General features: G+C 71.5%; 100 protein-coding genes and 1 pseudogene (1 of these 101 running past the window's edge). 38 read left to right on the plus strand and 63 right to left on the minus strand.

Annotated features, from left to right (window positions below; translation table 11 throughout):
- From ACGFIQ_RS20225 to aspS, 21 genes are all read right to left on the minus strand, one after another.
- Window positions 1-593: the 5' portion of a hypothetical protein gene (locus ACGFIQ_RS20225; RefSeq protein ID WP_393245653.1), read on the minus strand. It extends 670 nt beyond the left edge of the window; 593 of the gene's 1263 nt are visible here — the first part of the coding sequence; it begins with the start codon at window positions 591-593; the stop codon falls past the left edge of the window.
- Entirely contained in the window at window positions 590-1492 is a 903-nt protein-coding gene (locus tag ACGFIQ_RS20230) for a sulfotransferase domain-containing protein (protein WP_393246009.1), read from the minus strand. The genes ACGFIQ_RS20225 and ACGFIQ_RS20230 overlap by 4 nt, the downstream gene beginning before the upstream one ends.
- Window positions 1493-1500: 8 nt before the next feature.
- On the minus strand, window positions 1501-3129 hold the full coding sequence (locus ACGFIQ_RS20235) for a lipopolysaccharide biosynthesis protein (RefSeq protein WP_393245655.1): 1629 nt from the start codon (window positions 3127-3129) through the stop codon (window positions 1501-1503).
- The gene (locus ACGFIQ_RS20240; RefSeq protein ID WP_393246011.1) at window positions 3126-4418 is read right to left on the minus strand and encodes an O-antigen ligase family protein; all 1293 of its coding nucleotides are present in this window, start codon (window positions 4416-4418) and stop codon (window positions 3126-3128) included. The genes ACGFIQ_RS20235 and ACGFIQ_RS20240 overlap by 4 nt, the downstream gene beginning before the upstream one ends.
- A gap of 68 nt (window positions 4419-4486) precedes the next feature.
- Complete coding sequence (locus ACGFIQ_RS20245) at window positions 4487-6082, minus strand: lipopolysaccharide biosynthesis protein (protein ID WP_393245657.1); 1596 nt, start codon at window positions 6080-6082, stop codon at window positions 4487-4489.
- Window positions 6075-6602 (minus strand): DapH/DapD/GlmU-related protein, encoded by a 528-nt coding sequence (locus tag ACGFIQ_RS20250; RefSeq protein ID WP_393246013.1) that lies wholly within the window; start codon window positions 6600-6602, stop codon window positions 6075-6077. Before ACGFIQ_RS20250 ends, ACGFIQ_RS20245 begins: the two co-directional genes overlap by 8 nt.
- 120 nt (window positions 6603-6722) lie before the next feature.
- On the minus strand, window positions 6723-8672 hold the full coding sequence (locus tag ACGFIQ_RS20255) for a hypothetical protein (protein WP_393246015.1): 1950 nt from the start codon (window positions 8670-8672) through the stop codon (window positions 6723-6725).
- A 212-nt stretch (window positions 8673-8884) separates the two neighbouring features.
- Window positions 8885-10585: a glycosyl hydrolase gene (locus ACGFIQ_RS20260; protein ID WP_393245659.1), complete on the minus strand. Its 1701-nt coding sequence runs from the start codon at window positions 10583-10585 to the stop codon at window positions 8885-8887.
- Window positions 10586-10686: 101 nt separating this feature from the next.
- Window positions 10687-11499 carry a shikimate dehydrogenase gene (locus tag ACGFIQ_RS20265; protein WP_393246016.1) on the minus strand — a complete coding sequence of 271 codons (813 nt, stop codon included), beginning with the start codon at window positions 11497-11499 and terminating at the stop codon, window positions 10687-10689.
- 80 nt (window positions 11500-11579) lie between these two features.
- Window positions 11580-12773: an endolytic transglycosylase MltG gene (gene mltG, locus ACGFIQ_RS20270; protein WP_393245661.1), complete on the minus strand. Its 1194-nt coding sequence runs from the start codon at window positions 12771-12773 to the stop codon at window positions 11580-11582.
- Window positions 12773-13231, minus strand: a complete 459-nt coding sequence (ruvX, locus tag ACGFIQ_RS20275) for a Holliday junction resolvase RuvX (RefSeq protein WP_393245663.1) — start codon at window positions 13229-13231, stop codon at window positions 12773-12775. Before ruvX ends, mltG begins: the two co-directional genes overlap by 1 nt.
- Window positions 13232-13303: 72 nt before the next feature.
- A complete protein-coding gene (alaS, locus tag ACGFIQ_RS20280) occupies window positions 13304-15982 on the minus strand; it encodes an alanine--tRNA ligase (RefSeq protein WP_393245665.1) in 2679 nt (892 codons plus the stop codon).
- On the minus strand, window positions 15979-16284 hold the full coding sequence (locus ACGFIQ_RS20285; RefSeq protein ID WP_357559396.1) for a hypothetical protein: 306 nt from the start codon (window positions 16282-16284) through the stop codon (window positions 15979-15981). The genes alaS and ACGFIQ_RS20285 overlap by 4 nt, the downstream gene beginning before the upstream one ends.
- Before the next feature lie 29 nt (window positions 16285-16313).
- On the minus strand, window positions 16314-16778 hold the full coding sequence (locus ACGFIQ_RS20290; RefSeq protein ID WP_357069285.1) for a DUF948 domain-containing protein: 465 nt from the start codon (window positions 16776-16778) through the stop codon (window positions 16314-16316).
- Window positions 16779-16927: 149 nt separating this feature from the next.
- Complete coding sequence (locus ACGFIQ_RS20295; protein ID WP_393246018.1) at window positions 16928-17617, minus strand: hypothetical protein; 690 nt, start codon at window positions 17615-17617, stop codon at window positions 16928-16930.
- 2447 nt (window positions 17618-20064) lie between these two features.
- Complete coding sequence (locus ACGFIQ_RS20300; RefSeq protein ID WP_393245668.1) at window positions 20065-21603, minus strand: replication-associated recombination protein A; 1539 nt, start codon at window positions 21601-21603, stop codon at window positions 20065-20067.
- Window positions 21604-21677: 74 nt separating this feature from the next.
- Window positions 21678-21899 (minus strand): hypothetical protein, encoded by a 222-nt coding sequence (locus ACGFIQ_RS20305; RefSeq protein WP_357375401.1) that lies wholly within the window; start codon window positions 21897-21899, stop codon window positions 21678-21680.
- Between the two features lie 134 nt (window positions 21900-22033).
- A complete protein-coding gene (locus ACGFIQ_RS20310) occupies window positions 22034-23317 on the minus strand; it encodes an MFS transporter (protein ID WP_393245671.1) in 1284 nt (427 codons plus the stop codon).
- A 114-nt stretch (window positions 23318-23431) separates the two neighbouring features.
- The gene (locus tag ACGFIQ_RS20315) at window positions 23432-24031 is read right to left on the minus strand and encodes a helix-turn-helix domain-containing protein (protein ID WP_393245673.1); all 600 of its coding nucleotides are present in this window, start codon (window positions 24029-24031) and stop codon (window positions 23432-23434) included.
- A gap of 82 nt (window positions 24032-24113) precedes the next feature.
- Window positions 24114-24926, minus strand: a complete 813-nt coding sequence (locus tag ACGFIQ_RS20320; RefSeq protein ID WP_393246020.1) for an SDR family oxidoreductase — start codon at window positions 24924-24926, stop codon at window positions 24114-24116.
- A gap of 97 nt (window positions 24927-25023) precedes the next feature.
- Window positions 25024-26829, minus strand: coding sequence for an aspartate--tRNA ligase (gene aspS / locus ACGFIQ_RS20325; protein WP_393245675.1), 1806 nt, complete (start codon window positions 26827-26829; stop codon window positions 25024-25026).
- 155 nt (window positions 26830-26984) lie between these two features.
- Between aspS and ACGFIQ_RS20330 the strand changes: the two genes are divergently transcribed.
- A complete protein-coding gene (locus ACGFIQ_RS20330) occupies window positions 26985-27692 on the plus strand; it encodes a DUF998 domain-containing protein (RefSeq protein WP_393245677.1) in 708 nt (235 codons plus the stop codon).
- A gap of 75 nt (window positions 27693-27767) precedes the next feature.
- On the opposite strand, the gene ACGFIQ_RS20335 is transcribed toward ACGFIQ_RS20330, so the two are convergent.
- Complete coding sequence (locus ACGFIQ_RS20335) at window positions 27768-28814, minus strand: S1 family peptidase (protein WP_393245679.1); 1047 nt, start codon at window positions 28812-28814, stop codon at window positions 27768-27770.
- A gap of 277 nt (window positions 28815-29091) precedes the next feature.
- Window positions 29092-29568, minus strand: a complete 477-nt coding sequence (locus tag ACGFIQ_RS20340; RefSeq protein ID WP_357375381.1) for a helix-turn-helix domain-containing protein — start codon at window positions 29566-29568, stop codon at window positions 29092-29094.
- Between the two features lie 55 nt (window positions 29569-29623).
- Between ACGFIQ_RS20340 and ACGFIQ_RS20345 the strand changes: the two genes are divergently transcribed.
- On the plus strand, window positions 29624-30127 hold the full coding sequence (locus ACGFIQ_RS20345; protein WP_393245682.1) for a PaaI family thioesterase: 504 nt from the start codon (window positions 29624-29626) through the stop codon (window positions 30125-30127).
- Between the two features lie 150 nt (window positions 30128-30277).
- Here the strand turns inward: ACGFIQ_RS20345 and ACGFIQ_RS20350 are convergent, their stop codons facing one another.
- From ACGFIQ_RS20350 to ACGFIQ_RS20360, 3 genes are all read right to left on the minus strand, one after another.
- The gene (locus ACGFIQ_RS20350) at window positions 30278-31213 is read right to left on the minus strand and encodes an acyl-ACP desaturase (protein ID WP_393246022.1); all 936 of its coding nucleotides are present in this window, start codon (window positions 31211-31213) and stop codon (window positions 30278-30280) included.
- A gap of 77 nt (window positions 31214-31290) precedes the next feature.
- A complete protein-coding gene (gene hisS, locus ACGFIQ_RS20355) occupies window positions 31291-32619 on the minus strand; it encodes a histidine--tRNA ligase (protein ID WP_393245684.1) in 1329 nt (442 codons plus the stop codon).
- Between the two features lie 73 nt (window positions 32620-32692).
- Complete coding sequence (locus tag ACGFIQ_RS20360) at window positions 32693-33403, minus strand: MBL fold metallo-hydrolase (RefSeq protein WP_393245686.1); 711 nt, start codon at window positions 33401-33403, stop codon at window positions 32693-32695.
- Window positions 33404-33674: 271 nt separating this feature from the next.
- On the opposite strand from ACGFIQ_RS20360, the gene ACGFIQ_RS20365 reads away from it, so the two are divergent.
- Together ACGFIQ_RS20365 and ACGFIQ_RS20370 are read left to right on the plus strand one after the other, a co-directional pair.
- Window positions 33675-34559: a peptidylprolyl isomerase gene (locus tag ACGFIQ_RS20365; RefSeq protein ID WP_393245688.1), complete on the plus strand. Its 885-nt coding sequence runs from the start codon at window positions 33675-33677 to the stop codon at window positions 34557-34559.
- A 59-nt stretch (window positions 34560-34618) separates the two neighbouring features.
- Window positions 34619-35458, plus strand: a complete 840-nt coding sequence (locus ACGFIQ_RS20370; RefSeq protein WP_393245690.1) for a peptidylprolyl isomerase — start codon at window positions 34619-34621, stop codon at window positions 35456-35458.
- Window positions 35459-35524: 66 nt separating this feature from the next.
- Here the strand turns inward: ACGFIQ_RS20370 and ACGFIQ_RS20375 are convergent, their stop codons facing one another.
- The 8 genes from ACGFIQ_RS20375 to ruvC all read right to left on the minus strand — a co-directional run bounded on the left by ACGFIQ_RS20375 (window position 35525) and on the right by ruvC (window position 45092).
- Window positions 35525-38047, minus strand: coding sequence for a RelA/SpoT family protein (locus ACGFIQ_RS20375; RefSeq protein ID WP_393245692.1), 2523 nt, complete (start codon window positions 38045-38047; stop codon window positions 35525-35527).
- Window positions 38048-38245: 198 nt separating this feature from the next.
- On the minus strand, window positions 38246-38812 hold the full coding sequence (locus ACGFIQ_RS20380) for an adenine phosphoribosyltransferase (protein WP_357069255.1): 567 nt from the start codon (window positions 38810-38812) through the stop codon (window positions 38246-38248).
- Window positions 38813-38951: 139 nt separating this feature from the next.
- Window positions 38952-40145: a protein translocase subunit SecF gene (gene secF / locus ACGFIQ_RS20385; RefSeq protein ID WP_393245694.1), complete on the minus strand. Its 1194-nt coding sequence runs from the start codon at window positions 40143-40145 to the stop codon at window positions 38952-38954.
- A gap of 1 nt (window position 40146) precedes the next feature.
- Entirely contained in the window at window positions 40147-42054 is a 1908-nt protein-coding gene (secD, locus tag ACGFIQ_RS20390; protein WP_393245696.1) for a protein translocase subunit SecD, read from the minus strand.
- Window positions 42055-42331: 277 nt separating this feature from the next.
- The gene (gene yajC / locus ACGFIQ_RS20395) at window positions 42332-42670 is read right to left on the minus strand and encodes a preprotein translocase subunit YajC (protein WP_393245698.1); all 339 of its coding nucleotides are present in this window, start codon (window positions 42668-42670) and stop codon (window positions 42332-42334) included.
- Window positions 42671-42810: 140 nt separating this feature from the next.
- A complete protein-coding gene (ruvB, locus tag ACGFIQ_RS20400; protein WP_393245700.1) occupies window positions 42811-43878 on the minus strand; it encodes a Holliday junction branch migration DNA helicase RuvB in 1068 nt (355 codons plus the stop codon).
- Between the two features lie 87 nt (window positions 43879-43965).
- Window positions 43966-44568 carry a Holliday junction branch migration protein RuvA gene (ruvA, locus tag ACGFIQ_RS20405; RefSeq protein WP_393245702.1) on the minus strand — a complete coding sequence of 201 codons (603 nt, stop codon included), beginning with the start codon at window positions 44566-44568 and terminating at the stop codon, window positions 43966-43968.
- Window positions 44565-45092: a crossover junction endodeoxyribonuclease RuvC gene (gene ruvC, locus ACGFIQ_RS20410; RefSeq protein ID WP_393245704.1), complete on the minus strand. Its 528-nt coding sequence runs from the start codon at window positions 45090-45092 to the stop codon at window positions 44565-44567. Before ruvC ends, ruvA begins: the two co-directional genes overlap by 4 nt.
- A gap of 348 nt (window positions 45093-45440) precedes the next feature.
- On the opposite strand from ruvC, the gene ACGFIQ_RS20415 reads away from it, so the two are divergent.
- Together ACGFIQ_RS20415 and ACGFIQ_RS20420 are read left to right on the plus strand one after the other, a co-directional pair.
- The gene (locus ACGFIQ_RS20415) at window positions 45441-46223 is read left to right on the plus strand and encodes a 3-hydroxybutyrate dehydrogenase (protein WP_393245706.1); all 783 of its coding nucleotides are present in this window, start codon (window positions 45441-45443) and stop codon (window positions 46221-46223) included.
- A gap of 14 nt (window positions 46224-46237) precedes the next feature.
- The gene (locus ACGFIQ_RS20420; RefSeq protein ID WP_393245708.1) at window positions 46238-48157 is read left to right on the plus strand and encodes a helix-turn-helix domain-containing protein; all 1920 of its coding nucleotides are present in this window, start codon (window positions 46238-46240) and stop codon (window positions 48155-48157) included.
- Window positions 48158-48245: 88 nt separating this feature from the next.
- Here the strand turns inward: ACGFIQ_RS20420 and ACGFIQ_RS20425 are convergent, their stop codons facing one another.
- From ACGFIQ_RS20425 to ACGFIQ_RS20435, 3 genes are all read right to left on the minus strand, one after another.
- On the minus strand, window positions 48246-48854 hold the full coding sequence (locus ACGFIQ_RS20425; protein WP_393245710.1) for a TetR/AcrR family transcriptional regulator: 609 nt from the start codon (window positions 48852-48854) through the stop codon (window positions 48246-48248).
- 11 nt (window positions 48855-48865) lie between these two features.
- Window positions 48866-50434 (minus strand): MFS transporter, encoded by a 1569-nt coding sequence (locus ACGFIQ_RS20430; RefSeq protein ID WP_393245712.1) that lies wholly within the window; start codon window positions 50432-50434, stop codon window positions 48866-48868.
- Between the two features lie 81 nt (window positions 50435-50515).
- Complete coding sequence (locus ACGFIQ_RS20435) at window positions 50516-51187, minus strand: transcriptional regulator (protein ID WP_393245714.1); 672 nt, start codon at window positions 51185-51187, stop codon at window positions 50516-50518.
- 405 nt (window positions 51188-51592) lie between these two features.
- Here ACGFIQ_RS20435 and ACGFIQ_RS20440 point away from each other — a divergent pair, with 405 nt between their 5' ends.
- Window positions 51593-52033 (plus strand): DUF5980 family protein, encoded by a 441-nt coding sequence (locus tag ACGFIQ_RS20440; RefSeq protein ID WP_393245716.1) that lies wholly within the window; start codon window positions 51593-51595, stop codon window positions 52031-52033.
- Between the two features lie 190 nt (window positions 52034-52223).
- Window positions 52224-52511 carry a hypothetical protein gene (locus ACGFIQ_RS20445; RefSeq protein WP_393245718.1) on the plus strand — a complete coding sequence of 96 codons (288 nt, stop codon included), beginning with the start codon at window positions 52224-52226 and terminating at the stop codon, window positions 52509-52511.
- A gap of 93 nt (window positions 52512-52604) precedes the next feature.
- Here the strand turns inward: ACGFIQ_RS20445 and ACGFIQ_RS20450 are convergent, their stop codons facing one another.
- From ACGFIQ_RS20450 to ACGFIQ_RS20460, 3 genes are all read right to left on the minus strand, one after another.
- Window positions 52605-53795 carry an alcohol dehydrogenase catalytic domain-containing protein gene (locus ACGFIQ_RS20450; protein ID WP_393245720.1) on the minus strand — a complete coding sequence of 397 codons (1191 nt, stop codon included), beginning with the start codon at window positions 53793-53795 and terminating at the stop codon, window positions 52605-52607.
- Window positions 53792-55246, minus strand: a complete 1455-nt coding sequence (locus ACGFIQ_RS20455) for an aldehyde dehydrogenase family protein (protein WP_393245722.1) — start codon at window positions 55244-55246, stop codon at window positions 53792-53794. The genes ACGFIQ_RS20450 and ACGFIQ_RS20455 overlap by 4 nt, the downstream gene beginning before the upstream one ends.
- A 153-nt stretch (window positions 55247-55399) precedes the next feature.
- Window positions 55400-56056, minus strand: a complete 657-nt coding sequence (locus ACGFIQ_RS20460) for a TetR/AcrR family transcriptional regulator (RefSeq protein WP_393245725.1) — start codon at window positions 56054-56056, stop codon at window positions 55400-55402.
- Between the two features lie 96 nt (window positions 56057-56152).
- On the opposite strand from ACGFIQ_RS20460, the gene ACGFIQ_RS20465 reads away from it, so the two are divergent.
- Together ACGFIQ_RS20465 and ACGFIQ_RS20470 are read left to right on the plus strand one after the other, a co-directional pair.
- Window positions 56153-57325 (plus strand): acyl-CoA dehydrogenase family protein, encoded by a 1173-nt coding sequence (locus tag ACGFIQ_RS20465; protein ID WP_393245727.1) that lies wholly within the window; start codon window positions 56153-56155, stop codon window positions 57323-57325.
- A gap of 97 nt (window positions 57326-57422) precedes the next feature.
- Window positions 57423-57944 carry a peptidoglycan-binding protein gene (locus ACGFIQ_RS20470; protein ID WP_393245729.1) on the plus strand — a complete coding sequence of 174 codons (522 nt, stop codon included), beginning with the start codon at window positions 57423-57425 and terminating at the stop codon, window positions 57942-57944.
- A 48-nt stretch (window positions 57945-57992) separates the two neighbouring features.
- Here the strand turns inward: ACGFIQ_RS20470 and ACGFIQ_RS20475 are convergent, their stop codons facing one another.
- A complete protein-coding gene (locus ACGFIQ_RS20475; RefSeq protein WP_393245732.1) occupies window positions 57993-59030 on the minus strand; it encodes an aminotransferase class V-fold PLP-dependent enzyme in 1038 nt (345 codons plus the stop codon).
- Between the two features lie 146 nt (window positions 59031-59176).
- On the opposite strand from ACGFIQ_RS20475, the gene ACGFIQ_RS20480 reads away from it, so the two are divergent.
- Window positions 59177-62512 (plus strand): COR domain-containing protein, encoded by a 3336-nt coding sequence (locus ACGFIQ_RS20480; protein WP_393245734.1) that lies wholly within the window; start codon window positions 59177-59179, stop codon window positions 62510-62512.
- On the opposite strand, the gene ACGFIQ_RS20485 is transcribed toward ACGFIQ_RS20480, so the two are convergent.
- Window positions 62502-64691: an FUSC family protein gene (locus ACGFIQ_RS20485; RefSeq protein ID WP_393245737.1), complete on the minus strand. Its 2190-nt coding sequence runs from the start codon at window positions 64689-64691 to the stop codon at window positions 62502-62504. The two genes, ACGFIQ_RS20480 and ACGFIQ_RS20485, sit on opposite strands and share 11 nt — an antisense overlap.
- Before the next feature lie 163 nt (window positions 64692-64854).
- On the opposite strand from ACGFIQ_RS20485, the gene ACGFIQ_RS20490 reads away from it, so the two are divergent.
- A complete protein-coding gene (locus ACGFIQ_RS20490) occupies window positions 64855-65727 on the plus strand; it encodes a DUF4231 domain-containing protein (RefSeq protein WP_393245739.1) in 873 nt (290 codons plus the stop codon).
- Between the two features lie 34 nt (window positions 65728-65761).
- Here ACGFIQ_RS20490 and ACGFIQ_RS20495 read toward each other — a convergent pair whose 3' ends face one another.
- The gene (locus ACGFIQ_RS20495) at window positions 65762-67588 is read right to left on the minus strand and encodes an RICIN domain-containing protein (RefSeq protein ID WP_393245740.1); all 1827 of its coding nucleotides are present in this window, start codon (window positions 67586-67588) and stop codon (window positions 65762-65764) included.
- An 835-nt stretch (window positions 67589-68423) separates the two neighbouring features.
- Between ACGFIQ_RS20495 and ACGFIQ_RS20500 the strand changes: the two genes are divergently transcribed.
- On the plus strand, window positions 68424-68858 hold the full coding sequence (locus tag ACGFIQ_RS20500) for a hypothetical protein (RefSeq protein WP_393245742.1): 435 nt from the start codon (window positions 68424-68426) through the stop codon (window positions 68856-68858).
- Window positions 68859-68889: 31 nt separating this feature from the next.
- Here ACGFIQ_RS20500 and ACGFIQ_RS20505 read toward each other — a convergent pair whose 3' ends face one another.
- From ACGFIQ_RS20505 to ACGFIQ_RS20520, 4 genes and pseudogenes are all read right to left on the minus strand, one after another.
- On the minus strand, window positions 68890-69111 hold the full coding sequence (locus ACGFIQ_RS20505; RefSeq protein WP_393245744.1) for a flavin reductase: 222 nt from the start codon (window positions 69109-69111) through the stop codon (window positions 68890-68892).
- A 332-nt stretch (window positions 69112-69443) separates the two neighbouring features.
- Window positions 69444-70655 (minus strand): helix-turn-helix domain-containing protein, encoded by a 1212-nt coding sequence (locus tag ACGFIQ_RS20510; protein WP_393245746.1) that lies wholly within the window; start codon window positions 70653-70655, stop codon window positions 69444-69446.
- A gap of 419 nt (window positions 70656-71074) precedes the next feature.
- Window positions 71075-71284 (minus strand): annotated as a pseudogene (locus tag ACGFIQ_RS20515) (TilS substrate-binding domain-containing protein); the annotation flags it as partial.
- A 9-nt stretch (window positions 71285-71293) separates the two neighbouring features.
- Window positions 71294-72673, minus strand: a complete 1380-nt coding sequence (locus ACGFIQ_RS20520; RefSeq protein ID WP_393245748.1) for a cation:dicarboxylate symporter family transporter — start codon at window positions 72671-72673, stop codon at window positions 71294-71296.
- A gap of 103 nt (window positions 72674-72776) precedes the next feature.
- Between ACGFIQ_RS20520 and ACGFIQ_RS20525 the strand changes: the two genes are divergently transcribed.
- The 5 genes from ACGFIQ_RS20525 to abc-f all read left to right on the plus strand — a co-directional run bounded on the left by ACGFIQ_RS20525 (window position 72777) and on the right by abc-f (window position 77713).
- Window positions 72777-74363 carry an ATP-binding protein gene (locus tag ACGFIQ_RS20525; RefSeq protein WP_393245750.1) on the plus strand — a complete coding sequence of 529 codons (1587 nt, stop codon included), beginning with the start codon at window positions 72777-72779 and terminating at the stop codon, window positions 74361-74363.
- Entirely contained in the window at window positions 74360-75052 is a 693-nt protein-coding gene (locus tag ACGFIQ_RS20530) for a response regulator (protein ID WP_393245752.1), read from the plus strand. The genes ACGFIQ_RS20525 and ACGFIQ_RS20530 overlap by 4 nt, the downstream gene beginning before the upstream one ends.
- 136 nt (window positions 75053-75188) lie before the next feature.
- Complete coding sequence (locus tag ACGFIQ_RS20535) at window positions 75189-75389, plus strand: hypothetical protein (RefSeq protein WP_393245754.1); 201 nt, start codon at window positions 75189-75191, stop codon at window positions 75387-75389.
- Window positions 75386-75790 (plus strand): type II toxin-antitoxin system VapC family toxin, encoded by a 405-nt coding sequence (locus ACGFIQ_RS20540; RefSeq protein ID WP_393245756.1) that lies wholly within the window; start codon window positions 75386-75388, stop codon window positions 75788-75790. The genes ACGFIQ_RS20535 and ACGFIQ_RS20540 overlap by 4 nt, the downstream gene beginning before the upstream one ends.
- Before the next feature lie 285 nt (window positions 75791-76075).
- On the plus strand, window positions 76076-77713 hold the full coding sequence (gene abc-f / locus ACGFIQ_RS20545; RefSeq protein WP_393245758.1) for a ribosomal protection-like ABC-F family protein: 1638 nt from the start codon (window positions 76076-76078) through the stop codon (window positions 77711-77713).
- Between the two features lie 53 nt (window positions 77714-77766).
- Here the strand turns inward: abc-f and dnaE are convergent, their stop codons facing one another.
- The gene (gene dnaE, locus ACGFIQ_RS20550) at window positions 77767-81297 is read right to left on the minus strand and encodes a DNA polymerase III subunit alpha (RefSeq protein WP_393245760.1); all 3531 of its coding nucleotides are present in this window, start codon (window positions 81295-81297) and stop codon (window positions 77767-77769) included.
- A 145-nt stretch (window positions 81298-81442) separates the two neighbouring features.
- Between dnaE and ACGFIQ_RS20555 the strand changes: the two genes are divergently transcribed.
- From ACGFIQ_RS20555 to ACGFIQ_RS20565, 3 genes are all read left to right on the plus strand, one after another.
- Window positions 81443-82063, plus strand: a complete 621-nt coding sequence (locus ACGFIQ_RS20555) for an L-threonylcarbamoyladenylate synthase (protein WP_393245763.1) — start codon at window positions 81443-81445, stop codon at window positions 82061-82063.
- 88 nt (window positions 82064-82151) lie between these two features.
- Window positions 82152-82691, plus strand: coding sequence for an RNA polymerase sigma factor (locus ACGFIQ_RS20560; protein ID WP_393245765.1), 540 nt, complete (start codon window positions 82152-82154; stop codon window positions 82689-82691).
- A gap of 44 nt (window positions 82692-82735) precedes the next feature.
- Window positions 82736-83296 carry a hypothetical protein gene (locus tag ACGFIQ_RS20565; protein WP_393245767.1) on the plus strand — a complete coding sequence of 187 codons (561 nt, stop codon included), beginning with the start codon at window positions 82736-82738 and terminating at the stop codon, window positions 83294-83296.
- 160 nt (window positions 83297-83456) lie between these two features.
- Here ACGFIQ_RS20565 and ACGFIQ_RS20570 read toward each other — a convergent pair whose 3' ends face one another.
- Window positions 83457-84062 carry an NAD(P)-dependent oxidoreductase gene (locus ACGFIQ_RS20570; RefSeq protein WP_393245769.1) on the minus strand — a complete coding sequence of 202 codons (606 nt, stop codon included), beginning with the start codon at window positions 84060-84062 and terminating at the stop codon, window positions 83457-83459.
- A gap of 109 nt (window positions 84063-84171) precedes the next feature.
- Between ACGFIQ_RS20570 and ACGFIQ_RS20575 the strand changes: the two genes are divergently transcribed.
- Together ACGFIQ_RS20575 and ACGFIQ_RS20580 are read left to right on the plus strand one after the other, a co-directional pair.
- Entirely contained in the window at window positions 84172-84465 is a 294-nt protein-coding gene (locus tag ACGFIQ_RS20575; RefSeq protein ID WP_393245771.1) for a putative quinol monooxygenase, read from the plus strand.
- 174 nt (window positions 84466-84639) lie between these two features.
- Window positions 84640-85149 (plus strand): TetR/AcrR family transcriptional regulator, encoded by a 510-nt coding sequence (locus ACGFIQ_RS20580; protein WP_393245774.1) that lies wholly within the window; start codon window positions 84640-84642, stop codon window positions 85147-85149.
- Between the two features lie 473 nt (window positions 85150-85622).
- Here ACGFIQ_RS20580 and ACGFIQ_RS20585 read toward each other — a convergent pair whose 3' ends face one another.
- On the minus strand, window positions 85623-87194 hold the full coding sequence (locus ACGFIQ_RS20585) for a serine/threonine-protein kinase (protein WP_393245776.1): 1572 nt from the start codon (window positions 87192-87194) through the stop codon (window positions 85623-85625).
- 120 nt (window positions 87195-87314) lie between these two features.
- Here ACGFIQ_RS20585 and ACGFIQ_RS20590 point away from each other — a divergent pair, with 120 nt between their 5' ends.
- The 7 genes from ACGFIQ_RS20590 (at window position 87315) to ACGFIQ_RS20620 (ending at window position 93709) form a co-directional block, all read left to right on the plus strand.
- Window positions 87315-87908 (plus strand): hypothetical protein, encoded by a 594-nt coding sequence (locus tag ACGFIQ_RS20590; RefSeq protein WP_393245778.1) that lies wholly within the window; start codon window positions 87315-87317, stop codon window positions 87906-87908.
- A 129-nt stretch (window positions 87909-88037) separates the two neighbouring features.
- Window positions 88038-88379, plus strand: coding sequence for a PadR family transcriptional regulator (locus ACGFIQ_RS20595; protein ID WP_110564981.1), 342 nt, complete (start codon window positions 88038-88040; stop codon window positions 88377-88379).
- Window positions 88376-89323, plus strand: coding sequence for a permease prefix domain 1-containing protein (locus ACGFIQ_RS20600; RefSeq protein WP_393245780.1), 948 nt, complete (start codon window positions 88376-88378; stop codon window positions 89321-89323). Before ACGFIQ_RS20595 ends, ACGFIQ_RS20600 begins: the two co-directional genes overlap by 4 nt.
- A gap of 303 nt (window positions 89324-89626) precedes the next feature.
- Window positions 89627-90961: a sensor histidine kinase gene (locus ACGFIQ_RS20605; protein ID WP_393245782.1), complete on the plus strand. Its 1335-nt coding sequence runs from the start codon at window positions 89627-89629 to the stop codon at window positions 90959-90961.
- Window positions 90958-91677 (plus strand): response regulator, encoded by a 720-nt coding sequence (locus ACGFIQ_RS20610; protein ID WP_393245784.1) that lies wholly within the window; start codon window positions 90958-90960, stop codon window positions 91675-91677. The genes ACGFIQ_RS20605 and ACGFIQ_RS20610 overlap by 4 nt, the downstream gene beginning before the upstream one ends.
- Before the next feature lie 80 nt (window positions 91678-91757).
- Window positions 91758-92651 carry an ABC transporter ATP-binding protein gene (locus ACGFIQ_RS20615; RefSeq protein ID WP_393245786.1) on the plus strand — a complete coding sequence of 298 codons (894 nt, stop codon included), beginning with the start codon at window positions 91758-91760 and terminating at the stop codon, window positions 92649-92651.
- On the plus strand, window positions 92648-93709 hold the full coding sequence (locus ACGFIQ_RS20620) for an ABC transporter permease (RefSeq protein ID WP_393245788.1): 1062 nt from the start codon (window positions 92648-92650) through the stop codon (window positions 93707-93709). Before ACGFIQ_RS20615 ends, ACGFIQ_RS20620 begins: the two co-directional genes overlap by 4 nt.
- Before the next feature lie 83 nt (window positions 93710-93792).
- On the opposite strand, the gene ACGFIQ_RS20625 is transcribed toward ACGFIQ_RS20620, so the two are convergent.
- Window positions 93793-94413 (minus strand): DUF402 domain-containing protein, encoded by a 621-nt coding sequence (locus ACGFIQ_RS20625; protein WP_393245790.1) that lies wholly within the window; start codon window positions 94411-94413, stop codon window positions 93793-93795.
- A 416-nt stretch (window positions 94414-94829) separates the two neighbouring features.
- Between ACGFIQ_RS20625 and ACGFIQ_RS20630 the strand changes: the two genes are divergently transcribed.
- From ACGFIQ_RS20630 to ACGFIQ_RS20640, 3 genes are all read left to right on the plus strand, one after another.
- Window positions 94830-97964: an RICIN domain-containing protein gene (locus ACGFIQ_RS20630; RefSeq protein ID WP_393245792.1), complete on the plus strand. Its 3135-nt coding sequence runs from the start codon at window positions 94830-94832 to the stop codon at window positions 97962-97964.
- Window positions 97965-98067: 103 nt separating this feature from the next.
- The gene (locus ACGFIQ_RS20635) at window positions 98068-99543 is read left to right on the plus strand and encodes an RICIN domain-containing protein (RefSeq protein ID WP_393245794.1); all 1476 of its coding nucleotides are present in this window, start codon (window positions 98068-98070) and stop codon (window positions 99541-99543) included.
- A gap of 67 nt (window positions 99544-99610) precedes the next feature.
- The gene (locus ACGFIQ_RS20640) at window positions 99611-99760 is read left to right on the plus strand and encodes a hypothetical protein (RefSeq protein WP_393246042.1); all 150 of its coding nucleotides are present in this window, start codon (window positions 99611-99613) and stop codon (window positions 99758-99760) included.
- 124 nt (window positions 99761-99884) lie between these two features.
- On the opposite strand, the gene ACGFIQ_RS20645 is transcribed toward ACGFIQ_RS20640, so the two are convergent.
- Window positions 99885-100082, minus strand: a complete 198-nt coding sequence (locus tag ACGFIQ_RS20645; protein WP_393245796.1) for a DUF397 domain-containing protein — start codon at window positions 100080-100082, stop codon at window positions 99885-99887.
- The gene (locus ACGFIQ_RS20650) at window positions 100075-100893 is read right to left on the minus strand and encodes a helix-turn-helix domain-containing protein (protein WP_393246024.1); all 819 of its coding nucleotides are present in this window, start codon (window positions 100891-100893) and stop codon (window positions 100075-100077) included. Before ACGFIQ_RS20650 ends, ACGFIQ_RS20645 begins: the two co-directional genes overlap by 8 nt.
- A 567-nt stretch (window positions 100894-101460) precedes the next feature.
- On the opposite strand from ACGFIQ_RS20650, the gene ACGFIQ_RS20655 reads away from it, so the two are divergent.
- A complete protein-coding gene (locus tag ACGFIQ_RS20655) occupies window positions 101461-101733 on the plus strand; it encodes a hypothetical protein (protein WP_393245797.1) in 273 nt (90 codons plus the stop codon).
- An 88-nt stretch (window positions 101734-101821) separates the two neighbouring features.
- Here ACGFIQ_RS20655 and ACGFIQ_RS20660 read toward each other — a convergent pair whose 3' ends face one another.
- Complete coding sequence (locus ACGFIQ_RS20660) at window positions 101822-102574, minus strand: YebC/PmpR family DNA-binding transcriptional regulator (protein WP_393245799.1); 753 nt, start codon at window positions 102572-102574, stop codon at window positions 101822-101824.
- A gap of 274 nt (window positions 102575-102848) precedes the next feature.
- Window positions 102849-103508, minus strand: a complete 660-nt coding sequence (locus ACGFIQ_RS20665; RefSeq protein WP_393245801.1) for an NADPH-dependent FMN reductase — start codon at window positions 103506-103508, stop codon at window positions 102849-102851.
- Window positions 103509-103612: 104 nt separating this feature from the next.
- On the opposite strand from ACGFIQ_RS20665, the gene ACGFIQ_RS20670 reads away from it, so the two are divergent.
- Window positions 103613-104464, plus strand: a complete 852-nt coding sequence (locus tag ACGFIQ_RS20670; RefSeq protein WP_393246026.1) for a helix-turn-helix transcriptional regulator — start codon at window positions 103613-103615, stop codon at window positions 104462-104464.
- Between the two features lie 8 nt (window positions 104465-104472).
- On the opposite strand, the gene pdxT is transcribed toward ACGFIQ_RS20670, so the two are convergent.
- From pdxT to pgsA, 6 genes are all read right to left on the minus strand, one after another.
- Window positions 104473-105081, minus strand: a complete 609-nt coding sequence (gene pdxT / locus ACGFIQ_RS20675) for a pyridoxal 5'-phosphate synthase glutaminase subunit PdxT (RefSeq protein WP_393245803.1) — start codon at window positions 105079-105081, stop codon at window positions 104473-104475.
- 2 nt (window positions 105082-105083) lie between these two features.
- Window positions 105084-106001 carry a pyridoxal 5'-phosphate synthase lyase subunit PdxS gene (gene pdxS / locus ACGFIQ_RS20680; protein WP_393245805.1) on the minus strand — a complete coding sequence of 306 codons (918 nt, stop codon included), beginning with the start codon at window positions 105999-106001 and terminating at the stop codon, window positions 105084-105086.
- A gap of 141 nt (window positions 106002-106142) precedes the next feature.
- On the minus strand, window positions 106143-106646 hold the full coding sequence (locus ACGFIQ_RS20685) for a hypothetical protein (RefSeq protein WP_393245807.1): 504 nt from the start codon (window positions 106644-106646) through the stop codon (window positions 106143-106145).
- A gap of 84 nt (window positions 106647-106730) precedes the next feature.
- A complete protein-coding gene (locus ACGFIQ_RS20690; RefSeq protein WP_393245809.1) occupies window positions 106731-107891 on the minus strand; it encodes a glycosyltransferase family 4 protein in 1161 nt (386 codons plus the stop codon).
- A 58-nt stretch (window positions 107892-107949) separates the two neighbouring features.
- Window positions 107950-108882: a phosphatidylinositol mannoside acyltransferase gene (locus ACGFIQ_RS20695; RefSeq protein ID WP_393245811.1), complete on the minus strand. Its 933-nt coding sequence runs from the start codon at window positions 108880-108882 to the stop codon at window positions 107950-107952.
- 46 nt (window positions 108883-108928) lie between these two features.
- Window positions 108929-109558 (minus strand): phosphatidylinositol phosphate synthase, encoded by a 630-nt coding sequence (gene pgsA, locus ACGFIQ_RS20700; RefSeq protein ID WP_393245813.1) that lies wholly within the window; start codon window positions 109556-109558, stop codon window positions 108929-108931.
- Between the two features lie 250 nt (window positions 109559-109808).
- Between pgsA and ACGFIQ_RS20705 the strand changes: the two genes are divergently transcribed.
- A complete protein-coding gene (locus ACGFIQ_RS20705; RefSeq protein ID WP_393245815.1) occupies window positions 109809-111965 on the plus strand; it encodes an elongation factor G-like protein EF-G2 in 2157 nt (718 codons plus the stop codon).
- 189 nt (window positions 111966-112154) lie between these two features.
- Here ACGFIQ_RS20705 and ACGFIQ_RS20710 read toward each other — a convergent pair whose 3' ends face one another.
- Entirely contained in the window at window positions 112155-113213 is a 1059-nt protein-coding gene (locus tag ACGFIQ_RS20710) for an aldo/keto reductase (RefSeq protein ID WP_393245817.1), read from the minus strand.
- 86 nt (window positions 113214-113299) lie between these two features.
- On the opposite strand from ACGFIQ_RS20710, the gene ACGFIQ_RS20715 reads away from it, so the two are divergent.
- Entirely contained in the window at window positions 113300-113794 is a 495-nt protein-coding gene (locus ACGFIQ_RS20715) for a hypothetical protein (protein WP_393245819.1), read from the plus strand.
- A gap of 46 nt (window positions 113795-113840) precedes the next feature.
- Here ACGFIQ_RS20715 and ACGFIQ_RS20720 read toward each other — a convergent pair whose 3' ends face one another.
- On the minus strand, window positions 113841-114353 hold the full coding sequence (locus ACGFIQ_RS20720; protein WP_393246028.1) for an HIT family protein: 513 nt from the start codon (window positions 114351-114353) through the stop codon (window positions 113841-113843).
- A 177-nt stretch (window positions 114354-114530) separates the two neighbouring features.
- Here ACGFIQ_RS20720 and ACGFIQ_RS20725 point away from each other — a divergent pair, with 177 nt between their 5' ends.
- On the plus strand, window positions 114531-115259 hold the full coding sequence (locus ACGFIQ_RS20725; protein WP_393245822.1) for a D-Ala-D-Ala carboxypeptidase family metallohydrolase: 729 nt from the start codon (window positions 114531-114533) through the stop codon (window positions 115257-115259).
- Window positions 115260-115343: the final 84 nt, after the last annotated feature.

Here is a 115343-nt window from a genome sequence, read left to right on the forward strand (position 1 = left end):
TGGTCGGCGACGCCGGCCACCGCGCCCAACGCCCGCAGCGCCGCCGCCTCGGCGGTGACCAACGCGCGGGTCGCGTCGTTCCAGCCGATCTTCGCGTAGCCGCGCGGTCGACCGTCGGCACTGAAGAGTTGCAGGGTGGGCTTGACGTTCGGGTCGGGTGGTCGGACCCCGCACGCGGCCAGCAGCGGAGTGCCGCCCAACTCGGCCGCGAGTCGCTCGGTCAGCAGCAACTCCGCGGCCACCGCCCCGGCGGGCACCGAGACGGTCAACGTCGGGAAGGGCGCGAGCCCCACCGCACCGAGCCGGGCCAGCCCGCCGAGCACCGCCCGCACCGCGCGTACCTTCGGTGGTCGCAGGGCGTTGTATGCCAGCAGCGACGCCGCCCCGGCCGCAGGCGCGCCCAACGGCACCAGGAACCGGGCCCGGGCGACCGACGGCACCACCGCGTACCGGGCCACCGCCCGGTGACCGGGCGGTGCGCCACCGCCCACGGTCAGGTTGACCCGCTCGTCCGGGAAGACCGCGCGACTCACCCAGCCCAGGCCGTCCACCCGCGACCGCGGGTCCGTGGCCGAGCCGACCCGTGTCGTCACGCCGGCCGGTCCGCCCAGTCGAGGTCCAGCCCGAGCCGCTGGCGCAGCGCGTCGTTGTGCGGCCGGTAGTAGTCGGTCAGCTCCGCGCGCACCGCCGGCTCCAGCGGTGCCGAGCGCCGGTCGTTGTAGACCTTGAAGTGCGGCAGGTCGTACGCGGGCAGCCCGAGGAAGTCGAGGGTGCGCCGGTAGGTCGCGCGGGAGTCCCGGTAGAGGTCCTCACTGGGCAGGAAGAGGATCTGCTTCCTGTCGAAACGCTCCAACCACGGCTCCAGGTGCTCCAGGTAGCGCCCCCGGGCCCGGTACGTGTACCAGTCGTACGCCTCGCTGAACGACTCCGGCTCGGCGATCAGCCGTTCCCGCTCCCCCGCTGTCCGCTCCGGCTCGGCGGCCAGCGCGTCGGCGAAGTCCAGCGGCTCGATGCCGTGCGTGCGGCGCTCCTTCCAGTGCGAGTACGCCCGCTCCACCGGGTCGCGCAGGAGCACGATCAGCTTCACCGCCGGCAGCAGCGCGGCGACCCGCTGGGCGGCGAGCGGGTGGAACATGTACAGCGGCGCGGCCTCGCCGACCCGGACCGGCCCGCCGTGCCGCTTGGACAGGGCGTCGCGGTGGCGCTGGGTCGGGAAGTGCGAGCGGTACCACGCCTCGCCGCGCCCCCAGTGCTCCTCGAAGTAGTGCGCCGACTTGGTGTTCCAGGCCGGGAAGAGGCGGGGCACCAGCGGGTGCTGGATGAGGTAGTTCCACAGGGAGGTGGTGCCGCCCCGTTTCGTGCCGATGATCAGGAAGTCCGGCAGGGGCCGCCGGTCACTCGTGCGGACCCCGTAGTCCACCAGGGACTCCTTCACCCGCACGGTCACCTGGGTCGGGACCAACTGCTTGACCCGGTCACGGATGGACGCCACGACGGACCTCACCTGCCTCTCGTCGATACCGGGCCGGGGTCGGCGGCCACGGCCGCGTCGTCCCGTCCACGGACCTGCCTCATGGTCCCCCGGATGCCGGCGCGCACCCGGGGCAACGTCAACATGCCGACGCAGCCGGCCAGCAGTACACCCAGCGCCACGGCCAGGCCCGGTAGGCCGCGCCCGCCCGCCAGCACACCGGCGCCGGCGGCCAGGCCCACACCGGTGGCCGTGGCCGCCGCGGCACGCACCGTCGTGGCGTCGAACAACGGCTCCCGGACCACCGCCCGGGCGAACCCGGCAGCGGTGATGTTCTCGGTGGCGATGCCCGCGGCCCAGGCCACCGCCGCGCCCGTGGCGCCGTGACCGGGGATCAGCCACAGGCCCAGTGAGACGGTCACCGTCAACCCGGCCACGGTGGCCACCAGGTGCAGACCGCTGCGTCCACCCATCAGCAGCAGGCTCTGCACGTTGCCGACCCCGGTGTTGACGAGCATCGCCAGCGCGAGCACGGTCATCGCCGGCACACCGGCGGTGAACTCCGGCCCGAACAGCTGGAGGAAGGCCAACGCGAACACCGCCAGCAGCAGGTACACCGGCCAGGACAGCACCAGACCCCAGATGGTCAGCTGCCGGTGCACGGCCGCCGCCGCGGCCCGCTCGCCACGCCCGAGCAGCCGGGACAACTGCGGCGACACCGCCACCCGCAGCCCCTGCATGGCCAACTGACCGGCCAGCACGTACCGGCCGACCGCGCCGAACACGCCGGCGTCCGTCGGCCCGGCCAACACCGAGGTGAGCAGCACACCCACCCACATGCTGCCCGCGTCGATGGCCGCCGACGCGGCCCGGGGCAACGCGAAGCGCCAGAACGTCGACCAGTCGCTCGGGCTCGGCCGCAGCGCCGCGCCCCGGCCCAGCCCGAGCGGACCGGCCACGAGGACGAGGCAGACCAGCAGCGCCAGTGCCGCCGGCACCAACCAGCCGGTCATGCCGGCGAGCAGACCTCCGCCGGCCAGCGCGGCCGCGCCGACCAGCACCGGCCGGGCGACCGGCAGCAGGAGGAACTGCACCCCGACGTACGCCCGGATGGACCGCACACAGCGCAACGCGGCCAGCAGGAGGGTCATGGCGACCACCACCGGCACCGCCGCGAACGTGACGGTGAGCAGCGCCTCGGCGGCCGTACCGGAGCCCCGCAGCAGCCGGGGAGCGAGCGCGTCGGCGGCCAGCACGCCGGCGCCGGCGACCAGGAACCCGGCCAGCAGCGGCGGGATCAACGCCACCGGAAGCACCCGGGCCGCGTCCCCGCGCGCGCCGGCGGTACGGCGGGGCAGCGACCACATCAGGCCCGTCTCCGCGCCGAGGGTGCAGATCGCGGTGGCCACGGTGACCACCCCGATCGCCGCGAAGAACGCGCCCGCGCCAGCCGTGCCGTACCCCCGGGTGATCACCACGGCCAGCACGAAGCCGAACAGGCCGCTGGTGGCCGCGCCGAGCAGCCCGGCCACGCCACTGCGCGCGCTGCGTCGGGTCTCGGTCGCGCCCGCGCCCGGGGCCGCGACCGGCTGGCCCGGACCGGCGGGCACCGGCGTCGGGTGCTCCGGGTCGGCCGGCGGTCGGGTCGCGGCGGTCATGCCGGCACCGCCACGGCGGGTGCCGGCCACCCGGCCACCCGGGGCGGCCCGGTCGCGCGTTCGCGTTCGGTGAGCGCCATCGCGAACCCGACCGCGAAGAACGCGACGGCCAGATTCTGGTTGGCCATGCCGTAGAACGGGATCTGCACCAGGCAGACCACCGGCACGACCGCCAGCCACTGCCCGGCCGCCGAGGTCGCCCGCGCGCAGATCACCGCGGCGGCGACGAACCAGGCGAGGAAACAGACGAGCGCTGGTACGCCATGGCTGAACAGCACCATCCAGAGCTGCCCCTGGGTGCCGATCGGCGCGTCCGCCGACACGGTGTCGACGTTCACCGGCGCGCCGTAGCCCAACCACGGCGACTCCTGCACGCGGCGGATCACCTCGGTGTAGAGCGAGAGCCGGTCGGTGTTGGTGTCGCTGGAGTCGACCCGTTTGTTGATCAGCTCGGTGATGGGGATGAACAGCGTGGCCAACGCGCCGGTCACCACCACGCCGACGATGGACGCGGCCACCCGGACGTTGCCGCGCAGGCTGGCCCGCAGCCCGAGCACCGCCAGCCCGGCGCCGAGGCTGAGGAACATCGCCCGGTTGAGCGTGAGGAACGCCGGCGCGAGCGACAGCGGCAGCGACGCGAGGAGCGCCCAGCGCAGGAGACCCCGCCGGCGCATCATCGTGTAGGCCACCATGCAGGGCAGGGTCATGGCGTACGCGCTGCCGTAGTTGTTGGTGTACGCGAACGGCGCGGCCGGCCGGTAGATCGGGTTGAGCGACCGGGCGCTGTACTCTGCCGTGGTCAGGTGCACCATGTCCTGGATGAACGGGGTGCGGGCCACCCCGGCGGGCAGCAGCACCTCCATCGGGGTGGGCATGGCCAGCCGGGGCACCAGCACCCCGAGCCAGCCGAGCGCCACCAGCGCGAACCAGAACGCGCAGAGCGGGCTGAGCACCGCCACCAGGCTGGCGCGTTCCCGGGCGGCGACGTAGACGTAGACGCCGACCACCAGCGCGGTCAGATAGAACGCCAGGCGCAGGGCGAACGTCAGCAGCGAGGCGGGCGACGGCAGTTGGGTGGCGCTGACCACCACGATGGCGAGGAACAGCAGCCAGATCCCGGCTGCCGGCGGCAGCGGCACCCGACCCCGGGTGAGCAGCAACGCGAGCAGCAACGCACCCAGCAGCGGCCAGCCGAGGTAGAACGCGCCGAACAGCCACCAGAGCGGCACCAGGCCGAACATCAGCGACAGGGGCCACAGTGGCAGCCGGGGCGGCACGGGCAGCGGCACCGGGGCGACGGCGACGGGGGCGCCTCCGGGCGGCGGGTCGGTCGCCGGGGCGCGGGTGACCGACACGCTCAGGCCCGGCCGTTTCGGGTGAGCACGAAGCCCAGCGGGGTGACACCGGCGGCGCGCAGCCGCTCCACCAGGCGTCGCAGGTCGCTCTGCCGGGTGCGGTCCCGCTCGACGATCACCACCGCGCTGCCCTGCCGGGCGACGGCGACGCCACGCTCGTCGGACTCCGCGGGCGGGGCGTTGAACAGCACCAGGCCGTGGTCGGCGCCCTGTCGCCAGGTGCCGAACCGGACGCTGCCCACCCCGACGCTCACCTCGTCCGGGTCGACGACCCGACCGTTGTCCGGGCGGGCGGACGACACCCGGGGAAGCGTCAGCGTGGCGTCCGCGTCGGTGGACGGGCGGGCGCCGGGCGGATGCGGGGAGGGCCGGCGCGGGGCCGCGGTTTCCCCGCCGTCGGCCGGCGCGGGGCTGCCGGCCGGACGGGGCTTGGGCACCAGCGGTCGGGACGGATCGATGGGCAGCCGTCCCCGGTCGGCGAGCACCGTGGCGCGCAGCCGTTCGGTGCGCCCGCTGTCGTCGGCGACGAAGACGTCGCGGCCGTCGGCGGCGAGCGCCACCGCGAGCCCGGCGGTGAGCGCGGTGGCGTCCTCCCGGGTGCTGAGCAGCGCCACCCGGGCGGCCGGACGGACCCGCTCGGCGACCGCCATCGCCACGTACCGGACGTCGGCGTCGACCGCCCGCGGGCTGCCCCGGAACGCCGGTCGACGCACGGTGCCGAGCAGCGGCAGACCGCTGGCGTCCCGGCCGTCGGCGACCGAGCGGACCCTCCGGTCGGCCGACTCCCAGACGTACGCGAGCACGATGCCGATCAGCGCGCCACCGAGCAGGCCGGCAACCAGGTAGAGCGGCCGGTTTCCGGCGGAGGTGGCAAGCGACTTCTCGGCGGTCTGGGTCACCCAGCCGGGGTTGACGTCGACCGCGGCGATCTCGGTACGGGCGGAGTTGAGCTGGGTGAGCTGGTTGTTGATCCCGGCCAGCTCGGCCACCACCGCGTCGCCGGCAGCGGTGTCCTTGACGGTGCTGGCCCGTTTCTGCAGGGCGGCCTGCTGGGCGGCGACCTTGGTGATGCTGGCGTCGTAGGAGCGCAGCATCTCGGCGCGCTGCTGCTCGTACATCGTGCGTCGCACGTCGAGGTAGGCCTGGGCGGCCAGGTTGGCGCTCTGCACGGCCCGCTGCGCGTCGCCCGCCTGGTAGGTGAAGCGCAGGATCTGCCCTCCGGTGGGCACCTCGACCTCGAGCGCGCCACGGACGTCCCGCGGGTGCCCGCCGGCCGCGTCGGCGAGCCGCTGCACGACCTCGGTGCCGGTGGCGATGCCGCTCTCCACGTTCATGTTGACCGCCCGGTCGGCACCCGCACCGCTGGGCGTGAACGCGTCGGTCACCACCGGTCGGACCGCCACCACGGCGTTCGCGGTCACCGCCGCCGGCACCAGCAGCACGTAGCCGAGTGCGGCGAGCAGACCGACCATGGCCACCGCACCGACCAGCCGCAGCCGGTGCATCGGCACCCGCAGCAGGTCGGTCAGTGTCACCGCGCCGGGGGTCGCGGGGGACGGGCCGCCCGTGGGCCAGGAGCCGGGGGTCACATCAGTCATGGAACTTCTTCACCGTCTGTTGAGGATTGCCGACGACCACGACGCCGGGTGGGACGTCCGTGCGGACCACCGTCGCCGCGCCCACGACGCTGTCCCGGCCGACCCGCACACCCTTGAGCACCAGGGCGTGCGCACCGACCCACACGTTGTCCTCCAGGACGATCGGGGCGCGGGTGGCCGGGCCGGGTGGTGCGTGCCGTTGCGCGGGCGGCAGGTTGTGGAAGTCGTTGTCGAGCAGTTCACAATCCGACAGGAGGCACCGGTCCCCCACCGTCACCGATGTCCAGGTGCCGATCCAGGTGGCGTTGAGCAGACAGTCGGCGCCGACGCGTACCTCACCGGGGCCCGCGAAGCGGACGAGCTTGTTGATCCGCGTGCGGTCGCCGATGGTCACCCGCACGCCACGGCGCAGCCGGATCCGACCACGGATCTCCACGTCCCGACCGAGCGTCAACCGCCGGTAGCGGACCCTGTACCACCCACGTTTGACCGCGAAGACCAGACGCACGGCGCGTCTCATCCGGATGCCAACGGCGCCGAGCAACGAGCCTCCCCCACGTCACGGGGCCGGTGGCGGTCGTGCCCGCCACCGACCCAACGTGAACAATCTACCGACGCTCCGTTACGAACGCTCGACCCATCACTGTACGGAGAAGAACGTCGATGGGGTAGACCAGGACAACTCGGGCGTCGCGGCGCTGATGACCGTCGCCGTCGCGCCATCGACCGCCATGCTCGTCGCGAACGTCGGGTCGAACGGCGCACTGCGCAGGGCCCCGTCGGTGCCACCGTAGACGATCCGACCGCCCACCCAGGCCATGCCACGCACTCCGGACCAGGTCACCCCGGTGGTCGGCAGGACGAACTCGGTGGCGCCCAGATAGTTGCCGTCGATCTCGAAATAGCGGTAGTAGAGATTGTTGGCCCCGGTGCGGGTGTAGTAGAGCCGCCCGTCGAGGAAGAAGGCACCGGTCAACACCGCCGGGTTGTACCAGTCGTTGTAGCCGGACGCCTCCCACGACGAGCCGATCGCGCCACCGTTGAACAGCGAGACGTCGATCCGGCTGCCGGTGGGCGTGCCGGCCACCGTGTGCGCCCAGTAGATCCGGTCGTTCACCCGCCACGTCGCGCCGGCCTCGGTGTAGGCGGGCTGGCTGACCGTGGTCGCGGTGCCCAGCGCGGTGCCGTCGAACGGCACCTTCGCCACCGTGCCCGCGCCGGTGTTCAGGTAGAGGTTGCCGGTGGTGGCCGTGGGCGGGTTCATCGGGGCGAAGGTACGCCCGCCGGCGAGCGGGAACATGCCGAGCCGGCCGTGGTACTCCTCGCCCATGCCGTCGGAGTTGTGCCCGAAGTAGAGGCCGTCCGAGCCGCGCCAGAGCACCGGCACCGCCGAACCCCAACTACTGGTGCCCGAGGGCATCGAGGCGCCGCCGCTGCGGCGCGGATTCCAGTTGACCGGCATCCCGGTGGCCGGGGTGACGGCGGCGATACCGAGCCGGTCCACCGCGCCCGGACCGGCGACGTCGCTGGCGTTCGGGTTGTTCATCCAGCGGAAGTGCCCGCCCAGATAGATCACGTTGTCCGCCACCTCGACCGAGGTGATGGTGTCGTTGCCGGTGAAGTCGGCCCAGGTGGCCACGAGGCCACTGCCCCGCGCCCCGGTCTCGAAGCGGACCAGCACGTCGCAGTACGCGGTTGGCCAGCCGCCGCCACCGTTGCTGCCGACGACGAACCAGCTGCCGTCCTCGCCGAACTTCACGTCCTGCACGTAGTGCACGAAGGTCGTCGGCGACGCGCAGGGCGAAACGTACTTCTCGGTGCTCCAGTCGTGCAGCGTGGGCGTCGCGGAGACGTCCACGAGCGCGATCTGGTTGCGCGCCAGGCCGTTGACGAGCGTGAAGTTGCCACCGACGACGAGCGTGTTGCCGTCCGGTGCGACGTCGAGGGTCCAGACGTACGACGTGGTGCCGTGCCGCCCCACGGTGGCGTCGATGACGAAGCTCGGGTCGATCGCGCCGGTGGTCGCGTTGAGCCGGCCGAGACCGACGTGTGCGGTGCCGTTGAGCCAGTTGAACGCGCCGGCCACGTACAACCAGTTGCCGTGCAGTGCCAGGTCACGGACCGTGCCGCCGTCGGAACGGCCCACCCAGCTGTCGATGATCGCGCCGGTGGCCGGGTCGAGTGCGACCAGGTTCCGGCGGGAGACCCCGTTGACGTTCTTGAAGCTGCCGCCGACGATCAGCGTGCCGCCGGGACCGGCGACGAGCGTGTTGACCGCGCCGTCGAGCACCGGCAGGAACGTGGTGGACATGGTGCCGGTGATCCGGTCGTACGCGAAGAGGTATCGCTGCACGACCCACGCGGAGCTGGCGGTCTGCCGGATCTGGGTGAAGCTGCCGCCGACGAAGACCGTGTTGCCCACCTGGGCAAAAGCGCGGGTCTCACCATCTCGCGCGTGCGGAGTCACATCGGCGGGGTTGGCCGACACCAGGGTCGCCGTCTCCGGGACCGGTACGACCGCGGCCGACGCGGTGGTGGGTACGCCTAGAACTGCGGCGACGATCGCCAACGCGACCATCCCCGCCCTGATACGACGTCGTCCTGCGAAACGCCACAAGTGCGAGAGTCTGGGCACGCTGCGCCTCCAAGATGGATGAGAACCCGAGGTAGCGTGCCTCGTCCAGCTTGGTCAACGAAATCCGCCGATTGGGCGGTGCATGAATCCGCTAGCCGACAGAACGCCGGCGGATCGGATGTCCGACCTCCGCCGCGCGGCGTTCTGTCACTGGCGTGAGTCAGTCGTCAGCGGCTCCCCCCGGTAGGCTGACGCAGGTACGGGTCCTGCCCGGCCTTCGCGAAGCCGGCCACCGCCGCGGCGTCGTGGTTCATCGTCATGTCGCAGGTCGCCGTGCGGCTGGTCATGCCCGCCGAGTTGAAGTAGATGGCGGCCTTGATCTTCGGGTGTTCCTTCAACGCGGCCGGAAACTCCTGGAACCAGCGCTGCTTGGCGCCCGGGTCCGCGGCGTTGAAGTTGGTGCCGAACTCGGCGAGCATCCGGGGCTTGCCGGCGCCGATGCCGCTGTCGTCCAACCAGTCGTAGAAGCCACCCACGGTCGTGCTCGGGCTCTTCCACACCGTGCTGCCGTTGCAGACGTGGAAGTTGTACGGGTCGTAGGCGACCCAGTCGACGTAGCGGTCACCGGGGTACAGGCCGGCGTAGCGGGAGTAGTGGCCGGACCAGCCCATCATCGTCCAGACCCACACCGCGTTTGTCGCGCCGGCCTTGGCGAAACGCTCGTAGACGTAGCGCCAGGCGCGGACGAAGTCGGCATCGCTGCCCTTGTTCGGCTCGTCCTCCGGCTCGTGGTCGAAGCCCATGAAGACCGGCACGCCCGCCGCGCGGATGCGGCCCGCCACCGCGTCGATCGTCGCATCCTGCCGACCACTGTAGACATCCGACCACTTCAGGGTCGTGCCGGCGGAGAAGTCCCGGGACTCCCAGGCGAAGAACATCAACCGGCCCTCGCGCATCTGCTGCGTCTCGTACGCGTCCGGGAAGGCACCGTTGCTGCCGGCGTTGGAGAAGTCGTGGTAGCGGTGCACGATGTCGAACTTGCGCCCGACCTGCGCCTCCACGGTGGTGACGGCCTTGCCGTGGTCCCAGCCACCGCCCGCCCCCGCTGGCGAGTACATGCCCCACCAGGCGCCGCAGGACGGCACGAGCTTGTCCGACACGGACCCACACTGACCGGACGGCAGGGTACCGCTCGCACTCGGCGTCGCCGTACGGCTCGGAGCGATGGTGGCCGACGGCTTCGGCGCGGCGGTGGTCGGCGCGGCGCTCGGCGGCGGCGCGGGCCGGGTGGTCGTCACCGGCGACGGCCGGCTGCCGATGTCGTAGCTGATCAGCAGGTTGGGACGCAGGTCCACGTTACGGTTGTCGACCGACGCCCAGTAGACCCGACTCTCCAGGCCGGTCTGGGCCAGCGCGACCGTCCAGGTGCCGTTGCCGGTGATCAGCTTGGAGACGTCCCACTCGTTGAAGCCCTTGGACACACCTGACACGCTGTCCAGCGCGGCACCGGCCGTCGCCAGCGGCGGCCGCGACTCGCGGGCGCTCAGCGGTGAGGCGTGCGCCGTCACCGTGGCGGGAAACTGCTGCCAGGCGTGCACCCGCAACGTCGCCCGGACGTTGACCGCGGCGGCCGGCACGGTGGTCACCGCGAACTCGATCACCGCCTCGCGGCCACCACGCGGATTGCCGTCGCAGCGCGTCGGACAGGTCGCCAACGTCGTCTTGGTCGCGTTGTCACCGTCCTGCGTCACCGCGGTCGCGGTGGTGTCGGCCGCCGCCCGGATCGACAGGTCGTCGCTGGCCAAGATCGGCATCATGGTCGCCACGATGCCGGCCACCACGGAGCCGCCGACCACGCCGATGGCGATCGCCTTGCGCCGGGGTGCGGAGCGGAACCGGGTGATGCGGTGCAGTCCGTGCCTGGTCAAGGAAACTCCCTGTGTCTGCGTTCGTAACGGTGAGCAGCGTATCCATGACCAGGGCACAACGCAGCAAGGACAGTTTCCCGTAAGCGCGTCTTAACCGTCAGCTAAAGAACGCCGCCTCTGGTCGCCCGTCGCACCGCTTCCCGCATCGCCTCGACCGGCGCGGCCACGCCGGTGAACTGCTCGAACTGCCCGACCGCCTGGGCCAACAGGAGGTCCAGACCGGACACCACCCGCAGACCGGCAGCGGCGGCGGAGGCGGCCAGCGGGGTGGGCCACGGGTCGTAGAGCGCGTCGAAGAACACCGCGCCCGACCGCCAGGCCACCGCGTCGGCCAGCGGGTCGGCGACTCCCTTCGGCACGGTGGAGACCGCCACGTCGGCGGCGGCGAGGTGTCGGGGCGCGTCGGCCCAGTCGGCGGGGACCAGCGCGACACCGAGCGCGTCGGCCACCGGCCGTAGCTCCTCGACCGCCGCCGCCCGGCGGGCCACCACGGTGACCGAGGTGCCGGCCAGCCGCGCGGCGGTGGCCAGCGCGGCGCGGGACGTGCCACCGGCGCCGAGCACCGTCACGGCGGCACCGGGACGCACCCCGGCGTCGGTGAGCACCTGGACCATGCCGGCGACGTCGGTGTTGTCCGCGTACCAGGAGCCGCCCGGACGGCGTACCAACGTGTTGGCCGCACCGACGGCGACGGCGACCGTCGACGCGGTGTCGGCCACGGCGAGCGCCGCCTCCTTGCCCGGCATGGTCACCGACAGACCGGCCCACTCCGGGCCCAGGCCGGCGACCAGATCCGGCAGCTCCGCGGCCGCGCACTCGATCCGGGTGTACGACCACCCGGTCAGCCCGGCGGCGGCGTACCCGGCGTTGTGGATCACCGGGGAGAGGGAGTGGGTGATCGGTTTGCCCAGCACCGCGGCCCTACGGGTCGACACGACCACCACCGGTTGTCGTCACTGCCTGCCCTCTCGCGTGTGCGTCGGATCGGATGCCGTCAGATGATGCCGGCCTCCCGGGCCTTGGCCTCGTTGCGCTGGTGCTGCTCGTACGTCTCGGCGAACGCCGAGTGGCCCTGCTTGTCGATGGCCACGAAGTAGAGCCACTTGCCCGGTGGCGGGTCCATCGCCCCTTCCAGGGCCTGCTTGCCGGGGCTGTTGATCGGGGTCGGGATCATTCCCTTCAGCTTGCGGTTGTACGGGTTCTTCGGGTCGTCCAACTCGGCAGCCGTCATCTGCTTGGACGACTTGGTCGGCTTGCCGATCGACTCCAGGTAGTAGTTGACCGTGACGTCCATCTCCAGGCAGTTGCAGAAGAACTCCCCGTACGCCCGGTTGTAGGCCACCCGGGCGACCTTGCCCAGGTCGTCGGCGTTGCCCGCCTCGGCCTGGGCCAGCGACGCCACGATCAGCGCCTCGTACGGGCTGACCTTGCGCTTCTCCTGCACCGTGTCGGCGAACTTCATCTCACCGGTCACCGAGAGGAAGCGGTTCACCATCAGCTTGAGGATGCTCTCGGCTGTCGACTTCGGCGGGATCTCGTAGGTGTCCGGGAAGAGGAAACCCTCGATGGACTTGACGACCTTCTTGCCGTCGTCGCGCTTGAACCACCAGTCCGGGACGCCGAGCGCCTCCGGGTCTTTCGCGGCGGTCTGGAAGTCCTTCACCGGGATCTTGGTCTTGTCGGACAGCAGCTTGTAGATGTTCAGGCTGGTGCGACCCTCGGGGATCGTCAACCCGTTGACGACCTTGTTCTTCAGGTCGAGCATCGCGGTCACGGCGCTGGCACCGCTCATCTGCTTGCGCAGCTTGTACGTGCCCGGCTGGATGTTCTTGCTGCGGGAGTTGGCCTCGGCCGCCTCGATGAACGCCTTCTGACTCTTCACCACGTCGGCCGTGACGAGGGCGTCTGCCATGTCGGCCAGCAGCGCGCCGTTCTTGATCTCGACGGTGATCTCACCGGAGCCGGCACCCTCGTAGTCGGGGGTGACGAAGTAGTTCTGGATGCGGTCGAAGCCGTAGTACGCGCCACCGCCGATGGCACCCAGCAGGACCAGGGCCATCAGCAGTGCCAGGAACGTCTTGCCCCGGCCACCGCCGGACCCGCCGTTGCGCTTGCGGAAGCTGCGCCGGTGCCGGCCCTTCTCCCCCCGCTCCGCCTCGTCGAACCCAAGGTCCAGATCGTCGATCATTACTGCCGCCTCCGCTGCGCGTCCAGCCAGCTCTGCAGGATCTCCACTGCGGCCGCCTGATCGACAACCGCACGTTGACGTTTACCTCGGACGCCACGCTCGGCAAGCCTACGAGAAGCGACCACTGTCGACATCCTCTCGTCGGTGAGCGTTACCGGAACGGGCGCTATCACATCGACCAGTCGGTCAGCGTACGCCTTCACGTGGACAGCCGCCGGGCCGTGCTTACCGGCGAGATTGACCGGAAGGCCGACGACGACCCCCACGGCCTCGTGCTCGGCCACCAGGGCGGCCAGCTCGGCGAGGTCGCTCGGCACCGCGTCCGGCGCGGCCGTGAGGTCGCGGGCCAGTGTGACAAGTGGCGTGGCCAGGATTCCGTCCGGGTCGGAGCGGGAGATTCCCACCCGCACCTGACCGACATCCACCCCGATCCGCACACCGCGCGCCAGCTCAGCCACCGACGGTCACCACTGAGGCCGAACGAGCCAGGGCGGACCACATGGTCCGCCCTGGCCGACAATGCTCGTCCATCACGCCTCGGAGATCGCCTTCTCGACGGTGAGCAGCAGGGTCGGCGCCTCGGCCGCGGGCAGGCCACCGCCCTGGGCCAGGTCGGGGCTGCCACCACCACGCCCGGAGAACGCCGCCTTCACCAGGGTCGACGCGGCCAGACCCCGGCTGCGCGCGGCCGCGTTGACCGCCACCACCAGGGACGCCTTGCCGTTCGACCGGGCCGCCACCGCGACCACCGCCGGCCGCGCCGGATCGATCTTGCCCCGGATCTCCTGGGCGAGGGTCCGCACGTCGTTACCGGCCGCGCCCTCCGGCGCCTCGGTGCCCACGTACGCGACCCCGCGCACATCCTTGGCCTGCGCCGCGAGCGCCGACGCCCCGCCCAGCACCAGCTGGGCGCGCAGCTTCTCCAGCTCCTTCTCCGCGTCCCGCAGCTGGGTGACGGTCTGCTCCACCCGGTCGGCGACCTGGTCGTTGGGCACCCGGTACAGCTCGGCCAGCCGGGAGACCAGCAGGTGCTCCTTGGCCAGGAAGCCGAAGGCGTCCATGCCGACGAGCGCCTCGACCCGGCGGACACCGGAACCGATCGACGACTCGGAGAGGATCTTCACGAGGCCGAGCTGGGCCGAGCGGGCCACGTGCGTGCCGCCGCACAGCTCCCGGGCGTAGTCGCCCACCTCGACGACCCGCACCTCCTCGCCGTACTTCTCGCCGAAGAGCGCCATCGCACCGATCCGCCGCGCCTCGTCCAGCGAGGTGATGAAGGCGTGCACCTCCAGGTCGGCCAGCAGCACCTCGTTGACCTGCTGCTCCACGTCCCGCAGAACGCTCGGCGACACCCCGGTCGGGGTGTTGAAGTCGAACCGCAGCCGGCCGGGCGCGTTCAGCGAACCCGCCTGCGTGGCCGACTCGCCGAGGAAGTTCCGCATGGTCTGGTGCACCAGGTGGGTGGCGGTGTGCGACCGGGAGATCGCCCGTCGCCGCGTCGTGTCGATCTCGGCGTAACCCGCCTCGCCGGCACGCACCTCACCCCGGATCACCCGGGCCCGGTGCACGATCAGGCCGGGCACCGGCTGCTGCACGTCCAGCACCTCGACCTGCCCGCCACCAACGGTGATCATGCCCTGGTCGGGCTGCTGGCCACCACCCTCGGCGTAGAACGGGGTCGTGTCGAGCACCAGCTCGATGGTGTCGCCCTCGGTCGCCGCCTGCCGGGGGCCGTCCGCGCCGAGCAGCGCCCGCACCGTCGACTCGCGGGCCACCTCGCTGTATCCGGTGAACGTCACCGGGCCACCCGAGTCGAGCACCGACCGGTACGCCGACAGGTCGACGTGCCCCGTCTTGCGCGCCTGCGCGTCCGCCTTCGCCCGGGTGCGCTGGTCGGCCATCAGCCGGCGGAAACCCTCGTCGTCGACGGTGAGGCCCTGCTCCGCGGCGATCTCCAGGGTCAGGTCGATCGGGAAGCCGTACGTGTCGTGCAGCTGGAACGCCTTCGCCCCGGACAGCGCGGAGCCGCCCGCCGTGCGGGTCTCGGCGATCGCGGTGTCCAGGATCGTCGTGCCGGCACGCAGGGTGGACAGGAACGCCTCCTCCTCCGCGTACGCGTAGTCCGCGATCCGGTCGAAGTCGGTCGCCAGCTCCGGGTACGACGGGGACATGCAGTCCCGGGCCACCGGCAGCAACTCGGGCAGCGCACGCTCCTGCCAGCCGAGCAGCCGGATCGACCGGATCGCCCGACGCATGATCCGGCGCAGCACGTACCCGCGACCCTCGTTGGACGGCGTCACACCGTCACCGATCAGCATCAGCGCGGTCCGGACGTGGTCGGCGATCACCCGCAGCCGGACGTCGTCGGGGTGCGACTCGCTGGCCACGTGGCCGGAGTGCGCGCCGTACCGCTTACCGGTCAGCTCCGCCGCCCGGGCCAGGATCGGCCGAACCTCGTCGATCTCGTACAGGTTGTCGACACCCTGCAGGATCGACGCCATCCGCTCCAGGCCCATGCCGGTGTCGATGTTCTTCGCCGGCAGGTCACCCAGGATCGGGTAGTCGTCCTTCGTCGTGCCCGGACCCCGCTCGAACTGCATGAAGACGAGGTTCCAGAACTCCATGTAGCGGTCCTCGTCGACCGCCGGGCCGCCCTCGCGGCCGTACTCCGGGCCCCGGTCGTAGAACAGCTCGGAGCACGGACCGCACGGCCCGGGAATGCCCATCGACCAGAAGTTGTCCGCCTTGCCCCGGCGCACGATCCGCTCGGCCGGCACCCCCACCGACCGCCAGATCTCGTACGCCTCGTCGTCGTCGAGGTACACCGTCGGCCAGACCCGCTCCGGGTCCAGCCCGAACCCGCCGTCGGCCTGCGACTTGGTGACCAGGTCCCAGGCGAGCGGAATCGCGCCCGCCTTGAAGTAGTCCCCGAAGGAGAAGTTGCCGTTCATCTGGAAGAACGTGCCGTGCCGGCTGGTCTTGCCGACCTCGTCGATGTCCGGCGTGCGGATGCACTTCTGGACGCTGACCGCCCGCTGGTACGCGGGAGTCTGCTGACCCAGGAAATACGGGACGAACTGCACCATGCCGGCGTTGACGAACAGCAGGTTCGGGTCGCTGATGGCGGGCAGCGGAGCGGACGGCACCACGGTGTGGCCATTCGCCTCGAAGTGCGCGAGGTACCGCCGCTTGATCTCCGCCGTCTTCATCGCTGGTGTTCCTCCGGAAAGATGTCTCGATCGCCGATGCGCGGGTCTTCCCGCAGGTCGGCGAACTGATCGTCGAACGCCTCGCCCTGGGCGAACGCGTGGTGGATCTCCTGCTCGCGTTCGGCCATCCCGACCCGGACGTCCTCCACGAAACTACGCAGCGACTCGACGAGCCCGCCAGCGGATTCCGTCAGCGAGCTGGCGATGCCGGCCGGCGTGTACGCCTGCGCGGTCCGGGTCGCCTTGCGGACCACGATGACACCGACGGCCACCCCGATGCCGAGCCAGAACAAGCGCCTCATGTCTCGCTACCTCCTGGTACGCCGGCCGGTCAGCTGTTGCCGCGCCGCGCGGCCCGTCGCTGCTGCTTGATGGTGTCGCGGACCTCGCGCTCGGTCTCGGCGTGCCGGCGACCGGCGGCGGCCTTGCGCACGCCGTAGCCGAACGCGGCGACCTTCACCAGCGGGTTCGCGGCCGCGGCGGAGACCACGGTGGCCAGGTTGGCGACGTTCGCGGTGACGTTCTGCGCGTGGCTGGTCATCGTGTCGACCTTCGCCAGCTGGAGGTTCACGCCGTCGAGCGAGGTCTGCACCTGCTCCAGCGCGGTGTTGACGTTCTTCACCGTGGTGTTCACGTCACCGAGCAGCGGCCCGGTCCGGTCGTTCAGGTCGTTGATCATCCGGGTGGTGGCGTCCACCGTGTGCCGCAGCCGCAGGATGGGCAGCGTCAGGATGAGCACCAGCACCGCGAACGCGCTCGCCGCGATCAGCGCCGCGATGGCTGCAATGTCGCCCACGCCTGTCCTCCTCAAGCAGAGTTCCGCAGGACCCGACGTCCTCGGAACGCAGAACCATGGCACCCGTGCCGGCCGCCGAGCCGTCGGCGGTCACCGGCAGCGGGCGAGCCCGCCAGCCCCAGACCCTACCGTCCGTGATGGAGACCGGCTCACGACGGTGAGGGTGTCAGCTCCCCCAGCGGGTCCCCGCTGACCGTCGGGAACGGGTCCTCTCCGGTCAGTGACGGGTCGGTGGTCGGCTGCGGCCTGGTCCGCTCGTCGTCGATCGCGTTGCGTACCTTCACCGACACCAACGAGCCGGTGCACTCCGTCGCAGCGGCCGACGGTTCGGTGGACGGCACGACGGCCGGCTCACCGTCGACCGGCGGCGGTACGCAGGTCGGCTCGCGGACCCACAGGTCGAGGGTCAACTCGTCGCGACGCCAGCAGGTGTAGCTGCCCTTCGTCTTCTGCTCCGGGCAGCGGCTCACCTTCCACGGCTGCCAGCCGTCCTGGCGCAGCGCGTCCTCGTAGACCTGCGCCGTGTCCTGTGGCGACTTCTCCGAGGTGACGGTGCGCTCCCGCAGCCGGCAGTCGAGCAGGCACCACCGGCTGCCACTGACGTCGTCGACGGTCTTGGCGGCGGCCCAGCCGGGCACGTTGAGTTGGTCCAGGTTGTCGAAGACCGGGTCACGGCTCAGCGTGCGGATGCCGAAGAAGAGCGGCACCGCGCCGAGCAGCACGACGCTGACCAGCACCAGCACCGCCACCCGGAGGCGACGGCGTTCGCGCGACTGCCGGCGTACCTCGGATCGGGCACCGGGCGCGTCGTCGGCCGCGTCCTGGCCGGCCGAGCGCAGCGCGGGCCCGCCGGACGGCTCCGGTGTCGGGTGGTCCACCGGGCCGGACGGGAGCGGCACGGAGGCGGCGACACGTGCCACACCGACGGGCTCGCCGGAGCGGCCGGGCGGTGGCACCGGGGCGACGCCGCTCGGCTCGCCGCGGCCGGGCTCGCGGTGCGGAGGCTGGGCACGCCCGGCGGCACGGTCGGCGGGGGCGGCTCGCCCGGACGCGGCGCCACCACGCACCGGGGAGCCGGGACCAGCACCCGGCTCACCGTGGGTCCGATCGTCGGCGAGGGGCGGCTGTGCGCCGCCGGGTGGCCGGACGGCGGCACGAGCCGGACCATCCGGACGCGAACGCGGCGGGCCGTCCACACCCGCTGCGGCGGCGGCACGAACCGGGCCGTCCACGCCGGCGACGCGAGCCGTACCGCCCGGACGGGCGGCGTCCCGGGGGGCCGCCTCGGCACCCGGGGCGGGGCGGGGCGGACCGTCGGCGCCACGGCGCCCGGCGTCCGGGACCGGTGCGCCGGCCGGGACGGGTCGGGCCCGGCCGGGCGGGGCGGGGCGGGCGGCGCCCCGAACCGGAGCGGCGGGATCGGCGCCGGGCGCGGGTCGTCCGCCGGCGTAGGGGCCGTCGCCGCGGTCGTTCGCCGGCCCGGGTCGACCCGGTCCGTCCGGGCCGGGCTCGGCTGGTGGCCGGCGTCGTCGGCCGGTCGGGTCGAGCGTGGGCGGGGCGTCGGGGCCGGGCACGGCCACCGCACGGGCGCGCCCGCCGGTGGGGTCCGCAGCGGGTCCCGTGGCGTCTCGGCCGCGGGGGCGCCGGTCGGCGGACGTCGGCGCAGGGGGCAGAGCCTGTTCTCCGGTGGTGCTCGGTGCGTCGGGTCGGGCGGCACGGCGACCGGTCGGCGCGTCCGCACCCGGGTCGGCCGGCGGGCCGGCAGGCCGGCGGGCGGCGGTGCGCTCCGCGGCCGGGTCGGGCACGCCGAGGCGACCGGACGCGTGGTCGACGAGTTCGCCGGTGCCGGTGGCCGGTGCCGGACGCCGATCCGCGGCCGGCGGGGTGCCACCGCGGCGGTTGACCACCGGCAGGCCGGGGTCGGTGTGTGGCAGGCGGCCGGCCTGGCGCAGCCAGTCGGCTGGCCGTTCGGGGCGGTCGGTCCGGGCCTCACCGGCGGCCGGCGGCCGGCGCTCGGGCTCAGCGGAGACGGCCCGGCGGCGACCGGTGCCGTCGGCAGGCCCGATGGTCGGCGTGGCACCGCTGTGACCACCGGAGGCCGCGGGCACCTGCGGCGCGTTGCCCGAGCGGGGCACCGCCGCCTCGTCGGGTTCGGCGGCACGGCGGCGGCCGCCGGCTGCCGGACGGGAACGGTCGGCGGGTCGACGGTCGGTGGGCTCCGGGGCTCCCGGGTCGACCGGGCCTGGGCGACGCCGCGCGGTACGCGGGTCGCGGTCGATGGCGGGGTCGGGCCGCAGACCCTCCGCGGCCGGTGGCACGGCACCGGTCGGTGGGCCGTCCACGCGTGCCGCGCCGGAGGCGACAGGTGCCCCGGCGCCCCGGGTCGGATCGGGTGCCGCCGCGACGCGTCGGCCAGCGGACATTCCGTCGGCCGACGGCAGTGGACGACCGGGCTCGACGGACTCCGGGCCCGGCCGGCGTCCCGGCGAGCCGGCGTCCGGACGGCGCAGCGGCGGCATCGCGTCCAGGTTCACCCCGGCTGCGGCGGCGTCCGGGCGACGGCCCGGTGGAACGGCAGCGTCCGGGCGACGGCCCGGCGGAACGGCGGCGTCCGGGCGACGACCGGTCGGGGCGCCCGAGGTCGGTGGGCCCACGGGTGGGCCGGGAGGAGCCGTCGTCGGGCGGGACCGGGCCGGGCCGCCGGGTGCGTCGGCAGTCGGGCGAGGCACGGGCGGGCTGGCCGGGTCGCCGCCACCCGGGCGGGCGGCGGGCGGTGCCGGCGGTACGGCGGCACGGGCACCGGCTGCCGGCTGCACGCCGCGACGCACGGGCTGGCCCTGGACGGGGGCGGCGGCGCCGGCAACGGGCGGCCGGTCGTCCGGGCGGCGGCCCGCCGGCGGCGCGTCCCCCGGCCAGGGGGTGTCGACCGGTCGACGTGCGGCGGCGCCACCCGGGCCGCTCTGGCGCGGGGCAGGTGGCGCGGCCTCCGGCGGCATCGCCTGACGCGGCCCGGCCGGCTCCGCCGGTGCATCCCGACGCGGCCCGGCAGGCTCCGCCGGTGCAGCTCCGTGGGGGCGGCCGGGCTGCGCCGGTGCGCCGTCCGGGCCCAGCTCGCCGCGCTGCTGCTTGGCCGACCGCAGGTCGTCGATCCAGCCGAACTCCTCGCCGGCGACCGGCTCCTCCGGCTCGACCTCGGCCGCCCGGCCTCGACCCCACCGGCGCGTCTTGGCGCTCCGATCGCGCCGCTCGTCCGGGCCCTCGTCCGGGCGGTCCCCACCACGCGATCTCACTGTTGACCCTCTCCTGCGGCGTCAGCGCCGCTGTCCTGCGTCGTGCCGGGGGCGCCCGTGCCCGTCGTCGGGCGACCGATCTCACCGGGAAGCGCCGACGCGGTCCGCGTCGTTACCGGCGGCTCGGCTGTTCCAGTGTTTGGGCGGGCGGCCGGGGCCGGCAGGCCACGCACGATCCGGCGCAGCACCGGCAGCCGGGTGGCCACCGACCGTTCCGCGCCGTGCGGGCTGGGCTGGTAGTAGTCGGTGCCCACCAGGTCGTCCGGGACGTACTGCTGGGTGACCACGCCGCGCTGGTCGTCGTGCGGGTAGCGGTAGCCGGTGCCGTGGCCCAACCCGCGGGCGCCGGCGTAGTGCGCGTCGCGCAGCCCGCGCGGCACCGGGCCACCGCGGCCGGACCGGACGTCGGCGATGGCGGCACCGATCGCGGTGGTGGCCGAGTTCGACTTGGGTGCGGTGGCCAGGTGGATCACCGCCTGGGCCAGGTTGAGCTGCGCTTCGGGCAGCCCGACGTACTCGACGGCGTGGGCGGCGGCGGTGGCGACGCTCAGGGCGCCGGGGTCGGCCATGCCCACGTCCTCGCTGGCGAAGATGACCAGGCGGCGGGCGATGAACCGGGCGTCCTCGCCGGCGACCAGCATGCGGGCCAGCCAGTGCACCGCGGCGTCCACGTCCGAGCCGCGCATGCTCTTGATGAAGGCGCTGACCACGTCGTAGTGGGCGTCGCCGTCGCGGTCGTAGCGCACCGCCGCGACGTCGACGGCCTGCTCGGCGGTGGCGAGGTCGATCCGCCCACCGCCCAGCGCCGTGGCCGAGGCCGCCGCCGCCTCCAGTGCGGTGAGTGCCTTACGGACGTCACCGGAGGCGAGCCGGACCAGGTGGTCCTCGGCTTCGGCGGTCAGGGTGAGCACGCCGTCCAGGCCACGCTTGTCGGCGACCGCGCGGCGCAGCAGGCCCCGCACCGCCTCGTCGTCGAGCGGCTGCAGGGTGAGCAGCACGCACCGCGACAACAGCGGCGAGATGATCGAGAAGTACGGATTTTCGGTGGTCGCCGCCAGCAACGTGACAGTGCGGTCCTCGACGGCGGCGAGCAGCGAATCCTGCTGGGTCTTGCTGAACCGGTGCACCTCGTCGATGAAGAGCACGGTCTGCGGGCCGCCCGAACGCCGCTGGCGGCGGGCCGTCTCGATCACCGCCCGTACGTCCTTGACGCCGGCGGAGAGCGCCGACATGGCGACGAAGCGGCGGTCGGTCGCCCCGGCCACCAGGTGCGCGATGGTGGTCTTGCCGCTGCCCGGCGGACCCCAGAGGATCACCGACATCGGGGCGCCGCCGGAGACCAGTTGCCGCAGCGGGGCGCCGGGGGCGAGCAGATGATCCTGCCCGACCAACTCGTCGAGGGTCACCGGGCGCATCCGGACGGGCAGGGGCGAATCGTCGGCCACCGCGGTGAAGCCGTCGACACCGGCGGGACCGTCGGGCGCGCTGCGCGACCCGGCGGGTTCACCGAGGGAGAAGAGGGCGTCGGACTCCATCACGAAGACAGTACCGGGCCGGGCCCACGAGGCCGGAATCGCGCCGTGGGCCCGCCACCGGTGATCGGTTCCGGTCAGCCACGACCCGGGCGACGGCCCCGGTACCAGCGACCGCCGCCGCCACCGCCGCCACTGCGCGGGCCGCTGCCCACGCCGCCCAGGTAGAGCGAGAGCAGGAACAGACCGAGGAGCACGAGGGTGTTCCAGTTGAACAGGTCGGGTGCTCCGAAGTCTGTGTCGAGCAGGTCGATAAGCAGGGCGAAGCCAAAAACGATGGCCGCGAGAATGGCGAGCATGTCGGTCCTCCGGTGGGGGTTCCCAAGTACGTCGGCGCGTGATGTACCCAATCGGTCGACTCGCCAATCTCCACGGTGGATCTGTCGTATCCGCCTCCGGACCGGTTGGACCGCCGCCCAGGTGAGTGGCCCTCCTACCGATCGGCCGACACGGGCACCACGGTCGGCTCGACGGGCGGTGCGGGCCGACGGCCGGCCAGCCAGGCGGGCAGGTAGAGCGGTGCGGCGACGGCGAGCACCACCGCACCGACCACCATCGCGGTGCTGACACTGGCGGCGGCGGCGATCGCGGTCAGGACCACCCCGCCGAGGGCGCCGGCCGGTTGCGCCATCATCGAGTTCAACGAGAGCACGCTGGTCCGGTACGGGCCGTCGACCTGCCGGTGCAACAGGCCACTGTGCAGCGGGTTCGACGCGCCGTGCACGGCGTAGCAGGCCAGGTAGGCCACGAGCACCCCGACCGGCCCGGCGAACAGGCCCATCCCGACCACTGTCACCCCCTGCAGGATGCGCAGCAGGGCCGCGCCCGGAGCCGCACCCATCCAGCGCAGCAGCAGGGGGGTCGCTGCCGCGCCGGCGGCCGAGGCGAGCCAGGCGGCCGAACTGGCCGGCCCGAGCAGCGCGGCAGCCCGTTCCGGGTTGCCGATCACCTCGGCGAGCCGAACCGGCAGCAACGACTCGAAGGTGATCATGCCGAAACCCCAGAACAGCTCCACCGACACCAGTGCCAGCAGCACCCGGGAACGGCGCAGCAGCCCGACCGCCTGGCCGATCATCCGGGGCGCCTGGACCACCGAGGTCCGCACCGCCGCGAACCCGGTGGCCGGCCGGTGCTCGACCAGCAGGACGACCAGCGCGACGAGCGCCACCGCCTGCGCGACGATCGCCGCCAGCACGGGCACCGTGAGCGCGCTGACCGGCCCGATCGGACCGAGCGCGATGAGACCGCCGCTGAACAGTGCGCCACCCCCGATCGCCCCGCCCACGACCGTGCCGGCGTAGCCGAGACCGCGCTCGTACTCGGCATCCGGGTCGGCGGCCAAGGTGGCGTCGACATACCAGGACTCCAACGGGCCGCTGTCCAACGCCCGGTAGATCCCCTGCAAGGCCCAGACCACGAAGAACAGCACGAACGAGTCGGCCACCGCGAACAGCGCCAGCGAGGCGAGGTTGATCGCTCCGGCGGCGAGCAGCACGGGCCGGCGCCCGAGGGCGTCGGCGAGCCCTCCGGTGGGCAACTCCAACGCCAACACCAACAGGCCCTGTGCCGTGCCAACCAGACCGATCTGCGGCAACGACAGACCGCGCTCCTGCATCAGCAGGATCATGATCGGGATCATCAGACCCGTGGGCAGCCAACGCAGGCCGTAGAGCGTGAGGTAACGACGCCGAACCTGGCGTACGGTCAGCGCGCTCACGACGCCACCTCCATTCGCGACTGCGGGGCTCGCAAACCCGGCTCACTCCTCGCGCTCACCACGCCTCCTCAGTTCGCGACTGCGGGGCTCGCAAACCCGGCTCACTCCTCGCGCTCACCAGCGCTCGTCCAAGCGGGGGAAGCCGGCCAGGAACACGTGCACGGGCTTCGCGTCCGATGCCTCGGTGACGGCCTCGTCGCGGTAGCGCATCAGCACCGCCCACAGGTCCTCACTGAGAGCCCGCAGCCGAGCCGGGTCCAGCGGCAGCACCAGGTCGCTCATGCCGACGGCGTCACGCCAGGCACGGGACTGGTGGTGCTCGACGGCCATCCACCGCTCGGCCAACTCGGCCATCAGCCGCACCTGGTCGGTCTGGATCCACTGCACGGCGGCACGGGCGTCCGGATCGTCGTCGAAGTCGGTGGGTTCGAAGTGACTCACGTCGTGCGCGGCCTGCCACCAGCGCTGCCGACCGGTGCCCCGGTCAGCATCCTCGGACACGAGCCCCACCTCGGCGAGCTGCCGCAGGTGATAGCTGGTCGCGCCGGTGTTGGTGCCCAACTTCTCGGCCAGGGCGGTCGCGGTGGCCGGCCCGTCGACGCGCAGCGAGCCGAGCAGCCGCATCCGTAGGGGGTGGGCCAGCACGCGGACCTGCCGGCCGTCCAGATCGACGCGCCGCTGCTCGCTGCGGCCGTCGGGTGGCGGGGTCTCCATACATGCACACTATCTCTGCACGCTTACTGTGCACAAGAGTTATGCACAGTAGGCGTGCACACGCCGAGGAACGATCAGGTGCTCAGCGAGCCAGGAGTTCGCGCACCCCGCGCAGTCGGGTGCGCAGCAGGCCGGCGGCGCGCGAGCTGTCGAGGCGTACGTCGAGGGGACGGGACAGGCCGACGGCGGCGCCGGTGGTGGTCCGGAGCCCGGCCGGGTCCAGGCCGAACCACTCGGCGACGAGGAGACCCAGGTCGGCCCGGCTGACGGCGTCGGGGCCGGCCACGTTGAGCAGGCCGGCGTACGGCGAGGTGACCAGCTCCAGCACGGCGTCGGCCAGGTCGCCGACGTCGATCGGGCACCGGAACTCGTCGGTGAACAGCGCCGCCCGGCCGGCGAGCGCGTCCCGGCAGAGCTGGATCTGCTTGCTGCCCTCCCCCAGGATCAGCGAGGTACGCACCAGGGCCGCGCCGGGGTCGACCGCCCGCACGGCGGTCTCGGCCGCGGCCTTCGCGGCACCGTACGCGTGCACCGGTGTGGGCGGGTCGTCGTCGGCGTACGGGGTGGGACGGCCGGCGTGCAGCGCGTCACTGGACAGGTGCACGAGTCGGGCACCGGCTTCGGCGGCGGCGACCGCCACGTTCGCGGCCCCGTCGGCGGTGACCGCCCAGTCGTCGTACCGATAGGGGGTCCCGACCACGGCGTCCGGCCGCACCTCGGCGACCAGCGCGCGCACGGCGGCCCGGTCGGTCACGTCCAGCCGACGCGCCGCGACCCCCGGCAGCGAGACCGAACCGGAGTGGAAGGTCCCCACCACCGCGAACCCGCGGCGAACCCCCCGCCGACAGACCTCCCGCCCCAGTAGCCCACTACCCCCGACCACAAGCACCCGCACGCCAGCCCACTCCCCCACCTAGGTCGATCATGAGGTTAACGAGCCACACGCGGTCGCGTGGCCCGTCAACCTCATGATCGACGGAGGGCGAGGTGGGTCAGACCGGGTCGGCGACCGGGGCGGCCGGGCCGGCCGTACCCGTGTGGGCGGTGGCCGGGGGCTTGGGCTTGGCGTCGATGCCGGCCTCGGTGCGCTGCTGGCCGGTGATCGGGGTGGGAGCGCCGGTCAGCGGGTCGAACCCGCCACGGGTCTTCGGGAACGCGATGACCTCGCGGATCGAGTCGGCGCCGGCGAGCAGCATGCACACCCGGTCCCAGCCGAAGGCGATGCCGCCGTGCGGCGGGGCGCCGTACTTGAACGCCTCCAGCAGGAAGCCGAACTTGTCCTGCGCCTCCTCGGGGGTGATGCCGAGCAGGTCGAAGACCCGCTTCTGCACGTCACCCCGGTGGATACGGATCGAGCCGCCGCCGATCTCGTTGCCGTTGCAGACGATGTCGTACGCGTACGCCAGGGCCCGGTCCGGAGCCTCCTCGAACCGGTCGACCCACTCGGCGTTCGGCGAGGTGAACGGGTGGTGCACTGCCGTCCAACCGCCCTCGTCCGTGCGCTCGAACATGGGCGCGTCGACCACCCAGCAGAACGCCCAGGCGCTCTCGTCGATCAGCCCGGCCCGCTTGGCGATCTCGACCCGGGCCGCGCCGAGCAGTTCCTGCGCCTCCCGGGCGGTGGCGCTGGCGGCGAAGAAGACCGCGTCGCCCGGCTTGGCGCCGACCGCATCGGCGAGCCCGCCCAGGTGCGCGGCGGACAGGTTCTTCGCCACCGGGCCGCGCGCCTCGCCGGTCTCGGCGTCCAGCACCACGTACGCCAGGCCCCGCGCGCCACGCGCCTTGGCCCAGTCCTGCCAGCCGTCCAGCTCCTTGCGGCTCTGCGCCGCGCCGCCCGGCATCACCACCGCGCCGACGTAGCCGCCCGCGTCGATCGCCCCGGCGAAGACCCGGAACTCGGTGCCGCGCAGGTAGTCGGTCAGCTCGGTCAGCTCCACGCCGTAGCGCAGGTCCGGCTTGTCCGAGCCGTACCGGGCCATGGCGTCGTGCCAGGTGATCCGCGGGATCGGCCCGGAGATCTCGTGCCCGGCCAGGTCCTTCCACAGCGTCGAGACGATCGCCTCGCCGAGGTCGATCACGTCGTCCTCGGTGACGAAGGACATCTCGATGTCGAGCTGGGTGAACTCGGGCTGCCGGTCGGCGCGGAAGTCCTCGTCGCGGTAGCAGCGGGCGATCTGGTAATACCGCTCCATGCCGCCGACCATCAGCAGCTGCTTGAACAGCTGCGGCGACTGCGGCAGCGCGTACCAACTGCCGGGCTGCAACCGCACCGGCACCAGGAAGTCGCGGGCGCCCTCGGGCGTCGACCGGGTCAGGGTCGGCGTCTCGATCTCCAGGAAGTCCCGCTCGTGCAGCACACCCCGGGCCAGGTGGCTGGCCCGCGAGCGCAGCCGCAGCGCGTTCGCCGGGCCGCTGCGGCGCAGGTCCAGGTAGCGGTACTTCAGCCGGATGTCGTCGCCGGCCTCGATCTGGTCGTCCACCGGCAGCGGCAGCGGCGCGGCCTCGGAGAGCACCTCCAGGTCGGTGACCGTCACCTCGACCTCGCCGGTGGGCAGCTCCGGGTTCTCGTTGCCGGCCGGCCGGCGGGTCACCTCGCCCACGACCTTCACGCAGAACTCGTTGCGCAGCGCGTGCGCGTCCTCCTCGCGGAAGACCACCTGGACGACGCCGGTGCCGTCGCGCAGGTCGACGAAGATGACCCCGCCGTGGTCGCGCCGGCGGGCCACCCACCCGGCGAGCGTCACCGTCGAGCCGGCGTCCGCGGCGCGCAGGCTTCCGGCATTGTGGGTACGGATCACGGCTGGCAACTCCTCATCGTGGAACAGTCCTCACCGGCATTCTGTCAGGGGTGGCCGCCCCGCCTCCGGGGCACCCGGCAGGCCGGCACGATTCGCTGGTGGGGCGGAGCGGCGAACCCGACTCGGCCGACCGCCGGGCCGGTTAACGTGGCGAAATGCGCGCCGTACCGAACTGGGCCGTCGCCACGGCGGCGGCCGCACCCCTGCTGCTGGCGAGTGGCTGGACGGTCGCGGCGGCGCGGCAACCCGCCGGGTACGACCCGGTTCGGGACACCATCAGCGAGCTGGCGGGGCAGGACGCGACCGACGCCTGGATCATGGTCGTGGCGCTGGTGCTGCTCGGCTGCTGTTACCTGTCGGTGGCCGCCGTCCTGCACGCGGCCGGGCTGCCCAGCCGGTTCCTGCTCGCGGTCGGTGGGGTGGCCACCATCGCGCTCGTCGCGTTTCCCCGGCCGCCGGTGGGCGGCTCACTCAGCCACGGCGTCGCGGCGACGGTGGCCGTCCTCGCCCTGGCGCTCTGGCCGGCCGGGTCGGCGCTGCGGCTGCCGCGGGGCCGCGACGCCGCGCACCCGGCTCGACCGGAGCCGCCCTGGGCGTTTCGCCGGGCGGTGGGGCTCAGTGCCACGGTGGTGCTGCTCGCGCTCTTCGGCTGGTGCGCCTTCGAGGTGACAGGTGGGTCCCGCACCGGGCTGGCCGAGCGGGTGACGGCGGTGGCGGTCTCCCTCTGGCCGCTGTTGGCGGTGCTCTCCGCCCGGCGGGCGCATCTCGCCTGGTCCGTCGGTGCCGCGACACCCGGTGACACCGCGGCTGTCGTACCCCCGGATCCCCTGCGCCCCACCCAGCGGCCCGACCGGCTCGCGTAAGCCGGCGCGCGACGGCGGCCGGACGCGCGACGCGGGCCGCCGGAATCCTCCGGCGGCCCGCGGGCGGTGACGGGATCAGAAGACGCTGACGCCGTAGCGGCTCAGGGCCTCGGTGACGGGCTGGAAGTAGGTCGTGCCACCCCTGCGGCAGTTGCCATTGCCGCCGGAGGTCAGGCCCAGGGCGGTGGTGTTGGCGAACAGCGAGCCGCCGCTGTCGCCCGGCTCGGCGCAGACGTTGGTGCGGATCAGGCCGGAGACCGAACCCTCGGCGTAGTTCACCGTGGCGTTCGTCGCGGTCACCGAGCCGCTGTGCAGGCCGGTGGTGCTGCCGGAGCGCTGCACCGACTGACCGACGGAGGCGTTGCCGGCCCCGGTGATGTCCCGGTAGCTGCCGTTGTAGAGGTAGACGTTGCCCGCGGCGTTTGCCGAGTTGCTGTGCTGCACGATGCCGTAGTCGTTGCCCGGGAAGCTGGTGCCGGTCCGGGTGCCGATCAGCGCCGTCTGGGCGGAGTTCGAGTACCAGCTGGCGGAGATGTTGGTGCAGTGCCCGGCGGTCACGAAGGAGTAGGTGCTGCCGCTGCGCACGTTGAAGCCGAGCGAGCAGCGCCCGCCCCCGCCGGCGTAGATGGCCTGGCCGCCGGAGATCCGGGTGCTGAGCACACCAGCCTCGGCCTCGACGCGGACCGCGCCGTTGGCCCGCGCGGCGGCAGCCTTGACCCGCTCCAGCTTGGCGCCGGTGACGGTGCTGTCGACGGAGACGACGACCTGGTTGGTGACCGGGTCGCTCCACCAGGCGGTGCCCGGGATCTTGGCGGAGCGCTCCAGGTCGGCGGTGGCCCGGTTGAGTTCACCGGCACCGCGGGTGACGTAGCGGACGACGGCGCCGGCCTTGTTCGCCGCGCTGGCGGCGGCCGCGTCGGTCACCGTGACGACGGACCTGCCGCTGGCGTCGATGTACGAGCCGGCCGAGCGGTCGCCGAGTTGCGCGGACAGCGCGGCCGCGGCGTCGGGCGAGGCGGCGGGTGCGGCCTGGGCCGGTGCGCCGATGAGCGCGCCGACGACCAGGCTTCCGGAAACGGCGACAGTCGCCGCAACGCGGAACGTGGACCTCGTGGGTCGCATGTAACAACCTCCTGGGCGGGGGAGCGGGTCTCGCCGAGGTCGGCTGACCCGATGGCAACCCGGCCGATCTGGGGAAACCGGCCGACTGCACTGAAGTATTCACATACTTAACTTCATTGACAAGGCTTGGTTCAGCCCGGGTTCGCCGAACTTGGCGGGGCCACATCTCCGCAACACCACCGACACGTTGGCGAACAGTCACCGTCACACTCAACCCGCCCTGGGGGAGCATGATCGTCGATGCCTTGCGGCGTCGGTCTGGCGCGGGTGTCGCGCGTCAGGGGGTGCGGCGGCGGGCGCCGGGACCGGGGCGCGACACCACGTCGCGCATCCGCCCCACGTCGTGTCCGTCGGCACAGCGCAACTCGAGGCGCACCGGCGCGTCGCAGTCACGGTGAGTGACGGTCAACAGTGAACCCTCGGCGTCGGCGAGGTACCGGTCACCCCACCCGAGCACGGCCACCAGGACCGGCCAGAGATCCAGGCCCTTCTCCGTCAACCGGTACTCGTGGCGCAGCCGACTGCCCGGCTCCCGGTACGGCTCGCGGCGCAGCACGCCCTGCTCGACCAGGCTGGCCAACCGCTTGGTCAGCACCTGCCGCGGAATGCCGGTACGCACCCGCATGTCGTCGAAGCGGCGGATGCCGGTGAACACCTCGCGGAGCACCACAACCGTCCACCGCTCACCGAGGATCTCCATGGCGCGGGCGATGGTGCAGTTCTCCACCGACCAGTCCAGTGCTGCGGGTCGCATCCGACCAGGCTAGGTCTCGTTGACAGACTCAGCAACCTGCTGCCAGGCTGCGTCCATGACGCAGACTCAGGATCCAGCGCGCAGCCGTACCTTCACCTGGGCGGACCCGGCAGTCAACGCCGCTCAGGTCGGTCGACGCAGTGGCCTCGACGTACTCCGCGCGATGATCGCCGGCGAGCTGGCCGCACCACCGGTGATGCACCTCATCGACATGACCCGCATGGAGGCCGACGAGGGCCGGGTGGTCGTCGAGCTGACCCCGCAGGAGTTCCACTACAACCCGCTCGGCAGCGTCCACGGTGGTGTTCTCTCGATACTGCTGGACACCGCCGCGGGCTGCGCCGTGCACAGCACCCTGCCGGCCGGCGTCGGCTACACCTCGCTGGACCTCAACGTGAAGTTCCTCCGCCCGGTCACGGTCGCCAGCGGCACCCTGCGCTGCACGGGGACGGTGCTGCAACGCGGCAGCCGGACGGCCCTGGCCGAGGCCCGCATCACCGACACCAAGGGCCGCCTGACAGCCCACGCCACCAGCACCTGCCTACTCCTCCAGCCCTGACCCTGACCCCAACCCCCCACCCCCACCCCAATCCCACGCCGCGTTGATCATGGAGTTATTGCCCTGACACGCCGGCGCGAGTGGCGACAACTCCATGATCAACGAAATGGAGATGGGTGGGGGCATGGCAAAGGGGCGGGGTTGGGGGGTTTAGCGCAGGGCTAGGCGGGCGGCTCTCGCGTCGCGCTTTTCCTCGAAGCGGCTCGCCGCCTTGTCCAAAGTGTCCAGTTGCGCCGCCAGCTGCTCGCGGGCGGCTTCGCCGTCGGCGTCGAGGCCCGTCACGTTGAAGACGTCCCACTGGCGCAGCACCGGCTGCAACACCTCGTCGCGGTGCTGGCGCAGGTCGTAGATGCCGGCCAGGGCGATCGCCACCGACTTGCGGGCGAAACCGTCGATGCCGGCGCCCGGCATCTGGAAGTCGGCCACCACGTCGGCGACGGCCCGCATGGCCTGGCTCGGGGCCAGCTCGAACGCGGCGGCGAGCAGGTTGCGGTAGAAGACCATGTGCAGGTTCTCGTCGGCGGCCACCCGGGCGAGCAGCGCCTCGCAGGCGGGGTCGCCGGTGGCCCTGCCGGTGTTGCGGTGCGAGATCCGGGTGGCCAGCTCCTGGAACGAGACGTACGCCAGCGAGTGCAGCACCTCGTCGCCGTGGGCGTTGGTGTAGCCCTCGGACATGTGCGTCATCCGGGCCCGCTCCAACGCCACCGGGTCGACCGCCCGGGTGACGGTCAGGTAGTCGCGGATCGCGACACCGTGCCGCCCCTCCTCCGCGGTCCACCGGTGCACCCAGGTGCCCCACGCGCCGTCCCGGCCGAACAGGGTGGCGATCTCGTGGTGGTACGAGGGCAGGTTGTCCTCGGTCAGCAGGTTCACGATCAGCGCGGTGCGGGCCACGTCCGGGATCGTGGAGTCGGTGGGCGACCACGCCTCGCCGCCCAGCGGCCCGTCGAAGGTCCGGCCCTCGCTCCACGGCACGTACTCGTGCGGGAACCACTCCTTGGCCAGCGAAAGGTGGCGGTCGAGGTTGCGGGCAACCACCGGCTCCAACTCGAGGAGGAGCGCGGTCTGGCTCAGTGCGGTGCTCATGGTCACGAGAAACTCCCTACGGTGGCGTAACTTACGCTACCGTAGGTCCCCGCGACCATGAGCGCCAGTGGTGAGACTCAGCCGACCGTCGGTTTGCGGTCCGCCAGGGGTGGCGCCCACTCCTCCGCATCGGCCGTGACCTGCTCACCCGAACGGATGTCCTTCACCTCGTCCGGGGCGCCGTCCGCCCCCGGGAACCACACGTACGGGATGCCGCGCCGCTCGGCGTAACGGATCTGCTTGCCGAACTTCGCCGCGCTCGGCGAGACCTCGGTGGCGATGCCGCGCCGCCGCAGCGCCGCCGCGATCCGGCCACTGGCCGGGCGGTGTTCCTCGTCGGCCAACGCCACCAGGACACAGGTGGGCACCGAACGGGACACCGACAGCTCCCCCGCGCCGAAGAGCAGCCCGAGCAGCCGGGTCACCCCGATCGAGATCCCCACCCCGGGGTACGAGACGGCACCGGCGCTGGCCAGGTTGTCGTACCGGCCGCCGGAGCAGATCGAGCCGAACCGCTCGTAGCCGCGCAGCTGGGTCTCGTAGACGGTGCCGGTGTAGTAGTCCAGGCCACGGGCGATGCGCAGGTCCGCCACGCAGAGGCCGGGCGAGTGCTCGGCCGCGGTCTGCACCACCCGGACCAGCTCCTCGATGCCCTCGTCGAGCATCGGGTCGTTCACCCCGAGCGCGCGTACGGCGTCGGCGAACGACGCGTCCGGTGCGGAGATCTCGGCCAGCGCCAGGCACGCCTTGGCCTGCGCCTCGCTCGCCCCGGCGGTCTCGGCCAGCAGGTCGGCCACCCTCGCCGGGCCGATCTTGTCGAGCTTGTCGATCGCCCGCAGCGCCGCCTCCGGGTCGGTGAGCCCGATGCCCCGGTAGAAGCCCTCCGAGATCTTGCGGTTGTTCACCTGGATGGTCACCGGCGGGATCGGCAGCGAACGCAGCGCGTCCCCGATGACCAGCGGCATCTCCGCCTCGTGGTGCGCGGCCAGGGTGTCCCGGTCGACGATGTCGATGTCGGCCTGGACGAACTCCCGGTAGCGGCCCTCCTGCGGTCGCTCACCCCGCCACACCTTCTGGATCTGGTAGCGGCGGAACGGGAAGGTCAGCTTGCCGGCGTTCTCCAGCACGTAGCGGGCGAACGGCACGGTCAGGTCGAAGTGCAGGCCGAGCTGGTCGTCGCCGCCGGCTCCCTCGGCGTCGGCGTGCAGCCGACGGATCACGTAGACCTCCTTCGAGGTCTCGCCCTTGCGCAACAGCTGGTCCAGCGGCTCCACGGCGCGGGTCTCCAGCGGCGCGAAGCCGTACAGCTCGAAGGTGGTCTTGATCCGGTCGAGCACGAACTGCTCGATCATCCGCTGGCCGGGGGTCCACTCCGGGAACCCGGAGATGGGCGTGGGCTTGCTCATCGGCGTACTCCTTGCGGTTCCGCGCCCGCGGCGCGGTGGTGTCGTGGGTCCGCGCGCGGCGCGGACGAAAGAACTAGAGGCCCCGGGTCGGTGCGGCCGGCGTCGTGCCGGCCACCTCGACGAGGTACGGGTTGCTGGCGCGCTCGCGGCCGATGGTGGTGCTCGGGCCGTGGCCGGGCAGCACGACGGTGTCGTCGGCCAGCGGAAGGATCTTGTCGCGCAGGCTGGTGAGCATGGCCGGCATGCTCCCGCCCGGCAGGTCGGTGCGGCCGATCGACCCGGCGAAGAGGACGTCGCCGGAGAGGCAGATCTCGTCCGCCTCCCAGCCCGAGCCCGCGCCGGGCAGCCGGAACAGCACCGACCCGCCGGTATGGCCCGGTGCGTGGTCGACGGCGATCTCCAGGCCGGCGAGGGTGAGGGTCGCGCCGTCGGTCAGCTCGGCCACGTCGTCCGGCTCGGTGTAGCTCAGTCGGCCGCCGAACAGCGACCTCAGGTCGGTGGAGAGGCCCTTGGTCGGGTCGGCAAGCATCTCCCGGTCGCCGGGGTGCACGTAGGCGGTGATGCCCCGCGCGCCGCAGACCGGCGCGACCGAGAACGTGTGGTCGAGGTGGCCGTGGGTGAGCAGCACGGCGGCCGGATGCAGGCGGTGCTCGGCGAGCAGCGCGTCGAGCTGGTCGAGCACCCCGATGCCGGGGTCGACCACCACGCACTGCTCCCCCGGCGCGGTGGCAACCACGTAGCAGTTGGTGCCGAAGGCGTCCGCGGGAAAGCCGGCCACGAGCACGGGCGCTGTCCTTTCGTCGAGCGGCTGGTCGTCCTGCCCAGCAGCCTATCGGGAAGCGCAGAGCGAGTTTGCCGCGTCCGTCCCACCCGCCCCGCACGGCACAGTGACGTCGCCCGATAAGCGCTGCTCGGGACGGGGTGGACCTCGTACACCACTTTCCCAGTCACTAGCCGTACACTCTGGCGGGCGTGTGGCGCGGCACACGTGACGCCCGGACGGGCCGGGGTGCCCGGCCGCCGGCGACGACCAGGTAGAGGAAAGGGGAGCACCTGTGGCTTCCAGCAGGGACCGGCAGCGCAAACTGGCGCGGGCCAAGCTCGACCGGCAGTTGGCTCGCCGGGCCGCCGCCACGCGGCGTCGTCGGCAGATCCAGGCCGGTGTCGGCGCCGCCCTGATCCTCGTGTTGGTCGTGGCCGGCTCCGCCTGGGCACTCGGAGCGTTCGACTCCGACTCGAAGCAGAAGACGGCCGCGGAGGACACCTGCCTCTGGACGCCGCAGGACGCGACGGCAAACACCAACCTCAAGGACGTCGGCACCCCGGCGACCAAGGACATTCCCACCGCGGGCACCCGGGCGATGACCGTGACCACCAACCAGGGTGCGCCGATCACCGCGGAGCTGAACCTGACCAACTCGCCGTGCGCGGCGGCGAGCATCGCGCACCTGGCGAGCCGGTCGTTCTACGACAACACCAAGTGCCACGAGATCACCGCCGACGGCGCGCTGCGCTGCGGCGACCCGAGCGGCACCGGCCTCGGCGGGCCGACCTACTCGTTCTACGACGAGGAGCTGCCCACCGTGCCGTCGGCGTCCCCGTCGGCCAGCCCGGCCCCCGGCCAGCCGCCGACGTACCCGAAGGGCACCGTGGCGATGATCGCCAACCCGCCGGGCAACAACGGCAGCCAGTTCCTGATCTTCTTCAAGGACTTCACCACCACCGACCCGAAGTTCCCGGTGATCGGCCGGGTGACCGGCGGGCTGGACGTGGTGGAAAAGATCGGCGCCCTCCCGACCGTGGACAATGGGACCGGGGCCAAGGTCAAGCCCAGCACCGACGTGACGATCCAGAGCCTCACCGTCGGTGAGCCGGTCACCGGGGCGGCACCGGCGTCGTCGGCCTCCGGCGCGCCGTCCAGCAGCCCGAGCGCCGGCTGACCGGCCGCCACCACCCACCCACACGGCACCCAGCAGCAGACAGCCAGGAGGATCCAGGCGTGACGTCCACCAGAGAGCGGCAGCGCGCGGCGGCACGCGCCCGGCTCGAGAAGGAGATGGCCGAGCGCGCGGCCAAGGCCCGCAAGCGCCGGCAGACGCAGGCGATCGTCAGCGCGGCAGCCGTGCTGGTGCTCGTGGTCGCCGGCACCGTCTGGCTGGCGGTGAGCCTCGGCGGCGACGACGACAAGAAGGACACCGCCGCGCCGGCGGCCGGCACGGCCGAGTGCGCGTTCAACGCGCTGCCCACCGAACAGCGGCCCCCGCAGATCAAGGACGTCGGGGTGCCGAGCAACCAGCAGTCCGCGACCGGCGTGCAGACCATGACGATCGACACCAACCTGGGCCCGATCACGGCCAAGGTCGACAGGTCGAAGGTCCCCTGCACGGCGGGCAGCTTCAGCTACCTCGCGGAGAAGAACTTCTTCGACAACACCAAGTGCCACCGCCTCGTGAGCGAGGGCATCAAGGTGTTGCAGTGCGGCGACCCCAGCGCCACCGGCAACGGCTGGCGGGAGACCGACGGCCAGGGCGGGCCGAGCTACCGCATGGCCGAGGAGAACCTGCCCACCGACAAGCGCCCGCCGTACCCGGAGGGTGTCATCGCGATGGCCAAGTCGCAGGACCCGGGCAGCACCGGCAGCCAGTTCTTCATCGTCTACGGCGACTCACCGCTGGACCCGGCGTACACGGTGCTGGGCACCATCACCGGTGGCATGGACCTCGTCAAGGACGTGGCCAAGGCCGGCGACGACGGGGCGTTCGCCCAGCAGGCCGGTGGTGGCCACCCGAAGAAGGAGGTCATCATCAAGGACCTCGCGATGAGCCCACCGCAGGGCTGAGACCCGCGCAGACGACCAGGCGCCCGCCGGCTGAGCCGGCGGGCGCTGTCGTGTCCGGGGTACGCGTCAGGCGCCGGAGGTGACCCGGTACGCGTCGAAGACGCCGTCCACCTTGCGGACCGTGGCCAGCAGGTGGCCCAGGTGCTTCGGGTCGGCCATCTCGAAGCTGAACCGGCTCACCGCCACCCGGTCGCGGGTGGTGGTGACGGTGGCGGAGAGGATGTTGACCCGCTCGTCGGAGAGCACCCGGGTGACGTCGGCCAGCAGCTTGTGCCGGTCCAGTGCCTCGACCTGGATGGCGACCAGGAACGTCGAGGCGGAGGTGAGCTTCCAACTCACCTCGACCACCCGTTCGCTCTGGGCCCGCAGGTCCTCGGCGTTGGCGCAGTCGTCGCGGTGCACGCTCACCCCGCCGGAGCGGGTGACGAAGCCGAACACCGAGTCCGGGGGGACCGGGGTGCAGCAGCGGGCCAGCTTGATCCAGACGTCGCTGACGCCCCGGACCACCACGCCCGGGTCGTTGCTGCTCTGCCGGCTGCGCGGTGGCCGGGTGGCGACGGCGGTCTCGGCGATGTCCTCCGCCGCGCCCTCCTCGCCGCCGTACGCGGCCATCAGCTTCTGCACCACCGACTGGGCGGAGACCTGGCTGTCGCCGACCGCCGCGTAGAGCGAGGCCACGTCGGCCAGGTGCAGGTCCCGGGCGATCGACATCAGCGCGTCGGAGGTGAGCATCCGCTGCAACGGCATGCCCTGCTTGCGCATCGCCTTGACGATCGCGTCCTTGCCGGCCTCGATCGCCTCCTCGCGCCGTTCCTTGTTGAAGTACTGGCGGATCTTCGTGCGCGCCCGGGGGCTCTTGACGAAGCCCAGCCAGTCCTGAGTCGGGCCGGCCGTCTCGGACTTCGACGTGAAGATCTCGATCACGTCGCCGTTGGACAGCGTCGACTCCAGCGGCACCAGCTTGCCGTTGACCCGCGCCCCGATGCACTTGTGCCCCACCTCGGTGTGCACCGCGTACGCGAAGTCCACGGGTGTCGACCCGGTCGGCAGCGGGATGACGTCACCCTTCGGGGTGAAGACGTACACCTCCTGGCTGGACAGGTCGAAGCGCAGCGCGTCCAGGAACTCGCTCGGGTCGGCCGCCTCCCGCTGCCAGTCCAGCAACTGCCGCAGCCAGGTCATCTCGTCGATGTGCGCGGGCGGGCCGACGATCTGGGTGCCCTTGTGCTCCTTGTACTTCCAGTGCGCGGCGATGCCGAACTCCGCGGTGCGGTGCATCGCGTACGTGCGGATCTGCATCTCCACCGGCTTGCCGGTGGGCCCGATGACAGTCGTGTGCAACGACTGGTACATGTTGAACTTGGGCATCGCGATGTAGTCCTTGAAGCGGCCCGGCACCGGCTGCCAGTTGGCGTGGATGACCCCCAGCGCCGCGTAGCAGTCGCGCACGGTGTCGACCAGGATCCGCACACCGACCAGGTCGTAGATGTCGTTGAAGTCGCGACCCCGCACGATCATCTTCTGGTAGATCGAGTAGAGGTGTTTCGGCCGGCCGGTGGTCTCCGCCTTGATCTTGGCGGCCTTGAGGTCGGTGCCGACCTTCTGGGTCACCTGCCGCAACAGCGACTCACGCTGCGGCTGGTGCTCCCCGATCAGCCGGTTGATCTCCTCGTAGCGCTTCGGGAACAGCGTGCCGAAGGACAGGTCCTCCAGCTCCCACTTGATCGTGTTCATACCGAGCCGGTGGGCGAGCGGCGCCAGGATCTCCAGCGTCTCCTTGGCCTTCTGCTCCTGCTTGGGGCGCGGCAGGAAGGTCAGGGTACGCATGTTGTGCAGCCGGTCGGCCAGCTTGATCACCAGCACCCGCGGGTCCTTGGCCATCGCCACGACCATCTTGCGGATCGTCTCGGCCTTGGCCGCGTCGCCCAGCTTGACCTTGTCGAGCTTCGTGACGCCGTCGACCAGCAGGGCCACCTCGCCACCGAAGTCGGCGCGCATCGCGTCGAGGGTGTATTCGGTGTCCTCGATGGTGTCGTGCAGCAGCGCGGCGACGAGCGTGGTGGTGTCCATCCCCAGGTTGCCGAGGATGGTCGCCACCGCGAGCGGGTGGGTGATGTACGGGTCACCGGACTTGCGGTACTGCCCGGAGTGCCACCGCGCGGCCGTGTCGAAGGCGCGCTGGAGCAGGCGGGCGTCGGCCTTGGGGTGGTTGTCCCGGTGGCTCGCGATGAGCGGCTCCAGCACCTCACTGACCTGCGAGGTCTGCCAGGGCGCGTTGAACCGGGCCAACCGGGCCCGCACCCGCCGGCCGGTGGGCGCGTTGGACAGCCCGAAACCACCGCTCGGCGACGGGTCGACGCCGGCGTCACTCGGGAACGGCACCACCACCCCGTCGGCACCGGGGGACGCCTCGACGCTGGGCGGGCCACTGATCGGCTGTGCCAGGCTCTCGCCCGCAGCACCGCCAGAGCCGCTGCCGGCGCCCGTCACCCGGGCCGGCGCGTCGCCTGCCCGGTCGGTCACCGTGCCGTCAGCGTCGCCTGTCGGGTGCACCGTGCCCTCCGCCGGAGGGACGACATCGTGGGACACCGGCCTCCTCACCGCTCGCCGGAAAAACACCTGCCGAACATCGGCCGGCCTGGTCTCGCCCCGCCGGACGGCGTACCGCCGGCGTCAGCAAAGGGCAATGCTACCCGCACGGACGGTCCGCTGCCGCTCCGCCGGACGGTCGGCGCAGGCGCCGCCCGGCGCACCTCGGACCAAACGGTCAGTGCGCCACCGATGGGCTCAAACGGTCAGCAGGGCATGGACGGGACGCGGGGCCAGCCGCTCCCGCCCACCCAGGAAACCCAGCTCCAGCAGCACGGTGAAGCCGGCCACGGTCCCGCCGGCCCGCTCCACCAGGTCCAGTGTCGCCTCGGCGGTGCCGCCGGTCGCCAGCACGTCGTCGACCACCAGCACCCGGTGCCCGGCGGTGAAGGCGTCCTCGTGCACCTCAAGGGTCGCCTCGCCGTACTCGAGGGCGTAGGAGACCGAGTGCGCCGGGCGGGGCAGCTTGCCGGCCTTGCGCACCGGCACCACGCCCACCCCGGTCGCGTACGCGACGGCCGCGGCGACGACGAACCCGCGCGCCTCGATGCCGACCACCACGTCGAAGGCGTCCCGACCGTGGTACGCGACGATCCCGTCGATCACCTCACGGAACGCCTTGCCGTCGGCGAACAGCGGCATCAGGTCCTTGAACAGGACACCGGGCTTGGGGAAGTCGGGCACGTCCAGCACCCGGCTGGCGACAAGTCGGGCGGCCTCCGGGCCGCTGTCCCCGTGCGCCGCGGTGCTGTGGGTCTCCGTCACGGCTGTTGCGTTTCCCTTCGACGACGACGGCGTCCGGCTGGGGCGGCGTCGAGCTCCTCGGTCGAGCCGAGGAGCGTCGACACAGCCCCGGGCTGCTCGCACAGCATGCCGGACGCCGTTCGGTTCGTAACGTTGCGGGTCAGCGCCGCTTGGCGCCACCCGGCCGGTTGCCGCCACCACCCGGGCGACCGCCCCGGGCACCGGTCGGCCGCTTACCCGCCGGACGAGCGCCCACCTTGGGTGCGGCACCGGCCAGCGCGGCGGCGTCCGGGTCGAGCTGCTCGTCGGTCGCCTGGCCCTGGGCCGGGCTCACCGCACCCTTGCCGGTGACCTCGCCCCGGGCGAGCGCGCCCCGCCGGGCCAGGACGCGCTTGTTGTGCGCCTGGATGCGCGGGTCGTAGTTCTTCAGCAGGGCCAGCAGCGGCGTGGCCACCAGGATGGAGGTCAGGAACGCCACAGCCATACCGACGAACAGCACCAGGCCGAGGTCCTTCAGCGTGCCGGCGCCGAGCAGGCCGGCACCGATGAAGAGCAGACCACCGACCGGCAACAGGGCGACCACCGAGGTGTTCAACGAGCGCATCAGGCTCTGGTTGACGGCCAGGTTGGCCGCCTCGCCGTACGTCTGGGTGTTGCTGGCGGTGATGCCCCGGGTGTTCTCCTGGACCTTGTCGAAGACCACCACCACGTCGTAGAGCGCGAAGCCCAGGATGGTGAGGAAGCCGATGATCGTCGACGGGGTGACCTCGAAGCCGACAAGCGAGTAGATGCCGGCGGTGAGGATCAGGTTGGTGATCAGCGACGCGACCGCGGCGACGGCCATCCGCCACTCGAAGCGCAGGATCAGATAGACCATCACCAGCGCGATGAAGATGACCAGACCGAGCACGGCCCGCTGCGTCACCTGGCTGCCCCACGCCTCGCTGACCTGGTTGCTGCTGATCTGATCCGGGTTGATGCCGAGATCCTGGGCGATCTGACCCTTGACCGCGTTGGTCTTCTCGGCGTCGAGCTGCTGCGTCCGCAGCTCGTAGGTGTCACCGCCGGTGCCGCCGACCTTCTGCGCGGTGGCCACCTCGATGCCGGTGTTCTGGGCGGCGAGAGCAGAGTTGACCTCCCGCTCGGCGTCCTCCAGGGTGCCGACACTGGCCGGCACCTGGAACGAGTTGCCGCCGGCGAACTCGATGCCGAGGCTGAACCCGCGCAGGCCGAAGCTGAGCAGCGCGATCAGGATCAGGGTGCCGGCGACACCGAACCAGAGCTTGCGGCGGCCGACGATGTTGAGACCGGCCTCGCCGTTGTAGAGGCGGCTCGCCAGACCGTTTTCAGCCATCTCAGGCCTCCTTGGCGCGCGGGTTGCGGGGCTGAGTCGGCTGGTTGCGGGCCGGCAGTGCCCGGCCCAGACCGCTGACCCGCGGGGACAGGAACGCCCGGGTGCGGGCGAACATCGTCATGATCGGGTGCCGGAAGAGGAAGACCACGACCAGGTCCAGCACGGTGGCCAGACCGAGGGCGAAGGCGAAGCCCTTGACCGTGCCGACCGAGACCACGTAGAGCACCACAGCGGAGAGCAGGGTGATCGCGTTGGCCGAGATGATCGTGCGGCGGGCCCGCATCCAGGCGCGCGGCACCGCGCTACGTGGGCTACGGCCCTCGCGGATCTCGTCTTTCAGTCGTTCGAAGTAGATGACGAACGAGTCCGCCGCCACACCGAGTGAGACGATCATGCCGGCGATGCCGGCGAGGGTGAGCGTGAAGCCGATCTGCCGGCCGAGCACCACGAGCGCGCCGAAGACGAGCAGCGCGGAGAGGATGAGGCTCAGGAAGATCACCGAGCCGAGCAGCCGGTAGTAGAAGAACGAGTAGATGATGACCAGCAGCATGCCGATGCCGGCCGCGAGCAGGCCGGCGCGCAGGTGGCTGGCACCCAGCGTGGCGGTGACGTTCTGCGCCTCCTGCTGCTTGAAGGTCACCGGCAGCGCGCCGTAGCGCAGCTGGCCGGCGAGCGCGCTCGCGTCCTTCTGGGTGAAGCTGCCGGTGATCTGCGAGTTGCCGGTCAGCACGGCCTGGATCTCCGGGGAGGAGACGATCTTGTTGTCCAGTACGACGGCCACCCGGCACTTGCCGTCCTGACCGAGCGCGGTGGCGTCGCAGGCCTGACCCTCGTTGGTGAACGACTCGCGGGTCAGGGCGGTCCACTTGCCCTGACCGTCGCCGGTGAAGTCGAGGCTGACCACCCAGGCGTTGGTCTGGTCGAGCACCGCGTCGGCGTCGGACACGTCGGTGCCCAGCACCTTGGCCTGGTCGAGCAGGTACTTCGAGGCGCCGCCCTCGCAGGAGACGACCTGCTGCTTGGCGTCGGAGATCGACGCCGGGGGGCGCGCGTCGAGCTGCGTGCAGCCGATGGTCGGCACGTTGAACTGCATCTGCGCCGACAGCACGGCGACCTCTTGCGCCGACAGCGTGGCGAACGGCTTGAGCTTGTCCGCGAGCGACGGGTCGGCGGTCAGGTCGGCGGGGGCCTGCAACCCGTTGGCGGCCTGCCAGGCGGCGGCGCCGACCTTCTGCTCGACGGCCTTGCGCTGCTCCTCGATGCTTGCCGACACCGGCTCCTCGCTGGCACTCGCGCTGGGCGCGGCACTCGCCGAGGCCGACGCGGACGCGGAGGGAGTCGGCGTGGCGCTGGGCGATGCCGGGGCCATCCCGCCCTGACCACCGCTGGGCGACGAGGTCACCTTCGGCGCGCTGCTGCCCGACGGGGTCGGGGCCACGCTGCCGGACGGGGTCGGTGCGGCGCTGCCGGACGGCGTGGCAGCCGGCGGCGCGGCGGCCGTCCCGCTGCCGTCGGCACCCTTGAGCACCTTGCGGAAGCGCAGCTCGGCCGCGTTGCCCACGTTGTCCAGGTTGCGGTTCTCACCGGGCAGGGAGATGACGATGTTCCGGTTGCCCTCGGTGACCACCTCGGCCTCGGCCACGCCGAACGCGTTGACCCGGCTCTCGATGATCTGCCGAGCCTCCTCGAGATTCTCCGCCGTCGGGGCCTTGCCGCCGATGCTGTTTCTCGCCTCCAACGTCACCCGGGTGCCGCCGATCAGGTCCAGACCGAGCCGAGGCTCGAGCCGGTCCTGGAAGCTGCCCTTGGCGCCGCCGGAGAAGAACACCAGTAGGTAGAGGACGACGAAGATGAACCCGAGCACGGCGAGCTGCCGCCCGGGGCGCATCTGTCCCTGAGGTGGTGCCACGGCTGTCCTGTCTCCCTGTGCGGTCGCGCCGCTGTGTGCAGCGGCGGCGGTGTCGGGCCGGGGGTCCCGGCTGACGGGTCTGACCTGAGCCGACGAGATCGCGACACGTGGCCCGGACACCCCGGCGCGCAACGCCGATGGTCAGGAAAACGTGCCGACGCCCGCCGTCGACCCAACTATCCAGTTTTCACGTCTCGTCCGCTGCCCCGTCGGGAGCGGTGGCCCGGAAGCCGGTCGACCGGCCGTATGCCGGACTCGCCACCCCCGGGAGAAGACGTCATTCCTTGATGACGTCGGCGTCCCCACTGATCGGCTCGCTCGGCAGCTCCGCGCGGGTGACCACCCGAGCGATGGCGGCCCGGGCGTAGCGGGTCTGCACGCCCGGAGCGACTTCGATCAGGACGGTGTCGTCCTCGATGCCGGTGACCGTGCCGTAGAGCCCGCCGATGGTGACGACCTCGTCGCCCGGGCCGAGCCCGGACTGCATCGACTCCGCCTCACGGCGGCGCTTCTGCTGGGGTCGGATCATCATGAAATACATGACGCCGAAGAGCAGAACGATCATCAGGACCGGCGTGATACCGCCGCCCGTGGCGCCCGCTGCTATGTAATGCACGGTTACTGACCCTCCCACTGGCCGCCGTCCCAGCACCCGGGGTGCCGGAGCGGAGGCGGAATCTCACGTCCTGTACAGACCGCGGCGAAGTCTAAACCCTGCACCTGAGAACACCGAATGCGGCACAGATCACGTTCACATCACGGCTGATCGGTATCCAAGGAGAACAGATCGGGCACAGGTGGACTATCCATGCCAAACGTACCATTCGGTGGAGTGCGCCCCAGATGCCGCCAGGCGGCCTCGGTGGCCACCCGCCCCCGAGGCGTACGGGCCAACAGACCAGCACGCACCAGGAACGGCTCGCAGACCTCCTCGACCGTGTCCGGCTGCTCCCCCACCGCCACGGCAAGAGTGGACAGACCCACCGGGCCACCCCGGAACGAGTCGACAAGCGCGCTCAGCACCGCCCGGTCCAGCCGATCCAACCCGAGCGCGTCCACGTCGTACACGATCAACGCGGCACGGGCGGTGTCGACATCGACCACGCCGTCTGCCCGCACCTCGGCGTAGTCGCGGACCCGGCGCAACAGCCGGTTGGCGATCCGCGGCGTGCCCCGGGACCGACCCGCGATCTCCGTCGCGCCCTCCGGGGTGATCGGCACACCGAGAATCCGCGCCGAACGGTGCAGCAGCGTCTCCAGATCCGCCGGGGCGTAGAAGTCGAGGTGCGCGACGAAACCGAACCGGTCCCGCATCGGCCCGGTCAACAGACCCGAACGGGTCGTCGCGCCGACCAGGGTGAACGGCTCCACATCCAGCGGGATCGCCGTCGCTCCCGGCCCCTTGCCGACCACCACGTCGACCCGGAAGTCCTCCATCGCGCTGTAGAGCAACTCCTCGGCCGGACGCGCGATGCGGTGGATCTCGTCGATGAAGAGCACATCCCCCTCGGCGAGACTGGTCAGGATCGCCGCCAGATCCCCGGAACGCTCGATCGCCGGGCCGCTGGTCACCCGGATACCCGCGCCCAGCTCGGCGGCGACGATGTTGGCCAGACTCGTCTTGCCCAGGCCGGGTGGGCCGGACAGCAGAATGTGATCCGGGGGCGACCCGCGCCGCATCGCGCCCTGCAACAACAGGTCAAGCTGGTCCCGCACCCGGTCCTGAGCGATGAACTCGGCCAGCCGCCGCGGCCGGACCGTGGCCTCCGCGTCCCGGTCCGCGTCACTGACGTACGCCGAGACGAGCCCGTCGGTCTCGCTCACCGTGCCCTCATCACTCGCGACTGCGGGGCTCGCAACCCCGGCTCACTCCTCGCGCTCACCGTGCCGCCTCCCGTTGCCGCCGTGCGCTCATCGGGTGCGACCCAGCAGGCGGATGGCCTGCTTCAGCAGGACCGGCACCGGCGGCGTCGCGCCCTCGATCGTCTCCGCCACCGCCGCCACCGCCTGATCGGCCTGGCCAGCCGTCCAACCCAACCCGACAAGCGCCTGCCGAACCTGGTCGGGCCAACTGCCGCGGGTCACCCCGGCGACGCCGTCGACGCCGATCGGCACCGGGCCGATCCGGTCGCGCAGCTCCAGCACCAGCCGTTCCGCACCCTTCTTGCCGATCCCGGGCACCCGGGTCAACGCGGCCGTGTCGGCGTTGGCGATCGCCTTGCGCACCGCGTCCGGGCTGTGCACGGCAAGCACCGCCTGCGCCAGTCGCGGGCCCACCCCGCTGGCGGTCTGGAGCAGCTCGAACAACGACTTCGCGTCGTCGTCGGCGAAGCCGTAGAGGGTCAGCGAATCTTCCCGCACGACCAGGCTGGTGGCCAGCCGGGCGACCTGGCCGACCCGCAGCTCCGCGAGAGTCCCCGGGGCGCAGTGCACGGCGAGGCCGACGCCGCCAACCTCGATCACGGCCTGATCCGGACCCGTCGCGGTCACCGTGCCGCGCACGCTGGCGATCATCGTGCTCCTCCTCGTCGTACCCGGTCGGCTGCCGCGGCCAGCTTGGAGCGGGTCCCCCCGCGCCACACGTGGCAGATGGCCAGGGCGAGCGCGTCGGCGGCGTCGGCCGGCTTCGGCGGCTCGGCCAGTCGCAACAGCCGGGTGACCATCGCGGTCATCTGCGCCTTGTCGGCCTGACCGGACCCGGTCACGGCCGCCTTCACCTCGCTCGGCGTGTACGTCTGCACCGGCAGACCGGCGCGCGCCCCGGCCAGCACGGCGACGCCGCTGGCCTGCGCGGTGCCCATCACCGTCCGCACGTTGTGCTGGCTGAACACCCGCTCGACGGCGACGCTGTCCGGCTGGTGCTCGGCGACCAGATCGGTCAGCGACCGGTCCAGGTGCAAAAGGCGCAGCGGCAGGTCGTCGGCCGGGTCGGTGTAGACCACGTAGTAGGCGACGAGAGTGCAGGGCCGCCCCGGCACACCCTCGACCACACCCACCCCGCACCGGGTCAACCCCGGGTCCACACCGAGTACGCGCACGCCGCCCCCTCCCCAGCCGTCAGCAGTACGTGTGTTCGACACCCTAACCGGCGCCCTTCCCACCAGCCCCACGGGACACGCCCTCCCGCACCCCCGCTGCGCCCCTCCGCACCCCCGCACCCCCGCGGACTGCGCGGCGGAAGCGTGCGGCGAGCGCGGCACGAAAGCACCGCGAGCGCGTGGCGGGACGGGGACGTGCCGCCGATGACCTTCAGGTGCGCCTCCAGGGACGAGCCGACCTTGTCGAACCCGTCGGACGGTGGGGCGGGCGGGCCACACAGCCTGGCGTCGGAGTATGTGTTGCTGACCCATGTGCCGGGGCGCACACAGCTCGTAACTTCTTGCGCCATGACGGCAGAACCCGTGGCGGTCCCCCACGTCGTACAGCTCGACCTCGCCGGTCGGACCGCCCTGGTCACCGGGGGCGGCGGCGGCATCGGGCGGGCGTGTGCCCTGCGGCTGGGCGCGGCCGGCGCCAAGGTGCTCGTGGTGGATCGCGACCTGGAGGCGGCCAGGGCGGTGGCCGCCGCGGTCGGTGGCCGGGCCGAGGGCGTGGACCTGTCCGACGCCGCGGCGGTGGGCCGCCTCGACGTGGACGTGGACATCGTGGTGAACAACGCCGGGCTCCAGCACGTCGCGCCGCTGCAGGACTTTCCCGTCGAACGCTTCGAGTACATCCAGCGGGTGATGGTGGAGGCGCCGTTCCTGCTGATCCGCCGGGCGCTGCCGCACATGTACGCCCGGGGCTGGGGCCGCGTCGTCAACATCTCCTCGGTGCACGGGCTGCGCGCCTCGCCGTACAAGGCGGCCTACGTCTCGGCCAAGCACGCGCTGGAGGGGCTGTCGAAGGTGGTCGCCCTAGAGGGCGCCGCGCACGGGGTGACCGCCAACTGTATCAATCCGGCGTACGTGCGTACGGCGCTGGTGGAGAGCCAGATCGCCGACCAGGCGGCCAGCCACGGCATCGACGAGGCCGAGGTGGTCGAGAAGATCATGCTGGCGCGGGCCGCGATCAAGCGACTGATCGAGCCGGAGGAGGTCGCCGAACTGCTGGCGTACCTCTGCTCGCCGCCCGCGGCGTTCATCACCGGTACGTCGATCGCCCTCGACGGGGGCTGGACGGCCAACTAGTGGGGCTGAGCACAATGTCGACCATGTCATCGCCGGTGGAGTTCCTGGAGCTGCTCGCCCGCGAGGCCGCGGCTGTCGAGTTCGAGGGGCCGCTGGTGGCGGCGCGGGCCGCGGGGCTGCCGGCGGAGCGGCTGACCGAGCTGGAGCAGGCCAGGTCGGTGGCGTTGCGGGTCCGCGCGCTGCTGGAGCGTCGGCGTCGCCGTGAGACCGAGCTGTCCGGCCTGTACGACACGGTCAGCGACCTGGCCGGGTTGCGTGACCTGGACGACGTGCTGCGGGCGATCGTGCACCGGGCCCGCAACCTGCTCGGCGCGGACGTGGCCTACATGACCCTCGACGACGACGAGCGCGGCGACACCTACATGCGGGTGACCGACGGGTCGGTCTCGGCCCGCTTCCAGCGCCTGCGGTTGCCGATGGGCGCCGGCCTGGGCGGTCTGGTGGCCCAGTCCGGCGCGCCGTACGTCACCGCGAACTACGGCGAGGACGCGCGCTTCCACCACACCGGTGAGATCGACGCCGGGGTTGGCGAGGAGGGCCTGGTGGCGATCCTCGGGGTGCCGCTGCGGCTCGGTTCGACCTCGATCGGTGTGCTCTACGCGGCCAACCGTTCGGCCCGGCCGTTCGTCCGGGAGGAGGTGGCACTGCTGGTGTCGCTGGCCGCGCACGCCGCGGTGGCGATCGACACCGCCCGGCTGCTGGCCGAGACCCGCTCGGCGTTGGCCGAGTTGTCGGCGGCGAACACCACCATCCGGGCGCACAGCAGCTCGGTGGAGCGGGCGGCGGCGGCTCACGACCGGATGACGGCCCTGGTGCTGCGCGGCGGTGGTGTGGAGGACGTGGCGGCGGCGGTGACCGAGGTGCTGGGTGGTGCGCTGCTGGCGCTGGACGCCGAGGGGCGCCTGCTGGCCCGGGTGGGTGAGATCGACGAGCCGGACCGGGCGGACATCGTGGAGGCGGTGGCGGCGTCCCGCACCGAGGGGCGCAGTGTGCGCCGGGGCCCACTCTGGTACGCGGCGGTGGTGGCGGGCGCGGAGAACCTGGGTGCCCTGGTGTTGCGCCCGGATGACGAGTTGGTCGACGCCGACCAGCGCATCCTGGAACGGGCGGCGCTGGTGACCGCGCTGCTGCTGCTGTTCCGCCGGACGGTCGCCGAGGCGGAGGGGCGGGTACGCGGCGAACTGCTGGACGACCTGATCGCCCGACCGCTGCGCGACACCGACGCGCTGCGCAGCCGGGCCCGGCGGCTCGGGGTGGACCTGGACGCGCCGCACGTGCTGGTGGCGGTGGGCGACGACGCGATCGCCGCGACCGGCTCAGCCCGGCAGCGGGTGCTCTCCTGGGCCACCACGTACGCCTCGGCGCGGGGTGGCCTGGCGGCGGCACGCGACGGTCGGGTGGTGTTGATGTTGCCGGGGCTGGACGCGGGCGGCAGTGCCCGTGCGGTTGCCCGGGACCTGTCCCGGGTGACCGGACGTCCGGTGACCGCCGGGGCGAGCGGCCCGACGAACGGCCCGGCGGCGTTGGCCGGGACGTTCCAGGAGGCGGACCGGTGCCTGACGGCGTTGGGTGCGCTGGGTCGGGCCGGCCAGGGGGCGAGCACCGCCGAGTTGGGCTTCGTCGGGCTGCTGCTGGGCACGGTCGGTGACCGGGGCGAGAAGGACGTGACCCAGTTTCTCGACGCGACGGTCGGGCCGGTGGTCGACTACGACGCCCGGCGGGGCACGGCTCTGGTGAAGACGTTGGAGGCGTACTTCGGGGTGGGTGGCAGTCTGGCCCGGGCGGCCGAGCAGCTGCACGTGCACGTCAACACGGTGACCCAGCGGTTGGAGCGGGTCGGGCAGTTGCTCGGCGCGGACTGGCAACGGCCCGAGCGGGCGTTGGAGGTGCAGCTCGCGCTGCGCCTGCACCGGCTCCGCGTCCCGGCCGGCTGAGCGACGCCCGCACGCGCGGACGCCGCAGAATCACCGGCCTCGGCGAACGCGCGGACGCGCACACCCGCAGCACCCGGCGACACCCGCCTCAGCGGACGCGGATGCCCTCCAGCACGGCGTCGACGACCTGCTCGGGCAGGGCCCGCTCGTCCAGCTCCGGGTTCCATTGCAGCACCCGCTGGATCAGCATCGGCCCGGTGAGCAGGGCCATCGTCACCTCCAGGTCGATGTCGGGCCGCAGCAGGCCCTCGTCGATGCCGCGCCGCAGCACGTCGCGCATCAGCTGCCGCCGGGGCGCGATGATGTTCTGGTAGAGCTGGAACTGGTCCGGGCTGCGGTTCACGGCGGGCACCAGACAGGGCATGATCTTCGCTGCCCGCGGGTCGATGTTCTTACCGATCGCGCCGACGAGCAGCACCAGGTCGTCGCGGACCGAGTGGCCGGCCGGCTGCGCCATGATGCCCTTGAGTCGACGCAGGGCATCCAGCAGCAGCGCGTCCTTGCCGGCCCAGCGGCGGTAGATGGTGGCCTTGCCGACCCCGGCGCGGGCGGCGATCGCCTCGATCGAGAGTGCCTCGATGGTGCTGCCCTCGGCGAGCAGGTCGAGGGTGGCCTCGATGATCGCCTCGTCGGCGCGGATGCTCCGCGGTCGCCCGGGCGACCGCGGAGCATCGGCAGTGGACGTCATGTCCGCCATTCTTTACGGACCTACACCGATCCGGCCAGCTCGGGTTCGGCGACCGGAGCCGCCGGGGCGACGCTGGTCTCCTCCCGACCCGGCATCCAGCGCAGCACCACGATGATCCCGACCGCGGCGATCACCGCGGAGAGCCCGGCCGCCCAGTGCATGGCGGTGACGAAGGCGTCGTTGGCCGCCGAGATCAGCCCCGGCGCCGCCGGGCCGAGCTGGCCCGCCGCCGCGTACGCCCCGGAGATCGACTCGTTGGCCGCGTCGCGGGCCTGCGTGGGCAGGCCGGTCAGCGCGTCACCGATGTCGCTGCGGTAGACGGCGGAGAGCACCGAGCCGATGATCGCCACGCCGAGCGCGCCGGCCACCTGGCGGATGGTGTTGCTGACCGCGGAGCCCACACCTGCCTTCTCCCGGGGCAGCGCCGACATGATCGACTCGGTGGCCGGCGGCATGATGTTGGCCATTCCGGCGCCCTGGATGAGGAAGACGAGCAGCACGATCCAGATCGGGGTGGAGGCGCCGATGAAGACGAAGGCGCCGAGGGAGACCGCGGTCAGCGCCAGCCCGACTGTGGCGACGGCCCGGCCGCCGTAGCGGCGGACCATCGCGGCGCTGCGCGGTGCGAAGATCAGCTGGGCGCCGGCGAAGGGCAGGAAGAGCAGACCGGTCTGCAGCGGGCTGTAGTCGCGGACCAGTTGCAGGTAGAACGAGCCGAAGAACATCGAGCCCATGGCGGCGAAGAACACCAGGCCGATGATGGCCACGGGTGCGGCGAACCTCGGCACCTTGAACAGCCGGACGTCCAGCGACGGGTGGTCGCTGCGCCGCGAGTGCTGCACGAACCAGGTCAGCACCGCGATGCCGACCAGGATCGAGCCCCAGGCCACCGGGCGGTCGAAGCCGTGCTCGCCGCCGTCGATGATGCCGTAGGAGAGGGCGACCAGGCCGACCACGGAGAGCAGGACGCCCAGGACGTCGACCCGACCCGGCCGCGGGTCACGCGACTCGGGGACCAGCAGTGCCACCAGGACCACGCCGGCGACGACCACCGGCACGTTGATCAGGAAGACCGAGCCCCACCAGAAGTGCTCCAGCAGCGCGCCGCCGAGGATCGGGCCGATCGCCACGGCGAGACCGACCGCTCCGGCCCAGACACCGATGGCCCGACCACGCTCACGCGGGTCGAAGACGTTGGAGATGATCGACAGCGTCACCGGCATGATGGCCGCGCCGCCGACCCCCATCAGGGCGCGGGCCGCGACGAGCTGGCCGGGGCTCTGGGCGTACGCGGAGAGCAGCGACGCCAGGCCGAACAGCACCAGACCGATCATCAGAAAACGCTTGCGGCCGGCGCGGTCGCCGAGCACCCCGAAGGTGAACAGCAGCCCGGCGAAGACGAGCGTGTAGGAGTTGATGGCCCACTCCAGCTCGCCCTGGCTGGCCCCGAGACCGTGCGTCGGGTCGGCCAGGGTGCGCAGTGCGACGTTGAGGATCGTGTTGTCGAGGACGACCACGAGGAGGCTGATCACCAGCACCCCCAGGATCGCCCACCTCCTCGGGTGGCCCGTGTTGTTGTGCAGCTCCATGCGTTGTTTCCCCCCACGCTTTCCCCGCGACGCAATACGATACGGGTCAGACTCGTAACGTGGGCCAGCGTACGACGCGCATTAACGATACGGGACCGATCCGTATCGTATGTGGTGCGCATCACGCCCTGGTGGGACGGCCAGGACGGCGGCGACCGCGTCCGACAGCGTGCCGAGGTGGGCCACCCGCGCGGTGAGCGGCTCGATCCAGCCCGGCCCCGCTCCGTACACCCGCAGGCGCGGAAAGTCCCGCGCCAGGCGCACCAGGCGGTACGCGCGGCCGGTGACCGGCGTCTGCGACCAGAGCACGACGGTGTGCGGGCGTGCCCGGTACACCGCGCTGGTCAGCGCGGACCAGGGCAGCGCGGGACCGAGGTGGAGACACCCGCGACCCTGCTCGCGCAGCGCGGCGGCAAGCGCGTGCAGACCCAGGCAGTGCGTCTCCTGCTCGGCGCCGGCCAGCAGCACCCCGCCGGCGGGCAGCGGCCGGCCCGGCTCCCGGCGGTGCACGTCCAACCCGACCCGGACCCCCTCGCAGAGGGCGTGCTCGACGGTGACCTCGGCGGCGTCGCGCCCCCGCAGCCGGGCCAACAACGGGCGGCAGACCTGCTCCCAGAGCGCCGGTACGCCCCAGGCGTCGGCCAACTCCAGCACCAGCGTGGCGACAGCGGTGCCGTCCAGCTCCTCGGCCGCCAGCGACACCTGCTTGTGCGCGATCTCCACGGCCTCCGCCGGCATCGGATCGGTCAGCACCAGACGTACCCCCGGGTAGACGTTCGCTACCCGGGAGTTCGCTGGAACGACGCCCGGCGGATGCGCCGTGGCGGGATTTCCCGGCGACGGGCCGCCAGCCGGCGGGTCAGCGCGGCGACAGGGTGACCCGCCGGCTGGAGAACGCCGAGAAGAACGGCGCCAATCCGGGTCGCCGCATCAACCCCGGCATCGTCACCGATAAGTAACCGCGCGCCGCCCGGCGTCGGTTGCCGGCCTCCTTTTTCAGAGCCCTCTGAGATACCTCTGCCAGTCTGGTCGGTGGGCCGCGCTGTTCGCCCGGCGTCCCGTCCAACGGCGGTTGCGGGATCGTCGCGTCGCACGTCTCGCGACATCGTCATTCGGCGCGCCCGTGCCCCTGCCGGTCGCAGAGCTTGGGAGTCGATGGTGACGTTCTTCCGTACCGCCCGACAGATCGCCGCCGCCGCGCTGGCGACCACGCTGCTCGCCCTCGTCGTCGGCGCGCCAGCCTCCGCGGCACCCGCCACGAGGACCACTGCCACCCCGTCGACCTGGACGCTCGTCGACCTGCCGCAGCGGATCTGTGCCACCCCCGACGATCCGCGCACGCTCTACTACTTCGTCGTTCTCGACGGGACCTGGTCGGCGCCGATCAGCGTCGGCTACACCGGCATGCCCGACGGCACCGAGGTGTACAGCCCGCTGACCGCCCTGCCCGGCTCCGGGGACGGCCACATCGTCCAGATCCTGGCCGCGTTCCGCCTGCACGACGCCCCGCTCGGCCGGTACGTGCCGCAACTCCGGGCCACCGACGGCGTCGTCACGCAGAGCGTCCCGGTCGTCCTGGACATCCGGTCGTCCTGCTGAGAGCGGCACGCTGGTGGGCACCGTCCGGCTACACCGGCGGATGAAGGTCAGCAGGAGCCGCGCCGACCAGGCGAGGTTGACCAGCAGGATCACGTTCTCGCCGAGCGCTGCCGCCCGGTTGGTCACCGAATCGCCGGCACGGACAGCTGTGGTGCACGAACGCGCACGGTCCGGGTTAGCCTTGGCGCATATGGCTACCTTTCGCAGCGCCTCAGTGCTCCTTTCCGCCGACGGCACCAGGACCCCCGGCACCGCCGCGCTCTTCGCCGAGCCCGCCCGCAGGGGTGGGACCCCACCGTGGGCGGGTGACTTCCGACCCGCCAACAGCGCCGGCAACGGCCCCAAGAACGCGGTCGGAAAGACCTTCACGTTGGAGCTGCCCGACGGCAGCACCGGCAGGGTCGTGGTCCAGGGCCTCAAGAGCGGCAAGGGCGGCGTCGTCCTTGCGCTGATGGGCGAGGACGCACCGCCCTTCTGACCGTCCACTCGTCTTTCCGAAGGTCGGGGTGTCCTGGACGTCCCGACACCCCGACCTCACGGAAGCCGAGTCGATCAAGCAGGCCGGGTGCGCTCAGTCGAGGGTGACCACCCAGCGAGCGCCCTCGCCCCGGGCCAGCCGATCGAACGCCACGGGGGCCTCGTCCAACGGGACCGTGCCGCTGACCAGCACGCCCAGGTCCAGAGCACCGCCGGCCAACTCGGCGGCCAGCACGGGCACCTCCCGGTCCGGGTCCGACGAGCCGTACACCGAGGACCGCAGGGTGCGGGCGGAGTGGAAGATGTCCAGCGCGCCGAGGCTGACCATGTCGTCCTTGGCGCCCATGCCGACCACTGTCACAGTTCCCCCGCGCCGGGTCAGTCGCCAGGCCGCGCGGATGGTGGTGGCCCGCCCGACGCACTCGAAGGCGTGGTCGACGCCCCGACCCTCGGTGCGCGCCCGTACCTCCTTGGAGAGCCGGTCGTCGGAGAGCAGGAAGTCGGTGGCCCCGGCGGCGAGCGCCAGGTCCCGTTTGGCCTCGGCCACGTCGACGGCCAGGATCGTCGTTGCGCCGGCCCGGCGGGCCGCGCTGAGCACGGCGAGCCCGACCCCGCCGAGCCCGACGACCGCCACGGTCTCGCCGGGCGCTACCCGGGCGGTGTTGCGGACCGCGCCGACGCCGGTCAGCACCGCGCAGCCGAGCAGTGCGGCCTGCTCCGGGGGCAGACCGGCGGGAATCGGGATGACGGCGGTCTCGGGCACCACCACCGCCTCGGCGAGCGCGCCGAGGCCGAGGGTCAGGTTCAGCGGTACGCCGTCGTCGGTCTCGCCGCGCGGCACTGTCGGGGCGGTCGTATCGGCGCAGAGCCACGGCTCGCCGCGCCGACACCACCAGCAGGCCCGGCAGGCCGGCGCCCAGTTCAACACCACCTCGGTGCCGACCCGCAGCCGGCTGCCCGGCCCGGCCTCGGCCACCACGCCGGTCGCCTCGTGCCCCAGCACCAGCGGGAACCTCGCGGCGATGGTGCCGTTCACCATGGACAGGTCGGAGTGGCAGACGCCGGCGGCACGGATCGTCACCCGCACCTCGCCGGGGCCGGGGGCGGGCAGGCGTACCCGCTCGATTCGCAACTCGGCGCCGACACCCCGCGCGACAAGCGCGCGGACGGTGACCGGCGCGGCCACCGGCTCGGCACCGACCGTCGGCGCGGCCGGGACCGGCTCACGGCCGCCCGCCGGGGACGTCTCGGTGCCGCCCGCCGGGACCGGCTCGGTGCCGCTCATCGCTGGATCGCCTTCAGCTCGCAGAACTCGGCGAGCCCGTGCACGCCCAACTCGCGGCCCAGACCGGACTGCTTGTAGCCGCCGAACGGGGCGAGCGGATTGAACGGAGCACCGTTGATGTCGACCGCGCCGGTGCGCATCCGTCGGGCCACCGCGAGCGCCGCGTCGGTGTCGGCGGACCAGACCGCGCCGGCCAGCCCGTACCGCGAGTTGTTGGCGATCGCGACCGCCTCGTCGGTGTCGCCGAACGGGAGAACGGCGAGCACCGGGCCGAAGACCTCCTCCTGGGCGAGCGCGCTGTCGGGGTGCACGTCGGCGAAGACGGTCGGGGCGACGAAGTGCCCCCGGGCCGGCACCGGGGCGTCCGGGCCGCCGGCGACCAGCCGTGCGCCGTCGGCCAGGGCCCGGTCGACGTGGCCACGCACCCGGTCGGCCTGAGCCGCGGAGACCAGCGGCCCGAGCCGGGTGGCCGGGTCGAACGGATCGCCGAGCCGGTAGCCGGCCACCGCGGTGGCGACCAGGTCGAGTGCTTCCTCGTACCGGTCGCGGTGCACCAGCATGCGGGTCCACGCCGTGCAGGTCTGCCCGGAGTTGAGCAGGGCGTTGCCGACGCCCACCTTGACCGCGGTGGCCAGGTCGGCGTCGGGAAGGATCACGTTCGCGGACTTGCCACCCAACTCCAGCGCGACCCGGGCGATGCGGTCGGCGGCGAGCCGCATGATCCGCGCGCCGGTGGCGGTGGAGCCGGTGAACGAGACCAGGTCGACGTCGGGGTGCCCGGCCAGGGCCTCACCCACCACCGGCCCGGTGCCGGGGACCAGGTTGAGCACCCCCGGCGGCAACCCGGCCTCGGCGACCGCGTCGAAGAGCAGGTACGCGGTCAACGGGGTCAGCTCGCTGGGCTTGAGCACCACCGTGCAGCCGGCGGCCAGCGCGGGCGCCAGCTTCGCCAGCACCTGGTGCAGCGGATAGTTCCACGGGGTGATCGCGCCGACCACGCCGACCGGCTCGCGGACGACGAGCGAGTTGCCGATGCTCTCCTGGGCCGGCGGCCGGGCGGCGAGCGCGACGTGGTCGCGCAGGACTGTCAACGGCAGCCCGACCTGTACGCGGGTGGCGAGCTTGAGCGGCGAGCCCAGCTCCACGGCGATGGTGCGGACGAGGTCGTCGGCGCGTGCGGCGAGCGCGGCGTGCAACCGGTCGAGGTGGGCGGCGCGTTCGCCGGGAGCGGTGGCCGCCCAGCCGGGGAAGGCGGCGCGCGCCGCGGCGACGGCGCGGTCCACGTCGGCGGCCGTGCCGGCGGGCACCTGCCCGATCGGCGCGCCGGTGCTCGGATTCTCCACGTCGATCACGTCGGTGCCGGCGGGGGAGGTCCACTCGCCGCCGACGTGCAGGTGGTGCCGGAGGCGCAGGGTGTCGGGCAGCTGCGACGGCGGGGCGGCGAGGTCCATGGCGTCCCTTCGGGGGGTGGGCGACCGGCGGTGGGGACGGGGTCGCGGCGGGTGATGGCGACGGAGTCGCGACGGGTGATGGCGACGGAGTCGCGGCGGGTGATGGCGACGGAGTCGCGGCGGGCGATGAAACTAGCGCTGGGAGTTTGGACGCTACCCGCTGGGCCGGGCGGACTCCACCGGGTCGACGGTGCGGGCGTACTCGGCGGCCAGACCGTGCAGCAGCGCGTCCAGGCCGAGGGCGAAGGCGCCCTCGTCCACGCTCTGCTGGTGCTCGGCGAGCCGGTGCGCCTGTCGCAGGTGCGGGTAGTGCGCCGCGTACAGCTCCGGATCCTCGACGAAGCCGCGGGCGAACGAGCCAAGGGCCGACCCGGCCACGAAGTAGCGCAGTGCGGCACCGACGTGGGTGGCGCGGGCCGGCGGCCAGCCGGCGCGGACCAACCCGCCGTAGACCGCGTCGGCCATGGCCAGTGCGGCCGGTCGACGACCAGGCCCCTGCGCCAGGTACGGCACGATGTTCGGGTGTGCGGTGAGCGCCCGCCGGTACGACCAGGCCCAGTCGTGCAGCGCGGCGGCCCAGTCCCGGCTGGCGAAGCCGCTGGTGTCGACGGCGCCGGTGACCGTGTCGGCGACCGCGTCGAGGATCTCGTCCTTGGTGGCGAAGTGGTTGTAGAGCGACGGCCCGCGCACGCCCAACTCGGCGGCGAGCCGCCGGGTGGAGAAGGCGGGCAGGCCCTCGGCGTCGATGAGCGCGGTGGCTGTCTCGACGATCAGTTGCCGGGTCAGCCGGGGCTGGCGGGGTCGGGGCACTGCGCTCCTCACGGTCTCGGCCATCAGGTCTGGACGCGACAAAACTTGCACCGCTAGTTTAATGGTGACCGGCTGCGCCGACGCCAGGAGGACCACGTGGACTTTTCGCTCACCGACGAGGAGCGGGCGGTGCGGGACACCGTCCGATCGTTCATCCGCCGCGAGGTGATGCCCCTGGAAGCGGAGGTGCTCCGGCGGGAGCGGGCGCACCAGCCGGGCCTGGACCACTCCGAGGTGCGCGAACTGCAACTCAAGGCGCGCAAGTTCGGCTTCTGGGGCCTGGCCACCCCCGAAGAGTACGGCGGGATGAACCTGCCGGCGGTGCTCCAGTCGCTGATCTGGACGGAGTTGGGCCACACCTTCGTGCCGTTCCGCTTCGGCGGCGAGGCGGACAACATCCTGTTCCACGCCACCGAGGAGCAGAAGCAGGAGTTCCTCATCCCGACCATCGAGGGCGAGCGGCGCTCCTGCTTCGCGATCACCGAGCCCGGAGCCGGCTCGGACGCCGCGAACATCCGGCTCTCGGCCCGGCGCGACGGCGACGACTGGGTGCTCGACGGCGAGAAGACCTTCATCACCGGCGGCCACGACGCCGACTTCGCCATCGTGGTCGCGGTGACCGACCGGGAGAAGGGCGCCCGCAACGGCGGGGCCACCGCGTTCCTGGTGGACCGGTCGATGGGGTGGCGCTCGGAGTTCATCCAGACCATGGGCGAGGGCGGGCCCGCGTCGCTCATCTTCGACGGCGTCCGCGTGCCGCACCGCAACATCCTCGGCGAGATCGGGCAGGGCTTCACGCTGGGCATGGAGTGGATCGGCAAGGGCCGCTACACCATCCCGTCACACGCCATCGGCATCGCCGAGCGGGTCCTGCAGATGGCCATCGACCACGCCAACACCCGGGAGACCTTCGGCACGAAGATCGGCTCCAACCAGGCCATCCAGTGGATGATCGCCGACTCGGAGACCGAGCTGGAGGCGGCCCGCTGGCTGGTGCTGCGCTCGGCGTGGACCGTCGACCAGGGCCTGGACCCCCGGCACGCGTCGTCGATGGGCAAGCTCTACGGCGCCGGCATGGTCAACCGGGTGGTCGACCGGGTGCTGCAGATCCACGGCGGCATGGGCTACACCCGTGAGCTGCCCATCGAGCGCTGGTACCGGCAGGTCCGGCTCTACCGGATCTTCGAGGGCACCGACGAGATGCAGCGGCTGATCATCTCCCGCGACCTGCTGCGCGGGTACACGAAGATCGGCGGCCACCTGGCCTGACCCTGAGTGTCCGTCTCCTGACTGACGTGCAACACAGCGGCGTGGCCAGACGTGTATCCGCGTACCACCCGCCCGATCAGTCAGAGGGGGAATACGCATGTTCCTACGAATCAGAGCAGCCACGATGGCGATGGCCGTCGCTGTGGCCGGCGCTGTCGTCATCGCGGCCGCGCCCGCGTCCGCGTCCGTCAGCCAGGGGTACGTCGCGGGCTCGGGCACCTGGACCGACGACTGGAACGACGAGGGCCCCATCTCCTCGTCGACCCGGTCGTACAGCAATGTCGTCGCCATGTGGCAGATGATCCTGTGGGCGGACGGTTACCTCGCCTACTCGGGCGTCGACTGCCAGTTCGGGCCGCTGACGACGGCTGCCACGAAGAAGTGGCAGACCGCCCGAGGTCTCGTCGCCGACGGCGTCGTCGGCCCGAAAACCCTGGCCAAGGCGGCCACCCGGCTCGGTGTGTACGAGGGCGAGGGTTGGTACTACTACGACGGCGCCGGCAGCGAGATCGTCCACTTCGGCCGCCTCGCCGACGGTCGGTGGGACATGAGCATCGGCATCGGTCTGGAGTGGCAGCCGCTCTCCTACACCGCTGCGACCTTCGACCGCTGCTCCTGACGGCACGGAGGGTGGCCGGGCCGTGCTCGGCCGCCCTCCGCACCGGGATCAGCCGGTCAACGCCTCCAGGGCCGCGTCCACGTCGGCCTCGGTGGAGTAGACGTGGAACGAGGCGCGGACCCGTCCGGCGCGTACCGCCGCGCGGATCCCCGCCGCCGCGAGACGCTGCTCCGCGCCGGGCACGTCCACGCTGACGATGGCGCTCTCCCCCGCCGGCCGACCCAACCCGGCCAGGAACCGGTTGGCCAGCGCCACGTTGTGCTCCCGGATCGCCGGCACGCCGATCTCGGCGACCACCTCCAGGGCGGGTGCCGCGCCGACCCAGCTGAACCAGGCCGGTGAGATGTCGAACCGGCGGGCGTCGTCGGCCAGCCGCAACGGCGGGCCGTAGTAGGAGGCGTGCGGATCGCGGCCCGCGTACCAGCCAGCCGCGTCCGGGCGCAGCCGCTCACGCAGCTCCGGGGCCAGATAGGCGTACGCGGTGCCGCGCGGGTTCATCAGCCACTTGTAGCCACCCACGGCCACCACGTCGGCCCGACTCCCGTCGAACGGCAGCCAGCCGCACGCCTGGGACGCGTCCACCACCACCAACGCGTCGTGCGCGCGGGCCGCGGCCACGATCTCGTGGTACGCCGCCACCGCCCCGTCGGCCGACTGCACCAGGCTGAACGCGACCACGTCGGTGTCGGCGTCGATGGCGTCGACCAGGGCGTCCAGCGGCACCGTGCGCACCTTGACGCCGCGCTCCTCCTGCACCAACCAGGGGAACAGGTTCGAGGTGAACTCGACCTCGGGAACCACCACCGTCGCCCCGTCCGGGAGGGCGGCCGCGACCGGCGCGAGGATCTGCGACACGGCCGCGCCGACCGCGACGTCACCGACCGGCACCCCGATCAGGTCGGCGAACGCCGCACGGGACCGGTGCACCGACTCGCCCCAGCCCTCCCACGACGTCCGGCCGACCCGCCACGCGCCCAGGGCCTCCTGAAGTGCCGTCCACGCCGGCTCGGGCGGCAACCCGTAGGAGGCGGTGTTCAACCAGCCGGGCTCCGGCTTCCACAACTGCTGCGCCTGCTCGAACTCCATGCCGTCGACGCTAGGCGGGGCGACGGCGAACGGGCACGGCCAATCGGCGATCGGCGGCCTGTCAGATCCGTACGTCGACCCGATCGCGCCGAGAGTCGACCCAGCCGGCAATACTGATTGTGCGCGGGGGACTACGCTGCCTCGGCATGGATGACGGCACGATTGTCGAGGCCCAGCACCGCATAGCTGCCGCTGCCGACGGGCATGTCGACCTCAGCGGTCTCGACCTGACCGCTGGTGACCTCGCCGAACTGCTGCGCGACACCCCGGCTCTCGCTGATGTGACAAGCCTCGATCTCGCCGGCAACAACCTGGACACCCTCCCGGACGCCGTCGCCGCCTGGACCTCCCTCACAAGCCTGGACCTGGGCGAGAACCGGCTCACCGGGCTACCCGACGCAGTCGCCGCCTGGACCTCCCTCACAGACCTGGACCTGAGTGCCAACCAGCTCACCGCCCTACCCGACGCAGTCGCCGCCTGGACCTCCCTCACCCAACTGCACCTGAATGCCAACCAGCTCACCGCCCTACCCGACGCAGTCGCCGCCTGGACCTCCCTCACCCAACTGCGCCTGGCCGGCAACCAGCTCACCGCCCTACCCGACGCAGTCGCGGCCTGGACGGGCCTAACCACGCTCTACGCGTACGAAAACCAGCTCAGCGCGCTACCGGACGCAGTCGCCGCCTGGACCGCCCTGACACGGCTCAACGTGGACCGCAACCAGCTAAGCGCGCTACCGGACGCAGTCGCCGCCTGGACTGCCCTGACACGGCTCGATATGGACTACAACCAGCTCACCGCCCTACCCGACGCAGTCGCCGCCTGGGCCCATCTCAATGTTCTGTACCTGGACGGCAACCAATTCACCACCCTGCCCGACGCCGTCGCCGCCTGGACCTCCCTCACCGAACTGCACCTCGACGGCAACCAACTCACCACCCTGCCGGACGCTGTCGCTGCCTGGACCGCCCTCTTGTCTCTGTCCATGGTCGGCAACCAGCTCACCACCCTGCCCGACGCCGTCGCCGCCTGGACCTCCCTCACCGAACTGCACCTCGACGGCAACCAGCTCAATACCCTGCCCGACGCCATTGGTCAGTTCGAAGAGCTTCAGATCCTTGTCGTACAGGACAATCCACTTCCGCCCGAGGTGTTGGCCGCCGAGGTGGAGGGCACGGAGGCGCTGCTGGCGTTCCTCCGGGATGTCGCCACCGACGGGATCTCGATCTCGGAGGCGAAACTGCTGTTCGTGGGCGCCGGCGAGGCCGGGAAGAGCACCCTGCTCGGGGCGTTGCGCGGCGAGCCCTGGCAGGACCGTCACCAGACCCAGGGCATGGAGATCAAGCCGCTGGTGGTGCGCCACGCCGGCCACGAGATCACCCTGAACGGGTGGGACTTTGGCGGCCAACAGGCATACCAGCCCGCGCACCAGTTGTTCTTCAGCGCGCCGGCCGTCTACGTCGTCGTCTGGAAACCCCGTCCGGGTGTCGCGGCCGGCATGGTGGAGTCGTGGATCGCCATGATCGCCCACCGGGCCCCGGACGCCCGGGTCCTCGTGGTCGCGTCGCACGGCGGGCCGTCCTCGCGCGCGGACGCCATCGACGAAGCTCACCTGAAGCAGCGCTTCGGCAGCCTGATCGTCGGTTTCCACGAGGTCGACAGCGCCGTCCCGGACGGCCGGCTGGAGGTGCTGCGGGAGGCGATCGCCGTGACCGCCGGCACCCTCCCGCACGTGCGCCGTACCTACCCGGCCACGTGGCAGCGGACGATCGAGGCGGTCACGGCCGGCGGTCGGCAGGTGATCGACTACCGCGGCTACGAAGCGGTGGCCGCGGCGCAGGGACTGAACACCTTCCAGGCACGGACGCTGGCCAGTAACGCCCACCACCTGGGAAAGTGGATCTACTACGCGGACGACGACGCGCTTGCCGCGTTCGTGATCCTGCAACCGGACTGGCTCAATGTCGCCATCGCCGCCGTCCTCGACAGTCGAGACGCCGTCGACGCCCTCGGTCTCGTCGCACACCGCATGCTCGGCAGCGTGTGGAGTGCCGCTCAGGCTCCCGACGGCACGCGCTACACGAGGGAGCAGCAGCGACTGTTCCTGGCGCTCATGGGGCGCTTCGAGCTGACGTACCAGGTCTCCCTCGACGCCGCACCCGAGCCGGTGAGTCTGATCGCGCAGCTCGTCCCCGCCGCACAGCCGGACCTGCGAAGTGCCTGGGTCGAGTTCCGCACCGGCGACCGCGAGTATCTGGAGGTGTGCCGGGTCTCGGAAGGGCCCGCAGGCCCGGTGGTCATTCCCGACTCCCTGATGTACCGGCTCATCGTCCGCCTGCACCACCAGCGCTACACGGAGCCCGACTCCCTGCAGGGCGTGCACTGGCAGCAGGGCCTGGTCCTGCAGAGCCGCTACGGTGCCCGCGCGCTGCTCACGGTGCGGACCGGGGTCGGTGTCCAGGTCCAGGTGCGCGGCCCGGACGCCGTCACCTACCTGCGCCAGGTCACCGACGAGATCCGCTACTGCATCGAGCGGTTCTGGCCCGGCCTGAGCACCGTCGCCCTCGTCGCCTGCCGGGACGGGTGCGGCCTGCCCACGCCGGGTGCGGGCCTGTTCGACGTCGACAAGCTCATCAAACTGCGCGACGCGCACGGGCAGAGCATCGCGCAGTGCCCGATCTCCGGCTGCGACGCCTTCCCCGCCATCAACTCGCTGCTGGGCGGTTCGGGTGCGAGCCAGGAGGCGCTCGCCAGTCTGCGGGACGGCGTGGCGCTGATGGACAGCCAGGTCCGCGGGCTGAGTCGGCGGGTGACCGAGCTCAACGACACCGTCAGGGCCAACCTCGCGGGCGTGAACGCACAGCTGACCGCGTTGATGTGGCAACTCAACGACGAGGCCGCGGACGGGCCGCGCCTGTTCACCCTCACCCCCGTCGAGGCGTCCCTCCGCAACCCGCAGTGGACCACCAGGCGGATGCGGCTGACGTTGTACTGCGAGCATTCGCTCCAGCCGGTGCACGTCCTCGAACCCGATCGGCGCGATGCCGGCGTCTACTACCCGGACGTCCCCCGAGAATGGTGGACCAGAGCGGTCCCCCTCCTGAAGGCCACCACCGTGCTCCTCAAGCCTCTCCTCGGTGTGGGTCTGGCCGAGCTCAAGCTCGATTTCAGCGAGGAGCAGTGGAAAGCCATCGAGGAGCAGGTCGCCCTGGCAAACGAGACACTGAACGCCGCCGCGGAGGCCGCGAACCACCTCACCACGGACGACCACAGCGCCGGACTCGCGGAACGGGCCCCCCACGCACCGGCGTCTCCCGTCTACGCCGAGGGAGCCGTCCTCCGGACGCTGCACGTCGTGCTGCGATCCCAGGACGTCACCCTCGCCGACCTGCGCAAGGTGGTACGCCCCGACGGCCGCATCCTCTGGGTGCACCGTCGGTTCGAGCATCTCTACCACAGCGGCCTACCCGTCATCCCCTGACCGGGCCTGGCTCACTGTCGCCCCGCGGAGTCGGGGGCGAGGGGATCCGGGCCAGGCTGATGGCGAGGCCGGCGAGCCACCTGTCCACCTCCACCAGGTGCCGCACCGCCGAGGCGTCGACCGCGCCGAGCAGCGGACGGATCCGGTCCACCTCGTCGACACAGTCGGTCGGAGCGGGCACCGGGCCGGCGGCCCGGCCGTGCGCCACCTCGCCGGCCAGGTCGTCGTACGCCGACCGCAGGTGCCCGGCCGCGTCCCGGAGCAGGACCGCCGCGGCCGGCCAGCCGGCGAGGCAGCCGGGCGGGTTGCGGCGCAGCAGCGACTCGGCGCCGGGCACCACGTGCTGCCCGGCCCCCAGGGCGGCGTCCCAGTCCACGCGCCCGTGTCGGGGGTCGTGGCGCTCGGAGTGGTACTGGCAGTACGACGAGTCGACCAGGACCATCCGGCGGCGGACCCGGTCGAGGTCGTCCTCGGGCGGCGGCGCGTCGCCGAGCACCGCCTCCACGGTCTGCTGGACCGCCACCCCGCTGGCCGTCAGGTAGCGGGCGGCGTTGTGGCGCAGGTCGTGGCCCGCGCCGCGCGGCCACATGGCGACGCCGGCGAGCACACCGATCAGCGCGCCGAGTCCGACGTCGACCAGACGTGCCTCGGCGAGCCGCCAACCCTCGGGGCTGAGCTGGCTGAAGACGACAGTCAGCAGCAGGGTGAACAGCGCCTGCTGCCACACCGGGCCCAGCAGCCGACCGACACCGAACGCCAGCAGCAACGTGACCGGCAGCACGACGGCGTACACGATGGGCTCCTCGACGAGGAACACGAGCAGGCCGCTGACGACGACGCCCGCGATGGTGCCCAGCACGGCGGGCCGCAACGCGGTGCGCGTGTCGGCGGCCGAGGTCCGCAGGACCGTGAGCGTCGCCAGGAGCACCCAGAAGCCGTGGTGGAGCTGCAGCAGTCCGGCGCCCACCCGGGCGACCGACAGTGCCACGGCCAGTCGCAGCGCGCTGTGCAGGTTGGCGGAGCGGGGGGCCAGGTGGGAGCGGAACTGTCGCCAGTACAGCGTCCACGGGCTGTGTCGCGCGTACTCGAAGAGAGTGGGGTAGGCATCGCCCACCGCGGGCCGTGCCCCGGCGGCGACCCGGACGCCGACGGCGAAGACCCGCACCTGGTCGGCGAGGGCCAACGCGGTCGCGTCCCGGCACATCCGGGGTACGTCCGCCGTGCCGCCGCCCCGGCCCACCGGGTACGCGGCCTCGGCCGTGCGGATCGCGGCGTCCAGGCTCCCGAGGTCGGCCGGAGGCGCCCCCGGTGCCAGGTTCCGGCCGGCGGCCCGGGTCGTGTCGGCGCAGGCGCGCAGCAGCCGCGCCGCCGCCAGATCCGGGATCGGCTCCGGCGGGGCGTCTCCCGCGAGCCGGTCCGCCTCGGCGAGCACCTCCCGCAGCGCCGCCGCCGAGATCCGCAGCGCCCGGTCCTGGGCGCCCGCCGCGGTGGGCGCCCGCTCCGGCGGGTTGCGGCCCAACCCGAGCGGGGCCACCACGTCGTACGCCCGCGCACGCCGCCGGCCCGGACCACCGTGACCGGCGGGTGGGTCGGTCAGGGCGTCGGCGGTGGCGTCGAGGAAGGCCCCGACGCCGTCCGCCGCCCGGGTGAGCAGCTGCCGGTAGGAGATCGGCACCGGATCAGGCCAGAGCAGTACCTCCGCCGCGGCGAGCAGCACGATGGCGAGCGTGACGCCGCCGAGTCGCTGCGGCAGGGTGCCCGGCTGGTACGGCGGGAAGGACGCCAGGATGTAGAAGAGCTGGAACGCGCTGGCCAACCCCACCAGGCGCGGGTTGCCCACCCCGGCGAACGCCACGACGAACCCGATGACCAGCATCCCGCCGGCGGCCGACCACGTGCTCCACGCCAACAACGAGCCCACGGCGATCAGCGCCCAGATCGCCGGCAGTGCCGTGACGAGGATCCGCGCCCGTTGCGGCGCCGGACCGGGCAACTGCGCGAACGACCCGGCGGCGATCGTGCCGAACAGGCCGTAGGTGGCGAGGACCGAACTGCCCGCGCCGTAACGGCAGGCGTAGAAGACGACGGACGCGACGAGTGTCAGCCGTGCCGCCCGCCGCAGGACGGCATCCCCCGGGTCACGGCGACGGAGCCGGCCAAGGAGGCTGGTTGCGGGCACGCCTGCTCCCCCGGTCGTCGCGGCACCCCTCCCCGACCAACCATTCTCGCCCCGGGCGTGCCGGCGGTGGCGGGTTTCCCGGCGAATCACCGCCACGAGGGCCAACTGGCCGTAGACACCACCCTCTATGTTTGGTGAAGGTTCTCCTCGGGAGGTCGACGCCATGCTGAATGCCGAGGACTTTCCGCCGTTCCAGCGGGCCGTGTCCGATGAGTCGCTACGCGGGCAGCGGGTGTTCGCGTCCCTGATCGCCCTGCGGCTGTCGCTGCTCCTGCTGGCCGCGTTGGCGGGGGTCGGCACCTGGAAGCTCGACAACTTCGCGGTGGGCCCGGCAATCGCGGTGGGCGCCTTCGCCGCCACCTCGATCGTGGAGGTCTTCCTCCTCACCAACCGTCCCGACGAGCGGTGGTATGTCGGGAGGGCACTGTCCGAGTCCATCAAGTCGTTGACGTGGCGCTTCGCGACGGCAGCCGATCCGTTTCCCCGCTCACGCGACGACTCGGAGTGTGTCGAGGAGTTCACCGGCCGACTGTTGGGCCTGACCAGGGACATGTCCGGGGCGGGGTTGGCGGCACCCGCCCTGGCCGGACAGCAGATCACGGAGGGAATGCGAACCGCGCGGGCCACCCCCCTCGCGGAGCGCCGGGCGTCGTACGTGAACGGTCGTCTGGAGACCCAGCGGATGTGGTACGCCGAGCGCTCGTTGTCGAACCGCGCCCGGGCGACACGGTGGTCGGTCACCATGCTGGTCCTGGAGTTGGTGGGGCTGGCCCTGGCGATGTCGAGGGTCGCCGGTTTCACCGACGTCGACCTGCTCGGGGTGGCCGCCGCCGCGGTCGCGGCCGGTGCGGCCTGGACGCAGACGCGGCAACACTCCGCGGTGGCGACCGCCTACGCCCTGGCGAGCCAGGAACTCGCCGCCATGGGGTCGCTGGCCAGCCGGATCACCTCGGAGGGCCAGTTGTCGCAGTTCGTCAACGACACGGAGACAGCGATCTCCCGGGAGCACACCATGTGGCGGGCACGCCGCCGCTGAGTGCCACACGGCGGCGCGCCGCCGCTGACTGCTGCTACACGCTGGTGCGTCGCCACTGCTGGTTGGTGGCGGTGCCGCAGGTCCACTGCACGGCCTGCGCCCCGTCGGCGGTGGCCGCGTTCATCACGTCCAGGCACTTTCCGCTGTGGCGGGCGACGAACCTGACGTAGCCGGTGCCGAGGTCCTCGACCCGCCACTGCTGGTTGGTGCCGCCGTTGCAGGCCCACTGGATGACCCGGACGCCGTCGCCGGTGGCACTCGCGCCGCCGTACACGTCGAGGCACTTGCCGCTGCTGACACTTGTCACCGTGGAGTAGCCGCCGCCGGCGTCCTGGATCCGCCACCGCTGGTTGGCCTGCCCGTTCGCGGCCCACTGCACGACGTTGGCACCATCCGCGGTGGACGCGTTGGAGACGTCGAGGAACTTGCCGCTGTGCCGGGCGGCCACCGTGTAGGTGGTCGGCGGGGGGACTGTGGTCTGCGGCGCCAGCCGATACAGGCCGCTCCCGTGGGCGGGAAGGGAGCGGGTGAGCGTGCCGGTGACGGTGCCGAGGCCGGTGCCGGACCACAGGTCGGTGACGACGGCCGAGCCGATGCCCAGGTCGGCCAGGTTCACCGAGACGTTGGCGGTGGCGCCCTCCCGGTTGAACAGTGCCACGTACCGGTGGTCGCTGCCCGGAACGTCGGCGGTCCACACCTGCCGGGTGCCGCCGACGAGCTGGCGGTTGTTGGTGCTGTTCTGGTCGACGGCGAGCACCGCCGCGTTGGTCATCAACGCCAGCTCCGCGGCGCGGTTCTCGACCAGGTTGCCGCCCCACATCAGCGGCGCCCGGTTGATCGTCCACAGGGTCATGAGCGTGCGCTGCTCGTCGGCGGTGAGCGCGGAGTAGCGGGGTGCGCCGACCGGGCCGTACTTCGACAACCGCCCGATCGGGATCATGTCCGGATCGGGCCAGGCACCCGTCGTCCGGTACGGAGTCCAGTTGCGCAACTGGTCGAAGAGCGCGTCGAGCGACGACCAGTTGTCCCACAGGTCGTTGACGATGCGCCACATGTGCGCGTTGTCCCGCACGTGCCCGCCGCTGGCCAGCGGTGTCGCGCCCGGTGACAGGCTCAGCACCATCGGCCGGCCGCTGCGCTGGATCGCGGTCCGGTAACCCTCGACCTCGGCCTGCCGGTACGTCGGGGCCGCGATGTCGTCCACCTTCACGTAGTCGACGCCCCAGCCGGCCAGGAGCTGGAAGACCGAGTCCAGGTACGCCTGCGCGCAGGCGTTGGACATGTTCAGGCCCCACATCAGGTTGAGCCAGGCCGCGGTGGTGGTGTTGTTGATCTGGTTGGCTCGGCAGTTGGTGCCGAGGATCGGCACGTTGTCGGCGACCGCCTGCCGCGGGATGCCGCGCATCAGATGGACGCCGAACTTCAGCCCCTGCGCGTGCACGTAGTCGGCGAGAGGCTTGAACCCGTTGTCGCCCGCCGCCGAGGGAAACCGCGTGGTGTCCGGCAGCAGGCGCCCGTTGGCGTCCATTCGCAGCCGGGGATTCAGGTTGGCGTCCTGGTTGGGGCTGTTGTTGTGCTGGCCCGGGTAGTACCAGGCCCAGTCGATGACGACGTACTGCCAGCCGTGCTGGCGCAGGTTGTCGCGCATGTAGTCGGCGTTGGCCCGGACGTCCGCCTCGGTGACCCGCCAGTTGAACGAGTCGTAGCTGTTCCACCCCATCGGCGGGGTGTCCGCCGTGCCGTTGTCCCACGCCATGGCCGACCTCGGAGAGATGACGGTGAGGCCGACGGCGAGCAGCACGACCAGAGCCGTGAGCCCGGCCACCCGACGTGCGGTGGAACGCGCGAGGACGAGCGTCATCGGACCTCCCGGACAGTGATGATTGTCGATGTTAACGCTCACGCATCGCCTGTCAAGTGCGCCGGCGCTCGGTGGCCTCGGCGTGCGCCGGCGGGACGCCGACCCTTGGAGCAGCCAACGGGAGCCGACAGGCGGCGAAGCGCTGCCGCGACATCGCGCGGCGCCCAATGGCCCGGCTTGGCCGCGCTCCGGGGACCCGAAGCTCGATCGATTCATGATTCACGAACTGTCACGTACGTGACAGACAAAAACCGGGTCTTGTGCTAGCAGCCCTCGCGCGGGATGCTCTAACGGTCGAACGGCTCAGCGCCGCCTAAACAAGGCGGCGCCCGGGTGCAACCGGACGCCGCTTTCGACTCGACCGCGTGCAACGGAAGGAGCCACCTTGACTCTAACCCCTCAAGGGCCAGACATCGAAGCGCAGAAGAGCACGGACGACGACGGCAGCCGGACACGGCGCCATGGCATCGTCCTGGCCTACATCCGCGCCCTTGGCCCGGTAGTCGCTGCCTTCGTGGCAGCCATCGCGACGTTGGTGGGTGCGTTGGTTCGCTGAACGAGCACGACGACCAGTCGCCCTACGCCGGCCGGCACCGGGTCACATGGGGCTGGGGTCGCAGCGAAGGGCGCCTGCCATGTCGATGTGCTGTTGAGCGGTATACCTCAGAGGTATGAATATGCCTCTGAGGTATACCGCTCACGACCGCATCCGCCTCCACAGAGATGACCGCCAGTCACCGCCGCTCACCGGCTGCGCCTACCGCCCCGGCCAGGGTTAGGAATACTCGTCCAGGACCGCTCCAGGGGGCATCGCCGAGGATGATACGTATGGCTCGTGACGTACTTCGCGGACCTGACGCCGTACACGTACCTGGAGCGGCATGAGGACGACCAATGGCCGTCCGATGAACAGGGGAAAGATCTGCCACTGCTCAACGTCGGCTGGCTGGACGCCGCGCATCCGTACCCGACCGGCGCTCCCCCGCACGGGTTGGTGCCAGCCCTGACGGAGCTGGCCAAGACGCGGGTCCGTCAGACACGTGGGCACCATTACTGCGAAATCTGCGTCCGGGACATGGGCGAAGGCGCCAGAGAAGCCATTCGGCAGGGCATGATCGCCCGCGAGAGCGCCGAATTCGAGGTACGGGGCGACGGTGTCGTGTACGCCGCACCTCAACTCCTGCTCCACTACGTGACCGCCCACGAATACCTGCCACCAGCCGAGTTCTGTACGGCGGCCCTGGCGGCAACGTGTGACCCGTCGCTGTAGTGGAACTTCTCGTCTCCGGCCCGGATGATGCTCACCGCACCCAGCCAACGAACCGGTGGTGCAGGTGACTGGCGGGGACGTGGGCGAGGTGTTGCGTAGCGACGACGAGTTGTGCGGCCAGATAGACGCTCAGCGACAAGCGACACCCGTCGTACTCGGCCAGCAACTCCCGCCGCCCCGGTTCGCAGGGCCAGTCGTCGCCACAGCACCCGCAGTTCCAGAGCGGCGGGACCGGCTGATGGGTGCTCGTCACGGCGTGCCCTGGGCTGGCCAGTGGTCCCGGTTTATCGGGAGGCGATGACGGCTTCGGCACGGCAGGTCGGTCCCGCAACGGCAGATGCGTCGCCAGTGCCGCCAGGACCAGACGGGCCGGTGCCTGCCGGCCAGGGTCAGGGCGGCCGCCGCGAGGTATTCGTCGTACGAGACGCGTCGCACGCGTCCTCCCCGTCATCACGAGGGCGGCCAGCCACCCCTGAGGTTGCGGGGGACGCGGCGGCCAGGCGAGTCCGCACCGCCCGCCGCATCCCGTGAGGACGACGTTACGGACGGTTGCAGCACCCCATGGGTAGGGTTCGTACCCCTAGATCAAGAGACGAGGCCGACCTTCAGTGCGAGATCTCGGGCGTCCTCACGGGTGGATGGCGGCCCGCTGAGCAGGTCCAGAGTGATCTGTCGGGCGTAGCCGTTGAAGCGGACCGTCTCCGGGGCCGACTCGTACGCCTGGCGAAGGCTCACCATGGCGGTGCCCATGTCGCCCTTTCCGTGGTGGGCGCGAGCGACCTCGATGAGGTGTCGCGCGCGACGCGGACGCGACGGGATGGCCGCAGCGTCGTGGCGACGTGCCTGCCGCACCGCTTCGCCGGACTTCTGCAACTCGACGGCCACGGTGACGGCGTGGGCACCCATGATGACGCGGGAGAACGACGTCTGCGGTTGGTAGAACCCCTGCGGCAGGCGCTGCGCGACCCGATCGGCGTGATCCCAGTGCCGCCAGGCGCGACCTTCCTCACCGGCTCGGGCGGCGGTGTACGCGGCTTCGAAGTGGAGCGCGCCGACGATGGCCAGGAGGTTGCTGTTCGCGTCAGCCGCGCCCGACTCCAGCGCGGAGAGCACGTCGAGTGTCACCGCCATGGCGGTGTCCCAGTCACCGGCGTCCCGGTGCACCTGGCACAGGAACCACCCCGCGCAGGCCAACGCCTCGGCATCCCCGGACTCCTGAGCCGCCACCATCGCACGGTCGGCGACCCGCCACAGGATCTCGGCGGCCGGTTGGTAGGCGAGGAACATCTGCGCGAGCCCGAGTGCCTCGGCCAGGAGCGCGTGGGCCCGTCGACGCTCGTCGCCCTCGTACGTCAGTGCCGCGCGTTGGACGTCCCGGAGCAGGCCCGGTAGGAGTGTGCCCAGAACCGTGCGATGGTCCGGCGCCTGATGGCGTGCCCGCCAGGCCGCAGCTAGGCGGTCTCCGAGCCGACTCAACGGCTCAGGCGTTTCGTCTGCGGGAAACGTGCACCGGTTCACAGCGTCCCGGACCGAGGCGAGCGCCGGATGTTCCGGCCCGTTCACGATGGCGGAGCGATCGCTCAACTCCCCGACCAGGACCGACAGCTCGACCTTGAGGGCACGCGCGATCCGGTCCAGCATGTGCACGCGCGGCGGCAGGATGCGGTCGGTCTCCACCGCCTTGACCCACTCGGCGCTGCGACCCACCAGGCCGCCGAGCACGGCACGTGTCTTGCCCGAACGTTCGCGGTAGACCTTCAGCCGCTGACCGAACGTCAACTCCGGCAGGGAATCCATCCCGAACCTCCTCGTGGCGCGGGACGCCGTACCGGCCCATCCGCCGCCGCAGCCAACGCTACCGACCGACCCGCCGCCCGGAAACCCACACACGGCTTCGCCGCGACAACGGCCGGCGCCTCCCGATGGTGCCCCCGCCGGGTCGGCGTCACCCCACACAGCTACCGGACCACCTTCCGGGACCGGGCGCGCAGCGGCTGAAAACCCCTCGGCACCGGCTCGTACCGCTGGATGACCCGGGCAGGCGGCCGACCGATGCACCACCCACGCCGCCTTTGCTCTGCACCCGCCCATGCGCCAGTTACGGACCGTGCGTGGTGCATGGGCGGGTGCAGAGCAAAGGGCCCGCAGGGGTGGTGGGCAGGGGTGGTCGGGCGGGTCCTCGAAGGGGTGCGTTCGAGGCCTCGCCCGGCGGCGGATCAGCCGGGGCTCAGCGGCGACAGCCAGCCGCCGCGGCGGAGTACCCGGCCACCCCCGGGCAGATCGGTCGGGCCCTGGCCGTGCCAGTCGGTGACCAGGGCGTCCAGGGCGGCGACGTGCCGGTGCGACAGCGCTCCCGGCGAGGCACCCGGCTCACGTGCCCAGGAGCGCAGCACCCGGCCACGCACCGCGGGGGCCAGACCGGCCAGCGTGGACGGTCAGGCGGGGACGCCGGCCGGCGTGGCTGCCTCGTCGGGGCGTGTCGGCGACTCGTCGTCGTGCTCGTCGAGCATCGTGGCCTCGTCGAACGGGTCGTCGCCGCGTAGTACGCCGACCGCCCGGTCCCGGTCGAACTCGCCGGTCCAGGTGCCCACCAGCACGGTCGCCACGGCGTTGCCGGCGAAGTTCGTGAGCGCCCGGGCCTCCGACATGAACCGGTCGATGCCCACGATCAGGCCGACCCCGTCGACCAGGTCCGGCCGGTGCGACTGGAGGCCGCCGGCAAGCGTCGCGAGGCCCGCGCCGGTGACGCCCGCCGCGCCCTTCGACGCGATGATCATGAACAGCAGCAGCGACACCTGCTCGCCGACGGACAGCGGGTTGCCCAGCGCGTCGGCGATGAACAGCGACGCCATGGTCAGGTAGATCGCCGTGCCGTCCAGGTTGAACGAGTATCCGGTCGGCACCGTGATGCCGACGACCGGCTTGCTCACCCCGAAGTGTTCCATCTTCGCGATCAGCCGCGGCAGCGCCGACTCCGACGACGAGGTCGACAGGATCAGCAGGAACTCCCGACCGAGGTAGCGCAGCAGCGAGAAGATCGAGATCCGGGCCACGAACCAGAGCAGCGCGCCGAGGAACACCAGCACGAAGATCAGGCAGGTCGCGTAGAAGCCCAGCATGATCTGGGCGAGGCTCTTGAGCGCGTCCACGCCTGTCGCGCCGACCACGGCGGCCATGGCACCGAAGGCGCCGAGCGGCGCCAACCACATGATCATGGCGAGGACCTTGAACACGACGCGCTGGATGACGGCGATCGCGCCGAGCACCGGCTCGCCGCGCCGACCCATGGCCTGCACCGCGAAGCCGACGAGCAGGGCCACCAGCAGCGTCTGGAGCACCTCGCCCTCGGTGAGCGCGGAGAGCATCGTGGTCGGGATGATCCCGAGCAGGAACTCCGTCGTCCCGGCGGCCTCGTCGCCGGCGGCGGCCTTGCCCGCGCCCGCGAGGTCCGCGCCCAGGTTCAGGCCGGAGCCGGGGTGGATGAGGTTGCCGACGACCAGGCCGATGGCGAGCGCGACCGTCGACATGGTGAGGAAGTAGCCGAGGGCGAGGCCGCCGACCTTGCCGACCTTCGCGGCCTGCCGGACGGACCCGACGCCGAGCACGATGGTGCAGAAGATGACCGGGCTGATCATCATCTTGATCAGGTTGACGAAGCCGGTGCCGATCGGCTTGAGTTCCTTGCCGAAATCGGGTGCCACCAGGCCAACCACGATGCCGGCGAGCACGGCCACGATGACAGCGAGGTACAGGTAACGGGTACGGTCCCGGCGGACCGCCGGTGCCGGTGAGGTGGTGGATGCGGTGGTGTCCATGTCGACAATGTGAACCGTGTCTCACCCGTTGACAGCCTTGCGGTCATTCTGTTCACCGCGAACCCGACAACGGAGGCGGCGGCGCGACGAGGAGGTGGTGGAGGTGGCCCGACGTCAGTGGAGCATCGCGGGGCAACTCTTCGCCCTCCAGGCGGTGGTGGTGACGCTGCTCGTGCTGGCCGGCGCGGCCGGGGCCGTCTGGCTGGCCCGCAGCGACTCCCGCCAGGCCGCGCAGGAGGAGGTGCTCGCGGTGGCACAGACCGTCGCCGGCTCCCCCGACGTCCGCGCGGCCCTCACGACCGCCGACCCCGCGAGGATCCTCCAGCCGTACGCCGAATCGACCCGGCAGGCGACGGGCACCGACTTCGTGGTGGTGATGGCCCCCGACCGCACCCGTTTCTCCCACCCCACCCGGGAGCGGATCGGCGAGCCGTTCGTCGGTGACATCGGGCCCGCCCTGGCGGGCCGCGCGTTCACCACCACGAACGTCGGCACGCTCGGCGAGTCGGTGCGCGCGGTGGTCCCGGTGTACGACGAGCGGCGACGCATCATCGGTCTGGTCTCGGTGGGCATCACCACCAAGGCGATCAACCGCAAGCTGCTCGGCCAGTTGCCGGTGCTGTTCGGTGTCGCCACGCCGGCCCTGGCGCTCGCGGCGACCGGCTCCTGGCTGCTCAGCCGCCGCTTGCGCCGCCAGACGCACGGTCTCGGTCCGGCACAGATGACCCGGATGTACGAGTACTACGACGCGGTCCTGCACTCGGTGCGCGAGGGCCTCGTGGTGCTGACCACCGACCGGCGGGTCGCGTTGATCAACGACGAGGGTCGCCGGCTGGTGGGGCTCGACGTGGACGCGCCGGTGATCGACAGGCCGGTCGCCGGGATCGACCTGCCGCCCGCGGTGGCCGAGTTGCTCGGCTCCGGGCGCGACGCCCGCGACGAACCAGTCCTCACCGGTGACCGGGTGCTCGTCGCCAACCAGCGGACCACCCGTTTCGAGGGCGCGGTGCTCGGCACCGTGTTGACCCTGCGCGACCAGACCGAGCTGCGCACCCTGGCCAGTGAGCTGGACTCGGTGCGCGCGCTGACCGAGGCGTTGCAGGCGCAGACCCACGAGTCGGCCAACCGGCTGCACACCGTGCTGACGCTCGTGGAGTTGGGCCGCGCCGACGAGGCCGTCCGGCTCGGCACCCGGGACCTGGTCCTCGCCCAGCAGTTGACCGACCGGGTGGTCGGCGCGGTCACCGAGCCGGCTTTGGCAGCGCTGCTGCTCGGCAAGTCGGCGCAGGCCAGCGAGCGCGGGGTCGACCTGGTCGTCGAGCCGGACTGCCGCCTCGACGACAGCCCACTGCCGACCGGCGACCTGCTCACCGTGGTCGGCAACCTGGTCGACAACGCTCTGGAGGCGGTGGCCGGCACGTCTGCGCCCCGCCAGGTGCGGGTCCTCGTCGGCACGGTCGAGGACGAGTTGGTGATCCGGGTCGCCGACAGTGGCCCCGGGCTGGCCCCGGAGCGGGTGGCCGACGCGTTCCGACGCGGCTGGTCCACCAAGAGCACCGGCCGGGGCCTCGGCCTGGCACTTGTCGGGCAGGTGGTCCGCCGACACGGCGGCAGCTACGAGGTGGGCCGCTCGGACGACGGCGGCAGCCTGTTCACCGTCCGCCTGCCGAACGGAGGTGAGCGCCGATGACCGACATCCGCGTGCTGGTCGTGGAGGACGAGCCGCTGCTCGCCGAGGCGCATTCCGCGTACACCGAACGGGTTCCTGGTTTCGTGGTGGTCGGGGTGGCGCACACCGCGCGGGCGGCGATGGCGGCGCTGCGTGCGGGCGGCGGCGACGTGGACCTCGTACTCCTGGATTTTCGGCTGCCCGACCTGCACGGCCTGGACGTCTGCCGGGCGCTGCGGGCCGCCGGCAGCGCCGTCGACGTGCTGGCGGTGACGAGCGCCCGGGACCTGGCGGTGGTGCGCACCGCGGTGTCCCTCGGGGTGACCCACTACCTGCTCAAGCCGTTCACGTTCGCGGCGTTCCGCGACAAGCTGGAACGCTACGCCGACTACCGCGCGCAGGCCCTCGCCGACGGCGAGGTGGCCGCCCAGCACGAGGTGGACCAGATGTTCGCCACGCTGCGCGGCACCGCCGGGCACAGCCTGCCCAAGGGCCTCGACGCGCAGACCCTCGATCGGGTACGCGTGGCGCTGGCCGACCGGACCGACCCACAGCTGGGACTGTCCGCGACCGAGGTGAGCGCGGCGACCGGCATCTCCCGGGTGACCGCCCGCCGCTACCTGGAGTATCTGGTCACCGTGGACCGGGCCACCCGCAGCCCCCGCTACGGCACCCCCGGCCGCCCCGAGGTCGAATACCGCCCCCGCTGAGCCGGATCTTGACGGTGGGCCCGTCGCAGCGGTGGCGGTCGGCGGGACCCGGTGGCGCGACACCGGCCGCGAGGTGCCGCCCACCGATGTCGGAAGTGGAAGAATCGAGGACGACCCGATATGCAGGAGGTGAGCCGTGACGTCGAGCAATGCCGAACGGATGCCCGAGTGGCCGACGGCTGAGCACGTGCCGGCCGAGGAGTTGGCCCGCCGTCAGGGCATCCAGCCGATCGCCTCTGTGGATGACTTGGCCCGTCCGGGCCTGTTCGAGTCGGACGAGGAACTGGACGAGTTCCTCGCCGACCTGTATGCCTCTCGGCGGGCCGGTGCCGCATGAGCCTTGTCGTTCTGGACACGGACGTCGCATCAGCAATCCTCCGGGGGCGGCTACCTGAACGCCTCCGTGCCCGCCTGACCGGTCAGACCCTCTGCATCACCTTCGTAACGCTCGGAGAGCTGACCAAGTGGACCGCACTGCGCAGTTGGGGGCCGCGCAAGCTGGCTGACCTCGCGCAATGGCGCACGGGGATCGTGCTGCTTCCCTTTGACGAGGCGGTGGCGGTCACCTGGGGGCACCTTCAAGCGCGGGCTCAGCACCGGGGGCGCCCCCGACCGACCAACGACTCCTGGATCGCGGCCTGCTGCGTTGTCGACCGGCTGCCGCTGGCGACCTTCAACGGCAAAGATTTCGCCGACTTCGCCGAGTATGACGGGCTACGCCTCTTCGACGTGTCCTAGCTTCGCCAGTGCGAGTATGGCTGTCTGGTACTGCGACGCCGCACGGCGCGCTTGAACCCGGTGGCGGGGTGGGGATCCGTTGTTAGACTCATCCAGTTGGGTTAGCGGTACGACGTGGGAGACCAGACATGGCGGGTGACGACGACATCTCCGGGTGAGACCGGACATGTTCGGCCAGCGGTTCGGCGCGCGTCGGCGCGGCCGCCGTGGCCATGCCGTCGTTGCACCGGTCCCGTGTCGTCGGGCGGCTGAGGCGCGCCCACCCCACCCTCTGAGGTCACTCGCATGTCTGACGCTTTCATCGTCTGCTCGAACCTGTCCTTCTCCTGGCCGGATGACACCCCGGTCTTCTCTGAGCTGTCCTTCACCGTCCCGGGCGGTCGCACCGGCCTGGTCGCGCCCAACGGCGCCGGTAAGAGCACCCTGCTGCGGTTGATCGCCGGGGAGCTGCAGCCCAGCGGCGGCAGCGTCACCGTCGACGGCCTGCTCGGCTACCTCCCGCAGACCCTGCCGCTGGTCGGTGACCTGACCGTGGCGCAGGTGCTGGGCGTCGCCGAGCGGATCGCGGCGCTGCACGCCATCGAGGCTGGCGACGCGGGCGAGGAGCACTTCGCCACGATCGGCGACGACTGGGACATCGAGGAGCGCACCCGCTCCGAGTTGGACCGCCTCGGCCTGGGCGAGCTGACCCTCGACCGGCGGCTGCACACCCTCAGCGGCGGCCAGGTGGTGTCCCTCGGCCTGGCGGCGCAACTGCTGCGCCGCCCGGACGTGCTGCTGCTCGACGAGCCGACGAACAACCTGGACCTGGCGGCCCGGCACCGGCTGTACGACGTGCTGACCGACTGGTCCGGGTGTTTGCTGCTGGTCAGTCACGACCGGGAGTTGTTGGACCGGATGGACCGCATCGCCGAGCTGGACCAGGGAGAGATCCGCTGGTACGGGGGCAACTTCACCGCGTACACGGAGGCGGTGCAGGCGGCGCGGGAGGTGGCCGAGAGCAACCTGCGCAACGCCGAGCAGGAGGTCAAGCGGGAGAAGCGGGAGATGCAGCAGGCCCGGGAGCGGGCCGACCGGCGGGCCAGTAACGCCTCGAAGAACCTGAAGAACGCCGGCCTGGCCCGGATCGTCGCCGGTGGGCTGAAGCGCAGTGCGCAGGAGTCGGCGGGCAAGGCGCAGGGGACACACTCGGCCCGGCTCGGCGAGGCCAAGGCCCGACTCGACGAGGCCGGCCGGGCGGTACGCGACGAGGACCGGATCGTCGTGGACCTGCCGGACACCACGGTCCCGGGCGGGCGCACCGTCTTCTCCGGCCAGGGGATGCGGGCCCGCTTCGACGACCGGGAGTTGTTCGGCGGCGACGGCGCCGACCTGGTGATCCGGGGTCCGGAACGGATCGCGCTCACCGGGGCGAACGGCGTCGGCAAGTCGACACTGCTGCGCCTGGTCCAGGGTGACCTGCAACCGTCCGGCGGCGAGCTGAAGCGCGGCGAGGGACGGATCGCGTACCTGTCGCAGCGGCTGGACCTGCTGGACCTCGACCGTACGGTGGCGGAGAACTTCGCCGCGTACGCGCCGAGCCTGCCCGACGCCACGCGGATGAACCTGCTCGCCCGGTTCCTGTTCCGGGGCAACCGGGTGAACCTGCCCGTCGGGGTGCTCTCCGGCGGTGAGCGGCTGCGCGCCACCCTGGCGTGTGTGCTCTGCGCCGAACCGGCACCGCAGCTGCTGCTGCTCGACGAGCCGACCAACAACCTGGACCTGGTCAGCGTCGCCCAGTTGGAGAGCGCGCTGTCCGCGTACCAGGGTGCGTTTGTCGTGGTCAGCCACGACGAACGGTTCCTGGCCGAGATCGGCGTGCGGCGCTGGTTGCGGCTGGCCGACGGCCAGCTGCGGGAGATCGGGGCACCCGACCGGGCCTGAGCCCGGCCGGGTCGCGGCCCGGCCGGACGCGCGCCGGCCGGGTCGCGGCCCGGTCAGCTCACGTTGGCCGGGCCGAGGACGCTCTTCAGGTCACCCATCAGCGCGGTCGTCGCCGCCACCCGGAACGGACCCAGCCGCAGGGTGGTGGTGCGCCCGCCGTTCTGCAGCTTGACGTGCACCTCGGTGTCGCCGGGGTGCAGGACCAGGGTCTCCTTGAGGCGCTCCACGAGCGGTGGTGTGCAGCGGTGCACCGGGATGGTGAGGGTGACCGGCTTGTTGGTGGCGCTGGTGCTGACGTCCGGCATGGACATGTCCATCGCCATGATCCGCGGGGTGTCGTCGCGGCGGTCCACCCGGCCCTTGACCACCACGATGGCGTCCTCGGCGATGTACTGGCCGATCACCTCGTAGGTGTTGGGGAAGAACAGCGCCTCCACCCCACCGGCCAGGTCCTCCAGGGTGGCCGAGGCCCAGGCACGGCCCTGCTTGGTGACCCGGCGTTGCACCCCGGAGAGGATGCCGGCGAGGGTGACGACCGCCCCGTCGGGCACCGCGCCCTCCTCGGCCAGGGAGGCGATCGTGGTGTCGGCTGCCGCGTTGAGGATGTGCTCCAGGCCGAACAACGGGTGGTCGGAGACGTACAGGCCGAGCATCTCGCGCTCGAAGGCCAGCTTGTCGCGCTTGTCCCACTCGCTGTCACCGATTGTCGGCATCACCGTCGTGCTGCCCGTGTCGGCGTCACCGAAGCCGGCGCCGAAGAGGTCGTACTGGCCGACCGCCTCCTTGCGCTTCACGTCGGCGTACGCGTCGATGGCGTCCGCGTGCACCGCGAGCAGGCCCTTGCGGGGGTGCTCCAGGGAGTCGAACGCGCCGGCCTTGATCAGTGATTCGATCGTCTTCTTGTTGCAGACCACCGCGTCCACCTTGGACAGGAAGTCGTAGAAGTCGGTGTAGTCGCCCTTCTCCTGACGGCAGCGCATGATCGAGGCGACCACGTTCGCGCCGACGTTGCGCACCGCGGCCAGGCCGAAGCGGATGTCCTTGCCGACCGGGGTGAACGGGCCGGCCGAGGTGTTCACGTCCGGTGGAAGCACCTGGATGCGCATCCGGCGACACTCGGACAGGTACAGCGCCATCTTGTCCTTGTCGTCACCGACGCTGGTCAGCAGCCCGGCCATGTACTCCGCCGGGTAGTGCGCCTTGAGGTACGCGGTCCAGTAGGAGACCAGACCGTACGCGGCGGAGTGCGCCTTGTTGAAGGCGTACCCGGCGAACGGCACCAGGACGTCCCACACCGCCTGGATCGCCTCGTCGGAGTAGCCGCGCTCGCGGCAGCCGTCCCGGAACGGGATGAACTCCTTGTCGAGGATCTCCTTCTTCTTCTTACCCATCGCCCGGCGCAGCAGGTCCGCCTGACCGAGGGTGTAGCCGGCGAGGATCTGCGCGGCGCGCTGCACCTGCTCCTGGTAGACGATCAGGCCGTGGGTGGGCGCCAGGATCTCCCGTAGCGGCTCCTCCAGCTCCGGGTGGATCGGGGTGATCTCCTGGAGGCCGTTCTTGCGCAGCGCGTAGTTGGTGTGCGAGTCGACGCCCATCGGACCGGGCCGGTAGAGCGCCAGGACGGCGGAGATGTCCTCGAAGTTGTCCGGCTTCATCAACCGCAGCAGCGACCGCATCGGCCCACCGTCGAGCTGGAACACGCCCAGGGTGTCACCGCGGGCCAGCAGCTCGTACGCGGCCTTGTCGTCCAGCGGAAGGGCCAGCAGGTCGAGCTTGAGGCCGTGGTTCAGCTCGATGTTCTTGACCGCGTCGTCGATGATCGTCAGGTTGCGCAGGCCGAGGAAGTCCATCTTCAGCAGCCCGAGCGACTCACACGTCGGGTAGTCGAACTGCGTGATGATCGCCCCGTCGGCGTCGCGGCGCATCAACGGGATGTGCTCGATGATCGGCTCGGCGGACATGATGACGCCGGCGGCGTGCACACCGGTCTGCCGGATCAGCCCCTCGATGCCCTTCGCCGTGTCGATCACCTTGCGGACGTCCGGGTCGGAGTCGTACAGGCCACGGATCTCACCGGCCTCGGCGTAGCGGGGGTGCTTGGTGTCGAAGATGCCGGTGAGCGGGATGTCCTTGCCCATCACGGCCGGCGGCATCGCCTTGGTGATCCGGTCGCCGACCGCGTACGGGAAGCCCAGCACCCGGGCCGAGTCCTTGATCGCGGCCTTCGCCTTGATCGTGCCGAACGTGGCGATCTGGGCGACCTTGTCCTCACCCCACTTGTCGGTGACGTACTTGATCACCTCACCGCGCCGACGCTCGTCGAAGTCGATGTCGACATCCGGCATCGAGACCCGCTCGGGGTTGAGGAACCGCTCGAAGATCAGCCCGTGCTGGATCGGGTCCAGGTCGGTGATGCCCAGCGCGTACGCGACGAGCGAGCCGGCGGCCGAACCACGACCCGGGCCCACCGCGATGCCCTGCTTCTTCGCCCACTGGATGAAGTCGGCGACCACGAGGAAGTAGGACGGGAAGCCCATCTGGTTGATGACGCCCAGTTCGTACTCGGCCTGGACGACGTGCCCCTCCGGGATGCCGTTCGGGTAGCGGCGGCCCAGGCCGGCGAACGTCTCCTTGCGGAACCAGGACTCCTCGGTCTCGCCGTCGGGCACCGGGAAGCGCGGCATCAGGTTGTGGAACTCGAACATCCCGGTCGGGTCGACCTTCTCGGCGACCAGCAGCGTGTTGCGGCACCCCTGCTGCCACAGCTCGGACGAGTCGACCCCGCGCATCTGGTCGGCGCTCTTGATGAAGTAGCCGCCACCCTCGAGGCGGAACCGGTTGGGATCGTCGATGTTGCTGGCGGTCTGCACGCAGAGCAGCACGTCGTGCGCGGTGGCCTGCTCCTCGACCGTGTAGTGCGAGTCGTTGGTGACCACCGGCGGGATGTTCAGCTTGCGGGAGATCTCGGTGAGACCCTCGCGGACCCGGCTCTCGATGGAGAGGCCGTGGTCCATGATCTCGACGAAGTAGTTGTCCTTGCCGAAGATGTCCTGGTAGGTGGCGGCGACCTTGAGGGCCTCGTCGAACTGGCCGAGCCGCAGGCGGGTCTGCACCGCGCCGGACGGGCAGCCGGTGGTGGCCATGATGCCCTCGGCGTACTCGGCGATCAGCTCCATGTCCATCCGGGGCCACTTGATGTAGTGCCCCTCCATGGACGCCCGCGAGTTGAGGGTGAACAGGTTCTTCAGGCCCTGCGCGTTCTTCGCCCACATCGTCTTGTGGGTGATCGCGCCGTTACCGGAGACGTCGTCGCTCTTCTGCTCCGGCCGCCCCCACTTGACGCGCGCCTTGTGATAGCGCGACTCCGGCGCCACGTACGCCTCGACGCCCAGGATCGGGGTGATCCCGGCGGCCATCGCCTGCTTGTAGAAGTCGTTCGCGCCGTGCATGTTGCCGTGGTCGGTGATCGCCACCGCCGACATGCCGAGCCGGTTGGCCTCGATGAACAGGTCCTTGAGGCGGGCCGCTCCGTCGAGCATCGAGTATTCGGTGTGCACGTGCAGATGCGCGAACGAATCGGCCATGCCTGGCGCCCCCCGGCGGTGTGGATCTTGTTGGTCGGAGCCGACCGGCACCTACCCTACCGAGGTGATCTCGACGGCTCCACCGTCCGCGCCGAGGGTGGCCCGCGTCTCCTCGTCGCCCGCGGGTGAGCCTAGGCTCATCAGCATGGCGAGGTACTACGACGTGCACCCGGAGAACCCGCAGCCCCGGATCATCGGCCAGGTCGCCGACCTGATCCGCGGTGGTGGGCTGGTCGCCTACCCGACGGACTCCTGCTACGCGCTCGGCATCCAGCTGGGCAACGCGGACGGGCTGGACCGGATCCGGCAGATCCGCCACCTCGACGACCGGCACCACTTCACGCTCGTCTGCCGGGACTTCGCACAGCTCGGCCAGTTCGTGCAGATCAGCAACTCGCTCTTCCGCCTGGTCAAGGCGTCCACCCCGGGCAGCTACACCTTCATCCTGCCGGCCACCAGGGAGGTGCCCCGCCGGATGTTGCACCCCAAGAAGCGCACAGTCGGTGTGCGGGTGCCCCGGCACACCGTCACCCAGGCGCTGCTGGCCGAGCTGGCCGAGCCACTGGTGTCGAGCACCCTGGTCCTGCCCGGCGACGACGAGCCGATGACCCAGGGGTGGGAGATCAAGGAACGGCTCGACCACCAGCTCGACGCGGTGCTCGACGCGGGCGACTGCGGCAAGGACCCGACGACCGTGATCGACCTGTCCGGCCCGGAGCCGGAGATCCTGCGCCGGGGCGCCGGGGACGTGTCGCGCTTCGAGTAACGCGTCGGGTGCCGGACCGGAGCAGGGTCAAACAGCGACACCGGTCGTACGCTCGGGGATCGGCACCGGCGAGCATTGGACACCCGGCATGCCCGACGCGGACGACGTCGACGCCCTGGCCCGGTCCGCCGCACACGGCGACCCGGCGGCACTGGACGCCCTGCTGGTCGCGGTGCGCCCGGAGGTGCTGCGGCTGTGCGCCCGGTTCCTGCCCAACCGGGAGGACGCCGAGGAGGCCTGCCAGGACACGCTGTTGGCGCTGGCGGGCGGCATCACCCGGTTCGAGGGACGCTCCTCGTTCCGCACCTGGCTGCACCGACTGACCGCCAACCGGGCCCGTTCGACGTACCGGACGCTGCGCCGCCGCTGGCGGCTGGAGGCTGGCGGCGTACCGCTGCCCGACCGGGCCGACCCGCGGCGGACGAGTGTGGTCGCGGGCACCCGCCTCGACCTGCTGGACGCCTTCGACTCGGTCCATCCCGACCTCGCCGAGGTGGTGGCCCTGCGCGACGTCCTCGGGCTGAGCTACCCCGAGATCGCCGCCCTGCTCGACATGCCGGTGGGCACGGTGAAGTCCCGCTTGCACCTGGCCCGCCGGCAGGTCCGGCAACGACTCGGCGCCGAATGAGCCGGGCGTCTCCGCGCCGAGTGAGCCCGGCGTCTCCGCGCCGAGTGAGCCGGGTGTCGTTGCGCCGGCTCGTCGTCGTCCTCGCGGCCACCGTGGGGGTCGCCGCCTGCGGCACCGACGCCGTCTCCCCACTGCCCGTCCAACCGGCCGGCCCGAGCCCGTCGACACCGACGCCCGCCGCGACCGCCACTACCCCGGCGGCCACGACCTCCGCGCTCCCGGTGCCCGCCGGGTCGCCGTCGCGACCGCCGCCGACAGGCGCGCGCCCGGTCGCGACACCGCCCACACCCACCAGAACCAGGGGTACGCCCCGAACGACTCCCCCGCCGACCGACGCGACGCCGGCCTGCCAGGGCGCGGTCCGCTACGACCTGCCGCTCGCCGACACCGAGATCGAGCTGCTGCGATCACTCTGCTTCGCCACCGGTGCGGTGCTGCGGATCCAGGGCATCGGGCCGGGGCTCGTCACCGTGGACCGCCCGGAGCTGGTCTCCCAGCAGTACGAGGCGGGTGTGGTGGACGTCCGCTTCGTCCGCCCCGGCACCGTCGCCGTGACGATCCCCAAGGACGGCCGGGAGCACACCATCACCGTGGTGGTCCGCTAGCCGGGGATCGACGCCGGGCGCAAAGGAACTCGGCGGCGGCGACCCCCAGCAGCACCAGCCCGGCACCACCCGTCGACCCGCGCGTTGTCTGCGGCAGAAGAGGGTATTCGGCAAGCCGGGGTGCGAGCGTGATGGTCGGCTGGGTTGACGGCGACGGCTTTCACGAGGTGATGGCCACGGCTCGATGCAGGTAGGCGTTGTCGTGAAGTTCGGTGAGCATGAACTCCGCGAGGTCGGCGCGGGAGACCTTGGCGGTGAAGGATAGCCGGAGGTCGGTTCCCGTGCGGTAGCGGCCGGTGCGCGGTCCGTTGGTGAGTACCGGTGCACGGACCACGGTCCAGTGGGCTTTGCTGTCTCGGACGAGTGCCTCCATCTGTTCTTTGTCGCGGAGGACGGCCCGCTCGAACAGCCACGATACGGCGACGTACGCGGTGCGGTGGTGGCTGTCCGCGACACCGTAGTTGCTCAACATGATGAGACGACGGGGACCGTTGTCGGCCGCGGTGGACAGCACCGTGCGGATGCCTTCGGTGCAGACGTCGGGGCCTCGCCGTTGCTTACCCAAGGTGCTGACGATCGCGTCGGCACCTTCGAGTGTCCTGGCCACCGCCGCAAGATCGCGCACGTCGCCGCCGACGACGCGAAGCTGGTCGTGCGGTTGGATCCGGGCCGGGTCACGGGTGAGGGCATTGACCTCGTGGCCGCATTGCAAGGCGTGCTTGACCACGGCGCGGCCGGCGCGGCCGGTCGCGCCGAAGATGGCCATTCGCAAGGGATGCTCCTCGAAGACACCTGATCAACTTATCCGGCACGCATGTACCGGTTAGCTGCTACAGTGCCCCGGTAACACCGAGACGTCAACCCTGGAGGCAGTCATGCTGATCGTCGCCGGAACCGGCCACGTCGACCCTGACCACCGCGACGCACTCCTGGAAAACCTCACCCCGTCCCTACGCCAGGCACGAACCGTACCGGGATGCCTGGACTATGTGGTGGCGGCCGACCCGATCGAGGCTGACCGGGTCAACATCTACGAACGATGGGAGTCCGAGGCGCACCTCAACGCTCACCTGGCCGGCATCGCGCAAGCCGCGCCGCCGATGCCGGACGTGCGCAGCGTGGAGATCATGCGGTACGAGATTAGCGGGTCCAGCCCACTTCGAGGCTGAGCAGACAGCTGTGCCCGGTCGACGGCTTCGAAAGCGGGAGGAGCCGTCGGCGGGACACCGCTTACGATCGCAACGATGCCACCATCGGACCGAACCCCGAAGACCAGGCACGTCGATGCGATCGCGGAGCCGGCCAGGCCCCAGCGCGCCGACGGCCGACGCAATCAGGCACGAGTGCTGGAAGAAGCCTTCGCAGCCTTCGCAGCTCACGGTGTCGCGGTCTCCATACGCGAGATCGCCCGCCGAGCCGGCGTCAGCACCGGCACCGTCACCCGCCACTTCCCCACCAAGGAGGCGCTGTTCCGGGCGGTTGCACTCCACCGAATCGAACACCTCGTCCGCAGCGCCGAGGACATCGCCGCTCGGGAGCACCCGACAACCGCCTTCTTCACCTTCTTCGCGTTCCTGGTACGGCAGGGCGCAGCCGACCACGCCGTCGGCGACGCCCTCACCGGCGCCGGATTCGACCTCCAGTCCGCAGCATCGACGGCCATCCGGGACTTCGGCGCGGCCATGGCGGATCTGCTCGCTCAGGCGCAGCAGGTCGGAGCAGTCCGCGACGATGTCGACACTGCCGATGTCAAGGCCCTCATCGCCGGCTGCATCGCCCGCGACGACGACGGCGCCGCGCAACAGCGCATGATCGAAATAGCCTGTGACGGACTCAAACCCCGCCCAACCTGAGCACTTGGTCAGTGCCCTCCCGGAGTCGGCCGCACGGAAACACACCATCCGCTCATCGGCAGATCCGCGCACTGCCATGCGCCAACCACCAGTAGCCTTGGCTCTCACGCACCGTTACTTGACTCTCGGCGAAGCCGGCCCGTGGTGGGGCCAGTCATGGCCGTCTCGTGGAGCCCACGGCAGCGAGCAGAAGCTGGCGGCGGCCTGGTTGCCCAGGGTTCGGGCGGCCGCCGTCCTCTCGGATCCGGCTCCCGGTGGGACTTCTATGCACTGGACGCCCGAACCGGCGGACTCCGGCCGGCTGTTGAGATAGGCGGTCCAGTCAGTCTGCGCATAGCTACTCCGGGCGCTGGCGGTCTTGCTGGTGAGCCCGAAGAGGTCCGGCGATCACGGCTGCGGGCAGAGCAGCCGCGAGCGCGATGAGAGCGGTGTTGTGGGCGGGCTGGGTCACCGCCGGGCCGGTTCGGCCGCACCTAGCGCAGGCGCACGCCGGCGAGCAGGCTGTCCACGAAGGCGGGTCCGCTGTCCGCCGGCGGCGCGATCTGCACGTACACCAGGGCGGGACGGCCGGGGTGCAGGGCGGCCGACTCGACGATCCGCGGCCGACCCCGGTCGCAGCGGTACGCCACCACGGTCCACTCGACGCCGGCCTGCCGGGTGGCGCGGGCCGGCGCGGGCGTGCAGTCGCCGTGCGTGCGCTCGGCCAGGAACCCGGCCGGCGTGGCACGTGCCGCCGTGCTGGCGGAGAGGCCTACGAACGCGCCCGGCAGTCGGGGGTCGGCGGCCCAGCGGCGGGGTTGCGGCGACATCACGAGCGCCGGTTCGGGTTCACCGTCGGCACCGTACTGACCGGCCCAGGTGGCACCCGTGGCGGACCAGCCGGCCGGCAGCACCACGGTCAACGGCCCGGTCGTGTACGTGCCGCCGACCGGCCGGGCCGACCCGGCGCCACCCGGCTCGGCGCCCACCGCACCGACGGCGGCGACGGCCACGACGGCGGCCCCGGCCATCCGCAACCGGTACGAGCGGCGGCCCCTGCGCCGAGGTGCCGGCCGCTGCCGCACGGGCCCGCTCGCCGCAGCCATCCCCACCGGGCCGCTCGCGCCGGTCAGCGCGACGGGCCGCCCCGTCGTGCCGCTCACGGGCCGCTCCGTCGTGCCGCTCGCGCGGGTCAGCGCGACGTGCAGGGCCGCGGCGTCGGGATAGCGGTCGGCCGGATGGTGGGCGGTGGCCCGGGCGAGCACCGCCGCGACCGCTGGCGGCACGTCTGCCCGCAGCCGGATCTCCGGGGCGTGCCCTGGCGGGTCGGCCCTGGCCGTGTGCCGCGTCGGGTCGGCTCTGGCCGCGTACCCCGGCGGGCCTGGCGCTTGCCCCGGCGGGTCGGGTTCGGTCGGGGGCGCGCCCGGCGGGTCGGCGCCCAGCAGACGGATGCCGAGCCGGCCGAGCCCGTACACGTCGGTGCGGGTGTCGACAACCGCGCCCGGGTCGTCCTGTTCGGGGGCCATGTAACCCGGGGTACCGGCACGGGCGGTCAGCCCGGAGGCGGCAGCCAGGGCCTTGGCGAGACCGAGGTCGGCGATCAGCACCCGTTCGGCGTCCGGGTCGTCCGGACCGGCGCAGCGGAACAGGATGTTGCCCGGGGTGAGATCGCGGTGCACAACGCCGTGCCGGTGCAGCACGGCGACCCCGGCGCAGATCTCGCCGAGCAGCCGCAGCGCCGCCGGCGCGGGAATCTCAGCGCTGGCCAGGCGGTCCCGCAGGCTCCCCCCGTCCGCCCAGGCCAGGACCGCGTACGGTCGGCCGTCGGGCAGCTCACCGACGGCGTGCACCCGCACCAGCCGCTCGTGCTCCAGCCGCCGCAGCAGCCGGGCCTCGTCGCGGAAGCGTTCGCGGACCCGCAGGTCGTGGCTCCAGTTCTCGGCCAGCACCTTGATCGCCACGTGCGCGTCAAGCGCCGGATCGTAGCCCAGCCAGACGGTCGCGAACGAACCGACGCCCAGCAGACGTTCGATGGCGTAGGGCCCGATTCGCAGCGGAGCCGTCACCGCGTCACCCCCGGCCGGCGTTTCTTTGGAGAGTAGACCGGGTCGGTCGGAAAGCCGACGAACCGAAGGCCCCGGCGCGGTGACTAACAGGGCAGGAGACCCATCACCGAAGGAGCCACCATGAACCGTCCCACGATCCTCCTCACCACCGCCGTGTTGGCGTTCGGCACGCTGGCCCCGGTGGCCGTCGCCGGTCCGGCAGCGGCATCCCGGGCCGGCACCGCGCCTGTCTCGGCGCGCGGCCCGCTCGCCGCCGCTGTCGAGCACAGCCACCCGCAGGTGCTCAGCGTCGCCGGCGCCGGTGTGTACCGGATCGGCGCCAGCCTGAGCACGCTCACCGCGAACGGGCACATCGGCTGGACCGCTCCTGCCTGCGGCGGGGTGGTGCACGCGGGCTCGACCGGTTCCTGGGCCGGTGTGTTCGTGCTGGCCTTCCGCGACGGGCGACTGGTGGAGGTCGGTACGGCCACCGCACCGCCGCGGTCCCCCGCCGGTGCCACGGTCGGCATGTCGTTCGACGAGTTGGAGGCGATCTACGGCCGGCGCGGCTCGCTGACCCGCAACGACGCGGGGGACGCCGAGGCGTACCTCGTGCGGGTCGGCTCGCGTGTCGAGTTGTTCACCGGGCACCCGATCCGTCCAGGCGTGGGCTACTTCCAGGTCGGGCCGGCCAGCTTCGTCGAGCGGAACTTCCGCCAGGGTTCGGCCTGCTGAGCGGTGTCCGGCATGCGGGGCGCCCGGTTCGTGCCGGGCGCCCCGCATGCTGTCCGGCGCACGGATCTGTGAGCAGCACGATGATGTTGTTGTAGACAATGCTGTGTGGCACACACTATGGTGTGACACATGGTTAGCGAGGACGTTCTACGGACGCACCTACAGGAGTTGCGTCGAGGCACCGTCGTGGTGGCCAGCCTGGTCGCGCTGCGCCGACCGGACTACGGCTACGCACTGCTGCAACGGCTCACCGACCACGGCTTTCCGGTGGACGCCAACACGCTCTACCCGCTGCTGCGCCGCCTGGAGGACCAGGGGCTGCTGACCAGCGAGTGGAACACCGAGGAGAGCCGGCCGCGCAAGTTCTACCGGACCAGCGACGAGGGCGAGTCGATGCTGAGCCGGCTTCTCGACGACCTCGCCGCCGTGCAGACCTCCATCACCGGGCTGATCCAAGGAGTGGACCGATGAACACCCTCACCAACCGCTACCTCGCCGCCACCCTGCGCTCGGTGCCCGCCCAGCGTCGCGACGAGATCGCCACCGAGCTGCGGGCCTCCATCGACGACATGATCGAGGGCCGGACCGACGGTGGCGCGGACCCCGCCACCGCCGAGCGGGAGGTGCTCACCGAACTGGGCAACCCGGACGTGCTGGCCGCGCGGTACGCCGACCGCCGGCTACAGCTCATCGGCCCGACCTACTACCTGCTCTGGCTGCGGCTGCTGAAGCTGCTGCTCAGCTTCATCCCGGCGCTCGTCGGCACGATCGTCACAGTGGTCGAGGCGGCCGAAGGAAAGGGTTTCGGGGCCATCGGGCCGGGCATCGTCGCGGCCATGCAGGTGGCCGTGCAGATCACCTTCTGGCTCACCCTGACCTTCGCCGTCATCGAGCGCACCCAGACAGCCGTGGACCTGCCGGAGTGGACCGTCGACCAACTGCCCGACGCGCCGGTGCACCGGCACATCCCCCTCGCCGACACCATCGCGTCGGTGGTCATGTCGGTGGCGACCATCGGGTACCTCGTCCTGCAGCACTTCCGGTCCTGGGTGCACACCACCGACGGCGACAACATTCCGATCCTCGACCCGGCGCTGTGGAGTTTCTGGCTGCCGGCGCTGATCGTCGTGCTGGTCGCCAGCGTGATCTTCGAGGTCGTCAAGTACCGGATCGGGCGCTGGACCTGGGCCCTGTTCGGCACCAAGGCGCTGCTCAACCTGGCGTTCGCGCTGCCGCTGGTGTCGCTGGCGCTCTCCGACCGGCTGCTCAACCCGGCCCTGGGCGTGCGCCTGACCTGGATCGCGGAGTCGGACAACCGCGGCGCCCTCGGCCTGGCCATCGCGCTGGGCACCGCCGTGGTCGTCGTCTGGGACCTGATCGACACCGCGATCAAGACCCGCCGTCAGACGGCGTGAGCGAGAACCCACCCGGGGGGGGGGGGCGGGCCCCCCCCCCCGGCGCCCCCCCGCGGGGGGGGGCCCCCCCCCCCCCCCCCCCCCCCCCCCCGCCCGCCCGGGGGGGGGGGGGGGGGGGGGGGCGCGCGCCGCCCCCCGCCCCCCCCCCCCCGCCCCCCCCCGCGCGCCCGCGCGCCCCCCCCCCCCCCCCCCCCCCCCCCCCCCCCCCCCCCCCCCCCCCCCCCCCCCCCGCCCGTGGTCGGCCCCGGCCGACACCGTCCGCCCGCTCGACGGCCGTGCCGGGTGGCGTGGCATCGTTCCAGGATGACCGTGGGACAGCCGGAGGAGTGGCGCCGTCCGGGTCCGACGGCGCAGCAGCGCCGCAACGACCTGTGGATCGGTCTGGGGGTGACCGGGCTGGCGCTGGTGAGCCTCACCCTGGCCCGCAGCGCCGGGGCGTTCCTGCTGGGCCCGCCGCCGTCCGGGCCGGAGCAGCTGTTCTGGACCGTCGCGGTGACACTGCCGCTGATCTGGCGGCGGCGCTGGCCGGCCGCGACCCTGCTGGTCGTCTCGGTGGTGTTCGTCGCCGCGCAGGCACGATCGGCGCCGGAGACCCAGTTCTCCGCCTGGGCGTTGTTCTGCGTCCTCTACACCGCCGGTGCCTGGGGGCAGGACCATCGGCTGGCCCGGCGGCTGCGGATCGGCGTGATCGTCACGATGTTCGCCTGGCTGGGGGTCTACTACGCCGTGACGATCGACCGCATCCCACCCGACGCCTTCGACGACGCGGTCGGTCCGGTGCCACCCGTGCTCGCCGCGATGGTCAGCGGCGTGCTGATCAACGTGGTGACGCTCGGCTTCGCGTACTTCTTCGGTGAGACCGCCTGGGTGGCCGCGCGCCGCGAACACGAGTTGCGTACCCAGGCCGAGGACCTGCGCCGGTCGCAGGCCGAGTCCCGGGAACGGGCGGTGCTCGGCGAACGGGTCCGGATCGCCCGGGAGCTGCACGACGTGGTCGCCCACCACGTGTCGGTGATGGGGGTGCAGGCGTCGGCCTGCCGCCGGGTGTTCGACCGCGACCCGGGCAAGGCCCGCACCGCGCTCACCGCCATCGAGCAGAGCGCCCGCACCGCCGTCGACGAGCTACGCCGGATGCTGGGCGTGCTGCGGACCTCCGGCACGGCCGACGCCGCGCCGCCGGCCGCCGGCGACGTCGACCGGATCGGCGAACTGGTCGAGCGGGCCCGGGCCGCGGGCCTGACGGCAACCCTCGGGGTGTACGGGGACCCGGTCGCGCTGCCCGAATCGGTCTCGCAGGCGGCCTACCGGGTGACACAGGAGGCGGTGACCAACACGTTGAAGCACGCCGGGGCCGACCTGCTGGACGTGCGGGTCCGCTACCTGGCCCGGGAGGTGGAGGTCGACGTGACAGACGACGGACGAACCGGCGGCCGAGCCGACGCCGTCGGGCTGGGCCTGATCGGGATGCGCGAACGGGTCACCGCGCACGACGGCGACCTGGAGGCCGGGCCGCGTGCCGGCGGCGGATGGCGGGTCCGCGCCCGCTTCCCACTGGCCGCGGCCGACCCGCCGGTCCTGGCCCAGCGGGAGCCGAGCGACGAGCGGCAGCCGGCCGTCGACGCGAGGCGGTCGGCATGAGCGCCGCGCCAGCCCACGAGACGTTGACCACGGGTCGGACCGTCCGGGTGCTGCTCGCCGACGACCAGCACCTCGTCCGCACCGGCTTCCGGGTCATCCTGGAGGTGGAGGATGACATCGAGGTGGTCGGCGAGGCGGCCGACGGCGAACGGGCCGTCCGCATGACCCGCGCCACCCGCCCCGACGTCGTACTCATGGATGTGGAGATGCCCGGGATGGACGGCCTGGAGGCCACCCGGCAGATCACCGCAGACGGGCCCGGTGGGCCGGCGGTGCTGATCCTCACGACCTTCGACCGCGACGACTACCTGTTCGCCGCGCTGCGGGCCGGGGCCAGCGGTTTCCTGTTGAAGAACGGCACACCTGAGGAACTGATCGAGGCGATCCGGGTGCTGGCCAGGGGCGACGGCCTGCTCGCCCCGGAGATCACCCGCCGGGTGATCTCCACGTTCGCCCGCCCCGGCGACCCCGCGGGCACCGCCCACCGGGGACCGGAGGCGGACGCCGCACTGGCCGGGCTGACCCCACGGGAACGGGAGGTGCTGATGCTGCTCGCCGCCGGATCGAGCAACGCGGAGATCGCCGCCGCCATCCACCTGGGCGAGGCGACCGTGAAGACCCACGTGAGCAGGGTGCTGGCCAAACTCGGCCTGCGCGACCGGGTGCAGGCGGTGGTGTTCGCGTACGAGAACGGGGTGGTCCGGCCGGGCGGCTGACCGCCGTCCGCCGCGCGACGGACCGCCCGCTCACCCACCGGGCGGACGGCGGGACACGCCGTTCGATCTAGCGTGGACGGGTGACCAGAACGCTTCGCCTCGACGGCGTCGACCGTAGCTTCGGCGACCGGCAGGTGCTCAAGAACGTGTCCTTCGAGGTGGCGGCCGGTCGGATGACCGGCTTCGTGGGCGCCAACGGCGCCGGCAAGACCACCACCATGCGCATCATCCTGGGTGTGCTCGCCCCGGACGCCGGCGAGGTGAGCTGGGGCGGCACCACGCTGACCCGGCAGGACCGGCGGCGCTTCGGCTACATGCCGGAGGAGCGCGGCCTCTACCCGAAGATGACCACCCGGGAGCAGGTGACCTACCTGGGCCGGCTGCACGGTCTGGACGCCCCCGCCGCGCGGCGGGCCACCGACGCGCTGCTGGACCGCGTCGGGCTCGGTGAACGCGGCGACGACCTGCTGGAGACGCTGTCCCTGGGCAACCAGCAACGCGCCCAGATCGCCGCCGCGCTGGTGCACGACCCCGAGGTGCTGGTGCTCGACGAGCCGTTCTCCGGCCTCGACCCCCTCGCCGTCGACACCGTCGTGACCGTGCTGCGGGAACGCGCCGCGGCCGGAGCACCTGTGCTCTTCTCCAGCCACCAACTCGACGTCGTGGAGCGCCTCTGCGACGACCTGGTGATCATCGCGGACGGGGAGATCCGGGCCGCCGGCAGCCGCCAGCAGCTCCGCGACTCGTACACCGTGCCCCGCTTCGAGTTGGTGGTGGCGACCGACGCCGGCTGGGTACGCGACGAACCCGGGGTGACACTTGTCGAGTTGGACGGGCCGCGCGTGGTCTTCGACCTGCCGGCCGGCGCCGACGAACAGCCCGTGCTGCGGGCGGCCCTCGCGCGGGGTCCGGTCCGCGCCTTCCGCCCGGTCAGCCCCTCGCTCACCGAGATCTTCCGAGAGGTCACCCAGTGAACATCACCCAGGCCACGAGGCTGGTCGCCGAACGGGAGATCCGTGTCAAGCTGCGCGACCGCACCTTCCTGTTCGGCACCCTCTTCTTTCTGCTGATCGCCGCGGCGGGCACCATCCTGCCGCCACTGCTCTCCGGCGGGCCGTCCACGGTGGCGGTGACCGAGAGTGCGGCCGGTCCGCTGCGCGCCGCCGGCCTGGAGGTCCGGGTGGTCGGAGACGACCGGGCCGCCGAGCAGGCCGTCCGCGACGACGACGTGGACGCCGCGGTGGTCGCCGGCCCGAAGGTGCTCGCCATGGAGGAGGCCCCGGACGACGTGGTCGGGGCGTTGAGCAGCGCGCCTGAAGTGCAACTGCTCGACCCGGACGCGGTCGACCCCGTGGTGGCGTTCCTGGTGCCGTTCGTCTTCGCGTTCGTCTTCTTCATCACCTCGCAGACGTTCGGTGTGCAGATCGCGCAGAGCGTCATCGAGGAGAAGCAGACCCGGATCGTGGAGATCCTGGTCGCCGCCGTGCCGGTGCGGGCGCTGTTGGCCGGCAAGGTGGTGGCCGGCGCCATCCTGGCGTTCGCGCAGATCGCGTTGATCGCCGTGGTGGCGGTAATCGGCCTCCAGATGGGCGACAGTGGCGGCCTGCTCAGCCTGCTCGCCCCGGCGATCGGCTGGTTCGTGCCGTTCTTCCTGCTCGGTTTCGTGCTGCTCGCGGCGATGTGGGCGGCGGCCGGCGCCCTGGCCAACCGGCAGGAGGACATCGCCGCCGTGTCGACGCCGGTGCAGCTCGCCGTCATGATCCCGTTCTTCGCGGTGATCTTCCTGAACGACAACGACACCGCGATGCGGGTGCTGTCCTACCTGCCGTTCTCGTCGCCCACGGCCATGCCGCTGCGGCTGTTCACCGGTGACGCGGCCGGTTGGGAGCCGTTCGTCTCGCTCGTCATCCTGCTGCTCGCCGCCGGTGTGTTCCTGCTCGCCGGATCCCGGGTGTACGAGGGGTCGCTGCTGCGCACCAACGGCCGGACCTCCCTGCGGACCGCCTGGCGGGAGCGGGAGACGATCGGCTGAGCCGTCGCCACCACGGGCGTCGGTGTTCTGATCGGACGCCGGCGCCCGTTCGGGCGCAGCGGGTGGGAGGCACCTGGTCCCGGTCAGCGGGCGAGCGGCACCTCGTCCCAGCCGGCCGGCAGTCGGGGCGCTGACCAGGACGGGTCGGGCTGCCACTTCGCCCACGCCGGGTCCCACCACTGCTCCCCCGCGTCGAGCAGCGCCGCGATCCGGTCACCCTCGGCCTGGATGGCGTCCCCCATGCCCGGGTAGCGCCCCTCGACGAGGCGCTCGGCGAAGATCTCCACGTCCTTCCAGACGTAGGTGTCGGCGTCCGCGCCCCACCACAGGTCCAGCTCGTGGTCGAGGGTGTCCACCCCGATCGGCGTACGCCGCAGCGGGTCCTGCAGGTTGAAGTACCAGCCGGCGAAGTCGCGCTCGGGGCCGGCCCAGAACACGTCGACCGAGTGCGCCTCGCCGGGGCGGTGCAGCATCAGCTTGCCGTGCCCCGACCAGGAGCGGTGCCCGGCGGTCTCCCACGGGTGCCGCCCGCACGGAAAGGCTCCGGAGGTCGGGAAGCCGAACTCGGCCCCCGGCGGCAGGTAGAGGGCGAGCAGGTCGGCCGAGTCCTCGACGCAGATCGTCGGGCAGCCGAACCACACCTCGCCGCGCAGGATCTCGCGCCGAACGACCACGTCACCCGGCGCGAACCGGTCTGCCGCCACGTGCCCACCTCCACGTTCGACGCGAGCTTACACGTCCCCCGGAGAGCCCTCCTGAGCAGCGAAGAGGATGCGCTTCGCCCACATCACCGAGCTTCACCGCGGGACAGACCCCGACGCACACCATCGTCACCGTCGCCGGCTCCCGCTGGCGCTTTGAGAACGGTTCTGAACTTTCTTGAACGTCTCGGTCCGGTTCCTGACATCTCTTGATCCGGATGGTATATATATGAATCGATGCGATCAGACGATGACGTGCCACCTCTGGACACCGCAGGCCGGTGAGTCCGAGGCGTCGCCTGCCACACCCTGACCGGTTGACTGGAGATCTCATGACCAGCCCTCGATCCGCTCCGCCTCGGCAGACTCCGGGAGTAGCCCGCTCGCGCCGTGCCCGTGTCAGGCCCACCGCGCTGAGCATGCTGTCGGTCGTAGCGCTTGCCCTGACGTACCTGGTAGCCATGCCTGTCGCAGCCACGCCAGTGGGCCTCACCGTGGAAGCCGCCGCCTCCTACGTCAAACTGGGCAACCGGGCCACCGGCAAGTTCATCGACGGCATGGGCCGGACCACCAACGGCGCCGCAGTCGGCCAGTATTCCTCGTCGTCCAGCGACAACCAGCAGTGGACGATCGATGCCGCCGGCGACTACGTCCGGATCAGGAATCGGGCCACCGGCCTGTACCTGGACGGGATGGGCCGCACGACTGGCGGATCCATCTGCGGCCAGTGGAGTGACAGCGGCAGCCCCAACCAGCAGTGGATCCGGGAGGACTCCGGCGGCTACGTCAAGTTCAGGAACCGGGCCAACGGGCTGTACCTGGATGGCGGGGGCAGCACGTCCGACGGCGCCAACCTCGTCCAGTACGCGAACAGCGGCAGCACCAACCAGCAGTGGATCGTCACTGACGTGTCGACTCCGGGACCGGGCACGATCACGGTGGACGGCAACAACATCCGCGCCGGCAACGTCAACGGCCTGACGTTCAAGGGCTTCGGTGCGCTCAGCGCCAACAGCACCAGCGAGTTGCTGATGGATTACAAGGCCCAGAGCCCGACCGCGTACGCGCAGCTGCTGCGGGTCCTCTTCGGTGGGGAGAGTCCGGTCTTCACCAACGTGAAGATCGAGATGGGCAACGACCGCAACAACTCCACCGGACCGGACCCCTCGACCATGCGTTGGGAGTCCGAGACCCCCAACGTCAAGCGTGCGCAGGGCTTCCAACTCGCGGCCGACGCGAAGAAGGTCAACCCGAACGTCAAGGTGTCCCTGCTGCGCTGGAACTCCCCCGGCTGGGTGAACAGCAACGACAAGGTCTACACCTGGTTCAAGAAGACCATCCTGAGCGCGTACCGGACCTACGGGTTCATGGTCGACTACGTCAACCCGGGTCTCAACGAGCGCGGGGCGGACCTGAACTGGACCAAGACCTATGCCAACCGGGTCAGGACCGACAGTGCCGACTTCGCCAACTCGACAGAGCAATCCCGGTACAACCAGCTCAAGGTCGTCATCTCCGACGAGGTCGGTGTCGGGTCGTTCGGCGGCAGCATGATCAGCGACGCCGGCCTGCGCGACGTGGTGGCGGCGGCCGGCTACCACTACAGCCCCGACGACGACGGCGCCGGCAACTTCAAGCGCCTGGCGATGGACTACGACAAGGAGATCTGGAACAGCGAAGCACAGGCGACCTTCGGCAATTCCGCCTCCCGCCCCAACAACAACATGCGGTCCCCATCGGTGGTCGGAACCGGCATCGGCGGCACCAACAGTGCGCTGGAGATGGGAAACACCATCATCAAGGGATTCGTCAACTCGCGCCGGACCAACTTCATCTACCAACCGGCCATCGGGTCCTTCTACGAGGGTGGGCAGTACTCCTACAAGGAGGTCGTCAGCGCCCGTGATCCCTGGTCGGGCTGGCTGCACTACGACGCCGCCATCGACGTGCTGCGGCACTTCAGCTGGTTCGCCAAGACCGGCTGGGAGAACCCCAGCAACACGGCAGGTATCTGGCGCGCCGTCCCCGAATCCAGCTATACCGGAGCGACCGGAACGAACCCGGTGGTCGGACGCAACGGCACGCCCAGCTATCTCACGCTCGCCGCGCCCGACAGGCGCAACTTCTCCACGGTCTTCATGAACGACAGCGAGTACACCCAGTCGTACCGCCTCCAGCCGGTGAACATGGCCTACTCCGGCACTCCGGCCCTACAGCTGTGGGAAACCCGCGCGGCCGACCCCGGCCAGGCGTTCAACGCCAACTACCTGAAGCACCTCGGCAGCGTCCCGGCCGATGGCGGCGGGGTGTACTCCGTGACGGTCAGGCCGAACTCGGTCGTCACCGTGACGACGCTGGCCAACCACACCAAGCCCGAGTACCTGGAACCCCTGCCGGTGGAGGGCCAGCGCACCGTGCTGGACACCGACATCTCCGGCGACGTGCAGAGCACCAGCGACAACATCCTCTACGCCGACGGCTTCGACTACTCCGGCAAGACGGTCCCGGTGATCGGCAGTGGCGGCACCATCACGGGCACGGAGGACTTCATCACCTCGCGTGGCGGCGCCAAGAGCGTCATCCCGCGCTACGCCAGCGACCGCAACGGCGCCTTCGAGGCGTACCAGCCGGACGGATCGACCAATTACGTGCTGCGCCAGCAGTTGGACGGCCCGACCCAGGGCCTGGGCGGTGCGTGGAACGGAGGGGACGCGGTCACCAGGATCGGTGACAGCCGGTGGCTCAACTACAAGGCCAGTGTCGACGTCTCCTTCGAGAACAGCAGCACCCAGAACGGCGCCAACCACGCCCGGCTGGGCATCCGCGAGCAGCACGGTGACAACGGTGCGCCGTACTCGGTGAGGTTCACCTTCGACGGGGGCTGGCAGTTGCTGGTCAACAACAACGCGGTCGCCAGCGGCAACGTGGTCAGCGGCGCCGGCGGCGTGCGGATCGCTGGGTTCAACACCGCTCACAACGCGTGGCACAACATCGCGCTGAAGGGCGCCGGAAGCACGGTGACCGCCTACCTCGACGGCGTCACACTGGCCACCTACACCGACCCGAATCCCAAGCTGTCCGGCCGGATCACGCTGGGCAGCGGCTACTACTTCACCCGGTTCGACAACCTCCGGGTGGAGACGGTCGACGGAAGCCCGCCGTACTACTCCGAGGTGCTGGACAACCTGGAGATGTCCGACCTGGCCAACCCGCCCGCGAGGAAGCTGGTGTACGGCGGGTCCTGGGCGCACGAAAACGGTAAGGGCATGTACAACGTTCAGCGAAGCCTGTCCACCAGCCAGGGAAGCGGCTCGACGCTGACCTACACGTTCGCCGGCACCGGACTGGACATCCTCGGGCCGAACAACGGCTCGGCCGTCCTGCAGGTCAAGGTGGACGGCACGGTGGTCAACTCCGCAGCGAGCACGCTCGCCTCTCCCGAGTTCTATCAGACGTACGCCCTGCGCAACCTCAGCGCCGGCACGCACACCGTGGAGATCATGGTACGCAGCGGCACTCTCGTCGTGGATGCCGTCGGGGCCGTCCGGCCGTGATGCCGGTCGCGCCGGACGGCCAATAGGACCTGCATCGTCCCGTCCCCCAACAGAAAGGACGACGCATATGCGACCTGCCATGTTCAGCCGCCCCCTGTCGCGAATGGCCAGGCTCGTGGCCACCGGTGCGGTGATGGCGACCACGGCTGCCGCGGCGGCAATCGCCATCACCGCTACCGCCGGCCCAGCCGCTGCCGCCACCAACCAGTTCAGAGGCATGAACTGGGCTCAACTGGGTGACAACTTCAGCACCAGCCCGCTCGTCGTGCAGGGCCTGAGCCAATCCGACAGCTACGCGACAGTGCAGGCCAAGGCCAACGCCCTCTACGACGACATGGCCTCCACGATGGGGATCAACACCGTCCGGCTGCCGATCAACACTCAGACAGTGGCCAACACCACCTGGTGGAACGCCTACCGGGGCGCCATTGACGCCGCTACCGCCCGTGGATTCAAGGTCATCCTCGCCTTCTGGACGGACCACAACTCCGGCGCGAGGATCGCGAACCTCGCCGCGTGGAACACCATGTGGTCCAGCGTGACCAGCGCCTACGGCTCGAACACCAACGTGTACTTCGAGCCAATGAACGAGCCGGGCGGTTACAGCTCGGCACAGTGGCGCGACATCGCGGCCAACTGGCTCAGCACCCACCGCTCGGCCCCGCCGAGCCGGGTGCTCATCGGCGGCACCGGCGCAAGCCAGGACCTGCGCGACATCTGCAACGACAGCCGCTTCAACTCGACCCTGCTGTCCTTCCACCACTACGCCTTCTTCTACGGCTCGATGACCTACGACGCCTGGCGAAGTCACATGCAGACGCGTCTGGGCAACTGTGCCTCCCGGGCGGTCGCGACCGAGTTCGGCGGGCCCATGGACAACGGCCTCAACTACGCCGACGCGAACAGCACCGACAACTTCGTGCGCCACATCCGCGCCATGGCTCAGGTCATGCGTGACAACCAGATGGGCGGCACCTACTGGCCCGCCATCGGCGGCAAGAACTCCGGCTCCGGTCACGACTGGTACTCGATGTTCGCCCTCACCGGCAGCGGCACCAACCTCAACCTGACCATCCGCAACACCTCCGGCGCGGACCGGATCCGGTACGCGTGGGGCGACACCATCGGCGGCGGCGACCCGACGACGCCCCCGCCCTCGGGAACCCACTACCGGATCAACAACATCAACAGCGGCAAGGCGATGGACGTGATCGGGCAGTCCACGGCCGACAGCGCCGAGGTCAAGCAATGGAGCTACCTGGGCGGCAGCAACCAGAAGTGGCGCTTCGAGGACGCCGGTAGCGGCTACTTCCGCATCGTCAACCAGAACAGCGGCAAGTGCCTCGACGTCGCCTCCGCCTCCACCGCAGACGGCGCGAACATCGTCCAGTGGACGTGCGGCAACGGCCAAAACCAGCAGTGGCAATGGCAGTCCCAGGGTAGCAACTTCCGGCTCGTGGCCCGGCACAGCGGCAAGTGTCTGGACGTGTACCAGTCAGGGACCGGAGACGGCGTGGACATCCAGCAATGGACCTGCGGAAGCGCCAACAACCAGCGCTGGACAAGAACCGCGGTCTGACCGGGGCTCACCGAGGCGGTGTGGCAGACCGTGCGGCACGGTCTGCCACACCCGACTGTCGACAATCGTGAGCACGCAGGCGTGGGAACGTGCCACAGCGTTGAACGCCGGTGTCCCGTTCGGGTGGGTGACCGGCGACGAGGTCTACGGCGCCGCCCCCGGCCTCCGCGCCGACCTGGAAGATGAGGGAATCGGTGATGACGAGAGGTGGCTCTAGCCCACCGAGGGCCATTCTCGGAATTGAATAAGCGAAACCCCCCACCCATCTCGGGCAGGGGGTTTCTTTGCGTCTGGAGTCGTTAGCCGGAGCACCCTGGTAGGTCGTCCTCTCCGGAGCGCGGTCAGCTCAGGGCATCAGCCCGGAGTCCGCCAATAAAGGTCTGCCACTGGTCGGGGCCGAACATCAGGGCCGGACCCGTGATGTTCTTGCTGTCCCGTACACCGACCACGCCAGGCAGGTTGTCGGCAACTTCGACGCAGTTGCCCTGGTTCCCGCTACGAGTGCTCTTGCGCCAGATGGCGTCAGTCAGGTCACGCATGACTCTCCCTGAGATCGTGCATCAACTTCCGTGACTCTTCTTCGGTCAGCGCCAGCGCGACCAGCTCTGACCATGCTCCAGCGTACGCATCCACCTCAGCGGGCTTGTCTAGGTATAACGCGCCCGTCAGGGATTCGCTGTAGACCGTGCTCGGCTCAGCCGCCCGAGCAGTGGGAGTGCCGAAGTCCAGTATGACGAAGCTGCCAGCCCTGCTGGCACTGTGCAGCCCCACGCCCGTAGGCACGATGCGGACCCGTACCCCACGCTGCCGGCTGGCCCTCTCAAGCGCCTCAAGCTGTGCCGGCATGTCGGGGGTAGCCCGACGCAGCGCCACCTCCTCAAGGATCACCTCAAGCAACGGTGGCGCTGGGCGGCGACGGCTCAGGAGTTGCTGTCGCTCCATCCGTAGCGCCACGTCACGTTCTACCTGCTCAGGCGTGACACCAGGGCTGGTGTTGAAGACCTTCCGGGCGTACTCGGGTGTCTGGAGGAGGCCAGGAATCAGCGCTGGCTCGTACTGCCGCAGTCTGCTAGCTGCCGACTCCAACCCCACGTACAGCTCAAACCACTCAGGGATTTGGTCGGCGTAGCTGTGCCACCAACCCTTGGCCTTGCTCTCCTTGGCGAGACTGACCATGACTTCGACCATGTCCGGCTCAGCCCCGTACAGAGAGCACATCGTTCGTACGTCGTGGGATCGCATCGATGTGTGCCCACCCTCGATGCGGTACATCTTCGCTCGGGACCATTCAAGATCTCGGGCTGCGCCCTCCAGAGTCATCCGCGCTTGCTCCCGAGCTAGCCGAAGCATCCGTCCAAGCTGTCTACGCGGCACAGTCGAGCCTGCCTCAGTCACCTGGAACTTCCTCCAATCTCATTTTGGAGCAGTCGGGTCAGATCACTTGAGACACACTCTGTGCACCAGTTTCGTTGATGTCAATGTTTTTCCGGGCGTGTTGTGCTGAGACGTTGCATCTATGTCCCGTGTATCGGATTGTGGCTGGTGGATAGCCCAGTCGCCACGATCCCGGTAGGCCCAGCCATGCGCCGTTGGAAGTGGTTTCAGCGACCATCCGAACCGATCGACGTTGTTGAACGTTCTGCCTATCAGCCCGTAGCGTGCGTTTCTCCCGCGCCACGGGAGAAGCCGGACGAGGCCAGCACCAGACGGCACGTGCTCAAGCGTCGCAACCAGCGAGACGGGCGGCACGATGCTTGAGGAGTATTGGCCCGAACCGCCTTTCACCGTGATCATGGCGGGGTTCACCGTCGACCTTCACAACCGCAGACGTTGCCCTAGCTGCACGCCCGTCGGCTTCTGCCCCAGGCTGAGCGAAGCAGGCAGGACGTTGAAGGTCTGGCGTGCGAGGAAGGTCGGATGAAGGCCGGTGACCTGCTCCGGCTCGACCGGGCCGCAAGCGTTCAGTTCATGATCCCCATCACCGTCCGAGTCATCAGGAAACTCGACTGGATCACCTACGACGGTTGGTGCTGGGTTGACTGCTACCAGCTCGACGACAAGGGCGACGCGATAGCCCGACGCTCCCTGTTCCTGATGCCTGAGCACGTGACGTACGTGCCACCTTCACCACCGAGGCCAACCCCCGCCGGGCGCAAGCCTCCAGCCAGGAAACCGCTCAAGGTTGGCTAGACGCAGGGGAGCCCCAGCCTCGGTGTGAGGCTGGGGCCCGCTGCTGCATCTCCCGGAACTCGGCCGTACCTTGCTCGCCTCGACAGGCTCAGGCGTCGACCGCTGCCATCACGTCGTCGCTGACGTCGAAGTTGGCGTAGACGTTCTGCACGTCGTCGCAGTCTTCGAGCACGTCGATCAGCTTGAAGATCTTGCGGGCGCCCTCCTCGTCCAGCGGGATGTTCATGCTGGGGACGAGGGAGGACTCGGCCGACTCGTACTCGATGCCGGCGTCCTGGAGCGCGGTCCGCACGGCGACCAGGTCGGTCGGCTCGGAGACCACCTCGTACGCCTCACCGAGGTCGTTGACCTCCTCGGCGCCGGCGTCGAGGACGGCCAGCATCACGTCGTCCTCGCTGGTGCCCTCCTTGGGGACGATCACCACGCCCTTGCGGGAGAACATGTACGACACCGAGCCGGCGTCGGCGAGCGAACCGCCGTTGCGGGTCAGCGCGGTGCGCACCTCGGTCGCCGCCCGGTTGCGGTTGTCGGTGAGGCACTCGATGAGCATGGCCACGCCGTTCGGGCCGTACCCCTCATACATGATCGTCTGCCAGTCGGCGCCGCCGGCCTCCAGGCCGGAGCCGCGCTTGACGGCACGGTCGATGTTGTCGTTCGGCACCGAGCTCTTCTTCGCCTTCTGGATGGCGTCGTAGAGCGTCGGGTTGCCGGTGGGGTCACCGCCGCCGATCCGCGCGGCCACCTCGACGTTCTTGATCAGCTTGGCGAACATCTTGCCGCGCTTGGCGTCGATGACGGCCTTCTTGTGCTTGGTCGTCGCCCACTTTGAGTGGCCGGACATCTTCTACCTCCGTTGCTAGCCGCCGGCTGCATCGACCGCACCGCTCACGCCCCGCTCCCGCCGGCGCACGCGGAGGTGCCGGTCAGCTCTGGTGGAAGCCGTAGCGGGCAGATGGCCCTGCCGAATCCCCGCAATCCTACCGACGTCCCCCGGGTCGCTGTCATGCACCGCGCGCGGCGACCTCCCCACGCCCACCCGAATCGGGCATACGCGGGGAAACGGAGTCACATCACGAATCCGTACGACCCGGTACCGGATCAGCATGGTCTCCATCTCAGCCCACCAGCTCCGCGGTGCCGGCCGCCACCCGTGCCGGGTCGACCGGACGCAGCGCTCGGGACCAGGTCACGACCTCGGCGAGCATGGTGGAAAGCTCCGTCTCCCGGCCGTCACCCGGCGCGAACCGGCCGGCGGTCCGGTCACCCGGGTCGGCCCCGGTGAAGTCGAAGTCGGTGAAGATCGACAGGGCCACTCCGGTCGGCACCACCACCGTCCGTACCTCGGTCAGAATCGCCCGCAGGTGGTCGGCCGCCCGGTTGCCACCCTGCACGCCGTAGCTCAGCACCCCGGCCACCTTGTCGGTCCACTCCGCGTACAGGTAGTCGATCCCGTTCTTGAGGGCGGCCGGGATCGAGCGGTTGTAGTCCGGGGTGACGAAGACGAAGGCGTCGCAGGCGTCCACCACCGCCGCCCACCGCCGGGTGTGCGGGTGCCGGTAGTCGCCGAACAGCGCCGGCACCGGCTCGTCGAGCAGTGGCAACTCCTGCTCCGCGAGGTCGACGAGCGTGCAGACGGCGTCCCCGGCGCGTACCGCCTCGTGCCGTTCGGCCACCTCCATCGCCCACCTGGCGATCGCCGCGCCGCGCCGGCCGGGACGGGTGCTGCCCACGATCAGACCGATCCGCAGCGGTCCGGTGCTCTGTGCGTTTGTCATGACCACGATCCTGTGGCCGACGGGACGGGTCGGGGAGACCGCCGCGAGGATGGCCCTGCCAGGGCCACCCACCGGCCGGCGCCGGCTGCCAGACTGGCTCGGTGATGGACGGAGAGCTGGGCGCGTTCCTGCGCAGTCGCCGCGAGGCACGGCAGCCGGCCGACGTCGGTCTCGCCGAGGGGCCGCGCCGACGCACCCCGGGGCTGCGCCGGGCCGAGCTGGCGACGTTGGCGCAGGTCAGTGTGGAGTATCTAACCCGGCTGGAGCAGGGCCGCGACACCCGGCCGTCGCCGGAGATCCTCGCCGCGCTCGCCGACGCGCTGCGCCTGGACAGCGCCGACCGGGAACACCTGCGGCAGCTCGCCTCGGCCCAGCACGCCCGACACCTGTGCTCGGGCGACCGGCCGAGGGTTTCCCGCACCGTACGGCCAACGGTCCGCGCCATGCTCGACGCGCTGCGCGACACCCCGGCGTACGTGCTCAACCGGCTCGGCGACGTGCTGGCCTGGAACGACCCGTTCGATCGGCTGGCCCGCCCGCTCGGCCTGCTGGACGGGTCGCGACCGAACCTGGTCTGGTTCGTGCTGACCGACGAGCGGGCCCGCGAGCACTACCCGCACTGGTCGGCGGTGGCCGACCAGCAGGTCGCGCAGCTGCACCTGCTGCGCCGGGGCGACCCGGCCAGCGACGCGTTCGCCGAGCGGTTGGCCCGAACGGTGGGAGCGCCGTTCACCGACCGCTGGCGGCGGCGACCGGTGACCGCCGCGCGGGCCGGCCTGCTGACGGTGCGCCACCCGGAGGCGGGGCTGCTGCGCCTCGACGTCGAGACGCTGGAGCTGGCCGAGGCCGACCCGCAGCGGCTGGTGGTGCAGTTGCCCGCCGACGCCGCCACGGCGACCGCGCTGGACGGGTTGGCGGGCCGCCGTCCGGGGCACCTGCGCGCGGTCGTCGGCTGAGCGACGCCTCACGCCGAGGCGTTGCGGACCAGATCCACGAAGTACGCGTGCACGCGCAGGTCACCGGTCAGCTCCGGGTGGAACGAGGTGGCCAGCAGGTTGCCCTGCCGGACCGCCACGATCCGGTCGGCCGCCGGCCCGCCGGCCACCGAGCCGATCACCTGGACGCCGGCGCCGACCCGCTCGACCCACGGTGCGCGGATGAAGACCGCGTGGAACGGCTCACCCGGCACGCCGGTGATGGTCACCGGCGCCTCGAACGAGTCGACCTGCCGGCCGAACGCGTTGCGCCGGACGGTCATGTCGATGCCGGCGAAGCCCCGCTGGTCGGATCGACCGTCGAGCACCTCGGTCGCCAGCATGATCATGCCAGCGCAGGAGCCGTAGACCGGCATGCCGTCGGCGATCCGCTTGTCGATCGGCTCGCGCATCTCGAAGATGTCGGCGAGTTTGCTGATGGTGGTGGACTCGCCGCCGGGAACGACCAGGCCGTCCACCGCGTCCAGCTCCGCCGGACGGCGGACCGGGCGGGCGTCCGCGCCCGCCGCCGCCAACGCCGCCACGTGCTCGCGGACATCCCCCTGGAGCGCGAGCACACCGATGGTGGGCGCGCCCATGTCTACCAACCCCGCTCGGCCAGGCGGTGCGGCTGCGGGATCTCGTCGACGTTGATGCCGACCATGGCCTCGCCGAGACCACGGGAGACCTTCGCCAGCACGTCCGGGTCGTCGTGGAAGGTGGTGGCCTTGACGATCGCGGCGGCCCGCTGCGCCGGGTTGCCCGCCTTGAAGATGCCGGAACCCACGAACACACCCTCGGCGCCGAGCTGCATCATCATGGCCGCGTCGGCCGGGGTGGCGATCCCGCCCGCGGTGAACAGCACGACCGGCAGCTTGCCGCTCTCGGCGACCTCCTTGACCAGCTCGTACGGGGCCTGCAACTCCTTGGCCGCGACGTACAGCTCGTCGGCCGGCAGCGAGGCCAACCGGGCGATCTCCTGGCGGATCTTCCGCATGTGGGTGGTGGCGTTGGAGACGTCGCCGGTGCCCGCCTCGCCCTTGGAGCGGATCATGGCCGCACCCTCGGTGATCCGCCGCAGCGCCTCGCCCAGGTTCGTCGCGCCACACACGAAGGGCACCGTGAACGCCCACTTGTCGATGTGGTTCGCGTAGTCGGCCGGGGTCAGCACCTCGGACTCGTCGACGTAGTCCACGCCCAACGACTGGAGGATCCGCGCCTCCACGAAGTGACCGATGCGGGCCTTGGCCATCACCGGGATGGAGACCGCCTCGATGATCCCGTCGATCATGTCGGGGTCGCTCATCCGGGACACCCCGCCCTGCGCGCGGATGTCGGCGGGCACCCGCTCCAGGGCCATCACCGCGACCGCGCCGGCGTCCTCAGCGATCTTGGCCTGCTCGGCGTTGACCACATCCATGATCACGCCGCCCTTGAGCATCTCGGCCATGCCGCGCTTCACGCGGGCGGTGCCGACGACGGGGGCCGTACCGGGGTTCGAGACGGTGTTTTCGGGCACGGGTCATCGCTCCTTGGACGTGCTCTGGGGGGTGACAGCGAAGATGCTACGCGCGGACCAACGCCGTACCGACAGCCAATCAGACCCCCGGTGGCCTGCACTGTGGCCCTGATCACCGGCTCCCGCGGGCGACCGCCCGGGTCAGCTCGTGGGGACGTCCGCCGGCACCGTGAGGGTCGGGTCGTCGATGTCGAAGTAACGCGGCCACTCCCGACCCCGCCCCATCCGCAACACCCGCACCAGCGGACGGCTACGCGCCGAACGGGCGTCCCGCACCAGATCGGTGTGCACCTGCCGGGACAGCGCGAGCCGGCGACTGGCGGCGATGACCGCCCCACAGTCCGGATCGCCCGGATCCAACTGGACCACCCGCAACTGCCGGGTCAGGTCGTTCTCCGCCGCCTCCCGCTCGTCCGGGCCGGCGTCCAGGGCGATGCGGGCAGCCGCGTACAGCTCGACACCGAAGCGCCGCTCGGCCAGCACGGCCGCCGCCGCGGCGCGGCGCAGCAGGTGGGCGTCGAGAGCCCGGGCCGCCAGCTCCGCGCGGCCCTGCAACCGCTGCACCCGGCCGGCGGTCCAGATGAGGTACGCCCCGACCAGCCCCACGACCACGATCGCGGCCACCACCCACCACATGTGCGGCATCGTAGTGCTGCTCCGTTCCGCCTCCGATTGGGCGCGGCCACACCGGTCGCTCCGGTCGTCGTCCGCACCATGCGTCACACCGGCTCAGCCCAGCCCCACCCACTCCTGGTCGATGACCCGCCCGTCGGTTGCCTCGATCGCCGCTGCGTATACCTCCAGAACGCGGCGGGCAACCACCGGCCAGTCGAAATTCGCCACCACCTGATCGCCGCACGCGCTCAACGTGGCCCGCCCGGCCGGATCGTCCAGCAACTCGGTCACCGCGTCGCGCAGCCCCACCGGGTCACCTGTGGGAAAGAGCCGACCGGCGCGCCCGCCGTCGAGCACCCGCCGGAACGCGTCCAGGTCGCTGGCGATCACCGTGGTGCCCGCGGCCAACGCCTCGGTGAGGATCATGCCGAACGACTCGCCGCCGGTGTTCGGTGCCACGTAGAGGTGCACGCTGCGCAGCATCCGCGCCTTGTCCGGTTCGGTGACCAGCCCGAGGAACGTGACCCGCTCGTGCAACTCGGCCGGGAACTGGTCGTACAGGTCGTCCGGGTCCCCCGGGCCGGCGACGAGCAACCGCAACCCGGGCCGGGTGGCGGCCAACGCCACGAACGCGTCGCGCAACACCGGGAAGCCCTTGCGCGCCTCGGTGAAGCGGCCCAGGAAGCCCAGGGTGCCGCCGGTGCCCGGGGCGCACTCCCCCGGCCAGCCCGGCAACGGTTCGGCGTCGGCGAACTTGGCCACCGCCACCCCGTTGGGGATCTCCACCGCGCCGCCGTCCATGTGCTCGACCTGCACCTTGCGGGCCAGGGCACTGACCGCGATCCGGGCGGTGATCCGCTCCAACACGATCTGGAGGACACCCTGCGCGGCGGCGAGGACCCGGGACCGGGTCATCGCGGTGTGGAACGTGGCCACCACCGGGCCGCGCGCGGAGAGCACGGCCAGCAGGGACAGGCTCAGCGTGAGCGGCTCGTGCACGTGCAGCACGTCGAAGTCGCCGTTGATGATCCAACGCCTGACCCGGGCGGTGGAGACCGGCCCGAACGCGATCCGGGCCACCGAGCCGTTGTACGGCAGCGGCACGGCACGACCGGCGGACACCACGTACTCCGGCAGCGGCGAGTCCTCGTCGGCAGGTGCGAGCACGCTGACCTCGTGGCCGAGCGCGATCAGCGCCTCGGCCAGGTCCATCACGTGGTTCTGCACGCCGCCGGGGACATCGAAGGAGTACGGGCACACGATGCCGATCCGCATGCGTCAGCGCCTCCCGCCCACGACCGCGGAACACCGTCCCACCGTGCCCCCCACCTCCTCAGGCCCGATCGGGAGCCGACGAGGACAGCGCCGTGCCGTCCCCCGACCCCCGCTGGTCCAGCCACATCCGCTGCAACATGTGCCAGTCTTCCGGATGCCGGGCGATGCCCGCCGCCAGACCGTCGGCGATCAGCTGGGTCAGCGAACGGACCCGCTGGTCAAGTGGCCCCGCCTCGGGCCCCGGCACCGGCAGCGGGCCGGCGAGCGACGCACACGCCGCATCCGATTCGTACCACATCGAGGCCACGTAGAGCGGCGCACCGGTGTGCAGGGCGAGCAACGCCGGCCCGCCCGGCATCCGGGTCTTCCCGCCGAAGAAGTCCACCTCCACCCCGCGGGCGGAGAGGTCCCGGTCGGCCAGCAACGGCACCACCGCACCGGCACGTAGGCGCTCCAGCAGCACGTCGAACGTCGGACGCGGCCCGCCGTGGGTCGGCAGGATCTCCATCCCCAGACCCGCCCGGAAGGCCATGAAACGCTTGTACACGCCGTCGGGTTTGAGCCGTTCCATGACCGTGGTGATCGGCCAGCCGTTGGTCGCCACCCAGGCGCCCGCCGCGTCCCAGTTACCGGCGTGCGGCAGCGCCACCACGGCGCCCCGGCCGGCGGCCACGTCGGCGGCGAGCAACTCCGCGCCGTCGAGTCGGAAGCCGGCCATGATCTGCGCCCGGCTCAACGCGGGCAGCCGGAACGCCTCCATCCAGTACCGGGCGTACGAGCGGAGCCCGCGCCTGACGAGATCGTCCAGCTCGGCCTCGGGCAGCTCCGGCCCGACCACCCGGCGCAGGTTCGCGCGCAGTCGGGCCGTACCCCCGCCGGGGCGGCGGTGGGCGCGGTCGGCGCCCGCCTGGAACGCCGCCGCCACCAACGGCCGGGGTAGCGCGCGGACCACCCGCCACCCGGCGACGTAGCCCAGCTCGGTGAGGTTCACGCGGCCCGGCCGCCGGTCGTCCGGTGCCGGGCCGTCGACGGGCCGTTCACGCCTGGCCGTCCGGCTGGAGCTGCTGGGCCTGGCGGTAGACGTGTGCCATCCGCTGCCCCACCGTGAAGATCGACACCGCGGCGAGCAGCCAGAGTGCGATCTCCAGGGCATGATCGACACCGACGCCGGTGAGGATCCCGCCGACCCCGACGATGAGCAGCCGCTCGGTGCGTTCGGCGATGCCCACGTTGCAGGTCATGCCGAGACCCTCGGCGCGGGCCTTGACGTAGGAGACGAGGCCGCCGACGGCCAGGCAGACCAGCGCGGCGGCCACCCCGGAGTGGTCACCCTGGGTGGCCAGCCAGTACGCGACCGCGCCGAAGACGGCGCTGTCGGCGACCCGGTCCATGCTTGAGTCGAGGAACGCGCCGAACCTGGTGGAGCCGCCGCTCATCCGGGCCATCGTCCCGTCGAGCAGGTCGGTGAGCGCGAAAAGGGTCACGATCAACGCACCCGCGACCAGATGGCCGCGAGCACCGAAGCCGAGCGCGCCGACGAGCACACCAACGGTGCCCGCGACGGTGACGGCATTGGGGGTTACGCCCGCGCGCAGCAGGGCACGGGCGATCGGCTCGACGACGCGGGTCATCCCCGCGCGGGCCGACACTTGGAAGATCTTCGCCATGGCGGTCCCCACGATAACGGTCCGCCCAGGTCCGCCGATACGGCCGCCCCTCCGACCCGCCCGGGAGAGGCTTGTGCCTACCCGACAACGGGTGTGAGATCGAGCCGGAGGGTGAGCCAGCTCACCCGTCCGCCCGTCCCGTTCCCGTTGTGCAGCAGACCACCGGAGGATATTGCCGCGCACTCGCCCCGGGCCGCTTCCACCTCGCGCGGCAGTCGCCACCCACCACCGGCTGAGGGAGGTGCGCCCCATGGCGCAGAAAAGTCAGGAGAAGGGTTCCACCGGCGGCACGCCGGTGGTGACCGAGCCCGAACTGGTTCGCAACGTGGTGCTCGTCGGGCACCCCGGAGCGGGCAAGACGACACTTGTCGAGGCCCTGCTCGCGGCCACCGGCACGATCGGCCGGGCCGGCGCCGTGGTCGACGGCACCACGGTCGGCGACCACGACCCCGCGGCGGTACGCCAACAGCGCTCGGTGAGCCTGTCCTGCGCACCGCTGCTGCACAACGGCATCAAGGTCAACCTGCTGGACACCCCCGGGTACGCCGACTTCGTCGGTGAGCTGCGCGCCGGGCTGCGGGCCGCCGACGCCGCGCTCTTCGTCGTCTCCGCGGCGGGTGGCATGGACGCGGCCACCGTCGCCCTGTGGGAGGAGTGCGCGGCGGTCGACATGCCCCGCGCGGTCGCGGTGTCCCGCCTCGATCAGCCCCGCGCCGACGTCGACGAGACGGTGGCGCTCTGCCAACGCCTCTTCGGCGACAACGTGATGCCCCTCTACCTGCCGATGCTCGGCGACGACGGGGTGTCCACCGAGGGTCTGCTCGGCCTGATCACCCGCCGGGTCTTCGACTACTCCGCCGGGCTGCCCGCCGACGTGCGCGACCCGGACCCGGAGCACCAGCGGGCCATCGACGAGTCCCGCGACGAGCTGATCGAGGGGATCATCGCCGAGAGCGAGGACGAGACCCTCATGGACCGCTACCTCGACGGCGAGGAGATCAGCGACGAGGTGCTCATCGACGACCTGGAGAAGGCGGTCGCCCGCGGTCACTTCTACCCGGTGGTGCCGGTCTGCGCCGAGACCGGGGTCGGGCTGGACGTGCTGCTGGAGGTGCTGACCGCCGCGTTCCCGTCGCCGCTGGAGCACGAGCTGCCGGCGGTCACCGGCGTGGACGGCTCACCCCGCCCGCCGCTGACCTGCGACCCGGACGGGCCGCTCGTCGCCGAGGTCGTCAAGACCACAGTCGACCGGCACGTCGGGCGGGTCTCCCTGGTCCGGGTCTTCTCCGGCACGCTGCGCCCCGAGCAGACCGTGCACATCTGCGGGCACGGGATGGCCGAACGCGGCCACCCCGACCACGACGCCGACGAGCGGGTGGGGCACATCTACACCCCGCTGGGCGCCACCCTGCGGGAGGTGCCGTTCTGCGTGGCCGGCGACATCTGCGCGATCACCAAGTCGGGCACCGCCGAGACCGGCGACACCATCGCGGCCAAGGACGAGCCGCTGCTGATCGCCCCCTGGGAGATGCCGGAGCCGCTGCTGCCGGTGGCGGTCGTCGCCCGCAGCCGCGCCGACGAGGACGCCCTGGCCCGCAACCTGGCACGTCTGGTCGCCGGCGACCCCACCCTGCGGCTGGAACGCAACCCGGAGACCCACCAGTTGGTGCTCTGGTGCATGGGCGAGGCGCACGCCGACGTGGTGCTCGACCGGCTGCGCGCCGGGGGCGTCGAACTGGACACCGAGCCGGTCAAGGTGCCGCTGCGCGAGACGCTGACGGTGCCCGCGAAGGGGCATGGCCGGCACGTCAAGCAGTCCGGCGGGCACGGCCAGTACGCGGTCTGCGACATCGAGGTCGAGCCCCTGCCCCAGGGCAGCGGCTTCGAGTTCGTCGACCGGGTCGTCGGCGGCGCGGTGCCGCACAACTACATCCCGTCGGTGGAGAAGGGCGTCCGCGCCCAACTGGAGCGCGGCCTGGTCGCCGGCCACCCGGTGGTGGACCTGCGGGTGACCCTGGTCGACGGCAAGGCGCACAGCGTCGACTCCTCCGACGCGGCCTTCCAGACCGCCGGCGCGCTGGCACTGCGCGACGCCGCCGACCGCGCCCAGCCGGCGCTGCTGGAGCCGATCGACGAGGTCACCATCCGGGTATCGGACGGCTCGGTGGGCACGGTGCTGGGCGACCTGTCCAGCCGACGCGGCCGGGTGCTCGGCACCGAACCGGACCCGGACACCGAGGGCCGCACCCTCGTCCGCGCCGAGGTGCCGGCAACCGAGCTGCTGCGCTACGCCGTCGAGCTGCGCTCCATGACTGCCGGCACCGGCACCTTCCGCCGCCACTTCGTGCGCCACGACACCATGCCCGCGCACCTGGCCGACCAGATTCGCAAGGAACAAACCCCGTAACCCGGGCCGACGGGGCGCAGTAGACGCAAGATCGGCGAGGACTGGGGCGACTCTCGTGTCGATCATGGAGTTGTGGTGGGCAGAAGATGAGGCTATGTCCGATTCAAGGGGAACCATAACTCCATGATCGACACTGACCAGCGCGGTGCGGGCATGGGGGCGGCGCGGGTGGGCGGGGTGGGCGGTTGGTCAGGGGTGGATGGTGGGGTGCGTGGGAGAGGGCCGGTGGGGGCGGTCGGCGTCGCGGAGGGCTGCGGTGCGGAGGGCCGCCAGTTGGCGTTCCACCTCGACGAACTGGTCCGCCGGCAACGGGCCCCGGTGCAGCGCGGCGGCGTTCTCCTCGACCTGGGCCACCGTACGGCAGCCGGGAATCGGGATGGTGCGACCGCTGCGGGCCCAGATCCAGCCCAGCGCCCCCTGGGCGAGGGTGCGCCCGTCGGCGGTGAGCGCCGCGCGAACCGCGCCGACCCGGCGCAGCCACTCTGGAGCCGGCCGGCCACCACGGAACCACTCCAACCAGCCGGGGGCCAACCCGCGTACGTCGTCGCGGGGCAGCACCGACCCGGCCGAGTACTTGCCGGTGAGCAGCCCCATCCCCAGCGGACCCCGGTTGACGCTGGCCAGGTCGTACTTGTCGCAGACGGCGAGCAGTTCCGGGGCGTCCCGCAGCACCGACAGGGTGTGCTGCACCGCGGTGGCGCCGGCCGCGGTGTGACCGAACACGGTGGCCCGGTCGGGGCGGTCGGTGCTCCATCCGTACGCCCGGATCAGGCCCTCGGTGACCAGGTCCTCGCAGGTCCCGATCAGTGCCTGCGCCCGCGGCACCGACAGGTCGGCCAGGTGCAGCTGGTAGAGGTCGATCCGGTCGGTGCCGAGCCGGCGCAGGGAAGCCGTCACGGCCCTCCGCAGGTACGCGGGTGACGCGTCCTCGCCGGTGGCCTGCCGGTTCGCCTCGTCGAAGGTGTAACCCCACTTGGTGGCGATCACCGCGTCGTCGCGGCGGCCGGCGAGCGCCCGGCCGAGGACCCGCTCACCGTGCCCGGCGCCGTACGTGTCGGCGGTGTCGAAGAGGGTGATGCCCAGATCGAGCGCCCGGCGTACCGCCCGCACCGACTCGTCGTCGTCGACCGCGCCCCAGCCCAGCGGTTGGGCGCCCTCCGCCCAGGGGCCGCCGATCGCCCAGCACCCCATGCCGAGGGCGCTGACCTCGATGCCGCTGCGCCCCAACGTCCGTGTCGTGACTGCCATCGGCCGATCGTGCCACCTCGGGAGGGCCGGGGCGTAGCAGATCCGGAGCCGGACACGCGGGTGCACGGCGACGGTCAGGGTGCGGCATGATCGGCGCCATGCGACGGCTGGGTGTGGACATCGGCGGCGTGCTCATCGAGCCGGCCGACGACGACGCGGACACGTCGTTCTTCGGCGCGCACTACCTGCGTACCCCTGCCGTCGCCGGGGCGTTCGACGCGCTCGCGGCGCTCGGTCCGGCGTTCGACGAGGTGCACCTGGTGTCCAAGTGCGGTACGTCCACCGAGCGGCGCACCCGGGAGTGGCTGGCCCACCACGACTTTCCGGCCCGCACCGGCATCGGAGTGCGGCGGGTGCACTTCTGCCGCACCCGACCGGACAAGGCACCGATCGCCCGACGACTCGGGCTGACCCACTTCGTGGACGACAAGCTGGAAGTGCTCGGCTATCTCGACTCGGTGCCGCACCGCTTCCTGTTCCGGCCCCGTCCGGCGGAGGTCGCCGCGCACGCCGCGCTGCTGCCCCGCGTACGCCGGGTGGAGACCTGGCCGGAGCTGACCGCGCTGCTGCGCGTCGACTAGCAGGCCCGGCGCGGACACCCGCGCGGTTGGACGCCGCGACCGGTGGTCAGGACGGCCAGGCGCGGGCGAGCAGGTCGCGGGTGTCGCCGAGCAGTTGCGGCAGGACCTTCGTCCGACCGATCACCGGCATGAAGTTGGCGTCGCCGCCCCACCGGGGCACCACGTGTTGGTGCAGGTGCGCGGCGATGCCGGCGCCGGCCACCCCGCCCTGGTTCATGCCCAGGTTGAAGCCGTGCGCGTTGCTCACCTTGCGGATCACCCGCATCGCGGTCTGGGTGTACGACGCCAACTCGGTCGTCTCCGGCACGTCGAGGTCGGTGTAGTCGGCCACGTGCCGGTAGGGGCAGACCAGCAGGTGCCCGGGATTGTACGGATAGAGGTTGAGCACCACGAAGACGTGCTCACCGCGGGCCACCACCAGGCTCTCCTCCGGCGGCAGGTTGGGTGCCCGGCAGAAGGGGCAGCCGGTGGGCTTCTCGTAGCCCTCGGCCGGGCGGTCCTCGCCGGATATGTAGGTCATCCGGTGCGGCGTCCAGAGCCGATCGAGGCCGTCCGTCATGCCGCCGGTGTCCGTGTGCCGTTCCGCCCCTGTCACGAGCCGATCCTACGGAGCCACCCGGTCGGGCCGCGACACCCGCCGTCGGGAAAACTCGTTGCCGCACATTCTTGACGGATGATCGCCAAAGCCTGAAGATTCCATCCATCCAAACGCATGCATGTATCGATGGAGGGCTTCATGATCCGACGGCTCGGCAGGCTCCTCGCGGCACTTGCGCTGACGGCCGCCACCACAGTGGCCGGCGTCACCCTCACCGCCGGCGCGGCCCAGGCGGACGGTTGCTACACCTGGGGTCGCACCCTGTCCCAGGGAGCGTCCGGCGAAGATGTCCGGCAACTCCAGATCCGAGTTGCCGGCTACCCCGGCTACGGTGCCGTGCTCACCATCGACGGCGCGTTCGGCCCAGCCACCCGTTCGGCGGTGATCCGCTTCCAACAGGCGTACGGCCTGTCCGCGGACGGCATCGCCGGCACGCAGACGTTCAACCGGCTCTACGCCCTGCAGGACAACGACTGCACGCCAGCCAACTTCAGCTACGCCGAGTTGAACAAGTGCAACAGCGACTGGTCCGGTGGCGCGGTCGCGGCGAGCACCGCGCGGGCCAACGCGCTCGTCTCGATGTGGAAACTCCAGGCCCTGCGGCACGCCCTCGGTGACGTGGCCATCTCGATCAGCAGCAGCTTCCGCAGCTACGCCTGCAACAGCGCGGTCGGCGGGGCGTCGAACAGCCGGCACCTGTACGGAGACGCGGTGGACCTGGTCGGGTCACCGTCGTTCTGCCGACTGGCGCAGCAGGCCCGCTACCACGGCTTCGGACAGATCCTCGGCCCTGGTTACCCGGACCACAACGACCACACCCACGTCGCGGCGGTCGGGGGCTGGTCGGCACCGAGCTGCGGCATCTGACCCGCAGACGCCGCCTCCGGGGAGGATCGCGCTCGAACATGGAAGTGGGGGGGGGGGCCCCCCCCCGGGGCCCCCCCCCCCCCC

The organism is Micromonospora sp. NPDC048898, from assembly GCF_043198035.1.
Classification (GTDB): domain Bacteria; phylum Actinomycetota; class Actinomycetes; order Mycobacteriales; family Micromonosporaceae; genus Micromonospora.

Coding starts and splice junctions, on each gene's coding strand:
- ACGFIQ_RS20595 (WP_110564981.1), top strand. CDS start 88,038: ATGGTTAGCGAGGACGTTCTACGGACGCACCTACAGGAGTTGCGTCGA.
- ACGFIQ_RS20685 (WP_393245807.1), bottom strand. CDS start 106,646: ATGCCGCACATGTGGTGGGTGGTGGCCGCGATCGTGGTCGTGGGGCTG.
- ACGFIQ_RS20630 (WP_393245792.1), top strand. CDS start 94,830: ATGCTGTCGGTCGTAGCGCTTGCCCTGACGTACCTGGTAGCCATGCCT.
- ACGFIQ_RS20705 (WP_393245815.1), top strand. CDS start 109,809: ATGGCGCAGAAAAGTCAGGAGAAGGGTTCCACCGGCGGCACGCCGGTG.
- ACGFIQ_RS20575 (WP_393245771.1), top strand. CDS start 84,172: ATGCTGATCGTCGCCGGAACCGGCCACGTCGACCCTGACCACCGCGAC.
- ACGFIQ_RS20670 (WP_393246026.1), top strand. CDS start 103,613: ATGGACGGAGAGCTGGGCGCGTTCCTGCGCAGTCGCCGCGAGGCACGG.
- ACGFIQ_RS20555 (WP_393245763.1), top strand. CDS start 81,443: ATGGCGAGGTACTACGACGTGCACCCGGAGAACCCGCAGCCCCGGATC.
- ACGFIQ_RS20470 (WP_393245729.1), top strand. CDS start 57,423: ATGTTCCTACGAATCAGAGCAGCCACGATGGCGATGGCCGTCGCTGTG.
- ACGFIQ_RS20305 (WP_357375401.1), bottom strand. CDS start 21,899: ATGCTCGCCATTCTCGCGGCCATCGTTTTTGGCTTCGCCCTGCTTATC.
- ACGFIQ_RS20425 (WP_393245710.1), bottom strand. CDS start 48,854: ATGGCGGACATGACGTCCACTGCCGATGCTCCGCGGTCGCCCGGGCGA.
- ACGFIQ_RS20570 (WP_393245769.1), bottom strand. CDS start 84,062: ATGGCCATCTTCGGCGCGACCGGCCGCGCCGGCCGCGCCGTGGTCAAG.
- ACGFIQ_RS20285 (WP_357559396.1), bottom strand. CDS start 16,284: ATGAGGCGCTTGTTCTGGCTCGGCATCGGGGTGGCCGTCGGTGTCATC.
- ACGFIQ_RS20480 (WP_393245734.1), top strand. CDS start 59,177: ATGGATGACGGCACGATTGTCGAGGCCCAGCACCGCATAGCTGCCGCT.
- ACGFIQ_RS20690 (WP_393245809.1), bottom strand. CDS start 107,891: ATGCGGATCGGCATCGTGTGCCCGTACTCCTTCGATGTCCCCGGCGGC.
- ACGFIQ_RS20300 (WP_393245668.1), bottom strand. CDS start 21,603: ATGGAGTCCGACGCCCTCTTCTCCCTCGGTGAACCCGCCGGGTCGCGC.
- secF (WP_393245694.1), bottom strand. CDS start 40,145: ATGGCTGAAAACGGTCTGGCGAGCCGCCTCTACAACGGCGAGGCCGGT.
- ACGFIQ_RS20610 (WP_393245784.1), top strand. CDS start 90,958: ATGAGCGCCGCGCCAGCCCACGAGACGTTGACCACGGGTCGGACCGTC.
- ACGFIQ_RS20490 (WP_393245739.1), top strand. CDS start 64,855: ATGCTGAATGCCGAGGACTTTCCGCCGTTCCAGCGGGCCGTGTCCGAT.
- ACGFIQ_RS20530 (WP_393245752.1), top strand. CDS start 74,360: ATGACCGACATCCGCGTGCTGGTCGTGGAGGACGAGCCGCTGCTCGCC.
- alaS (WP_393245665.1), bottom strand. CDS start 15,982: ATGAAGACGGCGGAGATCAAGCGGCGGTACCTCGCGCACTTCGAGGCG.
- ACGFIQ_RS20350 (WP_393246022.1), bottom strand. CDS start 31,213: ATGAGCACCGCACTGAGCCAGACCGCGCTCCTCCTCGAGTTGGAGCCG.
- ACGFIQ_RS20450 (WP_393245720.1), bottom strand. CDS start 53,795: ATGAGCGGCACCGAGCCGGTCCCGGCGGGCGGCACCGAGACGTCCCCG.
- ACGFIQ_RS20420 (WP_393245708.1), top strand. CDS start 46,238: ATGTCGACCATGTCATCGCCGGTGGAGTTCCTGGAGCTGCTCGCCCGC.
- ACGFIQ_RS20235 (WP_393245655.1), bottom strand. CDS start 3,129: ATGACCGCCGCGACCCGACCGCCGGCCGACCCGGAGCACCCGACGCCG.
- ACGFIQ_RS20665 (WP_393245801.1), bottom strand. CDS start 103,508: ATGACAAACGCACAGAGCACCGGACCGCTGCGGATCGGTCTGATCGTG.
- ACGFIQ_RS20335 (WP_393245679.1), bottom strand. CDS start 28,814: ATGCGACCCACGAGGTCCACGTTCCGCGTTGCGGCGACTGTCGCCGTT.
- ACGFIQ_RS20715 (WP_393245819.1), top strand. CDS start 113,300: ATGATCGGCGCCATGCGACGGCTGGGTGTGGACATCGGCGGCGTGCTC.
- ACGFIQ_RS20455 (WP_393245722.1), bottom strand. CDS start 55,246: ATGGACCTCGCCGCCCCGCCGTCGCAGCTGCCCGACACCCTGCGCCTC.
- ACGFIQ_RS20720 (WP_393246028.1), bottom strand. CDS start 114,353: ATGACGGACGGCCTCGATCGGCTCTGGACGCCGCACCGGATGACCTAC.
- ACGFIQ_RS20250 (WP_393246013.1), bottom strand. CDS start 6,602: ATGAGACGCGCCGTGCGTCTGGTCTTCGCGGTCAAACGTGGGTGGTAC.
- abc-f (WP_393245758.1), top strand. CDS start 76,076: ATGTCTGACGCTTTCATCGTCTGCTCGAACCTGTCCTTCTCCTGGCCG.
- ACGFIQ_RS20635 (WP_393245794.1), top strand. CDS start 98,068: ATGGCCAGGCTCGTGGCCACCGGTGCGGTGATGGCGACCACGGCTGCC.
- ACGFIQ_RS20475 (WP_393245732.1), bottom strand. CDS start 59,030: ATGGAGTTCGAGCAGGCGCAGCAGTTGTGGAAGCCGGAGCCCGGCTGG.
- mltG (WP_393245661.1), bottom strand. CDS start 12,773: ATGATCGACGATCTGGACCTTGGGTTCGACGAGGCGGAGCGGGGGGAG.
- ACGFIQ_RS20605 (WP_393245782.1), top strand. CDS start 89,627: ATGACCGTGGGACAGCCGGAGGAGTGGCGCCGTCCGGGTCCGACGGCG.
- ACGFIQ_RS20590 (WP_393245778.1), top strand. CDS start 87,315: ATGAACCGTCCCACGATCCTCCTCACCACCGCCGTGTTGGCGTTCGGC.
- ACGFIQ_RS20345 (WP_393245682.1), top strand. CDS start 29,624: ATGACGCAGACTCAGGATCCAGCGCGCAGCCGTACCTTCACCTGGGCG.
- ACGFIQ_RS20445 (WP_393245718.1), top strand. CDS start 52,224: ATGGCTACCTTTCGCAGCGCCTCAGTGCTCCTTTCCGCCGACGGCACC.
- ACGFIQ_RS20245 (WP_393245657.1), bottom strand. CDS start 6,082: ATGACTGATGTGACCCCCGGCTCCTGGCCCACGGGCGGCCCGTCCCCC.
- ruvA (WP_393245702.1), bottom strand. CDS start 44,568: ATGATCGCCAGCGTGCGCGGCACGGTGACCGCGACGGGTCCGGATCAG.
- ACGFIQ_RS20725 (WP_393245822.1), top strand. CDS start 114,531: ATGATCCGACGGCTCGGCAGGCTCCTCGCGGCACTTGCGCTGACGGCC.
- ACGFIQ_RS20510 (WP_393245746.1), bottom strand. CDS start 70,655: ATGGATTCCCTGCCGGAGTTGACGTTCGGTCAGCGGCTGAAGGTCTAC.
- ACGFIQ_RS20415 (WP_393245706.1), top strand. CDS start 45,441: ATGACGGCAGAACCCGTGGCGGTCCCCCACGTCGTACAGCTCGACCTC.
- ACGFIQ_RS20315 (WP_393245673.1), bottom strand. CDS start 24,031: ATGGAGACCCCGCCACCCGACGGCCGCAGCGAGCAGCGGCGCGTCGAT.
- ACGFIQ_RS20660 (WP_393245799.1), bottom strand. CDS start 102,574: ATGTCCGGCCACTCAAAGTGGGCGACGACCAAGCACAAGAAGGCCGTC.
- ACGFIQ_RS20645 (WP_393245796.1), bottom strand. CDS start 100,082: ATGCGTGACCTGACTGACGCCATCTGGCGCAAGAGCACTCGTAGCGGG.
- ACGFIQ_RS20600 (WP_393245780.1), top strand. CDS start 88,376: ATGAACACCCTCACCAACCGCTACCTCGCCGCCACCCTGCGCTCGGTG.
- ACGFIQ_RS20650 (WP_393246024.1), bottom strand. CDS start 100,893: ATGCTTCGGCTAGCTCGGGAGCAAGCGCGGATGACTCTGGAGGGCGCA.
- dnaE (WP_393245760.1), bottom strand. CDS start 81,297: ATGGCCGATTCGTTCGCGCATCTGCACGTGCACACCGAATACTCGATG.
- hisS (WP_393245684.1), bottom strand. CDS start 32,619: ATGAGCAAGCCCACGCCCATCTCCGGGTTCCCGGAGTGGACCCCCGGC.
- ACGFIQ_RS20520 (WP_393245748.1), bottom strand. CDS start 72,673: ATGGACACCACCGCATCCACCACCTCACCGGCACCGGCGGTCCGCCGG.
- ACGFIQ_RS20340 (WP_357375381.1), bottom strand. CDS start 29,568: ATGCGACCCGCAGCACTGGACTGGTCGGTGGAGAACTGCACCATCGCC.
- ACGFIQ_RS20540 (WP_393245756.1), top strand. CDS start 75,386: ATGAGCCTTGTCGTTCTGGACACGGACGTCGCATCAGCAATCCTCCGG.
- ACGFIQ_RS20495 (WP_393245740.1), bottom strand. CDS start 67,588: ATGACGCTCGTCCTCGCGCGTTCCACCGCACGTCGGGTGGCCGGGCTC.
- ACGFIQ_RS20560 (WP_393245765.1), top strand. CDS start 82,152: ATGCCCGACGCGGACGACGTCGACGCCCTGGCCCGGTCCGCCGCACAC.
- pgsA (WP_393245813.1), bottom strand. CDS start 109,558: ATGGCGAAGATCTTCCAAGTGTCGGCCCGCGCGGGGATGACCCGCGTC.
- ACGFIQ_RS20430 (WP_393245712.1), bottom strand. CDS start 50,434: ATGGAGCTGCACAACAACACGGGCCACCCGAGGAGGTGGGCGATCCTG.
- ACGFIQ_RS20655 (WP_393245797.1), top strand. CDS start 101,461: ATGAAGGCCGGTGACCTGCTCCGGCTCGACCGGGCCGCAAGCGTTCAG.
- ACGFIQ_RS20710 (WP_393245817.1), bottom strand. CDS start 113,213: ATGGCAGTCACGACACGGACGTTGGGGCGCAGCGGCATCGAGGTCAGC.
- ACGFIQ_RS20330 (WP_393245677.1), top strand. CDS start 26,985: ATGCGCGCCGTACCGAACTGGGCCGTCGCCACGGCGGCGGCCGCACCC.
- pdxT (WP_393245803.1), bottom strand. CDS start 105,081: ATGGGCGCGCCCACCATCGGTGTGCTCGCGCTCCAGGGGGATGTCCGC.